Here is a 115,343-nt window from a genome sequence, read left to right as displayed (position 1 = left end):
TAAAATCATATCTCTATTTCCTGTAATATGAGAAGGATCATTAATTAAAGGTAAATCTGGAAATCTATTTTGAAACTCAATAGCCAATTGCCATTCTGGTATATTTCTATATTTCGATTTTTCATACGTAGAAAACCCTCTATGTATCGCTCCCAAGTTTTTAATTCCTGCAGAATATAATCTTTCAATACCACCTAACCATAATGATAAATCGGGATTTACTGGATTCTTAACCAATACAATTTTATCTGTTCCCTGTAAGGCATCAGCAATTTCTTGCATAATAAATGGACTCACTGTAGAACGTGCACCAATCCATAATAAATCTACATCATACTCTAAGGCTAATTTCACATGTGCTGCGTTTGCAACTTCTGTACAGGTTTTCATTCCTGTTTCTTCCTTAACTTTTTGCAACCATTTTAAACCTAAAGCTCCTACTCCTTCAAAATTTCCTGGACGTGTTCTTGGTTTCCAAATACCTGCTCTATAGTAATTAACATCAGTATCTTTTAGCTCGTGTGCTATTCTTAATACTTGCTCTTCTGTTTCTGCACTGCAAGGACCTGCAATTACTAATGGATGATCTAGATTCATATCATCCAACCAAGTTCTCATTTCTTTCTTGTTTTCCATTTTGCTTTTATTCTTAATTACTATTGTATTCCGTTTAATATATCTTTTATGTGATTTGTTTTTTCCATTTCGTTATAAACAGCGTCAAAATCATTGTCTTCCATCAACTGCTTAAAATGCTTTAGATTATCGATATACTCATCTAAAGTCTCTATAACATTGGCTTTATTTTGCTTAAAAATCGGTGTCCACATCGCTGGCGAACTTTTTGCTAAACGCACTGTACTCGCAAATCCACTACCTGCCATATCAAAAATATCGCGTTCATTTCGTTCTTTGTCAATTACCGTTTTCCCCAACATAAACGCACTAATATGCGATAAATGAGAAACGTACGCAATATGCTTATCGTGTGCTTTAGGATTCATATAACGAATACGCATTCCTAAATCTGAAAACAACTTTAACGCTTTTTCTTGAAGCTTGAAGGCTGTTTCCTCAACTTCACAGATGATATTCGTCTTGTTTTTATACAAGCTATGAATCGCTGCTTTTGGTCCAGAATGCTCTGTACCCGCAATAGGATGCACTGCTAAATAATTTCTTCGCTTTGGGTGATTTCTCACTTTATCACAAATATCTTCTTTAGTAGAACCTGCATCGAAGACAATGGCGTCATCCGAAATATGATCTAAAACCTTTGGCAAAACCTCTAAAGTTGCATCTACAGGAATTGCTATAATTACAATTTCTGCTTTATTTAAATCTTCAAAACTTGCCTTTTCATCAATGACTCCCAATTGCATTGCCTCTTCAAGATGTGCTTCAGTTGTATCAATACCAAAAACCTTACATTCTGGATGTAATGCCTTTATGTCTAACGCAAAGCTCCCTCCGATTAATCCCACTCCTATGATAAAAATATTATTCACTTTTAATTTTTTAATTGTCACTGCTTATTACCTATACCCTTGCAATGGCTTCTTCAATAATCTCTTCAGAAGCACATAATGAAAACCTTACATAGCCTTCTCCATTGCTACCAAACACTGTACCTGGTGTAATGAATATAGAATGTTCTTTTAATACTAAGTCTGTAAACTCTTCGGACTTTAAATGGGGTGGTAATTTTGCCCACACAAACAGTCCGGAAGCATATTCATCATAAGTACAATTAAGCCCCTTGGCAAGTTTCCAAACCAATGCTCTTCTGCGGTGATATACGCTATTTAAACTCTTAAACCACATCTCCGAACATTTCAAAGCCTCAATTGCTCCTTTTTGTATGCCATAAAACATACCGGAATCCATATTACTTTTCACGCGTAAAACAGCACTTATAAAATCGTAATTACCAACTAACATGCCAACACGCCAGCCTGCCATATTAAAGGTTTTGCTTAATGAGTTTAGTTCTAAACAAACATCCTTAGCATTCTTGTATCTTAAGATGCTTATTGGTTTATCGTTAAGAATAAAACTGTATGGATTATCATTTACTATTAAAATATCGTGTCGTTTTCCAAAGGCAATCACCTTATCATAAAATTTATTTGTGGCATTTGCTCCTGTCGGCATATGCGGATAGTTAATCCACATAATTTTAACTCGTTTTAAATCTAAACGCTCTAAAGCAGCAAAATCTGGTTCCCAATTATTACCTTCCTTTAAATCGTAAAATACCGGCTTTGCTTCCAAAAGTTTAGTTACCGATGCATATGTTGGATACCCAGGATTAGGAATCAACACTTTATCTCCTTTATTTAAAAAAGCCATAGAAATATGCATTATACCTTCCTTGCTCCCCATTAAAGGCAATACTTCTGTTTGCGAACTTAAATGAACTTGATAATGGTTTTTATAAAAACTTGAAATCCCTTCCCTCAGTTCTGGCAAGCCCTGATAACTTTGATATTGGTGTGCTTTCTCATCTAATAAACTATCTTGAAGTAACATAGACGCCTTAAAAGGTGGCTCTAAATCTGGACTCCCAATACCTAAATTAATAATGGGTTTGCCTTGAGATTTTAAAAGCGCCACTTCTCTTAACTTCTTAGAAAAGTAGTATTCTTCAACATTTTGTAATCGTTTTGCAACTTCTATCATTGTCTTGCATTTTTATATTCTCCCAATATTTTAAAATTCTCTGCCATTAAGCCAATAATAGACTTCGCCTTATCGTAATCTTTATAATCCACAAAAGTAACATCCACGAAAAACGCATATTTCCAAGGGGTATCAATTTTTGGTAATGATTGTATTTTGGTAAGATTTAGTTTACAATCACTCAACACATTTAACAAAGCTGCTAAACTGCCACGTTTATGATCTAATTCAAACTTTAAAGATGCTTTATTAATATGGGCGTTATCAGTATGATTATTTTCACGTCGCACAATAACAAAACGCGTTTCGTTATGTTTTATAGTCTGAATACTTTCTGCTAAAACATTAAGACCATATAATGTTGCCGCATTTTTACTCGCTATGGCTGCAATGCCTTTTAAATTTTGTTCTGAAATCTGTTTCGCAACATCAGCTGTATCTTTAGCTTCCACCAATTTTATATGCGGATAATCTCTAAAAAACACCTTACATTGTAATAACGCCATAGGATGAGAATGCACCTCTAAAATATCTTCAATAGATTGATTACTTAGCGCCATTAAACTATGCTGAATATCTAAATAGCATTCACCAACAATACTTAAATTATGATTATCGATTAACGCATAATTAGGAATAATTGATCCTGCAATAGAATTTTCTAAAGCCATTACAATTTCATCCGTTTGCTCCTCTAGTAGTGTATCAATAACACTATCAAAAGTCATACATTCCACAACCTCAGCTTCACCATTAAAATAACGCTGAACAACTTCATGATGAAATGATCCTTTAATTCCTTGTATGGCAATTGGTTTCTTCAAAATTTATTAATCTTATTTATGTCCTGAAAACAGTTCAACATTTGTCAACTTCTAAAAAATTGACATAAAAAAAGTCTCGATTAAATCGAGACTTTTAAAACTATATTTTAAATAAAACATACTCAGTCTCGTTCCTTTAGCTAAAAAAGAAATAAAACCAGTTATAATATGCTCTAGATATGTTCATATTCATTTTCCACAACAGTGGAAATCTTTAATTATATGGCTAATGTAATTATTATTTTCACAAATCAAAATTGTTGAATTAGTTTTTTCCAAATAATCGCAAAGTTTTAAAGAATTAACAATAATTGCATTACAATATTCGGAATTAACTATTTTTGAATAAATTATATCTGTATGTCAATCGAAGTTTTAAACATTACCAAATTATACAAAGATCAGAAAGCACTTAACAATGTTTCTTTTAAGGTAAATGATGCAGAAATCGTTGGTTTTTTAGGCCCAAATGGTGCTGGAAAATCTACTATGATGAAAATCTTAACCACTTATATTGAAGCTTCTGAAGGTTCTGCAAGTGTAAATGGGTTTGACGTGACTTCAGAAAAGAAGAATGTACAAAGTAGTGTTGGGTATTTACCAGAGCACAATCCGCTTTACACTGACTTATACGTTAAAGAATATTTGAATTTTAACGCGAATGTTTATGGCACGCCTAAATCGCGCATTGAAGAAGTTATAGAATTAACGGGATTAAAACCAGAAGCTCATAAAAAAATAGGCCAGCTTTCTAAAGGTTACAGACAGCGTGTAGGCTTGGCAAACGCTCTGTTGCACAATCCTGATGTTTTAATATTAGACGAACCTACAACTGGTTTAGACCCTAACCAATTAATAGATATACGAAACCTCATCAAAAGTATTGGTAAAGAAAAAACAGTGTTTTTATCTACACATATTATGCAAGAAGTTGAAGCGATGTGCGATCGTGTAATTATAATTAATAAAGGCGAAGTGGTTGCAGATAAATATTTAAAAGATCTGCGAGATGGCCAAGAACAAATAGTGATTGTTGAATTTGACTTTAGAGTTGAAGATGCCTTTCTGTTGAGACTACCAAAAGTAAAATCTGTTACCAACACTTACGGCTTTGTTTATGAAATTACGTTTTCTACTAAAGCAGACATGCGCTCTCATGTGTTTGATTTTGCACATGATAATGAACTAAAAATTCTACAACTCAACCAAAAGAATACGAGTTTAGAGAGTTTGTTTCATGAGCTAACTAAATAGTATCGCAGTGGAATTTTTAATAGAGCTTCTTTTCACAGCAATCTTTGAATCGTTACCTAAACTTATCGGAGCCTCTTTACGGTGGTGTTATTTCTTAGGAACCAAAAGTTTTAAAACCGTTCTTAATGAGAATTGGAATAAACGCATCGGTTTTCTAGCAATAAGTATTGTGTTAGTAATTTTACTGAACATTTAATTGATTATTGGAACATCAAACGTCCAGTATAGATAATCTCAACATCTACAATTGCTGGTTCATTAACTGAAATTAAATCGCCTGTACCTCTAAGATTCCCGGTTAACGTTTGCTGTGGATTAACAACCATATCATTACTTCCGCGATGGTAAACATGTACGTTATCCGCCCATAAATTTTCACCTTCAAAACGACCTGCACCTGCATAAAACCCTACAAACAAATTATCTACTGCGCCTTCAATATAGAAAAATGACAGGTTATTGGATTCTATATTCAGACTTTGAGAATTAATATTGAGCCTAAAATCACCAACGGTAAATTCATTTTCTTCATTATAGTCTTCGGAAATCAAAGTCAACGTTTCATAATTTAAAATACCTTCTGAAGAAATATCATATTGTGTAGATGTTCTTATTTCAGTAAGCGTAGGTGTTTCCACATATATTTTGGTAATACCATAATCTCTTACATAGTTACAGGAATTATTATCCGTTAAAACCAATCGATCTCCAACTACTTCCACTGTAACATCGTTCATTAAATTTTCACCCGTTTCAATTGTGACTTTATAATCGGGTGCATCTTTAATAATCAGTTCGACATCTTTATGAACAAGAATACGTTCAAAACTAGGCACTGAAACTTCTTGTTGAATGATGCGTCCAGATGTTTGAAAACAATCGTTAGCATCTTCGCTATTACAAGCTAATATGAACAAGCTAAATATGTAAACTAATTTTTTCATAACCTTACTCCTATTCCGAATTCTACAGCTTCTGCTTTTGCTCCATGCGACTTCAAGGTTATAGCTCCGAAAAGTTTTTTTCCAAAATACCGTTTTAAACCTATTCTTAGATATGTTCTACCTTCAAAATCGAAAGGATAGTATACATAATAGCCTAATTGCGTTTCAACCGACATTCTATTAATAAATAATTCATGCCCTACAAAAAGGCCAACACGCTTATGATCTTCATCTCCATTAACGTTTTCCTGAGGAAGCGAAACAGATTGGTAATAAATTAATTCCTTTAAGAAGTTTGAAAAGAATACATCTGCACCAACTTGAATGGCACTAACATGGCTTAAGCGTTTATCTGCATAACCAGACAACACATAAAATGGAAATTGCCCACTTCCAATAACGTCACTTTCGTTGATTCCTGATCTAAAAGCAAAATTATATTTTATTTTTTCAGTGAATTTTTCGTCGTCAACAGTCTCCATAAATTCACTTTCTTCAGAATCTAACTGATAATTTATCCCCAAATTGAAGGCTATTGTATTTACACTTGTATTTGGCGCCTTAACATTGGCATTTGAATAGTGTATCAAAGTAAGCCCCGTTTGAATGCCGAAACGATTAATAAGACGGTCCTTTTTGTAATTAATCATCAAATAGGTTGAACTCAAAATATCTGACCCAAATGCTACATTTTTAGGATTTTCAATCTTATCATAAGGGTTGGTGGAGAAACTTAAACCTTGTCCTATCCGTAACATCATATTACGTTTAAGAAAATAAAAATTATAGTGCGCATAGAGACCAAAATTGTTCCCTAATGTTTCATTCTTTAGATCTTGATAAATGAAGGACGCCCCATAATCTGGATAATTATAACGTTGTTCCCAAGCTTCGTTTCCAAACGTTTTTTTATTCCAACTAAAAATAAAACCTTCAGGATGTCCTTTAATTAAATGAGCAATACTATTATTGTGAAGTGCGATATTGCCCCCGAAATAATTGAGATCAAAGTACGTATTATGCTTTTCCTGTTGTCCATAGAGAACTATAGACATTAATAATAAAATTGTACATAATAGATTTCGCATTGGCAATTATTGAGGTGCAAAAATAGTCAATAATTACAATTAGACATTCAAGTAAGTGGCAAGACTTTATACAAATAACGTAGCGATTAACGCTATAGCTGTTAACACCAAAAGTTGCAAAGCAAATCTAAAATCTGATTTATACTTATTTATTAATTTCATGATTAGGGGCTTAATAATAAAGTGCAAATATCTAACTAAATGAACATTCTTTTGTTAATTAAAACCTAAGAAATTGTTATGTATTTGAATTCATTTTTAAGATTCTGGAGCTAATTCTATTTCTAACTCATGTAAGATCTCAGAAATAGGAATCTGACAACTCAATCTGCTATTCTCTTTTACATTAAAAGCTTCAGACAGCATCGCTTCTTCATCGTCTTCCATTACATTTAACATATGCTTAGAGTTGACGTAGCATTGACAAGATGCACACATCGCCATGCCACCACAAATTCCGATGGTACCCTCTGGTGCCAACTCATAAGAACGTATAATCTCCATTACATTCATTGCCATATCTGTCGGAGCCGCAATGGAATGCTTTTTACCATTTCGGTCTATAACATGTATGGTAATATCTTGCATTATAAGATAGCTTTAACTACAGCTTTTGGAGATTCTTTTCTTGTACCATCAAAACCATTTATACCACTAACAGTTGTATACTTTAGAACAAATTTCTTTCCAGGATTTAGTCTTTTATATGCGGATTGACACATTAAAGTCGCCTCATGAAAACCACAAAGAATTAACTTTAATTTCCCTTCATAAGTGTTGACATCTCCAATAGCATAAATACCAGGAATATTAGTTTGATAATCTACAGTATCTACTTTAATCGCATTTTTTTCTATCTCAAGTCCCCAATCTCCTATTGGACCCAGTTTTGGAGACAAACCAAATAATGGAATAAAAGCATCTGCATCTAATACCTGAGTTACACCATCTTTAGTTACTGAAACACCTTCTATTTTTTCGTCTCCGTGTAAACCTGTAATTTCGGCTGGGGTGATGATGTTAATTTTGTTGAGTAATTTTAATTCTTGCACGCGTTCTACAGAATCTAAAGCACCTCTAAATTCATTTCGCCTATGTACCAAAGTCACTTCTGAAGCGACATTTGCTAAGAAAATACTCCAGTCTAAAGCTGAATCTCCTCCACCTGCAATTACCACTTTTTTATCACGATACACTTCTGGATCTTTAATAAAATACGCTAATCCATTGTCTTCGTAGATATCTATATTTTCTAATTGTGGTTTTCTTGGTTCAAAACTTCCTAAACCACCAGCAATGGCAATAATAGGGGCATGATGTTGTGTGCCTTTATTTGTCGTTACAATAAAACTTCCATCTTCTAAAGTCTCAATCGTTTCTGCGCGTTCACCTAAAGTAAAACCAGGTTGAAATTGTTTACCTTGTTCTAATAAATTTGAGGTTAAATCGCCAGCCAATATCTCTGGAAATCCTGGAATATCATAAATTGGTTTTTTAGGATATAATTCGGAACACTGACCACCAGGTTGGGGCAATGCATCAATTAAATGGCACTTTAATTTTAGCAATCCAGCTTCAAATACTGTAAATAAACCTGTTGGTCCTGCTCCTATAATAAGTATATCTGTTGTAATCATAATCTACATTTTTTCGACTAAACCTTTAGTGAATTCGTTTAATTTTTCGACCTTCTGCTCAAAGTCTCCTTTTATTGTTTTTCTATATATATTGAGATTCTTTACCAAATCATCTATATTTTCTGGTATTACATCTTCAAAAAACTGACGTAATCGTTTTGCTGTGGTTGGCGATTGTCCATTAGTAGAAATCGCCACTTTCACATTACCTTTTGTGACGATGCCTCCCATGTAAAAATCGCAGTATGGTGGATTATCGGCAACGTTGACCAATTTGTTTTGCGAGCGACAATCGTTATACACTTTGATATTAACTTCGGGCTGATCCGTTGTTGCGATCACCATATGATGTCCTTTTAAATAGCCATTTTTATAAATATCGTCAACACGTTTTACGTTTCCGGTGTTAGCAATTGCAATCGTTCCTTCTCTATACATTGGTGACACCATCGTCACATTGGCATCTGGGCTAGATTTTAAAAGAAAAGTTAATTTCTCTTCCGCAACATTACCACCGCCAATAATTAAGACATTGAGATTTTTAGCTTTTAAAAAGATCGGGTATAAATTATTCCGTTCCATAGTTAAGCTATTTGCTTTTGTATTTTATATTGAGCTAAATCAGCTTTGGTGTAAATATCTGTTAGATCTACACGTTGATTAACAACTTCACCTATGATGATAATTGCTGGATTTGAAAGTTGCTGTTCTTTAACAATCGATTCAATATTAGACATTTTGCCAATACCAACATTTTCATTAGGTCTTGTCCCATTTTGAATAATGGCAACAGCAGTTTCAGACTTTCCTTCCTTAGAAAAAATTTGAACAATTTCTGAAAGTTTACTCATACCCATTAAAATAACTACAGTAGCTGTAGATTTTGCGGCTAATGCAATATCCCCAGAAATCTCATGAGATTTTGTAGTTCCTGTAATGACCCAAAAACTTTCGGCAGCGTTTCGTTTCGTTAATGGAATACCTTGATATGCTGGTACAGCAGCCGATGACGAAATCCCAGGAACAACAGCCACTTCAATGGCATATTCCTTAGCATAATCCAATTCTTCTGCACCACGGCCAAATATGAATGGATCACCACCTTTTAAACGAACAACATGACCAAATCTTAAAGCGCGTTGCACTATTAATTCATTTATTTGATTTTGTTGATAAGCATAACACCCCTTTCGTTTTCCAACAAAGATCAATTCTGTACTTGGTGAAGCATACTCTAGTAAATCAACATTTACAAGGGCATCATATAAAATAACATTGGCAGCCTTAATTGCTTTAATTGCTTTTACAGTAATTAAATCTACATCTCCTGGACCTGCGCCTACTATCGTTAATCTTGGTGTCATACTATTGGTTTTATGCAACTTGTGCGTCTCTAAAAGCTCTTACACTTTTTAAAAAATGTTCTGCTGCGTTTATATAATTACTAGCAAAGTCTTCTGTTGGAGGAAATACTTTTATCTGGTAAATGAGATCCGAAAAAGAGGTCCCTAATTCTATTTTTTTAGTTTCTACAAACAACTCATCAAATTGTGCAATAATACCTGCCTGGGTATTGGTACTAATATTTTCTGACAGCAAAATCGCTTTAGCCGAATTTACCATGGAACGATACGCTTCATAAATAGCGCTTGAGTAAACTTTATTATTAAACGCTATTTTTGATTCATCTATTTTCTCGTCACTTTCTAAGAAAAGTGTTGCAATTAAATCGATAACAACCCCTGCGCACTCCCCTATTCCGATAGCCTTAACATACTGCTCATTTGTTCCCCAATCAATAAAATCCTCTTGAGTAAGATTTTCTGTATCTGATAAATCTGTTAATAAGTGATAAAAATATTTTTCACCCTGTTCTTTATAGTAATCGACAAATAATTTTCCGTTAGCCTGTTTTTCATAATCATTTAAGATTCTTCTTAAAGCTTCAGGCCCTCTTCTACTCGGAATTTTAACCACCTTATCAGCGAAATAGGCATTTCCATTCCCTAAGTTTCCACCACCTAAAAGCACTTGCAATGCAGGCGCTACTAATTTGTCTTTGGTTCTAATAGACATTCCTTGAAAACCAATATTAGCCATATTGTGCTGCCCGCAAGCATTCATACAGCCACTGATTTTAATAACTAAATCAGAGTTCTCTAAATATTGTGGATACTCCGTTTTAATAACGCGTTCTAATTCTTCTGCAATTCCTGTACTACTCGAAATTCCTAAATTACAAGTATCTGTTCCTGGACATGCGGTAATATCGACCGCTTTATTATAACCCGCTTCAACGAAGCCTAATTTTTCTAATTCTGTATAGAAAAAAGGTAATAAATCTTCTTTCACAAAAGGGATTAAGATGTTTTGTCTTAAACTCAACCTTAACTCTCCTGCTGCATATTGCTCTACCAAGTCGGCCAATAAACGTGCTTTATCAGTGTAGAAGTCACCTAATAAAACTTTAATTCCGATAGCCACATAACCTTCTTGTTTTTGAGGAATGACATTGGTAGATTTCCATAAATTATAAGCTTCTATATTTTTAATTTCTACGTTTGGTGCGGTTGCAGACACGGGCTTTGAAATTTTATAACCTGAAGTATCAATTGCAACTGATTTGAATTCTATCGCATTCTGTTCGTCTTCAACTAATGTTTTAAAGGCCTCTAACCCGATATCTTTTATTAAGAATTTAAGTCGTGCTTTGGCTCTACTTTTTCGTTCACCATAGCGATCAAAAACTCTTAAAACCCCTTCCATTAAAGGAATAATTTTGTCTGATGGTAAAAACTCGTAAAACAAATCGGCATGCCTTGGCTGCGATCCTAATCCACCTCCCAATAGCACTTTAAAACCTTTAACTCCATCTTTAATTTTGGCTATAAAACCTAAATCGTGCATATACGATAATCCTGTATCTTCATCTGAACTTGAAAACGACACTTTGAACTTTCTTCCCATCTCTTGACAAACAGAATTCCGTAAAAAGAATTTAAATATGCCATCTGCATACGGGGACACGTCAAAAGGTTCATCGATATCAATACCAGCAGTTTCACTTGCCGTAACGTTTCTTACGGTATTACCACAAGCTTCTCTAATTGTAACATCATCGCGCTCCAATTCTGCCCAAAGTTCAGGTGTTCTATTGATATCCACGTAATGGATCTGAATATCTTGGCGTGTAGTGATATGTAATCGGCTTCGAGAATATTCATCCGATACTTCAGCAATACGTCGCAACTGATGACTCAACACTTTACCATAAGGCAATTTGATTCTAATCATTTGCACACCTTCTTGGCGTTGTCCATAAATACCTCGGGCTAGACGAAGACTCCTGAATTTTTCTTCGTCGATTTTTCCATTTTGAAAAAGTTCAATTTTATGAGCTAATTCTAGGATGTCCTTTTGTACTACCGGATTTTCTAATTCTGTTCTGAAACTTTGCATCTGTTCTATTTATTGAAAATGTATACCACATTCTCTATTGAGAAGTGCTTTTATAGGATCGAAATAATAACTGTTCTTAGCTAACTTATTGTCCTCTATATATTGGTCTAAATCCGAATCGCTCCAATAGTAAAATGGACTCACTTTAAGAATACCATCTTTACTATAACTTAAAATATTTTTCTTGTCTCTATATTCTGTTTGTCTTACCCTGATATTAGTAAACCACACATCTGGATTCTGTTCCTTTAAAGCTCGTCTAAATGGCTCAAGCTTCACGGCTTCTGAAAAAATCGCATGATTGTCATCCTCTAAACTTGGTAATCCTATGGTAGAATCAATCTCTTCTCTAGTATATAAACTTTGATACTTTAGAATATTAAGCTTATACTTTTCTATCAATTTAGAAGCATGGTCGTATGTAGTTGGTTGGTTGTACAAGGTATCGCACCATACCACCCTTATAGCGTCATCTAGTTTAGACATTGTACTCAACAAGACCGAAGAATAGATTCCGAAACTTGTCGTTACAATTCTATTATCAGATAACTTTAATGCCCATTCAGCAATTTCATCAGGAGTTTTATCTCTTAATTTTTTATTCCAAACTTCTATATCTATATCAATCATTTTGCCCATTTTATGTTATTCCAAGTACGTTCTTAAAAAAGTAAAGTACCATTTTAGATATTAATTCTATACCCCTATTGTAAATGCAAGTGTTAAAGTGCTTATCAGCCTCCAACTAATTGTTTTAGCAATACTTATTTTAATATTTTCTTGAGGGGCAGAAGAAACATGTTCATCTTTTTCCAAACTCAAATTTACTTGTAATGCCTTATTCATATTCTGTCCTTAATTCTAAATCCTTTTACCCTATAGATTTACTAGGGTAATGCAAACATATAAATTTAATCTAGTATAGCACCTAAAAAAATCAAAAAAAAAGATTAAAAAAAATAAGAATATGCTAATTAGACAAATCAGCCAACGTAGTATTTCGGAATATTTCGAGTGTATTATCGCGCACTTTTAACATTAATTTATTTACGGCACACGCGTCTTCGTCTGTACAATCAGCGCATTTTTCGTAAAAATTTAAACTTACGCAAGGCACCATTGCGATTGGGCCTTCTAGCAACCGCATCACTGTTGTCATAGGAATTTCATTTGGATCCTTTAATAAATAGTACCCACCACCTTTACCTTTTTTAGACCCTAATAATCCATTTTTTCTCAAAGTCAATAATATACTTTCCAAAAATTTTTGAGAAATATTCTCTGATTTTGAAATTGTAGAAATTTGAACAGGCATTCGATCTCGCTGTCGCGCTAAGTGTACCAAGGCTTTAATTCCGTATTTTGTTTTCTTTGAAAGCATAATGTAAATCTAGTACTTTTTTATAAATCTTGAAGACTAAATTGTAGTTCAGAATTCATTAAAACCTAATAAATTCATAAAAAAGATGAATTAAAATTTCATTCCATATAATTTTTCTACTTTTGTATCATCAAAAATTGAGAGGAAAAATTTGATCTGATTGCAACCTCTGACGCAGAATTAAATTCTGCTGAAACAAAAAATGCTAAAGCAGTAAGTTTTCTACTTCTCTAGCGACCAAGCAATCTGAAATTTTTCCGTAGATTTAATATAACCTAAACATAGGACATATGCCATATTTATTTACTTCAGAGAGTGTATCTGAAGGACACCCAGACAAAGTAGCAGATCAAATTAGTGATGCTCTAATCGATAACTTTTTAGCTTTTGACTCAGAGTCTAAGGTTGCTTGTGAAACTCTTGTTACTACAGGACAGGTTGTTCTGGCTGGGGAAGTAAAATCGAACACCTACCTCGATGTGCAAAAAATAGCTAGAGACACCATTAATAAAATAGGTTACACAAAAAGTGCCTATATGTTTGATGGTAATTCTTGTGGCGTTTTTTCTGCTATACACGAGCAATCAGAAGAAATTAACCGTGGTGTAGATAGAGCAACTAAAGAAGAGCAAGGTGCTGGTGACCAAGGAATGATGTTTGGTTACGCTACCAACGAAACCGATAATTATATGCCATTGGCTTTAGATTTATCACATAGAATTTTAAAAGAACTTGCAGAAGTACGTCGCGAAAATAAAGACATTACTTATATCAGACCAGATTCTAAAAGTCAGGTTACCATCGAATATAGTGATGATAACATACCACAACGTATAGACTCAGTCGTAGTTTCAACACAACACGACGATTTCGTAATACCAAAATCCAATTCTAAAGCTGATATTGTAGCTGCTGATGAAGAAATGCTGGCTAAAATTCGTAAGGATATCATTGAACTATTGATTCCTAGAGTTATTGCTAAGTTACCTGAGCATATTCAAGAATTGTTTAATGATGATATTACCTATCACATTAATCCAACCGGTAAGTTTGTAATTGGTGGCCCTCATGGTGATACTGGTTTAACAGGTCGTAAGATTATTGTAGACACTTACGGTGGAAAAGGCGCACACGGAGGTGGAGCTTTTTCTGGAAAAGACCCAAGTAAAGTAGACCGTAGTGCTGCTTATGCTACGAGACATATTGCTAAAAATTTAGTAGCTGCAGGTTTATGTGACCAAGTTTTAGTGCAAGTTTCATATGCTATTGGTGTTGCTAAACCGATGGGAATTTTTATTGATACTTATGGCACGTGCCATTTTAATTTAACAGATGGTGAAATTGCAAAAACAGTTGAAAAACTATTTGATATGCGACCAGCTTTTATTGAAGAGCGTTTAAAATTACGTCAGCCAATATATAGTGAAACTGCAGCTTATGGACACATGGGAAGACAGAATGAAATGGTTACAAAATCATTTGAGCAACCAAATGGTGAACCTATTACTTTAGATGTAGAATTATTTACTTGGGAAAAGTTAGATTATGTTGATAAAGTAAAAGCTGCTTTTGAAATTTAATTAGCTTCATTCAATAGATATCATAAAAACACCCTAACTACGTTATAGCTAGGGTGTTTTTTATTTCTGAAACTTATAGAAATAATATATCAAAGACGAGTTATAACGTTCCTACTTCTTTAAATATGTTATAAACGAAAACGCATACGCATGTTTTTCGTCAGCATCATGCGTTGTTCTATTAACTTCTTGCCAATTGGGCTCATCAATCTCCGGAAAGAACGTATCAGCATTTTCAAACTTGGCATGAACACGAGTTATTTCAAGTTTATCAACTATAGACAGTGCTTGTTTATAAATTTCGCCTCCTCCGATAACAAAAGGCTGTTTATCCGATCTTGCCGCATCTAAGGCATCGTGCAATGAATTAACGACAATAACACCATTGGGTGCTTTGTAATCTTCTTGTCTTGTAATAACAATATGTGTACGATTTGGTAACGGTTTTGGAAAGCTTTCAAAAGTCTTCCTCCCCATAATTATGTGGTGTCCATTAGTAAGAGACTTAAAATGCTTAAGATCGTCACTAAGATGCCAAATTAAATCGTTATCTTTTCCTATAGCATTATCTTCACCGGCAGCTACAATGATCGTTAACTCACTAGATTTTTTTTTCTGTGCTATGATGTCTTTTTTGTTTGTTTCTGTATATGCTTGCGTCTGAGCAATTTTAGTTTCTTCTTTAATAAAATTCTGTTTTAACTTATCTATACGCGCCTCTTGCTGATTTACCAGTTTTTCTAACTGTTGTTTCTCCCAATCCTTTCCCATAAATTTATTGGTAACAAAAACACTTACAAAGTGATAAATAAAAAGAAAGAACCATGCTAAAATTGCATATACAAACCAATCAACACCAGCTGGTTTAAAATTTGCGCCAATTTTTAAAACCGTATTCGCTAAAATTAAAAAGACAGCACCAATTAAAAAGATAACGAAATGCACATACAGTCGCTTCTTCTGCTTAATACGTTTTTGAGCATTTTCAATCAGCTCTAATTGATCTTTATCTATACTAGTAACTTGTTTTTTCTTCCCGAACATAATCGCAATTTAATAAGATAAAGATACTTTATTTTCACCAAAAGAATTGTGAGATTATAGCAGTTTTCTATTTTTTTCTTTTCGAAAACGATAACACTGAAAATCAATAGAATATAATTAATATCTTCTATTATTAATCCGTTAAAATAAGCATGAAAATTTTATGTTGTATACGCTAAATTGAACCCAATATTATTAAATCGATAAATCTTTAGTTTTTAGGCATTTAAACAATTATTCGAACTGAAATCTTTTCTATTTTTGTTATATAATTAATTCTATTCTCTAAATTTATTATTATGGCAATTAAAAAACAGTATTTAAAATCTAAACCTGTTTGTAAAGTAACATTTTCTGTTCCTGCAAAAGAGGCAAAAAATGTAGCTGTTGTTGGAAGCTTTAACGAGTGGAATACTGAAGCTACTGAATTAAAAAAACAAAAGAACGGAACTTTTAAAGGCACTTTAGATTTAGCTAAAGATACGTCTTATGAGTTTAGATATTTGGTTGACGGTGCTTATATCAATGATGATGCGGCGGATTCTTATGCATTTAACGAATTTGCAGGAGACGAAAACTGTGTAATCAATTTATAGATTTTTCTATAATAAAAAGACATTCTAAAAGTATCTCGATTCAGTTCGAGATGCTTTTTTTTGTTTATCATAACAACCGAATTGTAGCTAAAGCACTAAATTTTGTAGCTATGGGTTTACCATTACGTGTTCCTGGCGTTTTAAATTTAGGCATTCGTTTTATAAGTTGAATTACATCTATAGCAATGGCTTTATGGTGTGCCTTAACATTTATATGCTCAGTTTTACCTTTTTTATTAATAATAAACTCTACTAGAAACTGGGTCGTTAACTCCGTAGGAAATACTTTATCAGCGAGTTCATAGTTGAAACTCACTTTGATATAATCCATAATTTTATCTGAAGTGCATTGTTTAGTCTCTTCAAAACTTAACTCTTTATGACAACCTCTATATACAGGATAAGTGGCGTCTACAACTTCATCTTTTTTAGTGTTTACATAAAGAACTAAAGGTATAGAAAAAGGAACTTTAATTGCTTTTCCTCGAAAATAACCAGGAGATGAGAATTTAGGTAATAATTTTAAAACACGCAATGCTTCATTTTCAAAATATTTATCTGGGCCTTCTGCTGTGCCATCAACAATATTTGCTTGTTCGTCAACACTAAATGTTACCAACACTCTAACCTTACCCGAAGAGACTTCAGAATCTTTTGGACGTATTGTATTATAATTTTCTTTGAAAAAATCAGCAATTTTTTGATTTGCACATTCCTTTTTTTCAGCATAAGTCACCCTGTTTTCACAACCTTTATATATGGGAACGTCTTCAACGATACTAAAGCTATCAACATCATTTGTAGCTGCTATAGAATCTAATTCAGATTGTTTATTTGTCTTTTCTTGAGCAGATAATACTAAGCCTCCAAAAAATGCAATAAGAATAAAAAAATGCTTCATGGACTAAACTTAGATGGCAACTTTACCTTTAATATGTGGATGCGGGTTGTAATCAACCAATGTGAAATCTTCAAATGTAAAGTCAAAAATATCTTTTATCTCAGGATTCAAAATCATTTTTGGTAACGGCCTAATATCTCTAGACAATTGTAATTCTAGCTGCTCCTTATGATTATTATAAATGTGAGCATCACCAAATGTGTGAATAAAATCACCCGCTTCATAGCCACAAACTTGAGCCATCATCATTGTAAATAAAGCATAAGATGCAATATTAAATGGTACGCCTAAAAACGTATCTGCACTTCGTTGGTAGAGTTGGCAAGATAATTTACCATCAGCAACATAAAATTGAAAAAACGCATGACACGGAGGCAAAGCTGCTTTTCCATTTGCTACATTCTCTGAAAATGACTTAGATGTATCTGGTAATACTGAAGGATTCCAAGCCGAAACTAACATTCTACGACTATTAGGATTGGTTTTTAAAGTTTGAATAACCTCTTTAATTTGATCGATTTCTTCACTAGCCCAATTTCGCCATTGATGACCATAAACGGGTCCAAGATTACCATTTTCATCCGCCCAATCATTCCAGATTTTTACACCATTTTCAGTAAGATAATCGATATTAGTATCGCCTTTTAAGAACCAAAGCAATTCATATATTATAGATTTTAAATGTAACTTTTTGGTAGTTACCATCGGAAACCCTTCGTTTAAATCGAAGCGCATTTGATACCCAAAAACACTTTTTGTTCCGGTACCGGTGCGATCCCCTTTTTCGTTGCCTTCTGCTAAAATATGCTTTACTAAATCGTGATATTCCTTCATAACATTTCCCACGAGAGTGGGAATCTCTTTTAATTAAACTTTACTCTAATGTTAAATTGCTGATTAGATTTTCAGCAATACGAAAATAAAGAAAAAAAGCATCAAATGTAATATCTAATGCTTTAGTCTATGCGCTATATTATTTTCAATATGACTTAATTATCCAATAATCATCCCAGCAATAGTCGCAGAAATTAAGGACGCAATTGTTCCCCCAATTAAAGCTTTCATGCCAAATTTAGATAATTGTGTCCGCTGCCCTGGTGCTAAAGAACCAATCCCTCCAATTTGAATTCCAATTGAAGCAAAATTAGCAAAACCACAAAGCATATAAGTTGCCATAATTATTGACTTCTCATAAGTAAGATGCGTCGCGTTTGCCGCATTTTTTAAATCAGCCAATTGTATATACCCAATAAATTCACTTGCTGCTAGTTTAATTCCAAGCAACTGCCCCATCAATGCCATGTCTTCAGAGGCAACACCTATAAGCCACATTAATGGGGCGAAGAGATAACCCAAAAGAAATTCTAGCGATAGACTGTCGTATGGTGTATTATCTGCTATAATCTCATTTAAAGATGTGAAATGCCAATCTATATTTAAGAATGCAATTGTAAAACCATCAAATCCCGCAAGGCCTTCAAGAATTCCATTTATCATAGCAATAAAAGCAACGAATACTAATAGCATTGCACCAACATTAACTGCTAATCTTAAGCCTTCAGTTGTTCCGTTTGCAATAGCTTCTAAGATATTAGAACCTATTTTTTCTTGAGACACCGTAACATCTGTATTTACTTCTTCTGTTTGAGGGAATAATATTTTTGAAATCACTATCGCACCTGGCGCAGCCATAACTGAAGCTGCTAATAAATGCTTCGCATAAAATAATTGTAGAGCTTCATCTTCACCTCCTAAAAAGCCAATATAAGCAGCTAAAACAGCACCTGCAACAGTTGCCATTCCACCGATCATAACTAAGAGTATCTCTGACTTATTCATTTTCTCCAAATACGCTTTAATAAGCAAAGGAGCTTCTGTTTGTCCTAAGAAAATATTACCTGCAACACTCAAACTTTCCGGTCCAGAAATACCAAGAACTTTAGATAACAACCATCCCATGCCTTTTACAACTTTCTGAATCAATCCTAAATAAAACAATACAGAAGTTAAAGCCGAGAAGAATATTATGGTTGGTAATACCTGAAAAGCGAAAATAAATCCGAAAGAGTTAATATCTAACATCCCTCCAAATAGAAATTCACTACCTGCTTGTGTAAATCCAAGAATAGCAATAAACCCTTGACCGATATATTCAAAAACGGTCTTTACAAAATCGACTTTTAAAACTCCAATTGCTATAACTAATTGAAACACCAAACCGATACCAACAGTTTTCCAATTAATAGCTTTACGATTACTACTGAACAGAAAAGCGATAAAAATCAAAGTTACCATTCCTAGAACCCCTCTCCATAAACTGGTAAATGAAAACCCTTGATTGGGTATTATTTCTCCTGCATTTATTTCTGGATTAGCGATTATTTCCTCCTTCTTAGAGACCAAATTGAAACGCATCTCTTTTCCTGAGAAAACCAACGTAGAATCTGTAAGTTCAGTTATTTTATATTTTTTAATTGAATTTAAGGAGTCATTGTGATAAAGTACCAACAAGTTATTTTGGTACATATAATCTCCTTTCAAATTTTCTATTGAGTTTGAAGAAAAATTAAATTCTCCTTTCTTAAACTCTAAAGTAGAGTATATACTTTCGGAAGCTGTAGACTCCCATGTTTTCTCAAGTTCCTGAGCTGTTATTGATGAAAGTCCAATAAATATAGCCAGAAAAGCCCTGAAAAACTGATTCATAAAAAAGAAGTATTAGTTAGCGTTTAGAAATTTCGTCTCTTACTTTGGCTGCCATTTCATAATCTTCATTATTAACCGCTTCATTTAAGAGTTCATTGAGTTCTTCGAGAGATTTATTCTTATAACCTTCTTGTTCTGCAGATGCAGTTTCAATTTCTTCAACAATAAGATCATCAACAAGAATACTATCTTGCTCTTCATCGTCTTCCTTTTTTGGATTGACTTTAAGATAGATTCCCGCTTTATCTAAAATATTTTTATAAGTAAAAATAGGAGCTTGAAAACGTAAAGCCAACGCAATAGCATCGCTAGTTCTTGCGTCTATAATTTCTTCAATTTTATCGCGTTCGCAAATTAAGCTTGAATAGAATACACCATCAACCAACTTATGAATAATTACTTGTTTGACAACAATATCGAAACGATCTGCGAAGTTTTTAAATAAATCGTGAGTTAAAGGACGTGGAGGTCGGATTTCTTTTTCTAATGCAATAGCAATAGACTGCGCCTCAAAAGCACCAATTACAATTGGTAGTTTCCGATCACCATCTACTTCATTAAGTATTAAAGCGTAAGCACCATTTTGGGTTTGACTGTAAGAGATGCCTTTGATATTTAAACGAACTAAACTCATAATTTATAAAACACAAAGAACTGTTTAAATTTGGACTTTACCAACTGCATTGTGCAGATTTGGTTAATTTCCTCTATACTTTCGATAAAACGCAAGTGAATAAGAGGAATCTAAATTTAAACAGTCCTTATTAATACCGCATACTTTCTTTTATGAATTGGTATTGAATATTACAAGGTAATAAAATTATGCGTTTGCCGCTTTAAAAGCTTTCAATTTTTCTATTAATTTAGGCACAACTTCAAATGCATCACCTACAATTCCATAATCTGCAGCCTTAAAGAAAGGCGCTTCTGGATCTGTATTTATTACCACTTTTACTTTTGAAGAGTTAATACCAGCTAAATGCTGAATCGCCCCAGAAATACCAATAGCAATATATAGGTTAGACGCCACAGGTTTTCCTGTTTGACCAACGTGTTCACCATGCGGTCTCCATCCTAAATCTGACACAGGCTTAGAACATGCCGTTGCTGCGCCTAAAACTTCTGCAAGTTCTTCAATCATTCCCCAGTTTTCAGGCCCTTTTAATCCTCTTCCACCAGAAACAACGATTTCTGCATCTGCAATACTTACTTTATCTGTTGCTTTATCTACAGATTCAACTTTTACCCCAGATTCTGGAATTGAAGGTGAAAAATCTTCAACTGAGGCATTACCTCCAGACTCGACCAAACCAAACGAATTGTTAGATAAACCCACAATTTTTACATCGGTCGTTATTTCTGTATTTGCAAATGCTTTATTTGTAAAGGCAGAATGCTTTACTGTAAATGGAGAAACGCTAGATGGAGCTGCAACAACATTAGACACATAACCAGCATCTAAACCAACAGCCAGCAATGGTGCTAAATATTTACTATTAGCGCTTGCACTAACCACAACCACTTTTGAATCTTCGTTTTTAGCTGCATTTTCTAAAGCAGCCGCATATTTTTTAGCATTAAAAACTTTTAAAGTTTCGTCCTTTACTAAAAGTACTTTAGAAGCACCATAGTTACCTAGCGCTTCTGCGTTATTAGCATTAAATGCAACCGCTGTAACTGAAGTTCCCATTTGTTCTGCTATTGCCTTTGCATAAGAGACAACTTCTAAAGCTGCCTTTTTAAATTTTCCGTTTTCGGATTCTGTATATACTAGAATTGACATAATTTTTATTTTTGTCATTCCTGCGCAAGCAGGAATCTATGTTGTTATAATTTATTGTATGAATTCCCACCTACGCAGGAATGGCAGATTAAATCACTTTAGCTTCGTTGTGAAGCAAGTTTACTAATTCGTCTATATTATCAGCATCAACCAATTTAACAGCACCTTTAGGAGCTGGCTTTTCAAAACTCAAAACTTTAGTTTCAACATTAGCTTCTGTAGGCTCTATAACCGTTAAAGGTTTTTTACGTGCCATCATAATACCTCTCATATTTGGAATACGAAGATCACTTTCTTCAACTAATCCTTTTTGACCACCAATAACTAAGGGTAACGATGTACTAACCGTCTCCTTACCCCCATCAATTTCCCTAACCGCTTTTGCGTTGGTTCCATCAACTTCTAAATTAATACAATTGGCAACAAAATTAGCGCCTATAATCCCTGCTAACATACCAGGCACCATTGCACCATTATAGTCAATAGATTCTCTACCAGCAATAACTAAATCGTAGGCACCATCGTTGACGACTTTAGCCAATTGTTTTGCAACCGTATAACCATCTATAGCTGGCGTATTTACTCTAATCGCTGAATCTGCACCAATAGCTAAAGCTTTTCTTAAAGTTGGTTCTGTTTCTGCCCCACCCACATTAACAACATCTACACTTGCTCCTTGCTTTTCTTTAAACCACATGGCACGTGTAAGTCCAAATTCGTCATTAGGATTGATTACATATTGCACCCCATTAGTGTCAAACTTTGTATCCCCATCTGTAAAATTAATCTTCGATGTTGTGTCGGGCACATGACTAATACATACTAATATCTTCATATAAAATAATTTATTTTAAACGTCTTTTTCTTGAGTACGAAGATAAAAATAATAATTTGAATTTTACTATGCACGCATAGTAAATATTTGAAAAACTCATTTTTTTCGTAATAAACTATCGATTTTTTAAAAATTTAAAGAATTTTTGCTGATTCTCTTACAATTTAATCATTCTATTATTTAGAAGTCTTCATAAAAAATCAAATAATGCTAAAAAAACATAATGCTTTAAAACATTTTCTTTTTTCACATTAAATTTAATGTCATTATATAGTCTAGAATTATTATTTTTGTTTTTCGAATAAAAATTAGAAAATGAAGACAATTCAATTTAGAGAAGCTATTTGTGAAGCCATGAGCGAAGAAATGCGCAGAGATGAAAGTGTTTATCTTATGGGTGAAGAAGTAGCAGAATATAATGGTGCATACAAAGCATCTAAAGGCATGTTAGATGAATTTGGCGCTAAACGCGTTATCGACACGCCTATTGCAGAACTTGGTTTTGCTGGTATTGCCATTGGATCTACCATGACAGGAAACCGTCCTATTGTAGAATACATGACGTTCAACTTCTCTTTGGTTGGTATTGACCAAATAATAAATAATGCAGCCAAAATTAGACAAATGTCTGGTGGACAATTTAAATGTCCTATCGTATTCAGAGGCCCAACAGCTTCTGCAGGTCAATTAGGAGCAACACACTCTCAGGCTTTTGAGAATTGGTTTGCTAATACTCCAGGTCTTAAAGTGGTTGTACCTTCAAATCCTTATGATGCCAAAGGTTTACTAAAAGCTGCTATTAGAGATGACGATCCTGTTATTTTTATGGAAAGTGAGCAAATGTATGGTGATAAAGGTGAAGTGCCAGAAGGAGAATATGTAGTACCTATTGGAGTTGCTGAAATTAAGCGAGAAGGAACCGATGTTACTATCGTATCTTTTGGTAAAATTATTAAAGAAGCCTACAAAGCTGCTGACGAATTAGAGAAAGAAGGTATTTCTTGTGAAATAATAGATTTAAGAACTGTTCGTCCAATGGATAGAGCTGCAATTTTAAAATCTGTTAAAAAAACAAATCGTTTAGTTGTTTTAGAAGAAGCATGGCCTTTTGGAAATGTTGCTACTGAAATCACTTACTTAGTACAATCGGAAGCATTTGATTATTTAGATGCTCCAATCATTAAAATAAATACAGCAGATACACCTGCACCTTATTCACCTGTATTATTAGCAGAATGGCTACCAAATAGCGATGATGTTGTTAAAGCAGTAAAAAAAGTGATGTATAAATAAATAAAAAGCATATATCTGCGTTTAGTAAACTTCATTTGTAACCCTCTAACATATGTTTAGCATGGTTGTTGATGAAGTTTATTTTTTTAATATGAAACTAAAACTACTTATCCCATTTCTTGTTCTTGGATTTTTTTCTGCAATGGCACAGACTAAAGTTAGCGGTCATGTTTTTGATGAAAACAATGTACCAATTCCATTTGCCAATGTCTTATTTAAAGGTTCTACTGAAGGTACAATTACCAATGAAGAGGGGAAGTTTTATCTAGAATCCGACAATAGTTGGGACAATTTAATCGTTTCTTTTATTGGTTTCGAAATATTAGAAGTTCCTTTGACCAAGCGTGTTAATTACGATTTAAAATTTACGCTTAAGGAGGAAGCCTCATCGTTAGATGAAGTCCTTATTGTTACAGGAAAGCAATCAAAAAAAGCATCGGAAAATCCAGCCATTAGAATTCTTAAAAAGATTTGGGAACGTAAGCGTCAAAACGGTTTAAGTCAATTTAAGCAATACGAATACGATCAGTACGAAAAAGTAGAATTTGACCTCAACACTATTGATAGCACTTTAATAAAAAGTAAGCTTTTTAAAGGTATGGAGTTCGTTTTTAATGAAGTTGACACGTCTAACGTTACAGGAAAAACCTACTTACCGATTTTCTTAAACGAATCTGTTAAGAAAATATCTGGCGATAATGTGATTAATAAAAAACATGAAGAGCTAAAAGGCAATAAGAATTCAGGTTTTAGTAACAATCAAGTTATTATAGATTTTATAGATGATCTCTATTCTGAATATAATGTCTACGATAATTACTTAAAGTTTTTCGATAAAAGTTTTGTAAGTCCTTTAAGTAGAACAGGCGTACAAACTTATAATTATGTATTATCCGATAGCGCCTTTATAGATGACAAATGGTGTTACAACATTATTTATTATCCTAGACGAAAAAACGAATTGACCTTTAAAGGTGATTTTTGGGTAAACGACTCCACTTATGCCATTAAAGAAATTAATCTTCAAGCATCAAAAAGCGCGAATATTAACTGGGTTAAGGAAATTTATATTGAACAAGAGTTTGAGGTATTAAACGATTCTGTATTTCTTATAAAACGTGATTATTTCCTTTCGGATTTCGCCATGAATAAAAAAGAAATGTCTAGAGGTGTATACGGAAAACGAACAACGATCTATGACAATTATAAATTTGACCAACCTAAAGATCCTAAGTTTTACGATAAGGTCGTTTATAATTATGATGAAGATGTGTACAACCGAGAAGATGATTTTTGGCAGACGAATAGACTCGAAGATTTAAGTAAAGACGAAAAAGGGGTCTACAAAATGTTAGACACACTAAAAACGGTTAAGAAATTTAAACGCTTGTATAATCTAGGAAGTATTTTAGCTTCAGGTTATATAGAGTTTCCAAGCGTCAATTTAGATTACGGTCCTCTTTTTTCAACTTTTGGCTATAACGAAGTTGAAGGTATACGACTTAGAACTGGTGGAAGAACATATTTTGGTCCTAACGATTTATGGCGAATTGAAGGCTTCCTAGCTTATGGTTTTAAAGATGATAAATTTAAATACGGAGTTTCTGGAAAGTGGTTATTAGACAAACGCAGTCGTTTAACTATTTTTGGAGGTAATAGGCGCGATGTAGAACAAATCGGAGCAAGCCTAACGAGCTCTTCGGATGTTTTAGGCCGTAGTTTAGCTTCATCCGCAGTCATTGGTACTGGTACAAATGATAAGTTATCCAACATCAATTTAACTAATTTTGGAGCCTCTATTGAACCTTCTAGAAATTTTGAAGTGCGTATCGATGGAAGCTTCCGTACTATAAGTTCAGCGTCCTCAACATTTAGTTTAGATTATATTGATCCAGAATCATCATCAGGTATTTCTTCTGAAATTAAACAATTTGAATCAAGGTTATCTTTGGGCTATTTCCCAAAACGTCAAATGACCGGTTTTGGAGTAGAACGTAAAAATAAGAATGATAATTTCGCTAGACTTTTCGCACAAGTAAGTCGTGGAGATCGCAATTGGTTTGATAGTGACTTTGACTATACCAAAGTTCAATTCTCATATATACAACCATGGCAAGTAGGAGGATTTGGTAGATTAGTTACCTCCGTAGAATTAGGTAAAACATTTGGGGAAGTACCTTTAGGATTGTTAAGTGTTGTTCCTGGTAACCAATCCTATTTTTCAATATACAATACGTTTACACAATTAGATTATTACGAATTTGTCACAGACACCTATAGCTCTGTTCATTTGGAGCATAATTTTAATGGTCGTATTTTCTCTCGTATTCCCTTCTTAAAAAAGTATAACCTAAGAGCTATTTTAGGATTGAGGGGTGTTTGGGGAGAACTCTCCGATGAAAATGCAACTTTGAACAGCACAGGTAATCTAATGGAAATTCCTTTAGTAGCGCCAAATACCCGTATGTACTATGAATATAGCTTTGGTGTTGCCAACATTTTTAAAGTGTTGCGTTTAGACTTCAACTTTAGAGGAAATTATTTAGATCGACCAGACGCAAGACCATTTGGTATTACTGGTAGTTTTGGATTCTATTTCTAAAAAAAAAGGATTTACGTTTAGTAAATCCTTTTTTTTTTTAGAAAATGTGTTTAATATTTTATTCAAATAAATCAGAGGATAAATAACGATCACCTCTATCGCAAATAATACAAACTACGACTCCGCTCTCTAATTCTTTTACCAATTTTAAAGCTGCAGCGGTGGCTCCTCCACTACTCATTCCTGCGAGTATACCTTCTTCTTTAGCTAATCGTCGTGTCATTTCTACGGCTTCATCTTTACTGACTTCAATAGTTTGATCCACTTTAGAAGCATCAAATATTTTAGGTAAATATTCTATGGGCCATTTTCTAATCCCAGGTATTTTAGAACCATCGGTTGGCTGTACACCTACAATTTTTACTTCAGCATTTTGTTCTTTCAAAAACGTAGAGGTTCCCATTATAGTTCCTGTAGTTCCCATTGAAGACACAAAATGCGTAATTGCACCTTCGGTATCTCTCCAAATTTCAGGACCTGTTGTTTTATAATGTGCCTTCCAATTGTCATCATTAGCAAATTGGTTGAATGAAAAATAACCTTCATGTTCAACCTTATTTATAGCATAATCTCTCGCGCCTTCTATACCATCAGGATGCAGTGTAACGGTTGCCCCGTAAGCACGCATAGTTTGCACACGTTCTTTCGTAGCAGTATCAGGCATTACAAGTTCAATATTCAATTTAAAAATACTACAAATCATTGCTAATGCAATTCCTGTATTTCCACTAGTCGCTTCAATTAATTTTGAAGACGCATTAATTTCCTCAGTATCTAAAGCGCTTTTAATCATGTTATAAGCAGCCCTGTCCTTTACACTCCCACCAGGATTGTTTCCTTCGAGCTTAAAATACAAACTCACATTAGGATTAGAATTTACGGCTATGGATTTAACAAGCGGTGTATTTCCTATTCTATCTATTAACGTCTTGTTCATGTTATTTTTTTAATTTTGAGAAAATTTCAACTTGATGATTGTGCGTTACAATAGAATTTTCAGGTACTGATTCCGTCAACCATGTATTACCACCAATCACTGTGTTTTTTCCAATAATTGTTTGTCCACCTAAAATTGTTGCATTAGCATATATGGTAACATTTTGCTCAATAGTCGGATGACGCTTGGTATTTTGATGTATTTTTTTTACCGTTAAAGCACCTAAAGTTACGCCTTGGTATACTTTAACATTGCTGTGTATGTCTGTAGTTTCGCCAATAACCACACCTGTTCCATGATCTATAAAAAAATACTCACCGATAGTAGCGCCAGGGTGTATATCTATTCCTGTAATAGAATGTGCATATTCCGTCATTAACCTTGGTATTAGCGGCAAATTTAATTTAAAGAAGACTCTTGCCATTCTATAAATTGAAATTGCAAAGAATCCTGGATAAGCTAAATATATTTCCTCAATGGATTTGGATGCTGGATCGTTATTATAAATTGCTTCAGCATCCTTTTGTAAACTAGAATATAAATCGGGAATGTTTTCTTTAAAATCACTCCAAAGCTTACAAGGCTTATTCTTAATTTCTGGACATGCCTTATTTCTAATGGTAACAAATAACGTTTCCAATTGCTGTAATGCCAATTCAGCATCCGTATCACAATCATAAAAAGCTTTAAATAGCAATTTTGTGAACCGCTGAGACTCTTCTTTTAAGGTCATTGAAACTCTTATGGTTTCCTTGTGGTCATTTATGACTTTTATTACGTTCATATATTAGATAACTCTTTTTAAAGACGTATAATTATAGTATACATTACAGATTAAACGAATTTACTGAAACAATTTGAACAAGAAAAGTAGTACGTCTAAATTGATGATAATTCAATAAATCACTATATACATAATTAATTGTCTAACTCGCACAATATATTATCTTTGCTGAACTTAAATTTTAACAGAGAATATAACAATGGTTCTAAGTAAATTAGAACTCCCAAATACAAATTAAAACATGTCAGAATCAGAAGAATTAACTTTCGATGTACTCATTGAAATACCTAAAGGAAGTCGTAACAAATATGAATACGATTTTACATTACACAAGATAAGGTTTGACCGCATGCTTTTTTCATCTATGATGTATCCAGGTGATTATGGCTTCATTCCAGAAACTTTAGCTTTAGATAGTGATCCTTTAGATGTTTTAGTATTAGGACACCAACCAACATATCCGATGGTTGTAATGGAAGTGAGACCGATTGGTGTTTTCCATATGACGGATGAAAAAGGACCAGATGAAAAAATTATCTGTGTACCAGTTTCTGATCCTATTTGGAGTAATAATAGAGATATAAGCGATTTAAATCCACACAGACTAAAAGAAATTGAGCACTTTTTCCGTGTTTATAAAGATTTAGAGAAAAAGAAAGTTGATGTTGGTGGATGGGGAGATGCTGAGGAAGCTATCAAAATTTATCACGAATGTATTCAGCGTTATGACGAAAGTGAACATAAAAAGAAACGCACTTTTACGATTTAACATTCTTATTTAGGAATTCAAGGTTTTTAACTAAAAAACTATTAAAAAAGCAATATCAATCAAATGATATTGCTTTTTTCGTAAAAATATGATTCATTTTATTACATTTACCTAGCTAAACACTAATTAAATTAAATATTATAATATGGAGTCATTGATGATTTATATGCCAATAGTTTTGGCCCTTTTAGGCTTAATTTACATGCTAGTAAAGCAATCTTGGGTTATGAAGCAAGATGCTGGAGATGGTAAAATGAAAGAAATTTCAGATCATATATACGAAGGTGCCCTTGCCTTTCTAAATGCCGAGTATAAATTACTCGCTATTTTTGTATTCATAGTAAGCATATTGCTTGCAATTGTTTCTTTTATTGTTCCAACAACGCATTGGCTTATTGTAATTGCTTTTATTTTCGGAGCTGTATTTTCTGCATTTGCAGGTAATATAGGAATGAAAATAGCGACTAAGACAAATGTTAGAACAACACAAGCTGCTCGTACAAGTTTACCAAATGCACTAAAGGTATCTTTTGGTGGTGGAACTGTAATGGGATTAGGTGTTGCCGGTCTTGCCGTTTTAGGATTAACAGCATTTTTTATATTTTTCTTTTGGTTCTTTATGGGAAGCGAATGGACCAATACAATGGATATGACCATCGTATTAGAAACCCTTGCTGGTTTCTCGCTTGGTGCTGAATCTATCGCATTATTCGCAAGAGTTGGTGGAGGTATTTACACTAAGGCTGCCGATGTAGGTGCTGATTTAGTTGGTAAGGTTGAAGCTGGTATCCCAGAAGATGACCCTCGTAATCCTGCAACAATTGCAGATAACGTTGGTGATAATGTAGGTGATGTTGCAGGTATGGGAGCTGATTTATTTGGATCTTATGTGGCAACGGTTTTAGCAGCCATGGTTCTTGGTAATTACGTCATTAAAGATATGGGAGGAGCAATCACTGATGCTTTTGGAGGTATTGGTCCAATCCTATTACCAATGGCAATAGCAGGTGTAGGAATTATTATTTCCATAATCGGAACCATGTTAGTAAAAATAAAAAGTAATGACGCTAAAGAAGCCCAGGTTATGGGAGCTTTAAATATTGGCAACTGGACATCTATTATTTTAGTAGCTGTAGCATGTTTCGGATTAGTAACATGGATGTTACCTGAGACTATGCAAATGAATTTCTTCGGTGAAGGTTTACAAGAGATTTCTTCAATGCGTGTTTTTTACGCAACCTTAGTAGGTTTAGTAGTAGGAGCCGTTATTTCTTCAGTAACGGAATACTACACAGGATTAGGTAAAAAACCAATTTTAAATATAGTACAACAATCAAGCACTGGAGCAGGAACAAACATTATTGCAGGTTTAGCGACCGGTATGATTTCTACATTCCCTTCCGTATTATTATTTGCTGGAGCTATTTGGGCATCGTATGCATTTGCAGGATTCTATGGAGTTGCTTTAGCGGCTTCTGCAATGATGGCAACAACCGCTATGCAATTAGCAATTGATGCTTTTGGTCCAATTTCTGATAATGCAGGTGGTATTGCTGAAATGAGCGAACAAGAACCTATCGTTAGAGAACGTACAGATATATTAGATTCGGTTGGTAATACAACAGCTGCAACAGGAAAAGGTTTTGCTATCGCTTCTGCTGCATTAACATCGTTAGCATTATTTGCTGCCTATGTAACGTTTACAGGAATTGACGGCATCAACATCTTTAAAGCACCAGTATTAGCGATGCTATTTGTTGGTGGAATGGTGCCCGTAGTATTCTCGGCTTTAGCTATGAATGCTGTTGGTAAAGCCGCTATGGAAATGGTAGAAGAAGTACGTCGCCAGTTTAGAGAAATTCCAGGTATTATGGAAGGCACAGGGCAACCAGAATATGACAAATGTGTGGCGATTTCTACGGAAGCATCCTTGAAAGAAATGATGTTACCAGGGTTATTAACAATTGGTTTTCCATTAGCAATTGCTTTTATTCCAATGATTTTTGGAATGGATCCGCTAGCTATCGCTGAGATGTTAGGTGGCTATATGGCTGGTGTTACCGTTTCAGGTGTACTTTGGGCAATCTTCCAAAATAATGCTGGTGGTGCTTGGGATAATGCTAAAAAATCTTTTGAAGCTGGAGTTGAAATTAATGGTGAGATGACATACAAAGGTTCTGAAGCTCATAAAGCTGCTGTAACTGGTGATACCGTTGGTGACCCGTTTAAAGATACATCTGGTCCTTCAATGAACATCTTAATTAAATTAACGTGCTTGATTGGCTTAGTCATTGCTCCTATTTTAGGTGGTCATGCTGATGAAACTGGTTTAGCAAATAATGACACAGAAGTTTCTATCAAAATGTCTGTGGAATCTCAAGGTTTAGCTAAAGCCACCGTTAATTATTCCACCATAAAAGAAGGAAAGAAAACATCTGAAGTTATTATTTTCGAAGGTACACAGGTTGAAGTTAAAAAAGAACTAAATGCTTTTGAAGCATCGCTTTCAAACGTATCAGGTGACGTTATAAAAGTTATTGAAAAAGTAGATATTTCTAAAAATTAAATCTTAGAAATACACTAATTTAAAAACCCTCAACATTTTGCATAATGTTGAGGGTTTTTCGTTTTGTAAAATTGAAAAGAGTAGGAATTTAAGCCATTGAATTGTTTTATAAGTGAGACGTTAAACAACAATCAAAATCAATTCAACATGAAATGTATTAGCAAATTTCCCAAATTTAGTATTCTAATTCTATTTTCAATACTCACATTCTCATCTTGCAGAAAAGACAATGATGATAACTATTCTGGAGGCGGACAACAAGAAATCATTCCTGATGAGTTTTCTGAGTATTTTGGTAGTGAAATTTCAAGAGATTTTTTAGGAACAATTATAGATAAAAATCATCTTCCAATTGAAGGTGTTTTAATTACGATTGGTGACGACACAGCACTAACCGACAGCAACGGAGTTTTCATTATTAAAGATGCTACCGTTAACGAACGCTTCGGTTATATAAAAGCTTCAAAAGCAGGCTACATTCATGGCTCTCGTAATGTGGTGCCTTCTAATGGCACCAATAAAGTTACCATCATGTTGCTCGATGCTACAGTTATAGGCACTGTAAATAGTGGTGCCGCAGGAAGTGTTTCTCTTGCAAACGGAAGCTCAGTAGACTTCGATGGCAACTTTATTAAAGAAGATGGCTCTGACTATTCTGGTGCTGTAAATGTCATTGCTCATCATTTAGATCCTGCTGATAACGATATGGCATTACAACGACCAGGCATGTTATATGCTCAAAATACCGATGGTGCCGAACGTATGTTGCAAACTTTAGGCATGCTCGCTGTAGAATTACGAGGAAGCTCTGGAGAAGAACTCAACTTAGCAGAAGGTTCTACATCCGAAATTAAAATACACGTCGACCCAAGTTTAATGTCTATTGCTCCTGCAACCATTCCGCTTTGGTATTTTAACGAAATAAAAGGTTATTGGATTGAGGAAGGTGAAGCGACTTTACAAGGCGACATGTACGTAGGAACAGTATCTCATTTCTCTTTTTGGAATTGTGATATACCTGCGGAAGCAATTACACTTTGTATTTTAGCTAATAATGACAATAATAACCCACTTAATAATCTTTGGGTAAGTGTTACAAGTGCCACTTTTGGTACTACTTATGGTTATACCAATGAAAATGGAGAAGTTTGTGGTTATGTACCAAGTAATGAGAGCTTAGAACTTAATGTGTATAGTTATGATTTGTGTGGAAGCACTCCACTTTATTCTGAAATGATAGGGCCATTTTCAACAGATTCTAATATTTCAACAATTATGCAAGTCAGCTCGGACGTTATAGAAGAAACCGTAGTTGGAAGCTTTAATACCTGTGATGATGAAGCTGTAACTGACGGTTATGTTCAATTAAATTATGGTGGTCAAACTTTTACAGATTTAGTCAGTGATGGAACTTTTGAAATCAATCTATTGCGTTGTGAAGACGACAATACGTTTAAAATAAAAGCAAGTGATTATGTAAACCTTCAAACGACAGATAGTATTAGTTATACGTTTATGACTCCATTAACTAATATCGGAACTATAAGCGCCTGTAATGCTGTTACAGAATTTATTCAATATAGCATTGATGATGGTGACTTAACTTATATTTTAGATAATATAAATGGTGAATTTTATCCTGACTCACCAAATTACAATGGACCAACTCTTAATATTAGCGGATCTAGTTTAAACTGCTTTTATATGTTCGGGACTTTAGAGGAGACAACTTACGAAGGCACCTATGACAATTATGATTGGAATGATATTGACAATAGCACTACTGGATTTAATATTCAGGAATGCATTGACATGTCTAATACTAATAACAATATTACATATAACCTAACGTCTCTCGGTGCAGTTGGTGAATATATTGATATTAATTTTAGTGGTTCGTATGAAGATTATGATGGCAACACACATACTATTAATGGAGCTTTGCATGTTTTAAGAGACAACTAGAATATTTAATATGAATTAAAAAAAGCCCATTGAAAACATTCAATGGGCTTTTTTTAAAATAGGTATCAGAAATAACCTTATAACGTATAAATAACTCTAAACGTTACAAATCGTGGTTGTAAAAACGTTGCCGAATTAACAACAGAGAACGTCCCAACATTATTATTAATATTAGCATCAATATTTAAAATGTTGTTTGCTCTAATTTCATACTCCCATTTTGCATCTCTATCTTTTCTATAACCTAGTCTGGCACTCCATGTCTGAAAAGATTCTGACTCCCCAGCAACACTCTGGTTCGTATAGCCATAATCTGTAGAAAAGGTAACGGCATCCCAAATATAGGCATCAAAATTTATAGATGGTGAATTTCTAATAATCTTAGTACTTCTTGTTCCTTGGTCTGTATCAGTGACTGAGTATTGATAACGCAAACTTACATTTGGTGCTTCTCTATAATTGGTTCTAATCTCTGGTGTATAGGTTTGCGTAAAACTTTCATTTACAGATTGTACACCATTTATAAACTGATTATTTAAGCTGTAGTTAAAATTCCCACCCATGGTCGTTCTAATTTTTCCAAATGTTTTTTGCCAACGTCCAAATGCTGTAAGACTCTCATCTGCGAATGGCGAATTGAAAAATGTACTTGTACTAATAACGCTTTCAAAATTAGCAATGTTTCTTATTTGATCTTCGTTTTTGGTATAACTCAATCTTCCAATAACATTTGTATTATTAAATAGGTTAAAACTTCTATAAAATAAACTGAACGTTTGACTCAATCCATTCTGTAATTCTGAATTACCATAAGATAAATTATCAAAACTATTTAAAATTAATCCTTCTGCTAAATTCGTAACATCAGTAAATTGGTTACTCATACGGTAATTAAACTGTAAACTTTCAGATTTTTTAAATTGAACTCTTGCTTCAAACTCTGGTAGGACTCTAAAGAAGTTATCTTCATATTTAGTTCCAAATTGTGTGTTTTGATTGCCATACGCATGAAAAGATAATCCTGGTCTAAACGTAAATTTACCAACTCTTAAGTTATATCTCGTTGACACATAAACATCACTAAAACTGTATAAAGCATCATTTTCAGCTCCAACATCCAATAAATTCCCATCTGCATCTGTAATATTTGGATCTGCATCTTGAGTCACATCATTTTCTAAAAACTGAAATATATTAGAATCAAACTCTTGGCGGCTAAAAATTGTTCCGAAGCTAATATTTATATTACTCTTAGAATTCAAAATATTATAATAGTCTAATTTTGCGTCTAACTGGTTGGTTTTAACAAGTTGATTTTGTCCTAAGTTATAAAAATCTAAACTTCTATCTAATCCTAGTTGCTCTGCTGTTTCATCATAAGCGTCTTCATCGTCAGTAAGAGGATCGTTGTCTATACCATTATCATTATTAGATGGATCATTATTTAATATAGCATTATAAAAAGGATCTTCATTACTGTACAAATGTTGCGCTTCTATAGCAAATATATTATTCTCATTAAGCGTGTAATAATAACTTAAGTTTTGATTAATACTGAATGGAGTAACTTCATCTAACTGAGCTGTTGTACCAATTACTGAAGAAATTTCTGTTTGTCTTTCTGAATCTTTAGATATACGTCCTAAAAGATCATATTCTAATTGATTATTTCCATTTGGTTTATAAGCTGCACTGAACTTTGCAATACCCTGATCCGAATCTTCTTTACCTGTATTTACCGTTTCCTCATCAGGAATACCTAATTCTGGATCTGTATATCTTATAAAACTTTCTTGACGTGTACTTAAACGCGTTGTGTTATAAATTATAAATCCACTTAAATCTAAAGCCGGATTTGGTGCATAGCTGAAGTTAGTTGCCAATAATTTAGATTCTACTTTCTGCGCATTGGCAGAAGTCGTTAAACCACTTAAGCCGTTACTGCCTAGATTTAAACTCGTTCCACTATCACGACTCGGTGATCTAAAACCACCACCGAAATTACGCACATCTCGATTTGATAAAGCAGGTTCTCCAATATTGTTTATATCTCCTATAACATTAACACTTGCCTTTGGACTATAATAAAATAGTTTAGGCTGCACCAAATATAAATCATCATTAGGTGATGGTGCTGTACCCGCACCTACGGTAATATCCCCAAACCAAAAATTCTCTTTACCTTCCTTTAGTTTAATATTTATAGCGACATTATCCGAGTTATTGGTAACACTACGCAATTGACTAACTTCTGAGAAATTACGGAGCACTTCAATTTTATCTACCGCATTAGATGGTATATTTTGTGTTGCAAGTTTAGAATCCCCATCAAAAAAATCTTTTCCGTTTACGGTTAGTTTTTGTACAGTATTACCATCGACTTCTATTTGTCCGTTTTCATTGATTTCTACCCCAGGTAACTTTTCTAAAACATCTCCTAATTTTCGTTCAGAACCATTTTTAAAAGAATCTGCATTGTATATAATAGTATCTCCTTTAATAGTTACAGGCATTTCGTAGGTAAGCTCAACAGTATCAAGCGAGTTATCTAAAGTCATAACTAAATCCTTATCTATATCAATTTCTTTTGTTTCTAAAACAAAATCAATAGACTTCATGCCTATATAAGTAACCTGTATCTTATAGCTGCCGTTTTTACCTAAAGCAATTTTATAAAACCCTTTGGAATCTGATATTGCATAAGACTCTAAGGCCTTAGTTTCTTGATTAATCGCAACAATATTGGCCAACTCTAATGGCGATCCTATACTGTCTTTCACTATTCCTGAAAGTTTAACTTGCGAATAAGAAGTTAGTGCTAACAATAATGCCAGCAATGTGGTAATCTTTTTCATGTACTTGATTTTTTTAGTTGTAGTTACCGAGATTAATTTCTTCTACCTCCTCGACCGCCTCGTCCTCTATTTTCTCTCAACTCTTCCATTTTTTTTGTTGTAATCTCGGTATACTCTTGCTGAGTGACAACTTCACCTTTTTCTGGTTTGTCTATCTTGTCTTTATCTTTTGGATTCATCACAACTTTGGTGCATAAAATTGTTGTGTTACCTGCATTAACTTCTAAAATTAAGCCAGGTAAGCCCCAATAATCATCTGGCCCTTGGTTTACTGGGATCTGCATAGTGTACCACGCGACAACATTAACCATCTTAGGTTCTTTAGTTTCCTCGTCTTCTTTTTTCTTTTCTGAATCACCGCCTCTTCCTCCTGGTCTAAAACTTGAAAAATCGAAACCTGTTAATGGTTTTACAGCAGTGGCTTTAAATACGGTATAACTTCCTATTTGTTTACTCTCGCCACTCATTGTCCATTCGAGATTTCCTAATTCATCTTTGATTAAAAATTGTTTTCCAAAAAACTCTTGGTCCTGGAGTAATTCTTTGGTTTTTACATTTTTATATTTAGGTCCGCCTGTAAAACTACTAGTAAAACCACCAAATCCACCACCTCTGCCACCTGTAGACGCTTCTAAAACTTCTTCTTCCTTGTATATAGATGCTTCTCTATTAAAAGTAAGTGTATACTCTTTCTCTAAAAAGCTCTTCATACGTTCTTGTATTTGCTTCTTTCTATCTGGTGACATGTCTTGCCCTCCAAATTGATCCATATCCATAGTCGTTTTAGATATGTAATATGCTTTTCCTTGAAAATCTTGTGCAAATAAATTAGAACTTGCAAAAAGTACAGTTAGCAACAATGCTATTTTTAGCGGTAATTTCTTCATTTTTAGTATTCTAGTTAAATTCAATAACGAATTAAGTTAATCTTACTTCCATAAGACTCCCTAAATGAAGAAAAGTAAAGCCTCAACTTGTTAAACTTGTGTTAAGAAAATTAACCACCTATTGATATATGAATTGCTCCATCTTTCGATCCTCTGCTTGGTGCATAACGCTCCATCATTTCTTTAGTTTTCTTCTCCATGATATCATTGTACTCTTTTTGATTAACCTCTTTACCTTTAGTTGGTTCTTCGATCATAATTTTTGCTTCTGGGTTAATTACAATCTGACTGCATATAATGGTCAATTCCCCATCATGAATTTCTAATATTAAACCAGGAAGTCCTTGGTATTTTGCAGGTCCATTACTTACGGGAATTTCTGGTGTATACCAAACTGTAATAATACGTTCTTCCATTTCTGGCTCTTTTTCTTCCTCGTCTTCTTCAGAATTTTTATCCTTATTAATCTTGCCACTAAAGCTAAAATCTCGTTTCTCTACTTGTTTAGTGTAAGTTGCTTTAAAACAAGTATATGCTCCAATACCCTTAGTATCAGATTCTAATTTCCATTCAATTGGAGATATAGAATCTTTAATTAAGAAATTTTTCCCCATAGTTTCTTTTTGATCAACATAAGTTTTATTCTTGACGTTTTTATAAAACACATCAGACCCACTACTACCAAAAGACATCTGAAAACCGCCTCCTACTTGTGGTTTATCTAACTCCGCTTCTTGCTGGTATAAAGATGACGATTTATCGAAAGTTAATGTATAGGTTTTTTGGAATTGCTTCTTCATCATTTCCATCATTTGCTTCTGCATAGCATTATTCATTTTGATGCTATCCATCTTAATATCAATTTTTCGTTGGGTTTTATAGGTAGCCACACCTTGAAAATCTTGTGCGTTAACAGATGAAACGCCCCCTATTAATGTAAAAATTAGAATTCTAGTAATTGTTGTCATTATTTTCTGTTTTTTAAATTATAAAATTTCAATGCTGTAGCTTTCATTTTTTCAATATTCTTTAGAAATTTCGTTTTTTCATCTGCCCTTCCCATAACTGTATAAGTCATGCTACCTTTTAAATTATCCTTAACCTCTGAAAAGCTACAGTTTAAAGTAAAACTTAATTCTTCATTGCTATCCATCATTTTAAATAATTCATCTAAATCTTCCGCTTTAAAAGTAGATTCTAATTCTTCAAAGGAATCAATTGTAACCTCAATACTAATCGCATCAATTTTTACTGATTTGTCTTCAACTTTAGACTGACTATATCCAACAACCGAAATTAATAAGACTAAACACGTGAATACTTTTTTTAGACTAAAACAGTCATGAATCTTTGATTTCATTTTAATATGGTTTTATAATTAATACCTTACAAATATCTCAACACCAATTCTATTTTTAGGTTAACTAGTGTTAACGTGTGTTAACCAATAACTTTTACTAAATAATAACTTTATACATTTGAAATATGAATAATAAAAGATACAGGTGGATTTTATATACCATTGTTGTCGTAATTGTTGCCACGATTAGCATACAAGTCTATTGGAACTACAAAAATTACCAAACCAATAAACAGCAATTAATAAACGATGTACAAGTCAGCTTAGATAAAGCGGTAGATGATTATTATGCAGCTTTAGCAGAGCGCACCACTTTTGGTTTTATTCTTGAAGGCGACCAACAGAAAAAAGCTTTCGAAGAAGGTAGTGAGCTGGAAAAATTTTTTAAAACCATTGATGAATCTAAAAATGAGTTTACAAACCTTGATTCTTTAGATACAAATAGTATTGAAGGTATAACGGTCTTTAGAGGATTTAAGGCAGATTCAATGTCAGAGGCTCATGATAAAACACATAATCCCTTATCAGCAGAGCAATTTAAATTAAAAATAGATAGTCTAAAAAACAACAATAAAGATGTCAATTTAAAAAATGCCGAATTTCTGACCTCTAAAGTGATGATTTCGATAAAAAATGACACACTTGATGTAAAGGCTGTTGAAGAATTAATAGCTAAAGAATTAGAACGAAAAAGCATTAATGTTGACTTTTATTTAGATTATAAAGACATTGAACGTGACGTTAACTATTTTAAGGTAAACGGATCCTTACCAGAATTGGACCCTAATCACATGTCTGATAATTATTTGCAAACAGACACAAAATCTAGATTCCTTCCAAAAGGTACTTTTTTAACCATTCTATTTACTAACACGACTAAAACTATTTTATATCGCATTCTTGGAGGCATCCTAATTTCAACGTTATTAGTTTTGGCCGTAATTAGCAGTTTATTCTACCTCCTAAAAATCATAAAACAACAAAAGCAATTAGCCGAAGTAAAAAATGACCTCATCAGCAATATTACACACGAGTTCAAAACACCAATTGCTACGATTAGTGCAGCTATTGAAAGCATTAGCAACTTTAACGGCATTGATGATAAAGAAAAAACCAAAAAGTATCTCAATATGTCTTCTGAGCAATTAGATAAGTTAAATGTTATGGTAGAAAAATTATTAGAAACTGCAACATTAGACAGTAACAATTTAGAGTTGAATACCGATCATTTTGATATCGTCGCATTACTAGATGCTTTGGTTTCTCGATACAAAATGCAGTTTCCGAATAAAACATTTAAGAGTCATATTCAGCATGAAAGTTTCATTATTAATGCTGACATATTTCATATTGAAAATGCCCTAAACAACATTTTAGATAATGCTGTAAAGTATGGAGGAGAGATTATTTCAATTGAATTGAAAACAAAGAAAACTAATTTTGAAGTTTTAATTTCAGATAATGATAATAGTTTAACCCATGAAAACAAACATCAGATTTTCGATAAATTCTATCGTGTTCCAAAAGGGAATACCCACGATGTAAAAGGGTTTGGTATTGGCCTCTATTACACCAAAACGATAATTGACAAGCACAATGGTTCAATCACATTAGAACTTAATAAAAATTTAACCACATTTAAAATTACACTTCCGAATGGCTAATAAAATTAAACTGTTATTGGCTGAAGACGAAGCCGCTTTAGGACAAATAATAAAAGAAAGTCTTGAAACACGAGATTTTGAAGTCATTCTTTGCGAAAACGGAGATAAAGCCTTTGACAAGTATAAATCTGAAGCTCCAGAAATTTTAGTCTTAGATGTGATGATGCCAAAAAAAGATGGTTTCACTTTAGCTAAAGAGATTAGGGCTATAGACGATAGTATTCCTATTATATTTTTAACAGCAAAATCGCAAACAGCAGATGTGGTTGAAGGCTTTTCTATTGGTGGTAATGATTATCTAAAAAAACCATTTAGTATAGAAGAATTAATTGTTAGAGTTTATAACTTAGTCGAGAGGACCAAGTCTCAAAAGACCGCTGAAATCATAACAATTGGTAAGTTCACTTTCGATTTAGCCAAACAGCAACTAAAATTTAAAGCTGATGAATCGATTCAGTTAACTCACCGAGAATCCCATTTATTATTTCATTTAATTAAAAATAAAAACCAAGTATTAGAGCGTTCTTTAATTCTGAATAAGCTTTGGGGAACAGACGATTTTTTCACTGCGAGAAGTATGGATGTCTTTATAAGTAAATTACGAAAGCAATTAAATAAAGATGAGAACATTCAAATTATTAACGTCCGAGGTTTTGGATATAAGTTGACGGATTAATTTAGAACAAGTCCTTCTAATTATTTAAAATTCCTATTAAAGCTTCTTAATACTTAACTAACCTAATAAATCCGTGAAGCGTAATTGGGGGAATTTTTGTATTTTTCAATCTTATTCGCCCTGAATTATGCAAAAGCTCGTTTTTTTATTCCTTTTCGTCAGTCTGTGCTGCTTTTCGCAAGAAAAAAAACTTCAGAAAATTTCGGCTACTTTAACTGATTCAATACCTCTTAAGGTTCAGCAAATTTTCGGGATTGATAATTTTGGAACGCTCTATTATACCACAAAAAACAATTCATTTCATAAAAAAACAAAGGATACCACTATTACCTACTCCAATTTTCAGCTTGGAGACATTTCATCTGCCAGTACATTCAATCCTTTAAAATTAAATCTATTTTATAAAGACTTCAACACTGTTGTAATTTTAGATAATCGTTTGGCTGAAATTAATAAAGTAGATTTCAATACTATACAACCTTATAAAAACGTCTCTTTTGTATCTTCTGGTTACGATAATTCGCTATGGCTATTTAATCAAGATTATCAATTTTTAGAATTGTACGACTTTAAAACCAATAAGGTCAAATTAAAAACGGTTCCTGTGCAATCTGAAGTTTTAGATTTAAAAAGCGATTACAATTATTGCTACTTATTGACCAAAAAGTATTTATACATTTATAATTACTTCGGAAGCTTAATTCAGAAAATAGAAAATTCGGGCTACGAAAGTTTAGCATTTAACGAAGCTCATTTAATCTTAAAAAAGCATGAATCTTTATTCATTTTAGAAAAAAATGCTTCCGTAATTAAACCCATAAAACATCCAAAAATGTTAATAAAACAGTTTTTGGTAACCAATGAAACAGTGTATATTTACGACTTCAATTTACTACGTCATTACCAATTAAAAATAGAATAGATTATGCATGTTGCTGTTGCAGGAAATATAGGAGCTGGAAAAACAACGCTCACCAAATTACTAGCTAAACATTTTAAATGGGAGGCACAATTAGAAGACGTAGTTGACAATCCGTATTTAGATGATTTTTATAATCAGATGGAACGTTGGAGCTTTAACTTACAGGTTTATTTCTTAAACAGCAGATTCCGCCAAGTCAATCAAATCCACGATAGCGGAAAGGACATTATCCAAGATAGAACCATCTATGAGGATGCTCATATTTTTGCTCCTAACTTGCACGCTATGGGTTTAATGACCAATCGCGATTTTGAAAATTACTCGTCATTATTTGAGTTAATGGAATCATTTGTTAATGGTCCAGACTTATTAATTTATTTACGCAGTTCTATTCCTAATTTGGTCGCTCAAATTCACAAAAGAGGTCGTGATTACGAAAACACAATCAGCATCGACTATTTAAGTCGCTTAAATGAGCGTTATGAAGCATGGATTTCGAAATATGACAAAGGGAATTTACTCATAATAGATGTAGACAATCTAGACTTTGTGGCAAATCCTGAAGATTTAGGAAGTATAATTAATAGAATTGATGCAGAAATTAATGGGTTGTTTTAATTGTTAATTTTACTGTACTTTCTTCAAGCCATCACTTTTACTTTTGTATCATGGACTATTGGATTACTGCTCAATAACGTCGTAAAACACAGACCATTTTATGGTAAAATATCACATTTAAACTTTATAAAAAATGAAGTTTTACGTCAGTCTATTGGATTAAGTAAGTTGAGCTGGATAATTAAAAATAGTTTCTTTAAAGTCTTTAACAAGAACTTAAACCTCAAAAACAGAACAAATAGAGAAGATTTACAAAGCATTAGAACTGAAATGGTTTATGCAGAAATAGGTCACCTAATTGGCTTTGTTTTTCTACTTATTGTTAGTGTCATAAAACTATGGAACGGACTGCTTTTGTCTGCCTTAATAGTATTTCTATTTAATATTATCTTTAATCTTTATCCTATTTTATTACAGCAGCAGAATAAAAGCCGCATAGATCGCATCCTTAAATAATAAACCCACTTTGTCTAGCATGCTCAATAGCTTCTTGACTATTTTCTACTAATAACATCGGTGTCACTTTATACCCCTCAACAATACCTTTAACACGCAACATCTTCTTTTTATGCTTTACACTACGCAAGTAAATAGCTAAAATTCGACCGGGAAATTCTTCAGCAATCTCCATATAAATATCAGGATCGTGCTCTCCACTATCCCCAATTAGTATAAAAGGCAAACTTGGGTACGTTTTTAAAAGGTTAATTATTTCCTTTTGTTTTTGTGGTTTTTCATCTTGAGGTTTCTTTCTAAGGAGGTTACTTAGACTTCGCAGTAAAATTGGTCCTTTTGGAAAATTATTTTGTCGTAAAAAAAGCTCTAAATAGCGGTATAAATTCCAAGGACTATGGCTGACATAAAAAATAGGATTTGCATTTTTACCAGAGACTCCACGGTGCAGTTTATGATAAAACTCTGCAGAGCCTTCTAAAGGAATTCTATTCTTAGCGTGTTTAAAAATAGAATTATAAATCACCTTCCATTTTAAAATAGACACTACACCAGTGTGCAATATAGTATCATCGATATCACTCGCCACCCCAAATTCTGCCTTATTAGACGGAATTAATAATTCACCAGGAAATTTATTTTTATTCTGAATAGAACGTTTAATGTTAACATCGTTATAAGAAATTTCAAAAGAAAGCCAACCTTCAGCATTTGTTAGTTCTTTTAAATTTTCTATATTCTCTTCAGCAAGAAAATAACCGTTTTCGTCCGTATTGACTTTTATAATTTTATTATTTGGTAACTTTAAGTCTAAACCAACATTTTTAATTTCGTCAGTTTCAAATCGTTTCCATGTATTGACAATGAGGTGCCAAATATGCTGATCGTCTAAGTCAATGGATTCATCTTCCAAAGCTCTACCTCTTGCATAAAAACGGGAATTTGTTCCATAACTCTGGAACGCAATAATCTGTAAAGGGTCTTTTTTTAACCAGCTCAATTATGATTTATTTTGAGGTTTCAAGATAGTAAAATCAGTTCATAAGAAAAATATTACCTCCGTTTATTCGTTAGGCTAATGTTAAATATTTACCAATTTTATAATATTACAAGTAATTTAGTCAAATCGAGAAATTTACTCACCTTAAACCAATTTATAAAGCATGCAAAAATTACTATTTTTACTACTTTTAAGCTTGTCATTTAGTGTATCAAATGCACAAAATAGCGAAAAAGAAAGCAACACCCCTATTCCTAATTATAGAGCTGCAGCTAAATATTCTCCTACTAATTTAGGAAAGTTAGTTCATTCGACGTCAGTGCGACCAAATTGGTTAAAAAATGGCAATAAATTTTGGTACCAATTTAAAACAACTGAAGGCTCTGACTATTATATTGTAGATGCCGATAGCCGCAGCAAAAAAGCACTTTTTGATAACGAAAAAATGGCGAAATGGCTAACTGAGATCACCAAAGATCCATACGATGCACAGCATTTACCAAAATTTAATTTTGAATTTGTAAAAAATGAAACAGCAATTCGTTTCTACGTAACTTCAACCGAAAAAGTTGATGAAGAAAAAGACGAAGAAGTTGACGACGAAAAAGAAAACACAACAGAAACAGATTCTACACAAATAGATAAAAAGAAAAAAGGCAAAGCTAAAAAGGCAAAAAAGGTGAATAAAGTATATCATCTTGAGTACCGTCTTGGAGGAAATGGTCTAACTATTATTAGTAATAAAAAGAAAGAAAAAGAAGACTGGAAAAAGTGGGCTAATATCGCGCCAGATAGTTCTGTGGTTTTATTCTCAAAACATTACAATCTGTACTGGATGGATAAAGAAAACTTCTTAAAAGCAGTAAAGAACGAAAAAGATTCAACAATAGTTGAAAACCAATGGACCACAGATGGCGAAGAAAATTATGACTTTGGAGGAAGTAGTCGTGGTGAAAATAATGAGGAAAAATTAAAGAATAAGGATAAGCGCAAATCAGTTAGAGGTGTTTGGTCTCACGATTCTAAAAAGTTTGTATTTCAAAGAACTGATTCTAGGCATATCAACGATTTATGGGTCATCAATACGACTTCTGGTAAACGCCCAACATTAGAGTCTTACAAATACCACATGCCAGGTGAAGATGACTATTATAAAACTGAATTGCATGTGTTTGATATCCCTTCAAAGTCAAATATTCAAGTCCAATTAGATACCGTAAAACAGCAAAGCATTCAAGTGTATCGTGAGCCGAGATTGAAATCGAGTTATAATGATGACTTCAACCCGTCATTACTATTATCTAAAAAAGGTAAAATCTATTATAACACTATTAGTAGAGATCGTAAAAAGCTAGACATATGTGTGGCAGATATTAATACCGGAGAAACTAAAGTATTAATCGAAGAGCGTTTTAACACCTATATAGAATCACGTCCTTTAGTATTGCTAAATAATGAAACTGAAATGCTTCATTGGGCAGAACGCTCAGGCTGGGCACATTACTACTTGTATGATATTGAAGGGAATTTAAAAAACGAAATCACCTCTGGTTCATATCATGTAGAAAGTGCAATTGGTGTAGATGAAAAAAGCAGAATGCTTTTTTTTACTGCACATGGTATCGCCAAAAACCAAGATCCCTATTACGAGCATCTGTATAAAATTAATTTAAACGGTTCTAGTCTGCAAGCTTTAAATCCTGGAGATTACAATACAAGTACGGATATGGCAGATTCTAACGCCTATTTTGTGAGCAACAATTCTAGAGTGAATACGGTTCCTAAATCAGAATTAAGATCCAATACAGGAAAACTTATAATGGATTTAGAAGAAGCCGATTTATCACAATTAATGGCAACAGGTTATCAATTTCCGGAAACTTTTAAAATGAAAGCTGATGATGGTATCACTGATATTTATGGTGTAATGTATAAGCCTTATGATTTTGATGACACTAAAAAATATCCACTATTAGAATACGTTTATCCTGGCCCTCAAACCGAAGCCGTTAATAAATCATTTTCTGTTAGAATGGATCGTTTAGATCGTATGGCACAAGTTGGATTCATTGTAGTCACAATGGGAAATCGTGGTGGACATCCAGACCGTTCTAAATGGTACCATAACTATGGTTACGGAAATTTAAGAGATTACGGTTTAGCTGATAAAAGGCATGTTGCAGAGCAATTAGCTGACCAACATAACTTTATAGACATCGAAAAAGTAGGGATTTACGGCCATTCTGGTGGAGGTTTTATGTCTACAGCTGCCATGTTAGTTTATCCTGACTTCTTTAAAGCTGCAGTCTCTTCAGCAGGAAATCATGATAATAGCATCTATAACAGTTGGTGGAGTGAAACACATCATGGAGTGCAAGAAGAAATGGATGATGATGGTAATGTAAAATACAAATACCTCATTGACAACAATCAATCTTTAGCTCAAAATCTAAAAGGAAACCTAATGCTTATTACAGGCGATGTCGATAATAATGTACATCCTGGAGGAACCATTAGAATGGCAAATGCATTAATAAAAGCCCACAAACGATTCAATTTTATGCTTATGCCCGGTCAACGTCATAGTTTTGGAAACATGACTGAATATTCATTTTGGTTAAGAGCAGATCACTTTAGCAAACACTTTCTAAATACAGAAGCTACAGATATCGATATTACAGAAATGAATAGAGATCAACCCAAAACAAAATCTTAATCCCATTGCTATAAAAGAATATGAAACCACGTTAATTAACGTGGTTTTTTTAGGTTTATATGGAAACGTAAACATTACAACTTATTGCTATTTAAAAAGTTTTGATAACATTTCTTTTCTTTAATTTTGCAATATGATAAAAGCCTTACAACTACGTATTAATTTACAACAAGAAAGACAACCCGATGGTTTGCTTAACAAAGCAGCTAATGATCTGGGAATGAAATCTTCCGAAATTTCAGGAATAAAAATTCTTCGTAAATCGATTGATGCACGTAAGCGCAACATAATGTTCAATTATAAAGTTGAGGTTTACATCAACGAACCAATGCCTGAAACTTCAGAATATCACTTCGATTATAAAGATGTTTCAAACGCAAAGCCGGTTCATATTATAGGTTTTGGTCCTGCAGGTATGTATGCTGCTTTACGTTGTATAGAACTCGGTTTTAAACCTATTGTTTTAGAACGCGGAAAAAATGTAAAAGACCGTCGACGCGATTTAAAAGCCATCAACCAAGACCATTTTGTAAATGAAGATTCTAACTACTGTTTTGGTGAAGGTGGTGCTGGCACATATTCTGACGGTAAATTATACACCAGAAGTTTAAAACGTGGAGATGTTCGTCGCATCTTTGAAAACTTAGTGTATCATGGAGCAACGGATCAGATTTTAGTAGATGCACACCCACATATAGGAACCAATAAATTACCAAAAGTCGTTCAGAATATAAGAGAGAATATTATCAAATTCGGTGGAGAAGTTCATTTTGAAACGCGTGTTACCGACTTCACTATTAAGAATGGTAAGATTGTAGCTATTCAACTTTTAGACGGAAAAGAATTAGATGCTGAAAAAGTCATTTTAGCAACAGGCCATTCTGCACGAGATATTTTCTATTTATTAAATGATAAAAAAATTAAATTGGAAGCAAAATCATTCGCCATGGGAGTCAGGGTTGAGCATCCGCAAGAAATCATTGATGGTATTCAGTACCATTGTAAAGGAGAGCAGCGCGACGAGTTACTTCCTGCAGCGTCATACAGCTTGGTACAACAAGTTAATGACAGAGGTGTGTATTCTTTTTGCATGTGTCCTGGTGGGTTTATTGTTCCTGCAGCCACAGCCAATGGTGAAGTAGTCGTTAACGGTATGTCTCCTTCAAAACGAAATAATAAATTCGCTAATTCTGGTATTGTCACAGAAATCAATGCCGATAAAGACCTTTATAAATACGAACATTTTGGGCCTTTGAAAGCTCTCGAATATCAAAAAGATTTAGAACGTTTAGCCTTCACTGCTGGAGGACGTAGACAATCTGCTCCTGCTCAAAGACTGACGGATTTTGTTGAAGGAAAATTATCTTCAAGTTTAAATGAAACCTCTTATCAACCTGGTTTAAATTCAGCACCATTACACTCCTTATTACCAAAAATAATTGGAGGATCCTTACGAAAAGGATTTAAAGCTTTTGGCGAAAAAATGAAAGGGTATTACACTGAAGAAGCTAATATTATTGGTGTAGAATCGCGTACCTCATCACCAGTGAATATTCCAAGAACAGAATCTTTAGAACATCCTGAAATCACTAATCTTTTTCCATGTGGAGAAGGTGGCGGTTATGCCGGCGGAATTATTTCGGCTGCCATGGATGGCGAGCGTTGTGCTGAGGCGGCTTGTTCTTAGAGTTTTCAATCAATTATACGCTAACTGAAAACTGCGACTGAATACTGCAAACTGCAAATATTTATTCCTATTTTTGCATCTTAAATTGAAACACAAATGAACGCATATATATTCCCAGGTCAAGGTGCTCAATTCTCAGGAATGGGATTGGATCTTTACGAAAATTCACCATTAGCACAAGAATTATTTGAAAAAGCCAATGATATTTTAGGCTTTCATATAACAGACATTATGTTTGAAGGCTCTAAGGAAGATTTAATGGAAACCAAGGTAACTCAACCTGCTATCTTTTTGCATTCTGTAATTTTAGCAAAAACACTTGGGGATAGCTTTAAACCAAATATGGTTGCAGGTCATTCTCTTGGAGAGTTCTCTGCGTTGGTTGCTGCTGGTGCTTTAACGTTTGAAGACGGACTTAGATTAGTATCTCAGCGAGCACAAGCGATGCAAAAAGCTTGTGAATTACAACCAAGTACAATGGCTGCTGTTTTAGGTTTAGAAGATAATATAGTAGAAGACATCTGTAAAACTATAGATGGAGTTGTTGTCCCTGCTAATTATAATTGTCCTGGTCAGTTAGTCATTTCTGGTGAAGTTGACGCTATTAATAAAGCTTGTGAAGCTATGAAAGAAGCTGGAGCAAGACGCGCTTTAGTATTACCGGTTGGTGGAGCCTTTCACTCTCCTTTGATGGAACCTGCTCGTGAAGAGTTAGCGGCTGCTATAGAAAACACCACGTTTAGTAAACCGAACTGTCCTATATATCAAAACGTAACAGCGTCTGCTATTACGGATGAAAACGAAATTAAAGCCAATTTAATTTCTCAATTAACGGCACCTGTGCGCTGGACGCAATCTGTACAGCAAATGGTTGCTGATGGCGCAGCTCATTTTACGGAAGTTGGTCCTGGAAAAGTATTACAAGGTTTAGTAAAGAAAATACATAGAGACGCAGAAACAGCTTCAGCTACTTTTGAAATTAACGCCTAAACTTTAAGGATTTGAACAGAACACTATTTATCATCATACTTATAGCATTTAATATTGCTATTGATCAAATTTCTAAAGTCATCGTTAGAACTACAATGATTAGAGGAGGGAAAGGACAAATCAATGTTATACAGGATTATTTCCAACTGATCTGGGTAGAAAATAAAGGTGCTTTTTTAGGTATGGGAAGTGATATGAATCCAACCCTTAGATTAATATTCTTGTTGATTTTACCAACTCTTGTTTTAGCTTATGTGATTTATTATATCATTAAAACTAAAGAATTAGACCGGATGAGCCTTATTGCTTTTTGTTGTATTGCAGGAGGAGGTATAGCCAATGTTTTTGACCGTATTGTATTTGGCCAAGTCACTGACTTTTTCTACATCAATTTGGGAGGGGTATTTAAAACTGGCATCTTTAATGTTGCTGATATGTCCGTTACTATAGGCATGGTCATATTGCTATTGAGCGGAATATTTAACAACAAAAAGAAAGAAAGCGTTTCTGCTTAGAATTTTAAAACTAACGTGCTAGTTTACAATCTTCGCAATCTTTGACTTCACCATAATATGTTTCTCTGTATTTGTGAAGTGTTTTATATGGGATACTTAAGAATTGCTTTTTAATATAGGTAACATTAGTTAACATTACACCCATTTTTTTTGTGAAGCGACCTTCGGTTTTGGTCTCTCTTTTAATACTAATCAATTTCATGTTGTTCAATTATCATTCACTACAAAGCAACGAAGATTCATGGCCAACTCCAAGAAATCAATGTTAAAACCTAGCTAACAGCTTTTGATATTATCATATTGAAAATCAGACACTAAATGAATTAACATATTCGCAACGTTGTTGCTTGTCGCTTACATATTCAATAAACGCAAAAACACCTAATTTTAGCTATTTTATGTGAAAAACATCTTTTTTCATAACAAAAATGATGTTTTCATTGTAGAAATACTTAAAGTTATGTCGTCATTTAGTGAAATAATATGCTACCCTACAATTTGGTTTTAACTGTCACATTTGATCTTGAATTTCTTTACTAAAAGTGCTGCTCCGAAGAGCAACACTAAGATTCTGAAAACGTTATTAGGCATTACTAATTCGTTATTTTGTTCTAATTTTTTGCTCCCATTTCCATGCCGAAGTCATAGCATCATCTAAGGTTAACTCTGTTTTCCATCCTAAAACAGTATTTGCTTTAGACGTTTCAGCATAAGCCGCAATAACGTCACCTTCTCTTCGATCTACAATTTTATAATTTAAAGATGTTGCTGAAACACGCTCAAAGGACTGTACAGCCTCTAGAACAGTACTACCTGTTCCTGTGCCAAGATTAAAAAACTCGTAATTAGAATCATTTTTATCATTTAAAAGACGTTGTAAAGCCACGACATGTGCTTTTGCTAGATCCACCACATGAATATAATCTCTAACACAAGTACCATCAGAGGTAGGATAATCCCCTCCAAACACAGATAATTGCTCTCTCATACCGATAGCTGTTTGTGTAATATAAGGTACTAAATTTTGAGGAACACCAATAGGTAATTCACCAATTTCGGCCGTAGGATGGGCGCCAATTGGATTAAAATAACGTAAGGCAATTGCCTTTATATCTCCATTAACGCGGCACGTATCTCTAATAATTTCTTCACCGATCTGTTTTGTATTTCCATAAGGAGATTCTGCCGCTTTTACAGGTGCATTTTCAGTAATTGGTAATTCATCTGCCTGTCCGTAAACAGTGCAAGAAGAGCTAAATATAAAATTCTTCTTACTCAAACCTCTCAATTCTTGAAGTATATATACCAAAGTGGTTATATTATTTTCATAATACATTAACGGTTCTGCAACACTTTCACCAACGGCTTTATTTGCTGCAAAATGAATGACACCGACAATATCGTTATGACGCTTAAAAAAATCTTGAACGTCAGGTTTCACTTTTAAGTCTAATTTTTCGAAAAGTGGTTTTTTGTTAGTGATAGCAGTAATACCATCTAAAACTTCAATTGATGAATTAGATAAATTATCTATTATTACAACGTCGTAGCCTTCATTCTGTAATTCCACAACGGTATGCGATCCTATAAAACCTAAACCTCCGGTAACTAAAATTTTCATATTATTTATTCTCTTGTATAAATTTTAAAATTGTACTTGTAATACATTCAATCTGTTCATCGTCTAACTCTGTATGCATGGGAAGCGAAATCACCGATTGGATAAGCGCATTGGTCACTGGAAAATCTGATTCATTATAGCGATCATCCATATATGCTTTTTGTCTGTGTAGCGGAATTGGATAATATACTCCACATGGGATATTTGCCGATTGTAAGTGTGCCACAAGTGCATCTCTATCTACTCCTTTCAAATTAAGTGTATATTGATGAAATACATGACAATCGCATGTATCACAAATCCCTTCACATTCTGTTAAACCAGATGGAACGGTAATATTTGGATGATTTTTAAAAGCCTCACTATATTTTCTAGCAGCATCTCGTCTTGCATTATTGTATGCATCTAAATGTGGTAATTTAGCATCTAAAACAGCTGCTTGAATAGAATCTAAACGTGAGTTTACACCGACAACATCATGATGGTAACGCTCATACATTCCATGGTTTACAATACCTCTAATCTTGTGTGCTAACTCATCATCATTTGTAAAAATAGCACCACCATCTCCATAACAGCCTAAATTTTTAGATGGAAAAAACGATGTAGAAGCCACATGTCCAATAGCGCCCGTTTTTGTTTTACTACCATCTTTATGTGTATAACTTGCGCCAATGGCCTGTGCGTTATCTTCAATTACAAATAAGTTATGTGCTTTCGCTAACTCCATAATCTCATCCATTGCGGCAGGTAAACCAAATAAATGAACCGGCACAATAGCTTTTGTTTTTGGTGTAATTGCCTTCCTAATTGCCTCTACATCAATATTAAATGTAATAGGATCTACATCTACCAAAACCGGAGTTAATTGCAACAACGCAATAACCTCAACCGTAGCTGCGAATGTAAAATCGGCTGTTATGACCTCATCACCAGGCTGTAAGCCTAAACCCATCATCGCAATTTGCAAGGCATCTGTTCCATTAGCACAAGGAATGACGTGTTTTACTTCTAGATAATTCTCAAGATTTCTTTGAAACTCATGGACTTTAGGACCATTAATAAAACTGGCATTATCTAATACTTCTTGAATCGAAGGATCTACTATATCTTTAATTTTGGCATATTGACTTTGAAGGTCAACCATCTGTATTTTTTTCATCGTGAAGACTACATTTTAGTGTAAATATAAAAAAGCATAAAGCTCTTAGCGAAAATACGAAATTGTAAGCGCTGAGCCAATGCTTTTAATTGAAAGAAATGTATTTTAGCACAAATCTTTTTTTTTGAAAGGACTCTATTCCATAGGAATTTACTTAGCTGATTTTATTATTAAAATTGCTTCATTATTCAATTCTAAATTGAAACAAGGTGTTGTAGGTAGAAAAAACACCTTTTTGAAGTTAGAAAATGTTATTACATCACAAGACAAAACGTTTTGGTTTCATTGCGCTTCTTTGGGGGAATATGAACAAGGTTTGCCCGTTTTTGAAGCTTTAAAAGCTAAACATCCTAACTATAAAGTGGTATTATCATTTTTTTCACCTTCTGGTTATGAGGTTAGAAAAAACTCAAAAATCGCGGATGTTGTGGTTTACCTTCCTCTAGATACTACTGCAAATGCTAAACAGTTTTTAGATTTCGTGAATCCTGATTATATTCTATTTGTGAAGTATGAAATCTGGCCTAATTTTCTACATGAAATCAAAAAGCGCGACTTAAATGCGATTTTAATTTCTGCTGTATTTAGAAAAGACCAAGCCTTTTTTAAATGGTACGGTTCTTATCTTAAATCCGCTTTATTTGGATTCAATCATATTTTTACACAGGATGAGAATTCTAAATTATTACTTAAAAGTATTGATTATAATTCAGTTTCCGTTTCTGGAGATACACGATTTGATCGGGTTTCAAATCAATTAAAAATTGATAATACGGTTTCTTTTATTGAAGAATTTAAAGATGACAAATTATGTATGGTCTTTGGAAGTTCTTGGCCAGATGATGACAAATTATATATGGATTTTATTAATTCTAATGAAAATTTAGATGTAAAATTTGTAATTGCTCCACATAATATAAAGGTAAGTTATGTGGCTTCTTTAAAATCGCAATTAAACGTAAAAACGATTTGTTATTCAGAATTAACTGAAAATCAAAATTTAGCCGATTATAAGGTCTTTATTTTAGACACTATTGGCTATTTAAGTAAAGCTTACAGCTATGCCGACATGGCTTACGTTGGTGGAGGTGCAGGCACAACTGGTTTGCATAATATACTAGAACCTGCAGTATTTGGAATCCCAATTCTTATAGGAAAAAACTATGAGAAATTTCCAGAAGCTAAAACGCTTATTGATTTAGGAGGAGTTACTAGTTTGGCTAGTTCTTCAGCCTTCAATGCTTCTTTAAACGCTTTAATTACTGATGCTAAATTGAGAAAAAGACAAGGTGAGATTACTAAATCTTATATTGAGTCTAATATTGGTGCTGTCGTAAAAATTATGGGTTATTTAGAATCTTAATTAATATTCTATAGTTCGAAACGTTAAGTTTATTCTCGGTGTTTTTACTTTTTTAGTTGGTGGCAAGCGATGTACCCAATGGGTTTGAGTTGATCCTTTCATCACTAACAAACTGCCTTTTTCCAACTGAACAGAAACATTTTGCTTAGTCTCTTTATTTTTAAATAAGAATTTACGTTCTGCACCAAAACTTAAAGACGCAATGGCTCCATTCTTTTTTAAATCCTTTTCGCCATCACTATGCCAAGCCATACCTTCTTCTCCACTATGGTATAAATTAAGTAAGCAAGAGTTAAAAGTTTCTCCTGTTTTGGCTTCTACCATTTCCTTAAGTTCTAAAAGCTCTTTAGTCCAGGGTAGTGCCGATTTTGTAGTTTTAGAATAGGTATAATCGAAGGGTTGGTCTCCGTACCAAGCTACTTTTCGCTTCGTGATAATTAATTTTCCAAAAATGATGGCTTTATCATTCCTCCAATTGATATGTTGAAGTAATTTTTCGTAATAATCTTGTGCTTTTTCAATAGACATTATGGAACCATAATAATTGACTTCACCATCAAATGGTAAAAGATTAGATTCTATTTCTGAATTAAATAAGTCCATAGTTTCAAATACATATAATTAAGTCCTCCTATTTTCTTTACTAATCTTAAAAGTTGAATAGCTACACTACTTTTTAATTTTATTAAATAAACTTTTTAAATACCTTGTTCTTTACTGGCAGCACCATCTAAATTACTTACTGTATTATACTCTAAATATTTGAGTAAATTCCAATTTTAAACAACATAAAAGTAGTAAAGTCTTTTTTTATGAATTTTTATTCTACAATTTAGAATTCACTAACCTATACATCAACACTGCGGTTATTTTTGCTTGTATCGCCACCGTGTTTAAATCCCCGGTTTCATTAATTGTATGGTCATCTCCACCACCCGTAAGTCCTAAACCATCGATTGCCATCTCTACATATTCTGATGTAAATGAAATATCTGCAGCACCTGCATTTCTTGGATTTACAGCAGTAACAGGTCCAAAGCCTAAATCTTGACTTACGATATTGTAATACCCCAATAACTTTACATTCCCATCGGTTTTTGTCAATGGAGGATACGCTCCTGCCGCAAATGTTAATTCCGCTTTCGTTTTCGGATAATTTTCTGAAACAATCTTTTCCATTGTTGCTTTAGCTTTTGTTAATTGGTCTAAAGACACCGCTCTTAAATCTCCTCTAACAATAACGTCTTGAGATACCACATTCGCTTTTCCAAAGGCATGTCCTCCCGTTCCATCGTCATCCGGCTGTAACGTTGTACCTCCAATAATGAATCCCGGATTAAAAGTTAAATCTTTTTCTTTAGCTAACTGAACGTAAAATTCATTTAAAATTCGAGACGTTTCATATATGGCTCCTGCTCCAATAGCTTCCGTGAAGATTTGTGAAGAATGCGCTGGATTCCCAGTAACTTTAAGTTGCCAATCTGCAGAACCTCTTCTAGAAACTACTATTGTCTTTGGATTGTTATCTCCATTTTCGAAGCCTAAAGCAATATCTGCACGTTTTGCAGCATCGATTAACGCTTTTTTAGACAATTCTAAAGGATCTCCACTTTTTTCTTCATCGCCCGTCATGACGATTTCGACAGACATATCATTTAAAAGTCCGGCTTCGTGTAGCGCTTGCATGGCTAAAATGATGATAACGTCACCACCTTTCATGTCGGCAACTCCAGGCCCTTTCATTATAGAATCATTGAGCATAGTGTATTCTTGAAAAGGACTTTCTAGTTCAAAAACCGTATCTAAATGACCAATCATTAAAAACTTTGGTCCTTTTTTTCCTTTTCTTGTGGCTATTAAATGTCCGGCTCTGCCATAAGCATCACCATTTGTTAATTCGGTTTTAAACCCTAATTTATCTAATTCCTTTTGAAATAAACGTCCTACGGTTTTTACACCTTTAAAATTCATAGTGCCGCTATTAATATTGACTGATTCTTTAATCAAGTCAATAGCGTTTTCAGTATGCTTATCAACCGCTTCTATAATGCTTTTTTCTATTCTGTTATTTTGAGAAAAACCCAAAAGTGAAACGCATAAGACAGCAATGAAAAGTGAATTTTTATAATTGGATTTTAAAGTCATGTTGATCTATTTTAAAAAATTTCTTCTGGTAAATATATGTTTCTGAGTTACAAGTTTGTCACTGAATGTGAATTTAGATTAACCCAAATTCTTAAATTTTAGAACTTAAGATTATCTTAAGTCGTCTTTATCGGTTCTTGAATTAAAATTATTGCGTTATCGTCATCATAAAAGTAATTAAAATCGAAAATAATCCAAGGCATAAAATCCAAATGCATTACTACAAACGTATATAGCAACGATGTACGAAGATTAATCAATAAAAGATATTGATAATTCACTTAAATTATTATTTTCGTATATTAACATAAATTAACACTAAAACCAATAAAATGAAAAAAGTTGTATTAAGTTTAGCACTAGTTGCCGTATTAGGATTATCATTTACTTCTTGTAGAGAAACAGCTGACAAAGCAGAAGACGCAGTAGAAAACGCTTCAGATGCTACAGGTGATGCTATAGATGATACTGGTGATGCTATGGATGACGCTGGTGACGCAATAGAAGATACTATTGATGATGCAGGAGACGCTATGGAAGATACTATGGACGATGCAGGTGATGCTATGGATGACGCTGAAACTGCAGCAGGTGATGCATTTGACAGCGCTAAAGAAGGAGCTAATGACATGGCTAACGATGCAAAAGATGCTGCTAACAATGCAGTTGATGGTGCAAAAAAAGCCGGTACTGACGCGGTGGATTCAGCTAAAAAAGCTGGTAACGACGCTGCAACTAAGGCTGCAGATAAAGTTAAAGGTTTGTAATATCATATCCCTTTAAAATAAAAATGAGCTTGATTTTTATCAAGCTTTTTTTTATGCCCTATTTTTAAAATTTAGTTTACGATGATTCACTTAGTTTTAACTCGCTAGGCACTACAATAGTTTTCATTTTTAAATTTTCATCTTTAATATTATCAATCAATAATTCTGTAGACATCTCTCCTATCTTATGTGCTTTTTGATGGATAATAGAAATTTTTGGACTCGAAAGTAATTGTGTATGCTCGTAACCAAAACCAACTACAGACAAATCTTTAGGAATGTTTTTACCTAACTTTTTAGCCATATTAATCGCAACAATACCTGTAATATGATCAATTGACAGAATAGCGTCGATGGAGGTATTCTCCTTTAAGTAATCATATATTCGCTTTTCTACATCAGTATCAACAGCATTATCTAATTTTAAAATATGGAGATCTAAATTATGATCTTCTAAAGCTTTTGTGTAACCACTCATTCTAAGTTGACCAACACTGAGTTCTTCTATATTACTTACCAGCAGAATGTTTTTTCGTTTTTCTTTCACTATTAAATGTTCAGTAGCGTCGTAAACAGATTGAAAATCATCGACTATTACTTTATTACATTCAATATCATCAACGACTCTATCAAACATTAATACAGGTAATTTACTTTTTATAGCAGACTTTATATGATCTGTTTGTTCTTTGACTTGACTCTCTCTTGCTACTGCTATTATAAACCCATCAACACTTCCATTAGCTAAAAGATCTAAACTTCGTTTTTCTTTATGCAAGGTTTCATTAGATAAACAAACAATGATATCATAGTCGTTATTCGTGGCTGTTTTTTCTATACCATGTAATACTTCCGCAAAAAACGGGTTAGTAACCGTCGGAAGAATAACGCCAATAATTTTAGTTTTATTAGTTTTTAATTGCTGTGCTATTCTATTAGGTCTATAGTTAAGTTTAGTGGCAAGTTCTTTGACTCGGACCCTAGTATTCTCACTAATTTCATGACTGTCATTTAACGCTTTTGAAACGGTTGAAACTGAAATATTTAAAAGGGCAGCTAATTCTTTAAGTGTCGTCATTATTTTAATCTTTTATATAATCGAGAAAGAGCGTATAATATACGCTCTTTATAATTCTTATTAAAAAATATTCAAACTAGTTTTTAACAAGTTTTATTTATTTGAGAGTCATTTTTAATAGATTTTTGAGCTTAACAAATAGTCTTATTGACATCACTAGTATCAATTATCTTTTTATCTGAATTAGGGGTGTTAACATAGGCTTATTCAAACTGATAATTACGTCTTCAGTATTACTGATTTATAATTTATTTTTGAATTCTAACTTGAGTTAATAGTATTAAAATACACATTAACTAACACAGTATCTAATTGAATTAAAACTTTAACTCTTGTTAAAAAAAATCCTAAGCTTAATGTTTAAAATAAGAAGCGATTAAATGAATTTTAGCTCATCTAATCGCTCCTAAACTAAGCTTTAATTTAATGGAGGGTATCTATTAGCAACCTTCCTGTAAATAATGCGATTATTTTTTAATTAACTTAATTGTTTTAATTCCATTGTCAGAAATAATCTTAGCAATATAAATTCCTTTGATTAAACCAGAAGCATCAATTGACACATCAGTTGAATTTGGAGTCATAGAAACAACTTGCTTTCCTAATACATCAAACACCTGTACTGAACTAATGCTCTGATTGGTAGTTTGAATATTCCAAACTGAATTTGTAGGATTTGGATATACACTCACATTTTCTAATTCAAATTCGTTAGTACTTAACGTCGTTGGTGCTCTATAAACATATAAGTTGTCATACCATACCTTACTTGGAAGATTAGAGGTGATACCAAATTCTTTAAAACCAGTAAAAGTGGTTAAATCTAAAGGGATATCAATTGACATCCAGCTACCAGCTACTAAAGCAGGAGAAGAACCAGCATTTAAATTAATTTCGAATGCTGCACCACCTGGCTGATTTACTAATTTCAAATTAAAAACAGAAGAAACTAAATCAGTACCAGCTTCTATATAAACATCAACATGTAAATTAGTACCCGCAGCAGCATTAAAAGTACTAGCATCAACAGCTGTATCTAATACTATTCCTTGACAAGCATTATTTAAGTATTTTTGAGTTGGATTACCAAAAATCATAACTTCTTCAACAGAAGAAAATCCACACCAACCTGCATCAAATGTACTAGCAACGTCAGTGTAAGCATCGCTATACAAAGAAATAACATCCCACGCATTTCTAGCTATTGGATCTGTTGCCGCTGAAGGAGGACCTTCAAAAGTAAATGAAACTGTATAAGTCTCTGTAATCAATCCATTTTGTGAAACAACTACAACACTTGCATTACCAGGAAGTGCAGTAGCTTGATTTATCGTTACAGATGTCGCTGTTGCATCTGTTGAAGTTGCCGCAGTAATTTGAGGAATATCTGTTATACCTGGAGATAAACCATAATTGTAATTAAAAACACCCGAACTAAAACCATTAATTGTTGTAGCATCAATTTGTAAATCGCTTAAAGTAGCATCTGATCCAGGTGCTGTTGGATTTTTCCAAAAATATAAGTTATCTACATAAATGCCATCAGAAGACCCATTACCATTATCAAATTTAAACTGAATAGCGTTTGATAAGTCTCCAGTGATTCCTGAAACAGGAATATCTACACTTGTCCACGTACCTGATCCTGCATTTGTTATTCCATGAGCAATTTCTGCTCCCGAACTAATTACAAATACATTAGGATTAAAGGTACCATCAATCCAAATATCAACATGCAAAAACTCCATAGATGAGATATTTTGAACGCTTCCGAATTGAACTCCTTGATAATTGAAATTTGGATAACCTAAAGCTAAGTTTCCAGTACCTGGATCGAAAGCAGTATTTGCTACGCCAAAACCAGATTGACCCCAATTTGGATTAAAATCCGTACCCATTACATTAGCATATTCATCACTAAAGATTGAAATCACATCGACTGCGTCTCTCGTTGGTGGTGTTGCCGCATTATCTGCCGGCCCTTGCGAGTAACCTAATACTACTGATAGCATCAGGAAAAGAAAAGTAAATTTTTTCATAATTGTTGTTTTTGTTTAGTTAATTGTTATTTATAAAATATAGAGTTTGATAAATTTAGTTAAGATTTAATACATTATAGATAATTCTACCACAACAAAAAACATACACTTAAAACATTGATGGCTACCAATACATTAAAACTAATTGAGCTCAATGATATAAAGGGTTTTTAAAGCTTTTACAAATTACTGCAACAGCATAAGATCTTCCTTAGTAGCGGTAATGTTGTGTTGGTAAAATGCTGAATATCTGACTTTAATCTTTTATTTTTTTATTTTTATTCCAAATCCTCCGAAAAGCTCCTACATCTCCTTCACCTCAAACTTTACGTGACTCATAAAAAGATGCTAACGCTAAAAAATTTTATTCTCTTTTAGACATAATACTCTATGGTTAAAATACGTTACCTGTACTTTAATTTTTCGTCCTTACTCCATATTCCCCAACGTGCTCCCAATTCACCTTCAACCCGCACTTTCCAAGATTCATCAAACGATGAAAAATGAAACAATTCTACTCCTTCTTTATGGGACCAATCTTGAGTCTGTATGAAATATTTCATGGCATTAATTTGTGATGGGTGAGCATCTTCATTTGCTGCTCCTTGACTAGGCCAACCAGTTTCTGTTATAATTATGCGTTTCCCTTTGGCGACATGTTTTGTAATCGCATGCATTTCTCGTAAATACTGTAAAGAATCATCAATACTAAAACCTTCCCAAAACGGATAACAATTAGCAAGTATAACATCCGTTGCATCGACTAAATTTGGACGCTTATGATATTCGAAATAGGTATCTACATACCCAACAGGAATATCCAAGTCAGATAAAGCATGTTTCACTCTATTAATGTAAACGATTAAGGCGTCTTCAGAAACATCTCCACGTAACAATACTTCGTTCCCAACAGCTGCGATATCGACAAAACCACCTTTAGCCAATTTTATCAAGGTTTCAATTTCTCTCTCATTTCTAACTTCATCGTCACTTATCCATGCACCAACAATAGATTTCAATCCTTTTTCGTGAGCTATTTCCGGTATCAATTCATTTCCTTCAGTACATGAAAATGAACGAATCCATTTTGTATAAGGTGAAATAATATTCATACGTCTACGAATTTGAGACTCTGTTAGTATATCATCTATATCTTGACCTTCAGCATAAGGACTAAAACATAAACCGTGAAGTTTCGCATTTAATTTTTCTCGAAAAAGCATTTGTGCTTGCTCAACACTTTTATTAGTAAAGTCAATTTCTTTGTAATCCTCTAATTTAATATCGCTATTAATTACTGAAAGTAGATTACCTGCCCCATATACAGAAGACTGTTGTCTTGATTTCTTTTTGGCTTTACGATTTTGTAATTCAGCACTAATTTCCATAGCGCGTGCTTCCGTAAGATCATAGCTTCTCATTACATACATCGCAATTGCAGTTCCTAATATTGGAAAAGCAGAAAAGAAAAACCTAAGTCCTGTAACGGCTCCTTCTGGTTGAGTTGCTGCATCTGGAGTAAAATCTACAGCCCACATAATTAGAGCACTTAAACCTCCTGCAATGGCAAAACCAAATTTTACCATCCACCAATAAATAGCTCCAAAAATGCCTTCGCGACGCTGACCAAAGTTTAATTCATCTAAATCACAAACATCAGCAGTCATAGACATCATAAGTGTAAACAGACCCCCAATACCAAATGAGAAAAATGGTAATGCGAATAAAAACATATAGGGTTTCCCTGGAATGAACAAAAACCACAACATTATGTAACCTATTATTGAGATTCCTTGAGACACCAAGAACGCTTGTTTCTTGCCTATTTTTTTAGACATTCGCTCTACAATAGGGATTACAACGAACGTTGTAACCAAAGCACCTACACTTCCAAATAAGGTCGGCCAAATCCAAGCTGCACCGGCATCACCATTAAAGAGGTAATAAACTATTATAAAAAATGAAAATGCAGCAACAGTATTAAAGGCATTAAAAACTAAAAACGTAGCAATACATAACTTTCTAAATGGTTCTAATTTAAAAGCTTCTTGAAATCCTTTGAGTATTTTCTTTAAACTTCCTCCTACACCTCTTAGATTTAGTGGTTCTAGATTATCATCATTTAAAGTAGATTTATCTTTTATAAAAATCGCAGGAACCATAGCTAAAATAGAACAAACTACAGCAACCCAAATGGCTAATGTTCTTGTAGCGACATCACCAGACTCAAACCAAGATGGATCGTACATAATGACCCATAACCATGGCGCTAAAACCCAAGCCCATTGTCCAATCCATTGTGCAACAGCCATAATATTGGTACGCTCATGAAAATCATCACTCATCTCGTAACCCATAGCTACATAGGGTACGCTAAAAATTGTTAAGCCCAAATAAAATAGTAAAGACCAAATTAAGTAATACCAAAAGTTATAATCTAATGTATCCTCTCTATGAAGTTGCCACATTAAGGCAAATGAAATTCCCATGATTATAGCTCCAAGAAATACATAATGACGTCTTCTTCCCCATTTAGACCTTGTATTATCGGAAATATACCCCATAATTGGATCTGTAATAGAATCAAAAATACGAGGTAGAAAATATAAAATTCCCCACATCCACGTCGGAAATCCTAGATCTTTCACTAGTACCACCATAAATATTCCTAAAGCAGCAGGAAACATTTGATTTGCTAACATACCTAATCCAAAGGCAATTTTTTTTCCCATTGGTACTTTACTTGCTGTTTTAGACATAGTAGCGGTTTTAAATTAGTTAAGTAATTATATAGTTTTTAAGATTGTGGTATTACAACAGTCTGAATGGCTTGGGCATTAATTTTAATAGTTACAAGCTTATCGTTAAGATTTAAAGCGAAGTTCTTTTCGGTACTACCTTCGTTAAAAAGCACTACGGCTATTGATCCATCAGGGTTTTGCGCCGCAGTAATCATTAATTCTGTATCAGGATTTTCTACTCCGATTACTTGTGCTTCTGGTCTAATGTATTTGCTAAAATGTGCCATAGTGTAATATAAGGGTGTAAAATAAACCTCATCGTTATCTGGGTCTACAATTACTGGTGCAACACACCAATTTTCAAACCAATTTGGTCCGCCTTGTTTATCGAGTACCATATTCCAATCTATCCAACCGTCAACCCAATTATTAAGACAACCTATGATATCTCTTGCATATCTATTCACAGGCGCATATTTAGGATGTAAATGTTTATCCTCTGCAGATGCCCAATCCCAACCCCAATCAGTTGCTTCTTTTCTCCAATACCAAGCGTCATCTTGCCATTTAGGAATTTCAGAATCTACACAGCCCTCAGTTTCAATTAAATATTTATTGGGTGCTTTATTATGTGCATATTGTAATTCTTCTGGAAAATAATCATAAGTGCTCTCATACCAATGCACAGCTAATCCTGCAAAATATTTTGAAGAAGTCTCGTCTTTATACATTTCATCAACCCATTCTTTTATACCTTTTCTGTTCTGATCATATCCCAAAATATTGATGCTACCGTATCCATTAGCTTCTAATTTTGGTCCTAAATGGTTTTGAACAAAATCAGTTTCTTCTTCTGGCGTAAAGTGCATACTTTCCCAATTATTGCCATTGCCATGAGGTTCATTAACGGGTGTTAATCCCCAAATATCTATACCTTCAGCTTTATAAGCATCAAGGTATTTTGAAAAATATAGAGCGAATACATCGTAGTATTTTGGCAATAATTTACCTCCAACGTAGTCCTGATTGTCTTTCATCCAAGGTGGTGACGACCAAGGCGAAGAAATTATTTTAAATCCATCTTTTGAAATTGCTTGGGCATCTTTAATCAGCGGTATCAAGTCATCTCTATCATCATCTATATTGAAACTCTTTAATTCCATATCATCTGCCTCAGGTGCATAGGTGTAATTACTTAAAGAAAAGTCACAAGACGCGATATGAGTTCTTGTCAGTGAGTACCGCGCTCCATCTTCACCGAAATAAGCTTCAATAATAGTATCTCTATTTTTTTTACTCAATCTATTAAGTAAATAGGCCGTTGACTCCGTAAAAGAACCTCCAAAACCTGTTATGGTCTGAAACTTCTTCTCAGGTAAGATCTTTATAACTGAAGTTGTATCAATTGAAGATAACTCAGTAATCTTGGTTAATGAATTTCCACTTGCCGAAGTTTCATAAATTTCAACTTTCAAATCTTTATTTTCCTTTTTCTCAGAAGCACAACTCATTACAGTAAGTATTAAGACTGCCAATATTGAATATTTTGGTATTTTCATATCGTATACTTTTTTGATTGTATCATTAGTCTATGGTGTTTATATTGTCTTAAATATTTTACAAAAATGTCACCTAAATAGTGTTAATTATACAGTCCTCACTTAGACTCGTCTATTTCTTTAAGAATTTGTTGGGCAAAAACTTTTAAAAAATAAAGCAAGTAAAATAACTTTTACATGGTTAGGATATTTCTATTTTGGATATTCTGTATTTGGCACTAAAACTTCTTTCATCAAGGTTTCAATATTACCATCATATGTTTTCGTAATCGGTTTTCCGTCTCTCGTTAAACCTTTGAACGCTTCTTTATCTACCAAATTCCATAGCGGATATTTAGCTTCACTTTTTAAGTTAATTAATCCAAAATGATTTTCAGAACCTAAAGGGTTTTGCCCATCTTTCCATTGTTCATCAAAAGCTTCGAAATAGAAACATGCAATTTTATTAGTATTAGTCCACTCACGTAAATGGTTGTAATAAAGTCCTTGTTTATACTCATCTGTTGCTCTTGATCCTGCTTTTCCATAATGACCATCTGAGATAGAAGCCCAACCTGTTTCTCCAATATGAATGGGTTTATTAACCCCAATACTGTTCATATAATTTGCTACACTATCATACTGTCTTTTAGCGAAATCTACAGCTCGTAACATGGCTGCATCAACTTTTTCTTTATCTGATAAATTTTCTTCTTGCTCTGGCACCTTCCAAAAATCCGAATTGTAATGCGATTGGTGATATGGATAAGTATGCATCGAGATAAAATCGACCGCATTTGCTATTTTTTCTAAATCTTCTGTATGATAACTTGGATCACCTCCACCCCAAGATGAAAAATCATCTGAACTTGTGATCCATAAATCTGCTGGTAAATCTCCTGTTTTTTTCAAATCTTGAAGATGGGTTACCCATTTTAAAATAATCCATGGTTGCACATAATAACTTGTTGCCCATTTTACCATCGCTTCATTTCCAACCGCTAAAATCTTTACGATGTTTGGATATTGTTTTGCGAGTGCAACAGCTGTATCTACTTCTAAAGAATTTCGTTCACTTTCTTGGCTATGATCTGGTTCACCCGCTTCCCAATTAAAAGCGTTTTTACAATCAATCCAAATACCAAGCATAACATACATCTCAAAAGTAGCATCTTCCTCTTTTAGTTCGTCTATTGCTTTTAGCAGATTTGCAGCTTGATCGAAATGAACATTATACGTTCTAAGCACTTTTACTCCCATAGCATTGAGGATTTTCATATCCTCTTTTAGCTCTAGAATTGTAGGCTGAACATCTCTGTTAGTTTCCCTATAACCTCCGTAAGAAATTGCTAAATAGTCTGGATCACCTAATATATCTTTAGCTGTCATTTCTTTCATCATTTGATTTACAACACTTTTTTCTTTTTTATTTTCATTGCAAGACATTATAAATACAGCTACCAATACACCAAGCACAATTAATTTTAATTTCATTGTCTTACGTTTTTATTTTAAATAACTTGAACTAATATGTGCCATAATTTTAGTCACCTCACCTGTTCGCATAAAAATTTTAGCGCTCGTTGCGGTATCAATTTTTAAACTCTCAAATATTTTGACACTTCCATCTTTTAAAGAAATTTCTAAACTATCTTTTTCCGAAATTTGATAAACAATAGGTACTTGGCAATACGTAAATCCTAATGATCCTTTGACCATTTCAATCGTTTTCTTCTCTTTAAAAACATCGGTATAGTTGAAACTAGTGGCTTCATTAAAAAATTCTCTTTTTCGTAACAGACATGGATTAAAAATCAACTTTCCTTCAGAAACAAAAATTCCTAACTCTCCAAAGCGACTCAAAACATCTTCTTTTACTTGGCCTGTCATCCCTGGTTGTTGTGCTCCTTTACCACCTGGTGTATGTGAGTAAGGATCGGTTGGGAATGCACCATATAATTCTGGTGATTTATGCACCCCTATACCTGCATTTATTTCGTAAAAATGCTCTAATAACCTACTTACTAAAACATCACTCTCACCATCATTAACCGCCTTAATACACGATTCTTGCACTGCTAATAACAATTTAGAAACCATATGCCAATATATAGACCCTAATCCTTCGTAACCATAAAATGTACCTGATCTACCTGTAAATGCTTTGTGATTAAATACAGCTTCAAAAGCTTGTAACACTTTTGATGTATCTGATTGTACAAGTGACTTATATTTTGTTTCAGAAAGTTTTTCTAATGCTGAAGTAACATCACTAGCATTTTTAAAGTTGCCATTAAAATGATACTCACCATTTACATCCTTTTCGAGGATTTGAACATTACCATCCTTTACTAATGCTTGCATTAATTGAGAGGAATGTACGTGGTCTTTAGAAATTGTATTTCGATCTAAAAACCCTTTAAGTTCTTTATTTGGGTATAGTATATAACTGTACTGATCTTCTCTGAAAAGTTTACTTTGTTTTAGGGCATCTAAGACCTCTAATGTTTCTTTAGTATTTAAATATCCTGAACTTAAAACAGCAACCTGACCTTCTAGCATTTCGCTTAAATATGAAATAGAAACAGAATCATCATTTACTGTGACTAAATTGTAGGCGTGATATAAGTTATCTGAGCGTTTGTTTGCTCTGATAGAATGCTCTAAAAAAGATTTACCAATGCTAACAAAATCTTTCAATCTACTAATTGAAAGTGTTGATTTCCTACCCGAAAATGCGTGTTCGTAGATACGTGTTCTAAACTCACTACCTGCTTTTCCTAGGCTATCTAATATTATTTTTTTATCTGAATCATTAATTGATGCAGACAATAAATTTTTATTGTTTTCAAAAGTTTCTAACACACTATTGAAGAAATCAAAGATCTCATTTGAGATTTCTACCTCATCAATAGTAGTTGAACCTAACAATTCCTCAAAGAAATTGAAAAAACGTCTCAAATAATAAAGCGTAACCATGGAAACTCCATTACCAACTAAGGCATTGTTTGCATCATTCCATTCTGGACGTTGTGTATTCATCCAAATACCACCTTCAGGAATGAAATTAGACAATTTTGCTAATGAGGTTGCTAAGATTTTTTCGATAAAATTTGCCTTTATAATAAATCTATTCTCGTCTCTAAGTAAGGCACCATCTGCTCCTAATTGCTCGCGTTCTTCGTTAATTTTATGATCTAATACATCATCAAAAACAATGGTGTCTTTAGGGTTTTTTAGTAAGTCTTTATACGGCTTTATTTTATAAGGCACATTTGCGTAAACAAATAAGTCTTTTTTAAAGAAACTGTCTAATTTCCCTGGTTGATGATTTTGGATAAACTCTAAGAATTTAAGCAAGTAAATAATTTGATGATCGCCCCAATAGCCAATATAAGACCATGGATCATCTGGTTCTATTGTTTCCCAATCAAACCCGCCTTTTGTTACTCTGTAAGGATTGTAGCCATCAAAGGTTGTTGCGTTTAAGAATTTATGAATCATACTTTCAATAAACTGAGGATAAGAATGCGCCAAGGCTTCCCAATTTTGAAATATATCTCTCCAATTTCCTTCGTAATCTAAAATCTTAGAACCATCAATTTCGCTTTTAGTGTTAATAGAGAATTTATTCCAAGGTCGACTTGGATCTCCATGACGGCGACTAAATTTTAACGGCATATATTCTAAACAAAGACGTCTAAAGTTTTTATCGTCACTATTATATGCTATTTTTTTTATTTCTTCTAATGAAAACACCTTTGGAAGTTTTGCCAAAATAGGCTCTGATGTTCGTGCTACTTTCTTGTTGGCATTTTCTAGATAATTACTAAAATCCCACTTTTCGATTTTATAATTATCGTCAAATATACCACCACGCATTATGTTAAATAACGTATTGGCAAAATGACGTGTATCTCTTAAACTATCTCCTGTAACTTGAATGGCATCTGAAGCTGCACTTAACTCGATAAGATTTTCAGTTCCTTTGTTTATATCTTCATTCACCTTTAAGGCTAATGATTTATCTTCTCTTATTTGTTTAGATAATAAAGCGATATCTGAATGATTTTTATTTACATCTGTAATAAACATCCATTCCTTTGATGCTTCTGAAGTCAACTCAATTTGTGTAGAAATAAAATAAGCTCCTTTTTCTGCTTTTACGTCAACTTCTTCATTTATAGATTTACCTAATCTAAAGTTATTCAGCTGTAAAGATGACACTAAATGTTTTGGATGCTCTAAACCTAAAGACCAAACAACATTTGCTTTTAATGCTTCACTGGCTTCAGCCTTATCAACCAAAATTGCACTAAGTGCATAGATTCCAAGCCCTGTAGATTTCTCTAATTCATTTCGCTTGTAAGCATCAACTAAATTACTCGATTGATTTTGAATAAAACTACCTATACCAGCAGGCACAATATTTTGAATACCATCCATAAGAGTAATATTCACAGATTCTTTTGAAGAATTAATCAAAGTAGACTTCTTTACAAAACCATATGTATTACTAGAACTCCATTGATATCTAAATGTTAATTCTAAATCGTGATTAATTTCTTCGAAAATCACCTTATTCCCAAATCTATTTTTATAAAGATTTTGAGTTATTTTATAGCCTCCTAACGGTCTTATAGATAATGGTTCCCAAATAAATTCTTCGTCATTTTTACGAACTTGAAAAATTGATTTGTTGCCAGTAATATCAGCAGATTCTGTTATTTTATCGTCTGTATAGTATGGAAATAAGGCAAACTCAGAATTTTTACGTCCTGCTGATAATCCGCCGTTACTAGAAATAAACATCCAATGGTTAGAATCGCTTACAATACTCATAAAAAACGGACGCATTTGGATACTATTTCTAATTTTGAAATAGGTCTCGTTCTCTATTGTAACTTGTTCTAATTTTACGTCTCTATTTAGTGCTGTGTTCTTCAAAGTATAAGTCTAGTTGATTTTAGTAATTTTCTTCGGTTGTGTAAAAGACCGAGATAAACTCTCGGTCCTCAATAAATTTTGTATTAATTATTCTGCTGAATAAACTCTTACGTAGTCTACTAACATTTCTTGAGGGAATACTGTAGATGCATTTGGTGATCCTACATAAGATCCTCCTACTGCGACATTCATTATGATATAAAACGAATCATTATAAACCCACTCTCCAGGAACATCATCTGGTGTGATTCGATTATACAAAACATCATCTACATAATAGTTTATGTAATCCTCACCCCATTCTATTCCAAAAACATGAAAATCAGTATCGAAACGATCATTCTCTAATTCATAAGGCTTAGATATTGCTGTCCCACCAGAATACCCTGGTCCATGCACCGCACCACCAACTATAGTTGGTTCTTGTCCGCGATTTTCCATAATATCAATTTCACCAATTTGTGGCCAAACTTCGGTACCATCATTATCATCTCCTAACATCCAAAATGCTGGCCATAATCCTTGGCCCCAAGGCAATTTAATTCGAGCTTCAAAACGGCCGTGTTGTTGTTCAAATTTACCTTTAGTAAGAATTCTTGCCGAAGTATACCCAGAACCTTCATATGATTCTTGCCTTACAGTAAACTTAAGTAAACCATCTTCTACTATAATATTCTCTGAACGATCTGTGTAATATTGTAATTCATTATTTCCCCAGCCATTTTGACCTGTACCAATATCGTAACCCCAAATTGTAGGATCTGGTGTACCTGGCAAATCAAATTCGTCTGCCATAGTTAAATTAGTAAAATTTGTTACCGTCTGAGTTTCATCTGTTGAACAACTCAAAAACGTAACTAGTATAACAGCTGTAAATAAACTTACGGCTACTGATATTTTATTCTTTATTGATGATTCCATGTTAATTCTTTTTTGACTATTTTAAATTTCTAATTTTAATTATGGAAATAGATATTATCTATATAAATGTCACCGTTTCCATCAAATTTTAATTGAATAATATCTGCAAGATCTACAGGATTGAAATCCGCTAATGGAATTTCTAAACTTGTCCAACCCGAAGCACTTGGCACAGCTAGTGCCTTCGCTTTTTCTATAGGACCTGAACTAATTAAAAAAGCATTAAGTGCTGTAGAATTTGCTGTGAAATAATCGATATGTAAATGCGTCATACTAGATACATCTTGAGCCGAACCTAATAGAATTCCTTGGTAATCTAAACCTGAGTATTTTAACGCATTATTACCTTCAATAGCTTCTTCTGTAACTGCTGTTGCCTGTCCCCAGTCTGGATTTAAATTTGTACCTGCTACATTAGCATAGGCATCACTAAAAATTGAAATCACATTTGCAGCAGGAACAGTTGGAGTTGGAGCAGCGTCAGTTGGTTCTGCTGATATTTCATAGAAATAAATATTATCTACATAGACATCTGTAATTGTTGCATCAGAAATGAACACTACTTGAGCCAAATTAGATCTACTCGTTAACCCTGGAAAGTCTGAAATCGGAACATCAATACTCACCCAGCTATTAGAAACCAAAGTGGTGTTAGTTAAGGTTAATTCGTCATCAGAATCATCAGTACCTCCAAACGCATTATCAGCTCCAATATCCTGAAGTTTAACCTGTAAAAAGTCGCCTGGATCGATATCGCCTTGTACCTGAATATCTATGTGGAAATGTGTCATTTGAGAAACATCAATAGTGGGTACATCTACGGCAAATTGAATTCCAACAAAGTTTAGTTCAGAATATTTGATAATGTTATCTCCGTTAACTTGAATATCATTCTGACCTTGAGTCGTTTGAAACGGCGCCCAATACCCATTATAGTAATCTACAGGTTCATTTGTATAAGCATCACTAAAAATTGAAATTACAGAGCTAGCCTCTACTGTAGGTACAGGAGCCGGATTAAAATCGCCCAATGATGTAATATTTAGTGAGCCCTCTGCATCCATTCCGTCTAACGTAGCAGTAATTACTGCTTCACCACCACCTACAATGTCAACGATACCTAATTCACTAACTGTTGCAACACTTGTATTTGAAGATGTAAAAGCAAAATAATTTGGAGATATCGTAACCTCTTGATTAACCCCAGAAGCCAAATTTAATGTTTGAGTAAGCCCCGTTAATGCAATTGTAGCACCACTAAAGGTTTCTTCTATCACATTGCTTCCGTTTAAAATAGCAGGTCTTGGATGTGCGATGTTTCCTAAGTTTTCAAACTTAATTTCATCTAACCAAATGACATAACCAGAACCTCCTGTGGCCTGCGTACCTGCAGCATACCAAAACAGACCTCGCTCTTCTGTTAATTTAGAAGCATCTGGGATCGGAATAGTAAATTTTGACCAATTAGTACCAACACTTAGATTACTAGCATTAACTTGAAATTTATTATCTAAGAAATCTTGACCAAACCCAACAGCATCTATACTAACACCACGCGATGCTTTTGCCCAAAATGTCAAGGCATCATAACCCGATAAATCTCTACCTGCACCATCAACTCTTAATATAGCACCAGCATAATTACCCGCTGGATCATCTGAATTTGGCACATCAATACGATAAGAAGCTGAACTTTCATAACCTTCTTCTGTATCTACAGAGAAAGCATCTAATTTTGACCCACCAAAAGGAAAGTAAAAATCACTTCCCATAGATACGAAGTCATCTGTAAATATGTCCCCTACTTTTGCGAAAGTTGCTGGTATTGCATCATCCGTAAGATCTCTTTCACATCCTAAAGCTAGGACTAAAACCATCCCTAAAACGAATGTTCTCTTAATTTGAATTAAACTTGTATTTTTCATTTTTCGCTTTTTTATTTTCCAATATTAATATGTACATAGGTTCTAATCTCCCATTCAGATCCATCAGGAAATCCAACAGCACTGATAGGTGCTACTTCAAATTCTGATGCCGCTAAAGGAGAGTACCTTGGTGAGTTAGCATCAAGTGAACGCCATGTTCCTCTTATCCCAATCACTGTGCTTGGTAATATAAACCAATCTGGTTTTCCTAAAGAGGTTGACACATCTAACATCAACTGTACTGGATACGTTAAGTTGAAATCTCTATGATAATCAAAAGGTCCCCAATCATTTATTTTAACATGTGTCTCAACTTTCATTTTGTTGTAAATCAGTCTTACATCACCACCAAATCTTTTTATTAATCTATCACTATCACCGTTTGCCTGGCCATTACCATAATAGAAATTTCCAATAACCCCTAAGTCTGGATTTAACTTGGATACCATTCTTGTACTTACCTCCCACAAATCTTCTGCTGGTGCAGATGTAGGGAAAGCAAAGAACTGGCGATTGGCTAGGAAACCAATATGCGCATCTTGCTGTGTAGGAAGATGACGGTAAACAAAACCAAGGTTCATCGCAAATTTGGCGTCTTCAGTGCGGTCGTTATCCCATTCATACATCCATGTTCCAGGAGTTGGATCGAACGTAATTAACATTTCTCCTGCTGTTGTCTCCCTATTATTTCTAACCGCAAATGGGTCTTCAATTACATTTCTTAATCTACCAGGCGCATCCACATCACTTGGCATTGCATCTACTAAAGGCTTTTGCCATAAGAAGTTTGGTGCTATTTGAAAATCACCAACAGTATATGTAAATCCTGCAAGAACATTAGATTGGTTTCCGCTTCCATTATCTTTTAATTTCCAACCTGTAAATGTTTGCGTTTGATCTGCCCCGGCATTAGCAACTAATCCCATAACGGCAGCTTGAGCATAGGCATTTATTTTACCTTCTTGATATGTAATTTTGGCTTTTCCACCCCAATTATCTTTACTTGTAACTTTATCTTCATAAACGGTGTAATTTCCAGGACCACCCGTTACATCTTGGAATGAACTTCCGTTAAGTGGACTACCTGCCCAAATAGCTCCTGCGGTAAGTCCAAATTTTCCTAATTTTCTTTCTACAGCAATGGTTGCTCTTTCCGTTGGCCATGCTGGAATAATACCACTACGAACTTGATTTGCATCTAATATTCGTTGCCCATTTTCATCAAATCGAAGCTCTGTTTGAAGATCTCTATGGTAAACACCTGTCATATCCCATTTTCCAACTTTACGACTGTATTTAAGTAAAGCGGTTGGATTTGCTCCCCACCAAAGTTGAGGTCCGAAAGCAGCTTTTAAACCACTTAAATCCCCTTTTCCATCTATTTCTAATCCTAAAATTTCGCCACCGTAGATATCTAAGTTAGGACCGTAATTAGCTTCGGGATATAGATTAAAAATATCTCCTTCATATGCCCAATGATAATGCCCTGTACGATAGAATCCTCTTAAATCAAAATCCTTAGCATTCCATTCAAATTCTGCATCATAAACATTAACTCTATTAATATCCGTAAGTGTAACTTCTCCATCATCAGAATCAACATTGACTGCTCTTGATCTGTTTTCATAGAAAATTTCGTCAATTGGATTTCCTGCAATATTACCAACTACGTTAAAATTAACATTAGCTCTCATATTTGAAGCCGGCTTACCTTCAATTCCAACGAAATATGACTCCATATGATCGAAGCCTAGTTGGTTTGGAAATGCATCTGAATCCTCATCTACATTGTCTGGTGTAGTAATTAAACTTCCCCCTGTATTAAATGTTGAGAATTCTGCAGTAAGTCTGCTAATTCTTATTTTTTGAGAATCGTTACCTCCTAATAATGCTTTATCTCCTCGTGCCCTTAAGACACCATCCATTAAATTAATATTAGAAAAATAGTTTGATATAAAATCACCCGTCATGTCTTCGTCATAAGGATTAACTTGATGTGCCTCTTTTAAAGAATAGTATGCAGAACGTGGGTATAAGGTATATAATCCTCTTTCATTTGTTGGACCTTTTGCACATATACCAAACCACTCTTCATTCATATTATTATTTCCATCTTTCATATCTAAATAATAACCTCCATTTGCCCAAGACGCTCCAGTATCATGAACATCTAAATTTTTTGTTTGTCCTAGTTTCCACCAGCCATCACTAAATTGAAAAGTAAAACCACCTATTGAATTGCCTGCCTTACCCAATCCGGCTGCATTTTGGTAAATTTCTTTCCAGTTTTCTACAACAAAAAATGCTTGCATTTTTTGATCTTCTTCATTGTCAACAGCATTAAAGGCATCTGATCCAAACTCTGTGAATAAGATTGGCATGTTAAGTTCATTTTTAACCCTTTCAAAAGCATCACCAAATGACTTGCCGCGATACATATTTGTACCGTAGATATCGACATCTTTACACTCTTCTGCTATTATTTCGGAAAACAATAAATCTCCATTACAGATTGCAATCGGGTGAGATGAATCGATTGACTTCATTTTAATGGCTGCATCGTTCATTAGCTTATACATTGGACGTCCACGTTTCTCACCAACTTCTCTTCTCTGTTCTTCTTCATCTGGAAAATCTTCCGTTTCAGATCCTGCCCAAAATAATCCGTAATTATTTTCATTTCCTAATAAAAATAATAGTAGCCCAGGAGTGTCTTTATATGTTTCAGCTAATTCAGTGATTTCATCCATTAATATGTTCTGAGTTGCTTCGTCTCTGTAATCCGTAACCGCAACCCAGCTCCCATTAATAGTTAAACCATAACGGCCAAATGAATGATTAAGCATGGTATAAATACCATAATTCTCATAAATATAGGTTATCCATTTCGGTTGTATACCTGTGTATTGCCTAATAGCATTTACACCCATATTCTTTAATAACGACATTTCAGCATCTAGCGCTGCCTTAATAACATCGTCTGATTGCTTCCATAAACTGTAGTTAAAATTTGTACCTATTGGTACATAACCCCAATTCATACCATTAATCATAAAATCTTCACCATCAACAATTAGTTTCATTCCTTCGGCATTATTTAATACCTCAACATTATTAGATTGACTAAAGATTGGAATTGCTAGTAGTAAGAATATTAACTTAAGAAAGCGTTTTCTCATAATACAGTTTTTAGAGCGTTAATTATTAGCTTATGATAATAACCAAATTATCATTTTGTTAAATTTAAGTCGAAAGATTATTAAATTCTCTAAAAAAGACTATACAAAATATATACGCGTTAAAATAAAGTGATGTATTCTCTTAAAATCTCACATAAAAGCCGCTTATACCAAGTATTTAGTTAATTGTTCTTGCCTTAATAAAAATGGAGAAATACACGCGTATATTGGTTTTGTATGGGTGTTGTATAGGCAAAAAACGATACTGTATAGTTATTAAATCTCTATAATGTAGTTAGATAAGCTTTGTTCGTGGTCTAATTCTAACTTTTTACGCAAACGATAGCGCTTAACCTCTACACTTTTATGTGAGATATTTAGAAGTGGTGCTATCTCTTTAGAAGACAGGTTTAATCTTAAATAAGCACACAGTCTTAAATCATTTGGAGTAATAGTTGGGTGAATTGATTTCATCTTTTTCATAAAATCTTTATCTACATTATTGAAGGCTTCTTCAAATAATTCCCAATCATTAGTATTGTTTAAATTTGAATTTATGACCTTTATGACTTTTTTAACTTCGTTTAGCGTTTTGCTTTTAGACAATTCACTTTTAATACTATTAAGTAATTCATTACGCTTAACTAAATTCATGGTTGCCATACCAAGCTCCCTGTTTTTATTCTCAATATTTAATTGCAAGTTTTTATTTTTGAATTGAATTAACTGACGCTGGTTTTCTAATTGCTCAAATTTCAATTGTCTTTCTTTCTTTTTAATAAGCTTCTGCTGCTGTTTCTTATAATGTTTCTTATTAAAATAAAAAAGCACGTATATAAATAATAATGCCATCAAAATATAAGAAATGATAGCTAAAGGTTTAAGGTACCAAGGCTTTTCAATACTAAAATCATAAGACAGGTCATTATCTAATACCACCCCATCTGTCATTGCTCTTGCCTCAAAATTATAATCCCCATGAGGTAAGTTCTTAAAAAACACTTCAGAACTCCCTGACCAATCACTCCATTCATTATAAATACCAGATAATTTATACTGATACTTAGAAGCAGAAAGTTTATTGTAATTTGTGACACTATAGGTAAATCGTACGTTATTGGATTTATTTTTGAGCGTTGGAGACGCAACTAAATCTAAAGGTAAAAGTTCGTTTGGCAACTTTCCAAATTCCACACTATTTAAGTGCATATCAAAATCTTGTTGCACCAATTTCTTTAAATCGATAATGAGATAGCCTTCCGTAGTTCCGATTAAATATTTATCATCACCTAAGTCTAATATGTTCTCAAATGCAGACTTACTTTTACGCAACTCACTTGAAATCGCTATAACTTTAATTTCAGGCTCACTAGACAATTTACCGGGCTCAATATATATGATCTTATCTTTAGAAAATCCCCACAACTTATTCCTTGGAGTTTCATTAAAAAGTTTACCAGAAATGTACTGCTCTTCACTAAATAAATTACTTAAAATCGTATCATTCACAAAGTTCTTATTGTTAAGGTCATAACTAAAAACCCCTTCTTTATAACTGTATAAAATAGTATTATTATAACTGATTATACTAGACCCAACTCCATAACCAATGGGTAATTTACTATATTCAGAAACAGACCTAAAATCATTATCCATTTTAACATTATAAACACCTTTATGCTCATGACTTACCAATAACTCATGTGGGTTAATAAATTCAAAATACCGAGAAGACACAGTGAAACCTTCAACTTTATTTCTGTACTGCCAAGTGTTATTTACATATTCTAAAATATTCATTCCTATATAATTCCCCTGAATTAAAAGATTGGGATAGCCTTCAATTTCTTTCACAATCCATGTCCCCATTTCTGAAGAAACTTGTTTCGCCTTGCCGCCTTCTATTACGAATGTCCCTTTATTATGCCCACAAAACAACGTCTGTTTTAATACCGACAAAAACCAAACTTGTCCTTTTGTTCCTTTAATAAAATTAAATTTCACATTAGAACCTTTAGGTTTATAAAACAAACCTTGATTAGTCCCTAAGTAAAGAAAATCGTCAGTTTGAGCGGCGGCATAGACCGTTCCTAAAACACCCAATTTATCCGTATAAACTTTAAAAGGTGAATTTAAATTTAAGATATTAATTCCGTTATCTAGCCCTAGCCAAACATTTCCATAACTATCTTCAAACATTGAAAGCGCCGTATTATTGCTTAAGCCATAGGATTGATCAATTTTCATTAATTCATCACCATTTTCATCTAAATGGATAATTCCGTTTGCAATTGTTCCTAGAATGAAACCCCCATCTTTTAATTTAACACTACAATAGATACTTATATCTGCTAATAAACTATCTGAGCTTATATTCCAATGTTCTACTTTTTGATCTTTAAACTTGTAAAAGCCCTTTTCTTTTGTTTGAAAAAGTAGTCCAGAATCAGAGTTGAAAATATTTACTAGCTCAGTATTATCAATATCGTTGGACGGAATGACTAACGATGCTTCTCCATTTTCAATTTTAAAAACACCTACACCTATTTTTTGAAAATAAACGGACTCTTTTACCTTAAACATTTTATTGATTCTCGTATCAGAATCGATAATACTAAAACTATCCTCTGTTGTGTTATATATGTAAATCCTATCGAAAGACTGAAATAACACAAAATCCTCTACACTTACAATTCCCCAAAAATCCTCATCTTCTTTAATCGATAAATCTTTATGATCGCTTAATGATGTATAAGAAAGCTTTCCTTTTTTATTTTTTATCCAAAATCCAAAATCCATGTATCCACCAGAAAAAATAACGCCATTGACTAGCTTTACAGTTCTTAAAATTCCTTCATTTGGAGAATTGTACAGCTGCCAAGATGCCCCATTATATTCTAAAAGCCCTTTATTGTTAGCTACGTATATAAAATCATTTTGAGATTGCGTTATCGACCAATTTTGGTCATCTGCACCATAATCATTGGGAGTGAATATTTGAATAGGAGGAATCTCTTGCGCATATGACATTACACTAAAAATTAGCGTAAGACATAAAAAACTAAGATTGAATTTATATTTATTGAAAACTGACATAAAACTATTGTTGTAATAGATTGTCAAGGTAGTAAATTTCTAAATAACCTGTATTTACAATACAATGTATAAATACCAAAGTTAAATGTATAGGCGTAATCGTTTAATTATAGTTCAAAATATACTTCAAAAATTCTAAATGTACGTTAAAATCTAGGACATAACTTTAATAACTAAAACTTGAAGAAAACAGATTTTGAAATAATAAACTAAACTCATCTATGTTATTGCGTATTGCTTTTGACTTAAATAATGAGGTAAAGCGATTTTTGGATATATTTTAAAACAAAAAAGCCGAAAACTTTCGTTTTCGGCTTTTCATCTGTACTGAAGACGGGACTTGAACCCGTACGTCCTAATGGACATTGGATTTTAAGTCCAACGTGTCTACCAATTCCACCACTTCAGCATTTTGATTACAGACTGTAATCAACTTGGTATTTTATATGATCAGAGCGAAAGATGGGATTTGAACCCACGACCTCCACCTTGGCAAGGTGATGCTCTACCCCTGAGCTACTTTCGCAATTTTAATGAACATTTTCGCTTTCAAAGCGGATGCAAATTTAAAATTTAAATTCTAAATCCAAAGCCTTTTTTGAAAATTTTTTATTTTTTTTTACGCTTGTTTATTTTTTAGCAACATTCGCTTAATTTCATTGAGTTTCATCAAGGCTTCAACGGGTGTTAAAGTGTCAATATCTGTGTGTAAAATCTCATCCTTAATCTCCACTAAAAGAGGATCATCGAGATTAAAAAAGCTTAATTGCAAATCGTCCTTAATACTTTTCACCTTGTCTGTGAGCTCTTCACTTGAATGTGATTTCTCTAATTTAGATAAAATTTTATTTGCACGTCGAATGACTTGTTGTGGCATTCCTGCCATTTTTGCAACGTGAATACCAAAACTATGTTCGCTCCCTCCTTCAACCAGCTTTCTAACAAAAAGCACATTATCTTTTAATTCCTTTACAGCAACATTGAAATTTTTGATACGCCCAAACGTTTCTGTCATTTCATTTAACTCATGGTAATGCGTCGCAAAAAGTGTTTTAGGCTTAGAAGGATGCTCGTGCAAGTATTCGCTAATGGCCCAAGCGATAGAAATTCCATCATACGTACTCGTTCCTCTTCCTATTTCATCTAAAAGCACTAAACTTCTCTCAGAAATATTATTAAGTATAGAAGCCGTTTCATTCATCTCTACCATAAACGTAGATTCCCCCATAGAAATATTATCACTTGCTCCTACTCTTGTAAAAATCTTATCGACTAAACCAATCCTCGCTTCACCTGCAGGTACAAAACTTCCAATCTGAGCCAATAGTACAATTAAAGCTGTTTGTCTTAAAATAGCAGATTTACCAGACATGTTTGGCCCTGTGATCATAATGATTTGTTGTGATTCTCGATCTAAAAACAAATCATTAGCAATATAAGGCTCACCAATTGGTAATTGTTTTTCTATTACAGGATGACGACCATCTTTTATTTCTAAATCATAACTATCATCGATCTGTGGATATACATATTTATTAGATTTAGCTAAACTTGCAAAACCACACAAACAATCTAACTGCCCAATAAGCTGTGCATTTTGTTGAACCGAAATAATAAACTGATGCATCCAAGTCACTAAATCAGTAAATAATTTCTGCTCAATAGCCAAGATACGTTCTTCTGCACCTAAAATTTTTGCTTCGTACTCTTTAAGCTCTTCGGTAATGTATCGTTCTGCATTCACCAAAGTTTGTTTACGAATCCATTCTTCTGGAACTTTGTCTTTATGAGAATTTCTAACTTCTATGTAATAGCCAAAAACATTGTTTGAGGCTATTTTTAAAGATGTAATACCGGTACGTTCACTTTCGCGCTTCAACATATTATCTAAATACGTTTTACCAGATTGCGATAAGCCTCTAAGTTCATCCAGTTCTTCCGAAAACCCTTTAGCAATCGTGCTACCTTTTAATATATTAACCGGTGCGTCTTCGTTTAACGTTTCCTTTATTTTATCGCGAAGCAAATCACAGCGATGTAAATTATCTCCTAATACTTTTAAAGCTTCATTTTCACAAGTCTCAGCAACTGACTTTATAGGCACAATAGCTTCTAAAGAGTTTTTAAGTTGAATCACCTCACGAGGACTTACCTTAGTCGTTGCTATTTTTGAAATGAGACGTTCAATATCTCCAATTTGTTTTATCTGCCCTTGAACCTTATTCAAAACAGCGTCATTTTCTAACAAATATCTCACCACTTCATGACGCTGTTTTATTTTCTCAGCATGCTTTAGAGGCAATGCTAACCAACGTTTTAACATTCGCCCTCCCATTGCCGAAATAGTCTTATCAATAACATTAATCAATGTAACGGCATTGACATTCGTAGAATTATACAATTCTAAATTACGGATGGTGAATTTATCCATCCACACATAATCATCTGTCGCAATTCTTGAAATCGTAGCAATATGCTCTAACTTATTATGACGTGTTTCTCCTAAATAGTGAAGTACGACTCCAGAAGCAATAATTCCTTCATACAAATCTTCAATTCCAAAACCTTTTAATGTTTTCGTATTAAAATGTTTAGTTAATGTCTCATGTGCATAATCGGCTTGAAACACCCAATCTTCAAGATAAAAAGTATGAAAATCATTTCCGAAGATCTCTGAAAACACTTTCCTGTTTTGTTTCGAAATTAAGACTTCACTAGGACTAAAATTTTGAAGTAGTTTATCAATATATTCTGCATTTCCTTGTGAGGTTAAAAACTCGCCTGTTGAAATATCTAAAAACGCCACTCCTATGCGTTGCTTTTCAAAATAGACTGCTGCTAAAAAATTATTTGATTTTGAATGTAGAATATCATCATTAAATGCAACACCTGGTGTTACTAATTCTGTAACTCCACGTTTTACAATGGTTTTAGTCTGCTTCGGATCTTCTAACTGATCACAAATGGCAACACGCTCACCTGCCTTTACTAATTTTGGTAAATACGTATTTAAAGAATGATGTGGAAAACCTGCTAATTCAATTTCACTTTCGCTACCTGCACCACGCTTGGTTAAAATAATATCTAAAATTTTAGACGCTTTTACAGCATCGCTACCAAAGGTTTCGTAAAAATCACCAACTCGAAATAATAATAGTGCATCGGGATATTTAACCTTGATGGCATTATACTGCTTCATTAACGGTGTTACTTTTTTTGCGGATTTTGCCAATGGGAATCTAGTTTTAAGTTCTATTTTTGCCTTGAATATGTTCAGAATTGCAAGTTTGCTAAATTACTTATATTTTGAGGTTTATTGAAACCGAAGAATTAGAAGTTATTTACAAGTGTTAATAATTATATTCTAGACCTGGCAGGTTTTAAAAACCTGACAGGTCTCTTAAGAAACCAAGATGAGAAAACTAAAAAACGAAGAATTAGACCGATTAGAAGTTTCAGAATTTAAAGAAGCGAAAAAGACGCCTATCATTATTATCCTAGATAATATTAGAAGTCTCAACAATATTGGTTCTGTATTTAGAACAAGCGACGCGTTCTTAATTGAGAAAATTTATCTCTGCGGCATTACTGCTCAACCTCCACATAACGATATTAGAAAAACGGCCTTAGGAAGCACAGAAACCGTAGATTGGGAATATGCAGAACACACTTTAGATGTTGTTGAAAAATTAAAATCTGAAAATGTAAATATCTGTTCTATTGAACAAGCAGAAAACGCAACCATGCTCAATGATTTTAAACCTGAACCAAATACTAAATATGCCTTTGTTTTTGGTAACGAAGTTAAAGGTGTTGACCAAAACGTAGTTGATGCAAGTGATGTTGTGATTGAAATTCCGCAATATGGCACAAAGCATTCATTAAATATTTCTGTGAGTTGTGGTGTTGTGGTTTGGGATGTGTTTTCGAAACTAACCTAACCCTATTGAAGAAAAATATTGAAAAAATAATGTCTGGTTGGGGAAAACAAATCACTTGTTTTTCAGCAATATTTGTAGCAAATCCTTATTCTTTTTGGTATGGCGTGCCATTTTACATTCTTGGTCTTTTACTACTTTGGAATTCAAAATTAACCAAGAATTTAAAGATAAAATGGTCATTTTATCCAGTATTTATTGTTGCCATAGTTTATAGCTTAATTAGTCTATTTTTATTGATTATATGATTAAAACATCAAAAACACCTTGGCCCACAAAAGACGCGATGCAACAAGTCTATGACATGCATCTTTGGGGTGGAAAAGAATTTGATTTTTACTCAGGTGATGGCTCTCATAACATTAAAATCGTTGAACCTTATATTGATAGTATCACTACGTTTTTAAAATCGCAGAACAATCCACTAACCGTTTGTGATTTAGGTTGTGGTGATTTCAATATCGGAAAACAACTCACCAAACACACTAAAAACTATATTGCGATAGATATTGTTGACAATCTCATTGAAAGAAATAAAGCCTTATTTAAAGAAGGCCATCTAGAGTTTCAGTGTTTAGATATTGTGAAAGACGAACTTCCCAAAGCAGAAGTTGTTATTCTGAGACAGGTTTTACAACATTTATCTAATACTGAAATCCTAAAAGTAGTTGAAAAATTACATAACTATAAATATGTAATTCTCACGGAACATATACCCGTAGGAAACTTCGAGCCTAATAAAGACATTATTTCTGGTCAAGGTATTAGAATTAAAAAAGATAGTGGCGTTGATGTATTGAAAGCTCCTTTTAAACTGAAAATTGTCGAAGAACAAAAATTATCAGAAATATTTCTAGATCATAATAAAGGTATAATTGTCACCACGCTTTATCAGTTATAGGAAGCCCTTTTATACCAATCCAAGAACAAAAGAACTAACTAATGATTACTATTCTTTGCTTATGGAAGCATCACTAATCTGCTCCAGAAGCCATAAATAATCAGCACGATTCTTAACAAAGTCCTTGTTAGAGATATCAATAATCTTAACATTCATTTCTTGTTGACTTTTTAAAAACTCAAGATAACCTGCATTGATTTTTTCGAGATAATCGTCTTTGATGTCTTTTTCATAATTCCGACCTCGTTTTTTTATATTAGCCTGTAAACGCTCAGTATTTTGATATAAATAAATATACAAATCTGGCTTCGCAATATCCTTATATACTTGATAGAATAATTTTCGATACAATCTAAACTCATCTTCCGGTAAGGTAATCTTAGAAAATATTAGAGATTTATAGACGTCGTAATCGCTTACCATAAAATCCTTAAACAAATCGAGTTGCGATAAGTCATCACTAATTTGCTGATAACGATCTGCTAAAAACGACATTTCTAATGTAAAAGCATAGCGCTCTGGTTCTTTGTAGAATTTTGGCAAAAATGCATTGTCTGCAAACCGCTCTAAAATTAATTTTGCATTAAAATCTTTAGAAATCTTATTAGTTAAACTTGTTTTCCCTGCGCCAATATTACCTTCAATCGCTATATAATTATAACTATTAAAAGTATAGGCTGCATTAGGGTGTTTTAGCAAAATATCTACAAGCTCAATTTCGGAAGTATCCCTACATTCCACCCATAAATTTTCTATAGACTTATTTAAAACAGGATGTTTAAAGTCTTTTGCAATATCTAAAAGTGGCTGTAAAACAAATTTTCGGTTTTGAATTTGCGGATGAGGGATTACTAAAGTTTTTTCTTCAAAACTTTCATCTTCAAAAAATAAAATATCTAAATCTATCTCGCGAGACTCATAACCTATAGTGGTTTTAGACTTCCGCCCTAACTCTATTTCAATAGTCTGAAGTTCCTTAAGAACCTTCTTCGGCTTCAATTCTGTTTCAACCGTTATACACGCATTAAAAAAATCATCGCCTTTAAACCCAAAAGCTGGTGTTTTATAGATTTTAGAAATCGTTTTAACGGCACCAATTCTAACAAATACAGCGTCTATAGCAGATTGCAAGTACTGCAATTTGTTGCCTTTATTACTTCCTAATGCTATATGAGTGATTTTTGTTGGTTTCATAGAAAGAACAAAATAACTAAAACAAATTTTATAACTTTACCTTTACCAAAACTATTTATTAACCATTTTCAATGTCATTAAAAGACAAGCTTTTAGCCCAACGCATTTATCTTATACTTGGTGGACTTTTTATTACATCATTAGTAGTCTCAAATTTAATATTTCAAAAATTCTTTTATTGGCATCCTTTTGATGTCGAAATTTTTGGATCAAAATTATTTGAGGTTTCAGTCGGCATACTACCTTATCCTATTACGTTTTTAATTACAGATTTAATCAGTGAGATTTACGGTAAAAAACGTGCTAACGACATTGTAATCGTTGGTATTTTCGCATCACTATTTTCACTATTAATTATCTATACGGCTTCAAATGTAACTGCTACAGAATGGTCTTACGTTAATGACACAACGTTTAATCAAGTCTTCGGCAATACCTCCCTTGCAGTTTTTGCAAGTATGGTTACGTATTTATTTGCTCAGTTTGTAGATATTCAAATTTATCATTTTTGGAAACGATTAACTAAAGGCAAACACCTTTGGCTCCGCAACAATTTTTCTACTTGGTTTTCTCAATTTATAGACACCTTTACTATTTTGGTTTTACTTTGCACCTTCGGCATTATTGATTGGGTGAACTTCGCTGGCTTATTAATTAGCGGTTTTATTTTCAAAGTTTTAGTTGCATTATTAGACACTCCATTCCTGTATCTCGGAGTGTATTTATTTAGAAAGCGTTTTAAGCTAAGCGTAAATGAGGAAATAAATTTATTATAACTGTTAATCAAAACATTAAAATCTTCTTAAACTTACCGATATTAGCATCTTTTATTCGGAATTTTACGTATATATTAATGAAGCTATTTAAACCCCACAAATACTAATTATGAAGAAAGTCCTCAAAATTGTTGGAATCATTTTACTCCTTTTTATCGCGATTCTTATTGCGACACCATTTTTCTTAGAATCTAAAATAGATACGATTGTTCAAAACTATGCCGATGAAAACTTGAACGCTGAACTTACGTTTGACGATATTAGTTTAAGTCTTATAAGTAGTTTCCCAAAAGCAGAAATAAGTGTCGATAATCTAAAAATTATAAATCGCGCACCTTTTGAAGGAGAAACCTTAGCTACTGCAAAGTCTTTATCTTTTGAAATGGGTATTATGCAATTATTAAAAGGTACAGAAGATCCCCTTGTTGTGAACGAGATAATAGCAAACGAACTTCTTTTGGTCATAAAAACCAATAAAACAGGGGCTGTAAATTATGATATTGTAAAAGAAAGCGATACAGAAGCTGCACCTGCAGAAACAGAAGCTTCAAGCGGTTTTACTTTTGATATCGACAACTATGAACTTAATAATAGCGCCTTCACTTACATAGATGACACGTCTAACATGGCTTTTTATCTTACTGAAATTAACCATAAAGGAACTGGTATATTTTCTGGAGGTAAATCTGAACTAGACACTAATACTGAAGCTAATGTTACTTTTGCTATGGACAGCACTGAATATTTAAGTAATAATAGTATTAAATTAGACGCACTTATAGACCTAGATTTAGACCAACAAAAATATACGTTTAAAGAAAATAAAGGTTACATCAATGCTTTACCTCTAGAATTTGATGGTTACGTGCAATTGGTTGAAGCCGGACAACAAATAGATATCACTTTTAAAAATCCGGGAGCAACGTTTAAAGATTTCTTAGCCATTATTCCTCAAGCTTACGCCAAAGACGTTGCCAACGTTAGTACTACAGGTAACTTTACCGTAAACGGAATTGTAAAAGGTTTAGTTTCTGAAGAAACAATTCCTACTTTGGACATTAATTTATTATCCGAAAATGCCTCTTTCAAATTCCCCCAACTTCCGAAAAGTGTAAAAAACATAAGTATAGATGTATCCGTGAAGAATACTACGGGAAATATTGATGACACATTTGTGAATATTGATAAGCTTAATTTTCAGATTGATGAAGATACTTTTAAATCAGAAGCCTCTATTAAAAACCTTACTAAAAACATGCTTATTGCAGCTAAATTAGATGGTACTTTAAATTTAGCCAATATCACCAAAGCTTATCCTGTTGAATTAGAGAATGAACTTAGTGGTATTTTAAAAGCAAACGTAAGCACCTCGTTCGATATGGATGCAATTGAAACTAATGCTTACCAACGAATTAAAAATGTTGGAAGTGTATCCTTATCTAATTTTGTATTTTCTTCTGATGATATTTTAAATCCTATTCAGATTAATAAAGCAGACTTAACCTTTAAACCAGGAACAGTAAGCCTCAATAGTTTTGATGCCCAAACGGGCAAAAGTGACTTTACGGCTACAGGGACAATCAATAACTTACTAGGTTTTATGTTGAGTGACAAAAATTTAGAAGGTAATTTTAATTTGAATTCTAACACGTTTGCCCTGTCAGATTTTATGTCTGAAGACACTACAACAACTGGAACGTCAAATAAAACAACTCAAACCACACCCGCAGCTGAGTCGCTTAAAATTCCTGCTTTTTTAGATTGCACGATTACAGCTAATGCTAAAACAGTGATTTATGACAACCTGAATTTAAAGAATGTAAAAGGGCAGTTGGTTATAAAAGACCAAACAGCTAGTCTTAAAAATATGACCACAGATATATTTAATGGTCAATTAGGAATTTCTGGGAATGTATCCACTAAATCTGCAAAACCAAGTTTTGATATGAAATTAGGAATGCAAAACTTTGATATATCGCAATCATTTAACGATTTAGAAATGTTAAAGGCCTTAGCACCAATCGCCAAAGTTTTACAAGGAAAATTAAATTCTACAATTGATATTAGTGGATTTTTAGACGAAAGCTTTTCACCAGACCTAACAACTATGTCCGGAAGCGCTTTGGCTGAGATTTTAACAGACAAAGTAGATACGAGTAACAGTCCTTTACTAGCTGGATTAGATAGCAAATTAGATTTTATTGATTTTAGTAAAATAGATTTAAAAGACATTAAAACCAATCTAAGCTTTGAGAATGGTAGTGTTTCTGTAAAACCGTTTACAATTAATTATAAAGATATTCCTATTGAAGTCTCAGGTTCACATAGTTTTTCAAACACGATGAATTACAGTGCTGTTTTACAAGTACCAGCAAAATACTTAGGTAGTGAGGTAAATCGTTTGATTGGTAAAATTAATGATAATGAAGTTAATAAGTTAACGGTTCCGATAACAGCAAACATTGGTGGTACATTTACAAGTCCAAATATTAAAACAGATTTAACTTCTGGTGTATCTAATTTAACTAAGCAACTAGTTGAAATTGAAAAGCAAAAATTAATTGGTCAGGGAAAAGATAAAATAACCGATTTATTAGGTGGTATTTTAGGTGGTAATTCTGCAACTAAAACCGATTCTACCAAGACTACTGTAGCCGATAGTACTAAGCAAACTAATCAAGATAAAGTTAAAGAGGGTGTTAGTAACATATTAGGTGGATTATTGGGCGGAAAGAAAAAATCAGACACTAGTAAAGAGGCTGATTCAACTAAAAATTAGACTACGGGCGGAAAAAGCACATGCTTTTTCCCAATTTATGTTAATAAATACACTTTTATTTGCTTTTCTTAATAATTAGATTACATTGAAGGTTCACTAAATTTCAAAAGAATACATGAGGCAATTAAAAATCACCAAGCAGGTAACTAACAGAGAAGACAAATCGTTAGATAAATATTTACAGGATATTAGTAAAATTCCTTTGATTACTGCAGATGAAGAAGTCGAGTTAGCACAGCTTATTCGAAAAGGTGATCAAGCTGCATTAGATAAATTAACAACTGCAAACCTAAGGTTTGTTGTTTCTGTTGCAAAGCAATATCAAAATCAAGGTTTAAAACTACCCGATTTAATAAACGAGGGAAATGCTGGTTTAGTAAAAGCAGCAAAACGTTTCGATGAAACTAGAGGTTTTAAGTTTATTTCTTATGCTGTATGGTGGATTAGACAAGCTATTTTACAAGCATTAGCAGAGCAGTCGCGTATAGTACGTTTGCCATTGAATAAAATTGGTACAATCAATAAGATTAATAAAGCCTTTTCTCATTTAGAACAAATTAATCAGAGACCACCAAATGCAGATGAAATTGCTCGCGAATTAGATATCAGTGTTCGTGAAGTAAAACAATCTATGAAAAATTCTGGTCGTCACCTTTCTATGGATGCACCATTAAAAGATGGAGAGACATTTAGTTTATACGATGTGGTAAGTTCTGGAGAATCACCAAGACCTGACAAAGCGTTAATGAAAGAGTCCTTAAACACGGAAGTTGAGCGTGCCTTAGAAACACTAACTCAAAAGGAAAGTGATGTGATTCGTTTAAATTTTGGAATTGGAGATCAACCACCAATGACCTTAGAAGAAATAGGTAGCATCTACGATTTAACTCGTGAGCGTGTACGTCAAATTAGAGAAAAAGGAATCAGAAGATTAAGACATGCGAGTAAGAGTAAAATCTTAAAAACATACTTAGGTTAAAAATAAATTTCTAAAACATTGAATTAATTTTTTATTTTCAAATAGTTAGCATATATTTGCCGACCATTTGCAAGAAATAGTTAACAAAAATATATCGATATAATGATTAAAATCGAAATCAAAGAAGGAGAAAATATAGAACGTGCACTTAAGCGTTACAAGCGTAAACACAGAAATGTGCAGATTATGCAAAACTTAAGAGAAAAGCGTTATTTCGCAAAACCTTCTGTTAAGAGAAGAAGAGAAGTTCAGAAAGCTGAATACATTCAAGGTCTAAGAGACGCTGAAAATATATAAACATTATATTTATATAACGTAATACTAAAGAGTAGCAATTTGTGCTACTCTTTTTTTATACCCTAAATTCTGATTTCTGTAAATTTTCATTCTATATTGAACCCACTAAAACATTAAGATATGCCATTAATTAAAGCCGTTAGAGGAAAACAGCCTCAAATCTCAGAGGATTGTTACATCGCCGAAAATGCCACTATAGTAGGTGAAGTTACAATAGGAAAACAATGTAGTGTCTGGTTTAATGCCGTAATTAGAGGCGATGTACACTATATTACAATGGGCGATAAGGTGAATGTTCAAGATGGTGCAGTTATCCATGCGACGTATCTAAAATCGCCTACAACAATTGGTAATAATGTTTCCATAGGACATAATGCTATTGTACATGGTTGCACAATACAAGACAACGTACTCATTGGTATGGGAAGTATTATAATGGACGATTGCATTATAGAAAGTAATAGTATTATTGCGGCAGGAGCTGTATTAACTAAAAACACTGTTGTTGAATCTGGAAGTATCTATGCTGGGGTACCAGCCAAAAAAGTTAAGGATATTAGCAAAGAACTAATCTCTGGCGAAATTGATAGGATTGCAAATAACTATGTGGAATATTCTAGCTGGTTTAAAGACTAATAAGTAACTCTAAGTAACGCAATCAGACCTGAAGTTTTAAGCGCTCAATTAACGCTTCAATAGTAGAAAGTTCTTTTAAAGCTTCAGAATTTAGAACTGTTGAAAGTTGCTGATTTTCTAATTTTAAAACCGTTGGATAGATCATATTTACATTCGGAAAAGTGGCTTCAAATTCGTCCTTGTGATAGAATTCCATTTCCATCTTGCTTTGCGTTCTATAATTCTTCCAAGTGCCATTTTCATTAAAGGCATTGTGCGTCAAAGCACATAAAGAACATTTATACGTCGATGGACTGATCAACTTGTGTCCAGCTTCAAATAAAGCATTTAGTTTACCTGAATTCGCATTGTAGATAAATAGTAATTTCATATATACATTATTATACTTTAAGACCATTAATGCACGTTGCATTTTATGAATCTTGTGAGAAATAACACCTTTAAATCTGGCGCTTCATAATGCATTAGTATGTTTTAATTTACTAACCTTACTAAAAGTCTACATATGAGACATTAAATTTATAATCTAAGATTGAATTTAAAACCGCAATATCCCCATTAGAGCACAATTCAATTTTTGGCAAATCTAATGCGTCATTAAGTAAACCAAGCGCGGTTAATACGGTTTGTGTCTGTTTTGCAACTGCCCGTCCTGAATCGATAATCTTAACATTATCTGGAAGCATTTTAGTAAGCATAGGAATAAGATAAGGATAATGAGTGCACCCTAGAACCAAGTAATCAATATTCTGCTTTAACATAGGCTCTAAATAGGTTTCGAGGTACGATTGCATTTCTTTAGAGTCTAACTGACCGGTTTCAATCAACGGTACAATGCCCTCACCTACTTGTTCTATAATTGTGATATTTTTAGAATATAAATCTGTGGTTTTATGAAAAAGCTTACTGCTTAAAGTCCCTTTGGTCGCAAGAATACCAATAGCTTTAGTTTGTGTATTTAAAGCCGCTGGTTTTATGGCTGGCTCTATACCTATGAATGGAATATCATAATTTAGCCTAAGATAATCTATTGCATTTGTAGTTGCCGTATTGCAAGCCACCACTATAATTTTACACCCTTCTTCAATAAGAAATTCGGCATTTTTAATACTTAATTGAATGATTTCATCTTCAGACCGATTACCATAAGGTGCATTTTTGCTATCAGCTAAATACAGACAATTTTCATTGGGTAATAACGCATGTATCTCCTTAAAGATAGAAGTACCTCCAATTCCTGAATCAAATATGCCTATAGGATCATTGCTCATATATACAAAAATAAAAAGTCGCTTAACAATAAGCGACTTTCTAAATAATTATTTTTAATTAGGCTTACATTCCTAATTGTTTTTTAACATCTGCCATAAGATCTTTACCATCTTTTACGATAAGCATTGCTGAGTCAAAAACATACTGAATACCTTGAGCTTTAGCAACTGTATTAATTGCTTTATCTGCTTTCTCAACGATAGGCTTTAAAAGATTAAATTCTTTTGCTTGTAAATCCTTTTGAGCTTGTTGTTGGTACTCACTTAAGCTTTGTTTGATACCATCAACTTCCTGCATACGATCCATATTAGTCTGCTCCGTTTGCGTTTCAGCTTCAGCGTCATATTGCTTAAGCTTAACGTCTAACTCTTTTAATGATGTTTCAATTGTTGCTTGGTAAGTTTTACTTAATTTATCAATCTCAGTTTGAGCTTGAGTATAAGCTGGCATTGCTTTAATCAATTCTTGCTTATTTATATGTGCAACATTGCTTTGAGCAGAAGTTAAACTTGTAGCTCCTATAAAAAGTACTGCTGCAAATAATAAAGTTTTTAAATTTTTCATTTGATTTTAATTGTATTACGTGTTATAAATTATTAATTATTGTCTTCGTTTTTCTTTGCTTTGGCAATAGAATCGTTTCTCTCTACCTGTTTTTCACGTTCTTCACGTGCTTTTTTACGCTGTTCTATTATTTTCTTTTTTCTATCCTCTAGTTCTTTTTGACGTGCCTCCCTATCTTTCAATTTTTGAGCGCGTTCCGCTGCCGCTATTTCTGCTGCTGTTAACGGTTCTTTAGAAACTATTGAATCTTTTACAACAACATTTTTTTGTTTAATGCTATCTGTCTTAACTGTTGGTTCTATTTTAGTGACGCTATCCACTTTAACCGTCTTAGCCTCTTCAAAAATTTCCGCTCTCTCGTTCTTTGCATCAATAACTTTTTGGCGACGCTCTTCTGCTTCTTTCCTTTTAGCATCTCTTAACGCCTGCTGTGCTGCACGTCTATCTTCAGCTGCTTGTTCGCGTTCTGCTCTCTTATCTGCTAATTCTTTTTCACGCTTTGCCTTAAGATCCTCTAATGCTTGCTGACGCGCATCTTTACCTGTATCTACAACGGGAACAACTTCTTCATCTTCTAATTCTTGGCGTTCCTTCTTATTTTTAGCTTGCGATCTCTTAGATGTCCGTGTAATAGTTCTTAAAACTTGCTCACTGATATCATAACGTTCAGCAGAATACAACATTACAACATCTGCAGATTTATCAAAAACAAAATCGTAACTTTTAGTTTCTGCAATTTCTTGTACAGCTGCAAAAATCTGATCTTGGATAGGCTCTATTAACTGACGCTTTTGAATCATTAAATCTCCATCAGGCCCAAAACGCTTCTGTTGATAATCTAAAACCTCAGCTTCTTCGAAAGTAATATCCTCAAAACGCTCATCATACAATTCTTTAGTTAAAAGAACGCTTTCGTTATCTAGCTCTTTCTTCTTTTGCGCAATTGCATTTAATTTCGTTTCAATTTCAGTCTTCCAATCTGTAACCTTTTTATCTAACTGAGAAGATGCTTCTTTATATTCCGGTACATTTTCTAAAATGTACTCAGTATCAATATAACCAATCCTCACCCCTCGTTGCGCATTTACACTGAAGCTTACAAGACCTACTGTTATTATAAAAAAAAGAACTTTAAATTTCATCATTTATGTTTTTATGTTTTGAGACATTTTGGTTATAAAACTCGATGTGTTATCATTTTAGTCTTATTAGTCTTCAAATTTAACGAAATATATTCTTAAAAATTTTAACAATATGATGAAATCCTTGTTTAGCTATTAGAAAATATCATGCCAAACTTAAAATTGTTGACCGATTATGAAGTGTGTCTCCCAATTTTTAACGGTTGTTCCGAAGGGAGATTCATCAAATGCATGACCAAAATCTATACCAAGTAAACCAAAGGCTGGCATAAATATACGCAATCCAAAACCTGCAGATCTCTGAAGCTTGAAAGGATCGTAATCCTTGAAGTCATTAACAGATGTTCCTGCTTCTAAAAATGAAAGCGCATATATTTTAGCTTGTGCACCTAAAGTAATAGGGTAACGTAGCTCTAATGAGAATTTACTATATATTGAACCACCATCCTGAGAAGATAATGATTGATTAGGATAGCCACGTAATTGAACAACCTCTCTACCATCTAAAGAGTAATTAGCTAAACCATCACCACCAACAAAGAAGCGTTCAAAAGGAATAACTCCCCTATCATTATTATAAGCTCCAAGGAAACCAAATTCTACACTAGGACGTAAAACTAATTTTTTGGTTAGGGATTGATACCAATCTGCTTTAAATTTAATCTTATAAAATTCTAGCCATTTAAAACGTTCTTGGTCAATTTCTGATATTCTCGATGATGCATCATTAAAAGCCGCAGTTTCTTGTAGCGTTGGATTCGGATTATTTTGATAATCACTTAAAATTTCATTCTGATCAGCTCTTTCGTCTTTTAAATCACCATAATCTACTCCATTTACCAATGAATAAGGGAAAGAAAATTTAGCTGAAACAGAAAAACTAGAACCACCTGTTGGAAAAATAGGATCATTGTAAATATCACTTCTACTTAAACCTATCGTATATGACAGGTTATTTGAGGTTCCATCTCCAAATGTAAATAAACCAGTGTTGTAATTTTGAAGATCATAATGTTGGTAACTGATTGCTTGCGATAATAGAAAATAATCATCTGGTTCCGCTAATCTTGTTGAGACACCAAAAGTTAAACCTGTAATATTGAAACTTTTACTTTTATCGGCGCTTCCCGTACTAGAATCGTACAAAAACTGTCTTGAATGTGAAAGCGATGATGACAATTGAAATGGTTTTTTACCACCAAACCACGGTTCACTAAATGAAAAACTATACGTTTGAAAAAACTGACTTGCTTGAAGTCTCAATGCTAAACTTTGACCATCACCTCTAGGTACCGGCTTATAAGCCTCACCGTTAAAAATGTTTTTTATTGAAAAGTTATTAAATGATAATCCTAATGTACCAATGAAGCCTCCGCCGCCATAACCACCTTGTAGTTGTATTTGACTAGAACCTTGCTCTACTAAAGAATATTCCACATCTAGAGTTCCATCTACAGGATTTGGATTTTTAATATCTGGTACAATTTGTTGTGCATCAAAATACCCTAATTGTCCAAGCTCTCTGATGGTTCTAATAATATCAGATTTTCTATATAATTCTCCCGGACGTGTTCTAATCTCTCTATAAATAACATGATCATTAGTAACATCATTACCGACTACAGTTACATTATTATAATATGCTGGTTTACCTTCAGAAATACGGATTTCCATATCAATCACATTACCTTCTGCACTAACTTCTACAGGATTGATTGTGGAAAACATATAACCAAAGTTTTGGTAAGCATTTGTTATATCATTTGCATCTGGGTTACTATCATCTGCAATACGCTCTCTTAATTCTACACCATTATAAGTATCACCTTCCTTAATACCAAGTAGGTTAGACAATTGCTGATCAGAATATACGGTATTACCAACAAAAGTAATTTTACCAAATGTATACTGTTCTCCTTCCTCTACTTCAATATCTAAACTAATTGTTTTTTCATCTAAATAAGAAATAGAATCTGATATAATCCTCGCATCACGATAACCGTTCTCTTTATAGTAATCTACCACACTTATAAGATCTTCTCTAAAATTGTCTTCAATATATTTTGAACGTTTTAGGAATCGAATAAATTTCTTTTGCTTCGTATTCTTCATAGCTTTACGAAGCTTCTTATCGACTATTTTCTCGTTACCCTCAAAATTAATAGTCTTTATTTTTACTTTTTCCCCTTTATCAATTGCAATACGCATATCAACACGTTCTTTCTCTACTGAATCAATAACTTCTGATGTTGTGATTCTAACGTCTGTATTTAAAAACCCCTTTTTTCTATACTTATTTGTAAGATAGTTTTTCGTTGTAGCAATAAGGTTTTCTGTAACTTTTTGACCTGTCTTAAGTTTGTTTTCGTCAATAATCTCGTCTTTCTTACCCTTCTTAACTCCTTCTATCGTAAGGTCTTTAAGTTCTGGCAAATCACTAAGGTGAATCTCTAAATTTGCATTCTTACCGTCTATGTCAGTTATATAAATATCTATACTACTAAATAAGTTAGATTTCCACAAAGTCTTTACTGCATTAGCAATTTTCTCACCACCTACCTGAATCTCTTCATCCTTTCTAAGTTTAGAATAGGCAATAATAGTTTGCGCGCTAAAATTGGTATTACCAGTAACATTAATCTCCTTAATTAAATAGGTTTCTCCTCCTTCTACTTGAGCGTAACTGCTAAATGAAATTGTAAAAAGGAATGCAACACAAAAAAGCTTAATATATGACTTCAATATTGCGGTATTAGGTAAGTTGTTCGCTTGTTTTTCCAAATCTTCGTTCTCTGTTTTGATAGTTTATGAGTGCCTCATATAGATTTTCTTTTGAAAAATCTGGCCATAAAACATCTGTAAAATATAGTTCTGCGTAGGCTATTTGCCATAGTAAAAAATTACTGATACGTTGCTCTCCACTTGTGCGGATAAGTAGGTCAACGTCTGGTAAATTTTGCGTGTAAAGATGCTTATTAATAATTGATTCGTCAATACTTTCAGAAGAAATTATATTATTTTTAACTTTAACTGACAATTCTTTAATAACATTAACAATTTCTTCACGAGAACCATAGCTTAAGGCTAAAGTTAATGTCATATTAGAATTATTTTTAGTTTTTTCGATAACACCTAACAGCTCTTGATGTGCTTTTTTAGGTAAATCATTTAGATTCCCAATAGCACATAATTTAATGTTATTATCTTCAAAAGTTTTCATCTCTCTCTTTAAAGACTTCACCAAAAGTTTCATTAGAGTCTGTACCTCTAACTTAGGTCTGTTCCAATTTTCGGTAGAGAATGCATAAAGCGTTAAATTCTTAATACCTAACTCTGCACAAGCTTCAACGGTTTGTCTTACAGATTTAGTGCCATTTTCATGACCAACAACCCGCATCAATCCTTGTTGTTTTGCCCAACGACCATTACCATCCATTATAATTGCTAGATGAGCAGGAAGGTTCTTTTTATTTATTTTTTCTTTTAAATTCATTTTAAAAATTGCAATAGCAAGGTCTTCTACCAAAGGTGTAAGTTAATGTAATTCCAGTAAACATATACCAATCGTTATTATTAGTGTTCCCAAAACTTAACGCCTCTCTATCTTTAGAATCTGGCACACTTCCATCCAATTCATCAGAAAAAGTATAGCGTGCACCGATTTCACCAGCTAAAACTAATTGGTTTGATATGTTTGTTTTGTAGCCTAAAGCCATAGGAATACCTAATGCCCAACTATTCGTATTTTCTGATGTGTACTCACCATTTGCTAAAAAATAAGAATTATCATGATGAGTAAATGTAATCCCAGAGTAGAGATAAGGAGTTCCTTTTGTTCCAATAGTATGGAGATCGAACTCGAAAAATGTAAATTCCATACCCAATGAAATCTCTATAATACTGGTATCAAATTCGTAATTGCGCTCTACTCTTCTTGGATCATCAGAATCTCTATCAATTCCTTTTAAGTCTGAAAAAATAACAGAAGCTCTAAATGAGTGTCTCTCACTGCGGTTCCATCTTCCTAGAACACCAAATGCAGCTTGATTTGGAGAAATGTAATCCGTTGCTCCAACATCACCAATAAAATTACTCCCACCTGCAAATACGCCAACCTCATAAATCTGAGCGCCAACATTTTTTGGGATAAAAGTGCACAATAAAAGCAGAAAAAAATACTTCATAGAGTTTTCAAAGTTTGCAAATATAACAATTCTGATTTGTGCGCAATAATTTGACACAAATAGTCTTACAGATAAACAGTTTTTGAAAGTAATTATTGTACAAACCTACTTTAGTTACGACGATCTTCTCCCCAAAGCAGTTTTTTTCGTAGGGTTGCCAGAAAGGATTCATCTAGAAGTTCTACCATTTTTATTACAAAATCAGCTTTTCTTACGGTGACTGTTGTCGTATTTGAAAGTGTAACAATCCGTGAGTCTAAAGACATCAAAAACTGATCCTCTCTACCGTTTACTCTAAGCGTCACTGTTTTACTGTCAGGCAAAACTAATGGTCTTGCACTTAAATTATGAGGAGCTATAGTGGTTAACACAAAGTTTTTTGCATTTGGTGCAATAACTGGTCCTCCACAACTTAACGAATACCCAGTAGAGCCCGTTGGAGTAGACAAAATAAGTCCATCTGCCCAATACGTAGTTAAAAACTCATCGTCGAGATGGGTTTCTATAGTTATCATAGATGTCGTGTTTTTTCGACTTATAGCAATTTCATTAAGTGCGAAATGCGTACTTACAATATCTTGATGCTCTGGGTCTGTTGAAACACTTAGCAACGAACGTTCAGAAATCTTATAATCTCCATTAAAAATTTCTGTTAATGCAGTTTGTATATCATCGATTTGTATCGTAGCTAAAAAACCTAAGCGTCCTGTATTAATACCAACTACTGGTATCGCTAAATCGCCAACGTATGTAATAGCACGCAAAATGGTACCATCACCACCAACACTAATTAATAAATCAAAAGTTGCATCTAACTCGCTAAATGTAGTTATTTCGGTATTCTCTTTTACAAAAGCCTTTTGCGTATCCAAAAACTCACGTTCTATAAACACCTGAGCTTGTTTTGCCAACAAAACATCTATTAGTTTTTCAACGGCTATTTGTGTGGTCTCTTTTATGTAATTCTGACCATAAATCGCTACCTTCTTCATTACATGTTTAGGTATTTATCGAGGTATTGCGAACGTTCTTTTAAGGTTTCGAGATAAGAATCATCTTCATGCCCAGAAACAATATTATAACTGTAGCGTCTAAATGATTGTATAATATCATTCAGACTAGTATTACTTATTTTCAAAGTTACTCTTGCTAAATCACCTTCCATTTTAGACACAAAAGCACCTAGAAGTTTCGTGTCATTAGACTCTACAATCTGGCTAATTTCACTAAATGAATAGTCGTTAATACCTTTTTCAACTATCAAAATACCACCTGGCTCGGCAAAAAATGGTGTCTCATTAAACAAATGTATAATATCATTTAACTCGTAATAACCAATATATTTATTATTAAGATCCAATATAGGCATTATATTAGAGTCATTCTGAGCAAATGCTTCTAATACATCTAACCAAATAGTTGTAGGCCTCACAAAAAAACCTTCAATAGCGTAGTTGCACTCGCCAATTGTCTTAGCTCCATCAAAACAATGAGCGTCTGTTTCAGAAACACACCCCATATAAACCCCATCGTTCTCAATCGGAATATGAGAATACGTTAGCTGATTAAAGAGTAATTTTAAATCACCTACTTTATCAGCTATACCTAGCGGTCTAATATCATTTATTATATAGTCTTGAAGCTCCATTAACCTGTATAAATATGTTGCAAATTAATCAAAAATAACCACAAAATACGTCTCCTACTTTGTATTTTTGTGATTCAAAACCTATTACAATGACAAAGCTAAGTGTTAATATAAATAAGATTGCCACATTAAGAAATAGTCGCGGAGGTGATGTTCCTAATGTAGTGCAGTTTGCCAAAGACGTACAGCGTTTTGGTGGTGAAGGTGTTACTATTCATCCAAGACCAGACGAAAGACATATTCGCTACCAAGATGCTTACGATTTAAAATCTGAAGTTTACACAGAATACAACATAGAAGGCAACCCTATTCCGAAGTTTGTGGATATGGTTTTAAAAATTAAACCCACACAAGTCACTTTAGTACCAGATTCAGTTGATGCTATTACCTCTAATGCAGGTTGGGATACTATTAAACATAAAGATTTTTTAATTGAAGTGATTAAAGAATTTAAAGCAAACGGCATTAGAACATCCATATTTGTAGATCCCGATTTACGTCAAATTGAAGGTGCCAAAGCTACAGGAACGGACCGCATAGAATTATATACAGAGGCATTTGCCCATCAGTATAGTTTAGGAAATGAAGACTCCATTAAGCCTTATATGGAATGTGCCGGCTTGGCCAACACTTTACAATTAGGTATTAATGCAGGTCATGATTTATCTTTGGATAATATCGCATTTTTTAAAGAAAACATTACAGGTTTATTAGAGGTGTCTATAGGACATGCACTAATTGCTGAAAGTCTATATATGGGAGTTGAGAATGTGATTGGGATGTATTTAGAAAAGCTTAAATAAGAATTTAAAAGTATTTCACGCAGATCCGCAAAGAAAAACTCACTCATATAATAATATCACGTTCAATAAGTCCCTATAATTCATAAATAAATTTCACATCCACACAACCACACACAGCTATGGGCCTTTGCGCCTCTGGGTGAAAAAAAAATTATATGCAACTACACTCAAACATTATAGGAGAAGGTAAACCTTTTATTATCCTTCATGGTTTTTTAGGTATGGGAGACAATTGGAAAACCTTAGCTAAGCAATTTTCTGAGTCAAATTTTGAAGTTCATCTTGTAGACCAACGAAATCACGGTCGTAGTTTCCATTCTGAAGAATTTGACTATGAAGTAATGGCCAAAGACTTAAAACACTATTGCGAAGATAAAAATCTAAGTGATATTATTTTACTAGGGCATTCCATGGGAGGAAAAACAGCAATGCTATTTGCTGCAAAACATCCTGAATTAGTAAGTAAACTAATGGTTGCCGATATTTCACCACGGTATTATCCCGTGCATCACGATGCTATTTTGGAAGGCCTAAGCAGCTTAGATTTCTCTGAAATTAAAAGTCGTGGAGAAGCAGATACTGCGCTAAGCAGTTATGTTCGCGACACCGGAACTCGAATGTTTTTACTCAAAAATTTATATTGGGTAGAAAAAGGACAATTGGGCTTGCGCATGAATTTGAGCGTCTTAAAAGAAAATGTTTCTGAAGTTGGAGAAGCACTTCCAATACATGCCACCTTTCAAAAAGACACTTTATTTTTACGTGGTGATCGTTCCGAATATATTGGAGAAGCTGATGAAGCTATCATTCAGCGTCATTTTCCAAATTCTGAAATTATTACTATTTCAAATGCAGGTCATTGGTTACATGCCGAAAACCCAAAGGATTTTTATGCTGCTGTAATGAACTTTATTTAATTTCAACATCTACCTTATCACTATGAAGTATCTAATTGTAATTATCCTCTACTTATTTAGCTTTCAGTTTACAATGGCTCAAGACATGCCAGACGGACCATATCAAGACTATTACGATTCTGGGGAACTCAAAGAAGAAGGGCAGTACAAAAATAACAAACGTATTGGCGGGTGGAAAATGTATTACAAAAACGGACAAGTTTCAAAAGTATTTAGCTATAATGACGGCAAATATAACGATGCATCAATTACATACTACGACAATGGTATCGTAAGTAACAAAACAGAATTAGAGGATGGGGTCTATGTTACAATCGCCTATTATAAAAGCGGTAATCTAGACTATAAAAGACAAAATGAATCAGGCTATTTTAAAAGTTATTATGAAAGCGGTGCCAAAGAAATAGAAGCTAACTATTTTGAATTTGATTTAGTTGGCGAATGGAAAAAATACCACGAAAATGGTAAACTTGAATGGCTCGTCACTTATAAAGAAGGCTACAGAAATGGCCTTTACAAAAAATATGATGAATATGGCAACCTAAAACTTGAAGGCACTAACCTAAAAGATAAGGTTGATGGTGAAGAAAAAAGATATCTACCAGGTCATATTTTGGAATGGACAGGGAAATATTCTAAAGGTCTTTTAAACAGCACATGGGTTAAGTTTGACGCCACAGGAAAGAAAATTGAAAAGGTTAAGTTTAAAGATGGCATTGCTTCAAAGTCTAAATTCAAAGACATATTAAAACCAACCAAAGTTGCCGACGGTGTTATAGAACTTGTACCTGTTTATCCAGGCTGTGAAGAAATGTTAACTAATAAAACTAGAAGAGCATGCATGAACACAAATATAAATCAACTCATTGGTAAAAATTTCAACACTTATTTAGCTACAGATTTAAATTTATTAGGAAGACAAAGAATCGTTCTTAATTTCAAAATAGATAAAGCTGGTAAAGTCATAGAGGCTAAAGCAAGAGCACCACATCCTGGCTTAGCCGCAGAAGCCGTAAGAGTTATAAAACTCCTACCAATTGTAGAGCCAGCATACCAACGAGATAAACCTGTTATTATTCCGTTTTCAATACCTATTGTTTTTCAAATTCAGAAATAACTATCAATTATTTAGTATCTTATACTTTAATTCAAAAAAAAATATGAATCTCATCATTCGACTTTTACTAAACGCCTTAGCCGTTTTTGTTTTAGCAAACATCCTCAATGGTGTCACTGTAGATGGTTATGCCGGAGCAATTATTGTAGCCATTGTACTGGCTATTCTCAATTTACTAGTTAAACCAATATTAGTTATTTTAACCATACCCGTAACTATTATAACCTTAGGTCTTTTTCTATTAGTCATTAATGCTCTTATTATATTATTAGCAAGTAGTCTTATCTCTGGATTTGGAGTCTCTGGCTTTTGGACCGCATTGCTTTTCAGTATTCTTTTATCCCTTTTGCAATCGTTATTGCAATCATTCTTAAAAGAAGATAAAAAGTAGCTTAAGTTCAAACGCTTAAAACTATTGTTGGGTTGCAAAAAATATTGTATTTTTGCAGCCCAATTTTAGTTTCAAAAAAATGAATATTACAAGAGAAAACATCGATGCATTAAATGCAGTTGTAAAAGTGGACATCGCTAAAGAAGATTATAGCGACAAAGTAGAGAAAATCTTAGTAGATTACCGCAAGTCTGCTAACATTCCTGGTTTTAGAAAAGGTCATGTACCGATGGGAATGGTAAAGAAGCAATATGGTAAAGCTGTATTGGTAGATGAAGTAAATAAATTACTTCAAGATGCGCTTGGAAAATATTTAGTTGAAGAAAAATTAGATGTTTTAGGTAATCCATTACCAAAAGCACAAGACGATTTAAATTGGGATGCTGAGGCATTCACTTTCGAATTTGAGTTAGGACTAGCTCCTGAATTCGATGTAGATTTGAAAAGCAAAAAAGCAATAACACATTATAATATTGTGGCGGATGACAAGATGATCAATGAACAGATTGAACATATCCAAAAACAATACGGAAAGATCGTTTCTCAAGACGCCGTAACTGAAGCTTCTGAAATCACAGGAACTTTCACTAACGAAGAAAAAGAAATTGATAATTCTACCATGTTAACTTTAGACAAGTTAAAAGGAAAAGCAAATTCTAAGAAATTTATAGGAGCTAAAGTTGGAGACGTTATTACCTTAAAAACAAAAGGATTATTTAGCGACGACCACGATTTAATGAATGCTTTAAAAGTAGCTCATGATGATGCTCATGGTTTAGAAATCGAAGTAGATTTTACAATCACTGAAATTAACGACCGTGAATTAGCAGACTTAGATCAAGAGTTATTCGATAAATTATTTGGAGAAGGGGCTGTAAGTTCTGTAACGGAATTGAAAGATAAAATTAAAGAAGACTCAGAAAAACAATTTGTTCAACAAGGAGATCAGAAATTATTAAATGACGTTACTGAAAATTTAGTTGAAAATACCAAATTCGATTTACCTTCAAGTTTTTTACAAAAATGGATGCAAACTGCCGGTGAAGAGCAAATGACTGAAGAGCAAGCTAAAGAAGAATATGAAAAGTCTGAAAAAAGCATGCGTTACCAACTTATTGAAGGAAAACTAATCACGGAACATAAGCTTCAGGTTCAGTTTGAAGAATTGAAAGCGTATTCAATGGACATGATTAAAGGTCAGATGGCTCAGTTTGGTCAAATGAATCCTTCAGATAAAGAATTAGAAGACATCGCGGCACGTATTTTAGGAAATCAAGATGAAGTAAAGCGTATGTCAGAACAGTTAATGAGTCAAAAATTATTAAACTTATACAAGACAGAAGCTAATATTAAAACAAAAGACATCACTTATGATGATTTTGTAAAAGAATTCTACAGCTAATTTTAAAAATATTAAGGCTAAGCCTTAAAACCTTAAAATGTGGTTAACGTTAAAACGCTAACCTAAAAATTATTAGTATCTTTAAGGCGTAAAATGTAAAAGTTTTACGCTTTTTTTTGGAATATATTTTTTACAAAAAATCGATATCACACTGAGCACAGTAGTAGTGCTTTATTGAAAAAACATTAATTAAAAGAATTAAAATTCATATGGATTACGGAAAAGAATTTGAAAAATTTGCAATAAAAGACCAAGGTATAAATAGTAACTATTACTCTAAGATTATTGAGAGTATGTACCCTTCTAATATGACGCCTAATATTATTGAAGAACGTCAGATGAATATCGCCGTTTTTGATGTATTCTCGCGTTTAATGATGGACCGTATAATATTTTTAGGCACAGGAGTTAATGACCAAGTTGCAAATATTATACAAGCACAATTATTGTTTTTGCAAAGTACTGATGCTTCAAAAGATATTCAAATTTATATTAATTCTCCAGGAGGTTCTGTATATGCAGGTTTAGGGATCTATGATACCATGCAATTTGTAAAACCAGATGTAGCAACGATTTGTACTGGTATTGCAGCATCAATGGCAGCTGTATTATTGTGTGCTGGTGCAGAAGGAAAACGTTCGGCATTAAAACATTCTCGTGTAATGATTCACCAAGTAAGTAGTGGAACTCAAGGGCAGTTAAGCGATATGCAAATTGCATTAAAGGAAACGATTAGAGTTAAAGAGGAATTATATGCTGTAATAGCTAAGCATTCTGGAAAATCTATTGAGCAGGTTGAAAAAGATTCTGATAGAGATTATTGGATGCGTTCACAAGAGGCTTTAGATTACGGAATGATTGATGAAATTTTAGAACGCAAGTAATCCAAAATACTTTCGACTTATAATTAAAATGTAAAATTAGATTTCTGCTTTCGCAGGAATTAAAAAATTGATAATGGCAAAGGAAGAATTAGAATGTTCATTTTGTGGTAGGAAAAAGCCAGAGACCAGCTTGCTAATAGCGGGTTTGGATGCACATATCTGTGATCGTTGTATTGAGCAAGCACATGGTATAGTTATAGAAGAGTCTAAACAATCTGGTAATTCAGAATTAAGCTCAGAGCTGATGCTTAAAAAGCCCAAAGAAATTAAAGGCTTTTTAGACGAGTATATCATAGGACAAGAAAACACCAAACGTGTAATGTCTGTTGCGGTTTACAATCACTATAAGCGTTTATTACAGCCACCATCTGATGATGATATTGAAATACAAAAAAGTAATATCATTATGGTTGGGCAAACAGGTACAGGAAAAACATTAATGGCTAAGACCATTTCTAAAATGTTAAATGTCCCTTTGGCAATTGTTGATGCGACGGTACTTACAGAAGCAGGTTATGTGGGTGAAGATGTAGAAAGCATATTAACGCGCTTATTACAAGCTGCAGACTATAATCTTGAAAAAGCAGAACGCGGTATTGTGTTTATTGATGAAATCGATAAGATTGCACGTAAAAGTGATAATCCTTCTATAACTAGAGATGTTTCTGGAGAAGGAGTACAACAAGCCTTACTAAAACTATTAGAAGGTACAGTGGTTAATGTACCACCAAAAGGAGGTCGTAAGCACCCCGATCAAAAATTTATCGAAGTTAACACTGAAAACATTCTATTTATTGCAGGTGGAGCTTTTGACGGTATTGAGCGCGCCATTTCCAAACGTTTGAATATGCAAGCTATGGGATATAGCGCCATGAAAACAGATACTATAGACAAGGATAACATTCTACAATATATTATCCCTAAAGATTTAAAAGATTTTGGATTAATACCAGAAATCATAGGTCGTCTACCTGTGTTAACATACATGGATCCTTTAGATGCTAAAACATTACGAGCAATACTGACTGAACCTAAAAACGCCATCATTAAACAATACAAAAAATTGTTTGAGATGGATGACGTTGAGTTTACAATTACAGACGGTGCTTTAGATTATATCGTTGGAAAAGCTATTGAGTACAAGCTTGGTGCTCGTGGTTTAAGATCCCTTTGCGAAGAGATTTTAACTGAAGCGATGTTTGAGTTACCGAGCTCAGATGAAACAAAATTAAACGTTACAAAAACGTTTGCTGAAGATCGCTTAAATAAATCGACACTTAAAAAATTGAAAGCCGTTTCATAAGCTCCAATTTAGATCATAAAAAAAGCCACAATTTCAATATTAGAAATTGTGGTTTTTTCGTTTAGTTAGGATTGATTAATTAAATATTGCACGCAATACTATATATACTTGAGGGAATTTATATTAATGATAGCACATTTAATTACTGCTAATATAATGGCATAAATTAAAGCAAGATAAATTTGATTTTTTTATTAGATAAAACTTATAAGATTGTCGATATAGTGACTATAAGTGTTTTTATTAGCGATAAAGTGTATCGTAAATAATAGCGATCCTTAAAGTATTATTAGTCATCTTAATTATTATAGTATCTCGGATTTTTACTGATAATTTAACTGTAATAACGCGTCTAAATAAATTCGACTATTAGATAGTCTCGGCACTTTATGCTGACCTCCAAGTTTATTATTTTCCTTTAACCAATCGTAAAATAAATTAGGTCTTGCACTATGTATCTTCGGTTTGTTAAGCGTCATATTGTTAAGACGCTTTGCTTCGTAATCTGAATTTAAAGCTTTTAAAGAATTATCAAACAATTCTTCAAAATGAGACATATTATCCGGAGCTTTTTTAAATTCTATAATCCACTCATGTGCACCTTTTTCTTTCCCTTCCATAAAAACAGGAGCGGCTGTATAATCCACAATTTCCGCAGAAGTGTGCTCACAAACTTTTCTTAGTGCTTCCTCTGCGTTTTCTATAATTAATTCTTCACCAAATGCATTGATATGGTGTTTTGTTCTACCAGACACTTTAATTCTATGAGGACTTAAACTTACAAAACGAATTGTATCACCAATTTTATACCTCCATAAACCTGCGTTCGTCGTAATAATAACCGCATAGTTTGTATTGAGTTTAACATCGCTCAATGGAATTACTACTTGTGCTTCTGTTCCATATGCATCCATTGGAATAAATTCATAGAAAATCCCATAATCTAACATTAATAATAAGTCACTTGAATTATTTTGATCTTGAATTGCAAAAAAGCCTTCGGACGCATTGTATATTTCGTAATACCTAAACTTATTAGATGGTAAAATTGCCTTGTATTGGTCTACATATGGGTTGAAATTTACACCTCCATGAAAATATACTTCTAGATTGGGCCAAATATCAAAAAGACTGTCTTTACCTGTTTTCTCTAAAACATTGTTAAGTAACACTAACATCCAAGATGGCACACCTGCTAAGCTCGTTACGTTTTCCTCTACTGTTTCTTCAACTATAGCCTGCATCTTATGTTCCCAATCACTCATCAGAGAAACTCTGTTACTTGGAGTACTACTAAATTCTGCCCAAAAAGGCATATTATCAATAAGAATTGCACTTAAATCGCCAAATACTGTTCCATTTTCTTTGTACAATTCCTTACTTCCCCCTAAACGTAAGCTTTTACCTGTAAACAACTGTGCATCTTCATTGTTGTTTAAATACATACACAGTAAATCCTTACTAGCTGCATAATGACAATCCTCAAGAGATTCAAAACTTACAGGAATAAACTTACTGTTAGCATTAGTTGTTCCGCTAGATTTAGCAAACCATTTTATAGGTCTTGGCCAAAAAATATTCTGTTCACCATTACGCGAACGCTCTATCAAAGGCTGAAACTCTTCATAGTTTACAATAGGAATTCGCTCGTTAAACTCTCTATAGGTTTTAATAGAATCAAAATCATATTGTTTACCGATCTCAGTGTCCTTTGCTAGTTTTAACAAACTAAAAAGCAACTCGTTCTGTACTTCGTTGGGGTATTTTAAAAACAATTCTATTTGATGAAATCGTTTTTTCAAAAACCAAGACGCAATGGAATTTACAATAGGAATTGGCATGGATTGGCTATCTTTACACTATTAATTAATGCTAAAAATACTAAATTTCTTTATGCTTTATACAGGAGTCCTCACTAAAATGCAAACCGAGTTTTTAGAACCTATTCAGTACTATCTTGTCTTTGAGAATGACTTTATTCATGTAAATCAATTATTAAACAAAACCATTGACATAAAACTAATTGGACACCAATGTTTGAGCTGCGGATTAAACAAACCTATTTATAGACAAGGCTTTTGTAAAACCTGCTTTTTTGATAAACCTTTTGCGGGTGATTGGATTATGCGACCAGAATTGAGCACCGCACATTTAGGGAAAGAAGATAGAGATTTAGACTACGAAACAAAAGTGCAACTACAACCACATATCGTATATTTAGCCAACTCGAGCAATGTAAAAGTTGGAGTAACTAGAAAAAGCCAAGTACCAACCCGTTGGATTGATCAAGGAGCACATGAGGCTGTTGAAATTGTTGAAGTCCCTAACCGTTACTTAGCAGGAATTACTGAAGTTGCTTTAAAAGATTATGTTGCCGATAAAACCAATTGGAGAACGATGTTGAAAAATGATATAAAGGATGAAGATTTATTAGAATGGAAACAAAAATTAAAAGCTTACATTCCTGAGGAGGCTTTACCTTATTTTATTGAAGACAATACGGAAACTCATATTAAATTTCCTGTAAATCAGTATCCCGAAAAACTTAAAAGTCTGAATTTAAGCAAAAACCCCAACTATTCAGGAAAATTAGTTGGAATTAAAGGCCAGTATTTAATTTTTGAAGATAATACCGTTTTTAATGTAAGAGCTAATGAAGGGATGGCCGTAGAATTGAGTATTTAAATATTTTAATTAATTTAAAAAACACTGCGTCATGGGATCATCTTTAATTATCGGCTTTATAATTGTTGCTATTGTATTATGGTTTTGGGCAATTTCTGACATCACCAGATCTCGGTTTAAGCTCCCTTATATGAGTACTGTATGGTTTCTTGTTATTTTATTATTTCCTGTTATAGGTTCTATATTTTATTTACTATTTAGAAAAAAGCATACCACTGGAGGCCCAAGAAAATTTCAACCTAAATTTAACTATAGAGACTTAAATTAATCCGAGAAATATTATTGACACAAACCTCTTTTTTTCCAAGGTTACTATCACTTCTACTTCGCTCAGCAGCCATAAATTAAATAGTGGGTTACTTGAAATAAGATAACAAATCCGATTTCTTAGAAGCTGACACTAGAATTTCTTTACCGTTACTTAAAATCACACTACCTCCTTTGCCTTTTACGTATTTTACAATTTCATTCACATTAACTAAATAGCTCTTATGAACTCTAGCAAAATTGGCATCTTTTAGGCTTTCTTCAATATATTTTAAAGTCTTACTAACGAGTTTCTTTTTGTTGTTATTCAGATATATTTCGGTGTAGTTATCATCAGCCTTGCAATACATAATGTCTGCCGTTTCTATAACTTCAAAACCATCTTGTTGTGGAAGTGTTATTTTACCATTCACAGCATTTGTCTTTGGCACTAAAATTTGATCTTGAAGCGCATCTTCTTTCGTTCTAATTTCAGTAACATAATCCACAGCCTTTATTAACTCATCAATAGAAATTGGCTTCATTAAATAATAAGATGCATGTGCATTTAAAGCATCTATCGCATAATGATTGTAGGCGGTTACAAATATGGTTTCAAAATTAACATCTCCTACTTTATCCAATAAATCGAAGGCATTTCCATAAGGCATTTCTACATCTAAAAATACCACGTCTAAATCATTATTTCTAATTAAAACCAGAGCCTCTTCAACATTAGAAGCTTCTCCTAAAATTGAAATATTAGGACAATACTTCGTTAAATAATTCCGAAGGATTAGTCTGCTATTTTCTTCGTCTTCTACTATAATGGAGTTTAATTTCATAGTCTATAGTTTAAAATGATAAACTCGAAGCTCAAAGTTACTTCCAACTTCAGGCTTCAAACTTTGTTTAGTCTTTTTTCAGTGTCACAACCACCTTCGTCCCTGCATCTTCCAAGTCTTGAAAATCGTTAATTGTAACATCAACTTTATCTTTATACATTTCATTCAAAATGGCAACACGTTTTTTAATGTTGTTCATGCCTTTTGAATTCTGTTTTTTCTGATGATCAGTTTTCAAAGCCTTAGAACGCTTTCTTCCGATGCCATCATCTGAAATGGCAATGGTTATTTCGTCTTTAGATTTTGGTTGGATATGAATATACAAATGTCCTTTTTCTTTTTTATAGCGCAAGCCATGCCAAACCGCGTTTTCGATATATGGCTGTAATAACATTGGTGGAATCTGAAATTCTTCAATATCAATAGTTTCATCGACATCAATAGTATAATCAAACTTATCTTGAAATCTGAAGTGTTCGAGTTTAGTATATAAATTTAGTAACTCGATTTCTTTTTTCAAGGGAATAAAATCTTCTTCACTATTTTCTAAAACGGCACGCATCAATTGTGAAAAATCCGATAAATATTTGTTTGCTGTTCGCTCATCGTTTGTCGCAATAAACGTATTTACAGAGTTTAAGGCGTTAAAAATAAAGTGCGGATTCATTTGGCTTCGCAACGATTTTAAAGCCAGTAAATTATTAGCCAAACGCTGTTGCTTAATGTATTTAAACATTAAAAAACCAGTAATTAACAATAGAATTAAACCACCTATTAAAGAATAAATAATGAGTTGTTGACTTTTGTTGCGTTCTTGGGTCAACTCATAAGTACTTTTAGATAATGCGCGATCACTCTCTAGAGAGGTTATTCTATTTTGTTGTTCAGCAATGCTGCGGCTAAAGCGGGCGGCTTGAGAAATTTCTTGGATTTTTTTTGTATAAAGCTCGTCAACAACGTCTTTATATTCATCATTATAAGCTATTGTTTTTTCTGTGTTACCCAATCTCGCATTAACTTCAGAAAGCTTACGTGTGGCATCTAGTTTTACATCTAAATCACCCCTTTCACCTGCTTCCTCCCTACTTTTCTCTAAATACGGAATGGCATTCGTTAAATCGTTGCTCAGCAAATACGCATTACCAATTTTATAATTTTGCTTTTGCGATGTAATTGGACTTTCGTTGCTAATAACAGAATCGTTCTCAATATCTTTAATTCCTTCTATAGCCAATTTCCGTAATACAATCTCACTTTCGTATTCTGCATTATCGCTATTAAATTCAGCGACTTTGACCTGCTCTTCTACCGCTCGTTTTTTATTTTCTTGCTTTGCTAAATTCAGTGAATTCGTAAAGTATCCTTTAGCCTTACTAGTTTGCCCTTGCGCGCTGTAAACTTGTGCTATTTTAGAATTTAAATCAGTAACTTTTGGAGCTATGAGGTGTTTTTGAGCCACTTCTAAACCGTCTTCATAAGCCTTTACGGCTTTAGTAAACGCTTTTAGTTTTACATAAGTATCACCAATTCCTTCGTACCATACTGTTTTCTCATAATTAGATAAATTCTTTTCCTCTAACCCTTTATATGAAGACAGACTCGTTTCATAATCACCATTATTAAGATACCCTTTAGATAATTTAAGTCTTACGGAAATTGTTTCTACATTTTGAAGACTAATTTTATAAGCGGAAATCGCCAAATCGAACTGTTTCCAATGCATATAAACATCACCCAACACATCATAAGCCTCAGCGTTTTGCGAACTACTCGTATTTACATTTAAAGCATCACCAATAAATTTTATGCTTTTCTCTGCATCCTTTTTAAGATAAACATCTGCAGAATCTATCATCTGATTAAAACGCTTAGAATCCCCTTTGTTTATTCCTCTCGAATTAGATTGTTTAGCATCTACCACTTCAATACTAATTTGTTCATCAGACTTTATAATATAATAAACGGTTTCAAAATCGGGATGCTTAATAATAAGTTCATCTCCTATTTTAGCTCTAATATTAAATGAGCCATCAAAACTAGTGGTAACATATCTTCCTCCGTTTACTAATATCTCAACATTCCTGTAAGGCTTATTTGTTCCTTTTTCGGATACAGAACCCCTAATCGTAAAAGCAGCCTTTTCATTTGCACTATCAATCTTTATATTTTGGCCGAAGGTTGTATAACCTATAAAGAAAAATAGTAAGAGTATATAATATGTTTTAGAAATCTTCACGTCATATTTAATTAGTTGGACTAAACTACATACTTTATTTGGTTTCAAAAAATGACCTCTTCGAAATTCGATTTCTATTTAAGCTTAAAATGTCACCTCTACTAAAATTGCAGAGCACATCACTCAGTCGAAGTATCACTTTACTCATTCTGATTTTTAATCTCTGTTTTATAGGTAGAGCTTTACACCATAAATCAAAAAACAATTAGCACTATGAAAACAATCAATTCAATACTACTCTTATTCATAATAAGTTGGTTTAGCATATCGGCGCAACACCGAGGGAATTACAATGAAATCACCCAAGATATTTCTAGACAAAATATTCTAAGTTCTGGAAATGCACAAATCTATAACCCAACGGTACAACAACAAATTAATCAGACGCTTCATCCAAGTAATATATTGACCATTGATGTAAAAGCGCTTCAAAATGTAAGTGCTACAACTTATACAGCCCTATTTAATGTATCTCAAATGGGACCTTCAGCTGAAATTACAAATAAGCTTATGAAAGACCGTATAGACCAAATTAAAAATCGCTTAAATGCTAAAGGGATTACTCAAAACGATATCGCCATTGATGTGATTTCTTTTATTCCGATTTATGAAGTTGAAGTCACTAAGAAATTATTTAGTAAAACCTATACAGAAGTTCCTAAAGGCTTTGAATTACAACAGAACATCCATATTCAATTTACAAAAACCAATCAATTTGAAGCTATTTTAGAAGCTTGTGCACAAAGTGAAGTTTATAACTTGGTTAAGGTTGATTATTATGTTGAAAACATTCAGGATGTTTACAAAAATCTTCAAGATCAATTATTAAAACTCATTGAAGAGAAAAAAGCATATTATAAAGTTTTAGGTTTTGATATGTCTGATTATAACGTGGCTATTGCTGACGACAAATACTGTTATTTTCCAAAGGATTTTTACCAAAGCTATCAAGCCTATAATAGCACTTCTGTTGAAGCTTTAGATAAAAATAAAGGCGTTACAACAGTAAAGAAGCAGACCTCTTATTATTATCAACCTTTAACGTATGAAAACTACGATGTGGTAATTAATCCGTCCATTTTAGAACCTGTTATTCAAATAGGAATGAATATAAAACTAGCCTTTACGCCCAAACCTAAAGAGAAAGCTGCATTACCAATTGTAGAAACTAAAATAGACCATAAATACTATGTGATTTCTCCGAACGGCACTATAGATGTTAAAGAATTAAACACTAAATAATGAAACACATGAAAATACAATTTAAAACCTTAATATTTGCATTATGCTTAGCATCGTTAACAGCTTGTAATGCAAATTCGAAAAACAGAACTCAAGATTTAGCCATTTCTGAAACTGTAATTAAAACAACTTCAAAAGTTCAAAATCCTGAAATTAAAGTCGCGTTACTCCTAGATACCAGCAATAGTATGGATGGTTTAATTGATCAAGCCAAAGCGCAACTTTGGAAAATTGTGAATGAATTGTCTTATGCAAAATGCGAAGACCAAAGTCCTAATCTCAAAATCGCACTTTACGAATACGGAAATGATAATCTTAATGCAGATGAAGGTTATTTAAGACAAGTCATTGCTTTTAGTGATGATTTGGATGAAATTTCAAAATCATTATTCTCACTAACCACAAATGGAGGCAATGAATATTGCGGAAAAGTAATTAACACGGCTTTAAGCCAATTAGAATGGGGAGATAGCAAAGCGGATTTAAAACTTATTTTCATCGCAGGAAACGAACCTTATACACAAGGAAACGTCAGTTACAAAGATGCTTCTAAATTAGCACATCAAAATGACGTAACCGTGAATACTATTTTTTGTGGTGATTACAACCAAGGTATTTCAACTAAATGGAAAGATGGAGCGGATTTAACCCATGGCAATTATATCGCTATAAATCACAACCAAGCAACAGTACATGTCGCATCACCGTATGATGATAAAATTTTAGAGCTCAATGAAAAACTAAATACAACTTATGTTGCTTATGGAAGTACAGGTAGAGCTAAAATGGAAATGCAAGCGGAGCAAGACTCTAATGCTAGAAGTTATAATAAAGCGAATGCGGTAAGTAGAACCGTGAGCAAAAGTTCGCGTTTATACAAAAACAGTTCTTGGGATTTGGTAGATGCTGAAAAAGAAGCTGACTTTTCTTATGATGAAATAAAAGATAGCGAATTACCTGAAGAACTAAAGGGAAAATCTAAATCTGAAATCAAAACTTATGTCGAAGAAAAAGCCCAATTGCGTAAAAAACTTCAAGATGAAATAGCAACTTTAAATCTCAACCGACGCGATTATATTGCTAAGCAGACTAAAGACACTAGTAATGGTTTAGAAAATGCGATGATTAAAGCTTTAAAATCACAAGCCGAACAGAAAAATTACAAATGGGAATAATAAGCTAATATCATATAAAAAGAGGCTCAATAACAATTGAGCCTCTTTTTATGTGATACTTTTATTAGTTTACTGCAGGACAGTTACACTCATATTTTTCTCTTCTACAGTTAAAATTAAAACCTAGAGTTAATTGATGAAATCCACCTGTATTAAAATTTACCGTATTTGCTTGGTATGAATACGTATATGCAAACACAAAATTATTATAATCTACTCCTAAAAATGGAGTGATGTATTGTGATTTTTGAGTGCTCACACCAGCTCCATCCTGAAACTCTGCTCCATCTAAACTACGTCTGTAAGATAATCCACCCCAAACTTTACCAAAATCCATTTCCTTGTAAACCTTAGCATTAATATCAATCGAAGATTCTGCCGTTGCATCTCTGTACATATACATAATAGAAGGTTCGTAACTCCACTCACTTCCATATTGACTGAAAGTATATCCAGAAGACAATAAGTAAGTTCTTAAGTTTTTAAATTCGAATTCCCCATTTTGATTATAATTTACACCATCATTATCTAAAATATTCTTAGCGGTAAAATGCGCATAGAAATCTACGAAATGATAAGAAAACCCTACATCAATGTTAAAGTTTGTAGCACTCTGTTCAATTCCTGCAACAGCTGCATCAAACTCACCTGGCGCTAACCAACTTGTTTCATCTAATTTATATTGTAAAAATCCAGCACTCAAACCAAATGACAACATATTTAAATCAATCTCATTTCTTGAAAACATTAAGTGATAAGCAAATGTTGCATATCCACCTACCGTTGAATGATACCCATTAGAGTCATTAAAAAGAACACCACCGATTGCAACAGGAGATTCCCCTATTCTTCCATTCATACTTAAGGTTTGCAGGCTCGGCGCATCATCAACACCAAACCATTGTTGTCTAGCCGTCAATCTTACCTTAGCACAATTTGCGACACCTGCCATAGACGGGTGAATTAAGTAATAATTATCTGTTAAATAATCAGAATAAATAGGAATACCTTCTTGGGCAAAGCTAAAATTAGCTATAAAAGCTATAAATGCTACTAAACAATACTTTTTTAATTTCATAATTTTTTTATCGTTTCAAGGTAAAATGGGCTTTAAATTCTTTACGTACTCCGTCGCTTGGTTCGTCGTACTCTACTGTAAACCAGTAGTCACTCGTTGGCATAGCTTCACCAGCAAACGTTCCATCCCAACCATTTCCATCAGGACTTAATTGTTTCAGTAACTTTCCGTACCGGTCAAATATATAAATTTTTGCATTACTTCCAATACGTTC

95 protein-coding genes and 2 tRNA genes (1 of these 97 running past the window's edge) are annotated in these 115,343 nt (G+C 33.5%); 37 read left to right on the top strand and 60 right to left on the bottom strand.

Annotated features, from left to right (window positions below; all coding sequences use genetic code 11):
* The 4 genes in view from HM986_RS13850 to HM986_RS13835 are tightly spaced (at most 31 nt apart) and all read right to left on the bottom strand, a layout consistent with a single transcriptional unit that may run on beyond the window.
* Nucleotides 1-636, bottom strand: the 5' portion of a protein-coding gene (locus HM986_RS13850) for a bifunctional 3-deoxy-7-phosphoheptulonate synthase/chorismate mutase type II (protein WP_179335690.1). The gene continues 447 nt to the left of window position 1, outside the view; 636 of the gene's 1,083 nt are visible here — the first part of the coding sequence; it begins with the start codon at nucleotides 634-636; its stop codon lies beyond the left edge, outside the window.
* Nucleotides 637-656: 20 nt separating this feature from the next.
* Nucleotides 657-1,508, bottom strand: a complete 852-nt coding sequence (locus HM986_RS13845) for a prephenate dehydrogenase (protein ID WP_179335689.1) — start codon at nucleotides 1,506-1,508, stop codon at nucleotides 657-659.
* Between the two features lie 31 nt (nucleotides 1,509-1,539).
* Nucleotides 1,540-2,682 carry a pyridoxal phosphate-dependent aminotransferase gene (locus HM986_RS13840; RefSeq protein WP_179335688.1) on the bottom strand — a complete coding sequence of 381 codons (1,143 nt, stop codon included), beginning with the start codon at nucleotides 2,680-2,682 and terminating at the stop codon, nucleotides 1,540-1,542.
* On the bottom strand, nucleotides 2,679-3,506 hold the full coding sequence (locus tag HM986_RS13835) for a prephenate dehydratase (RefSeq protein ID WP_179335687.1): 828 nt from the start codon (nucleotides 3,504-3,506) through the stop codon (nucleotides 2,679-2,681). The genes HM986_RS13840 and HM986_RS13835 overlap by 4 nt, the downstream gene beginning before the upstream one ends.
* 360 nt (nucleotides 3,507-3,866) lie before the next feature.
* On the opposite strand from HM986_RS13835, the gene gldA reads away from it, so the two are divergent.
* Nucleotides 3,867-4,760 carry a gliding motility-associated ABC transporter ATP-binding subunit GldA gene (gldA, locus tag HM986_RS13830; protein ID WP_179335686.1) on the top strand — a complete coding sequence of 298 codons (894 nt, stop codon included), beginning with the start codon at nucleotides 3,867-3,869 and terminating at the stop codon, nucleotides 4,758-4,760.
* Between the two features lie 200 nt (nucleotides 4,761-4,960).
* Here gldA and HM986_RS13825 read toward each other — a convergent pair whose 3' ends face one another.
* The 9 genes from HM986_RS13825 to HM986_RS13785 all read right to left on the bottom strand — a co-directional run bounded on the left by HM986_RS13825 (nucleotide 4,961) and on the right by HM986_RS13785 (nucleotide 13,269).
* Complete coding sequence (locus HM986_RS13825; protein ID WP_179335685.1) at nucleotides 4,961-5,704, bottom strand: head GIN domain-containing protein; 744 nt, start codon at nucleotides 5,702-5,704, stop codon at nucleotides 4,961-4,963.
* Nucleotides 5,701-6,792, bottom strand: coding sequence for an acyloxyacyl hydrolase (locus HM986_RS13820; RefSeq protein WP_179335684.1), 1,092 nt, complete (start codon nucleotides 6,790-6,792; stop codon nucleotides 5,701-5,703). The genes HM986_RS13825 and HM986_RS13820 overlap by 4 nt, the downstream gene beginning before the upstream one ends.
* A gap of 258 nt (nucleotides 6,793-7,050) precedes the next feature.
* On the bottom strand, nucleotides 7,051-7,380 hold the full coding sequence (locus HM986_RS13815; RefSeq protein ID WP_179335683.1) for a 2Fe-2S iron-sulfur cluster-binding protein: 330 nt from the start codon (nucleotides 7,378-7,380) through the stop codon (nucleotides 7,051-7,053).
* Nucleotides 7,380-8,429, bottom strand: coding sequence for an NAD(P)/FAD-dependent oxidoreductase (locus HM986_RS13810; protein WP_179335682.1), 1,050 nt, complete (start codon nucleotides 8,427-8,429; stop codon nucleotides 7,380-7,382). Before HM986_RS13810 ends, HM986_RS13815 begins: the two co-directional genes overlap by 1 nt.
* A 3-nt stretch (nucleotides 8,430-8,432) precedes the next feature.
* Nucleotides 8,433-9,011, bottom strand: a complete 579-nt coding sequence (locus HM986_RS13805) for a precorrin-2 dehydrogenase/sirohydrochlorin ferrochelatase family protein (RefSeq protein ID WP_179335681.1) — start codon at nucleotides 9,009-9,011, stop codon at nucleotides 8,433-8,435.
* 2 nt (nucleotides 9,012-9,013) lie between these two features.
* Nucleotides 9,014-9,793, bottom strand: a complete 780-nt coding sequence (cobA, locus tag HM986_RS13800) for a uroporphyrinogen-III C-methyltransferase (RefSeq protein ID WP_179335680.1) — start codon at nucleotides 9,791-9,793, stop codon at nucleotides 9,014-9,016.
* A gap of 10 nt (nucleotides 9,794-9,803) precedes the next feature.
* Complete coding sequence (locus HM986_RS13795; RefSeq protein WP_179335679.1) at nucleotides 9,804-11,888, bottom strand: HEPN domain-containing protein; 2,085 nt, start codon at nucleotides 11,886-11,888, stop codon at nucleotides 9,804-9,806.
* A 9-nt stretch (nucleotides 11,889-11,897) separates the two neighbouring features.
* A complete protein-coding gene (locus HM986_RS13790; protein WP_179335678.1) occupies nucleotides 11,898-12,518 on the bottom strand; it encodes a phosphoadenosine phosphosulfate reductase domain-containing protein in 621 nt (206 codons plus the stop codon).
* Between the two features lie 340 nt (nucleotides 12,519-12,858).
* Entirely contained in the window at nucleotides 12,859-13,269 is a 411-nt protein-coding gene (locus tag HM986_RS13785) for an RrF2 family transcriptional regulator (RefSeq protein WP_179335677.1), read from the bottom strand.
* 290 nt (nucleotides 13,270-13,559) lie between these two features.
* Here HM986_RS13785 and metK point away from each other — a divergent pair, with 290 nt between their 5' ends.
* The gene (metK, locus tag HM986_RS13780; protein WP_179335676.1) at nucleotides 13,560-14,849 is read left to right on the top strand and encodes a methionine adenosyltransferase; all 1,290 of its coding nucleotides are present in this window, start codon (nucleotides 13,560-13,562) and stop codon (nucleotides 14,847-14,849) included.
* 111 nt (nucleotides 14,850-14,960) lie between these two features.
* On the opposite strand, the gene HM986_RS13775 is transcribed toward metK, so the two are convergent.
* Nucleotides 14,961-15,893 (bottom strand): dihydrofolate reductase, encoded by a 933-nt coding sequence (locus HM986_RS13775; RefSeq protein ID WP_179335675.1) that lies wholly within the window; start codon nucleotides 15,891-15,893, stop codon nucleotides 14,961-14,963.
* 299 nt (nucleotides 15,894-16,192) lie between these two features.
* On the opposite strand from HM986_RS13775, the gene HM986_RS13770 reads away from it, so the two are divergent.
* Nucleotides 16,193-16,489, top strand: coding sequence for an isoamylase early set domain-containing protein (locus HM986_RS13770; protein WP_179335674.1), 297 nt, complete (start codon nucleotides 16,193-16,195; stop codon nucleotides 16,487-16,489).
* Between the two features lie 67 nt (nucleotides 16,490-16,556).
* Here HM986_RS13770 and HM986_RS13765 read toward each other — a convergent pair whose 3' ends face one another.
* From HM986_RS13765 to HM986_RS13740, 6 genes are all read right to left on the bottom strand, one after another.
* Nucleotides 16,557-17,390, bottom strand: a complete 834-nt coding sequence (locus HM986_RS13765; protein ID WP_179335673.1) for an energy transducer TonB — start codon at nucleotides 17,388-17,390, stop codon at nucleotides 16,557-16,559.
* A 9-nt stretch (nucleotides 17,391-17,399) separates the two neighbouring features.
* Nucleotides 17,400-18,224, bottom strand: coding sequence for a thymidylate synthase (locus HM986_RS13760; RefSeq protein WP_179335672.1), 825 nt, complete (start codon nucleotides 18,222-18,224; stop codon nucleotides 17,400-17,402).
* A 159-nt stretch (nucleotides 18,225-18,383) separates the two neighbouring features.
* Nucleotides 18,384-20,096, bottom strand: a complete 1,713-nt coding sequence (locus tag HM986_RS13755) for a NupC/NupG family nucleoside CNT transporter (protein WP_179335671.1) — start codon at nucleotides 20,094-20,096, stop codon at nucleotides 18,384-18,386.
* A 16-nt stretch (nucleotides 20,097-20,112) separates the two neighbouring features.
* On the bottom strand, nucleotides 20,113-20,730 hold the full coding sequence (locus HM986_RS13750; RefSeq protein ID WP_179335670.1) for a bifunctional nuclease family protein: 618 nt from the start codon (nucleotides 20,728-20,730) through the stop codon (nucleotides 20,113-20,115).
* A gap of 186 nt (nucleotides 20,731-20,916) precedes the next feature.
* Nucleotides 20,917-21,879: an electron transfer flavoprotein subunit alpha/FixB family protein gene (locus tag HM986_RS13745; protein ID WP_179335669.1), complete on the bottom strand. Its 963-nt coding sequence runs from the start codon at nucleotides 21,877-21,879 to the stop codon at nucleotides 20,917-20,919.
* Nucleotides 21,880-21,967: 88 nt separating this feature from the next.
* The gene (locus HM986_RS13740) at nucleotides 21,968-22,714 is read right to left on the bottom strand and encodes an electron transfer flavoprotein subunit beta/FixA family protein (protein ID WP_179335668.1); all 747 of its coding nucleotides are present in this window, start codon (nucleotides 22,712-22,714) and stop codon (nucleotides 21,968-21,970) included.
* A 315-nt stretch (nucleotides 22,715-23,029) separates the two neighbouring features.
* Between HM986_RS13740 and HM986_RS13735 the strand changes: the two genes are divergently transcribed.
* On the top strand, nucleotides 23,030-24,007 hold the full coding sequence (locus tag HM986_RS13735; RefSeq protein ID WP_092470291.1) for a pyruvate dehydrogenase complex E1 component subunit beta: 978 nt from the start codon (nucleotides 23,030-23,032) through the stop codon (nucleotides 24,005-24,007).
* A gap of 91 nt (nucleotides 24,008-24,098) precedes the next feature.
* Entirely contained in the window at nucleotides 24,099-26,609 is a 2,511-nt protein-coding gene (locus tag HM986_RS13730) for a DUF5686 and carboxypeptidase-like regulatory domain-containing protein (protein WP_179335667.1), read from the top strand.
* 58 nt (nucleotides 26,610-26,667) lie between these two features.
* Here HM986_RS13730 and cysM read toward each other — a convergent pair whose 3' ends face one another.
* Both cysM and epsC read right to left on the bottom strand, forming a co-directional pair.
* On the bottom strand, nucleotides 26,668-27,546 hold the full coding sequence (cysM, locus tag HM986_RS13725) for a cysteine synthase CysM (protein ID WP_179335666.1): 879 nt from the start codon (nucleotides 27,544-27,546) through the stop codon (nucleotides 26,668-26,670).
* Between the two features lies 1 nt (nucleotide 27,547).
* Nucleotides 27,548-28,330, bottom strand: a complete 783-nt coding sequence (gene epsC / locus HM986_RS13720) for a serine O-acetyltransferase EpsC (RefSeq protein WP_179335665.1) — start codon at nucleotides 28,328-28,330, stop codon at nucleotides 27,548-27,550.
* Between the two features lie 241 nt (nucleotides 28,331-28,571).
* Here epsC and HM986_RS13715 point away from each other — a divergent pair, with 241 nt between their 5' ends.
* From HM986_RS13715 to HM986_RS13705, 3 genes are all read left to right on the top strand, one after another.
* A complete protein-coding gene (locus tag HM986_RS13715; RefSeq protein WP_179335664.1) occupies nucleotides 28,572-29,099 on the top strand; it encodes an inorganic diphosphatase in 528 nt (175 codons plus the stop codon).
* 145 nt (nucleotides 29,100-29,244) lie between these two features.
* Nucleotides 29,245-31,665, top strand: coding sequence for a sodium-translocating pyrophosphatase (locus HM986_RS13710; protein WP_179335663.1), 2,421 nt, complete (start codon nucleotides 29,245-29,247; stop codon nucleotides 31,663-31,665).
* Between the two features lie 147 nt (nucleotides 31,666-31,812).
* Nucleotides 31,813-33,630, top strand: coding sequence for a hypothetical protein (locus HM986_RS13705; protein ID WP_179335662.1), 1,818 nt, complete (start codon nucleotides 31,813-31,815; stop codon nucleotides 33,628-33,630).
* Between the two features lie 77 nt (nucleotides 33,631-33,707).
* Here the strand turns inward: HM986_RS13705 and HM986_RS13700 are convergent, their stop codons facing one another.
* The 4 genes from HM986_RS13700 to HM986_RS13685 form a co-directional block, all read right to left on the bottom strand.
* Complete coding sequence (locus tag HM986_RS13700) at nucleotides 33,708-36,485, bottom strand: TonB-dependent receptor (protein ID WP_179335661.1); 2,778 nt, start codon at nucleotides 36,483-36,485, stop codon at nucleotides 33,708-33,710.
* Nucleotides 36,486-36,517: 32 nt separating this feature from the next.
* A complete protein-coding gene (locus tag HM986_RS13695) occupies nucleotides 36,518-37,372 on the bottom strand; it encodes a GLPGLI family protein (RefSeq protein WP_179335660.1) in 855 nt (284 codons plus the stop codon).
* A gap of 110 nt (nucleotides 37,373-37,482) precedes the next feature.
* On the bottom strand, nucleotides 37,483-38,340 hold the full coding sequence (locus HM986_RS13690; RefSeq protein ID WP_179335659.1) for a GLPGLI family protein: 858 nt from the start codon (nucleotides 38,338-38,340) through the stop codon (nucleotides 37,483-37,485).
* Nucleotides 38,340-38,732 carry a hypothetical protein gene (locus tag HM986_RS13685; protein WP_179335658.1) on the bottom strand — a complete coding sequence of 131 codons (393 nt, stop codon included), beginning with the start codon at nucleotides 38,730-38,732 and terminating at the stop codon, nucleotides 38,340-38,342. Before HM986_RS13685 ends, HM986_RS13690 begins: the two co-directional genes overlap by 1 nt.
* Before the next feature lie 125 nt (nucleotides 38,733-38,857).
* Here HM986_RS13685 and HM986_RS13680 point away from each other — a divergent pair, with 125 nt between their 5' ends.
* The 5 genes from HM986_RS13680 (at nucleotide 38,858) to HM986_RS13660 (ending at nucleotide 43,068) form a co-directional block, all read left to right on the top strand.
* Nucleotides 38,858-40,396: a sensor histidine kinase gene (locus HM986_RS13680; RefSeq protein ID WP_179335657.1), complete on the top strand. Its 1,539-nt coding sequence runs from the start codon at nucleotides 38,858-38,860 to the stop codon at nucleotides 40,394-40,396.
* On the top strand, nucleotides 40,389-41,072 hold the full coding sequence (locus HM986_RS13675) for a response regulator transcription factor (RefSeq protein ID WP_179335656.1): 684 nt from the start codon (nucleotides 40,389-40,391) through the stop codon (nucleotides 41,070-41,072). Before HM986_RS13680 ends, HM986_RS13675 begins: the two co-directional genes overlap by 8 nt.
* Before the next feature lie 127 nt (nucleotides 41,073-41,199).
* On the top strand, nucleotides 41,200-41,994 hold the full coding sequence (locus HM986_RS13670; RefSeq protein ID WP_179335655.1) for a hypothetical protein: 795 nt from the start codon (nucleotides 41,200-41,202) through the stop codon (nucleotides 41,992-41,994).
* 3 nt (nucleotides 41,995-41,997) lie between these two features.
* Nucleotides 41,998-42,612 carry a deoxynucleoside kinase gene (locus HM986_RS13665; protein ID WP_179335654.1) on the top strand — a complete coding sequence of 205 codons (615 nt, stop codon included), beginning with the start codon at nucleotides 41,998-42,000 and terminating at the stop codon, nucleotides 42,610-42,612.
* On the top strand, nucleotides 42,613-43,068 hold the full coding sequence (locus tag HM986_RS13660) for a glycosyl-4,4'-diaponeurosporenoate acyltransferase CrtO family protein (RefSeq protein ID WP_179335653.1): 456 nt from the start codon (nucleotides 42,613-42,615) through the stop codon (nucleotides 43,066-43,068). It abuts the gene before it with no gap.
* Here HM986_RS13660 and HM986_RS13655 read toward each other — a convergent pair.
* Complete coding sequence (locus tag HM986_RS13655) at nucleotides 43,061-44,065, bottom strand: App1 family protein (protein WP_179335652.1); 1,005 nt, start codon at nucleotides 44,063-44,065, stop codon at nucleotides 43,061-43,063. The genes HM986_RS13660 and HM986_RS13655 overlap by 8 nt on opposite strands.
* 163 nt (nucleotides 44,066-44,228) lie before the next feature.
* On the opposite strand from HM986_RS13655, the gene HM986_RS13650 reads away from it, so the two are divergent.
* The 4 genes from HM986_RS13650 (at nucleotide 44,229) to lspA (ending at nucleotide 49,973) form a co-directional block, all read left to right on the top strand.
* On the top strand, nucleotides 44,229-46,781 hold the full coding sequence (locus tag HM986_RS13650) for a S9 family peptidase (RefSeq protein WP_179335651.1): 2,553 nt from the start codon (nucleotides 44,229-44,231) through the stop codon (nucleotides 46,779-46,781).
* 133 nt (nucleotides 46,782-46,914) lie between these two features.
* Complete coding sequence (locus HM986_RS13645) at nucleotides 46,915-48,468, top strand: NAD(P)/FAD-dependent oxidoreductase (protein ID WP_179335650.1); 1,554 nt, start codon at nucleotides 46,915-46,917, stop codon at nucleotides 48,466-48,468.
* A 96-nt stretch (nucleotides 48,469-48,564) separates the two neighbouring features.
* Complete coding sequence (gene fabD / locus HM986_RS13640) at nucleotides 48,565-49,458, top strand: ACP S-malonyltransferase (RefSeq protein ID WP_179335649.1); 894 nt, start codon at nucleotides 48,565-48,567, stop codon at nucleotides 49,456-49,458.
* Between the two features lie 11 nt (nucleotides 49,459-49,469).
* Nucleotides 49,470-49,973, top strand: coding sequence for a signal peptidase II (lspA, locus tag HM986_RS13635; protein ID WP_179335648.1), 504 nt, complete (start codon nucleotides 49,470-49,472; stop codon nucleotides 49,971-49,973).
* A gap of 10 nt (nucleotides 49,974-49,983) precedes the next feature.
* On the opposite strand, the gene HM986_RS13630 is transcribed toward lspA, so the two are convergent.
* The 3 genes from HM986_RS13630 to HM986_RS13620 form a co-directional block, all read right to left on the bottom strand.
* Nucleotides 49,984-50,175 (bottom strand): hypothetical protein, encoded by a 192-nt coding sequence (locus HM986_RS13630; RefSeq protein ID WP_020895523.1) that lies wholly within the window; start codon nucleotides 50,173-50,175, stop codon nucleotides 49,984-49,986.
* Nucleotides 50,176-50,574: 399 nt separating this feature from the next.
* Nucleotides 50,575-51,594, bottom strand: coding sequence for a UDP-glucose 4-epimerase GalE (gene galE / locus HM986_RS13625; protein ID WP_179335647.1), 1,020 nt, complete (start codon nucleotides 51,592-51,594; stop codon nucleotides 50,575-50,577).
* Between the two features lies 1 nt (nucleotide 51,595).
* Nucleotides 51,596-52,756 (bottom strand): DegT/DnrJ/EryC1/StrS family aminotransferase, encoded by a 1,161-nt coding sequence (locus HM986_RS13620; protein WP_179335646.1) that lies wholly within the window; start codon nucleotides 52,754-52,756, stop codon nucleotides 51,596-51,598.
* Between the two features lie 124 nt (nucleotides 52,757-52,880).
* On the opposite strand from HM986_RS13620, the gene HM986_RS13615 reads away from it, so the two are divergent.
* Nucleotides 52,881-54,119: a 3-deoxy-D-manno-octulosonic acid transferase gene (locus HM986_RS13615; RefSeq protein WP_179335645.1), complete on the top strand. Its 1,239-nt coding sequence runs from the start codon at nucleotides 52,881-52,883 to the stop codon at nucleotides 54,117-54,119.
* Here HM986_RS13615 and HM986_RS13610 read toward each other — a convergent pair whose 3' ends face one another.
* Both HM986_RS13610 and HM986_RS13605 read right to left on the bottom strand, forming a co-directional pair.
* Entirely contained in the window at nucleotides 54,120-54,722 is a 603-nt protein-coding gene (locus HM986_RS13610; RefSeq protein ID WP_179335644.1) for an alpha-ketoglutarate-dependent dioxygenase AlkB family protein, read from the bottom strand.
* 222 nt (nucleotides 54,723-54,944) lie between these two features.
* Nucleotides 54,945-56,264, bottom strand: coding sequence for a M20/M25/M40 family metallo-hydrolase (locus HM986_RS13605; RefSeq protein WP_179335643.1), 1,320 nt, complete (start codon nucleotides 56,262-56,264; stop codon nucleotides 54,945-54,947).
* 332 nt (nucleotides 56,265-56,596) lie between these two features.
* Here HM986_RS13605 and HM986_RS13600 point away from each other — a divergent pair, with 332 nt between their 5' ends.
* Nucleotides 56,597-57,031 (top strand): hypothetical protein, encoded by a 435-nt coding sequence (locus HM986_RS13600; protein ID WP_179335642.1) that lies wholly within the window; start codon nucleotides 56,597-56,599, stop codon nucleotides 57,029-57,031.
* Nucleotides 57,032-57,107: 76 nt separating this feature from the next.
* On the opposite strand, the gene HM986_RS13595 is transcribed toward HM986_RS13600, so the two are convergent.
* The 13 genes from HM986_RS13595 to mutS form a co-directional block, all read right to left on the bottom strand.
* Nucleotides 57,108-58,109 carry a LacI family DNA-binding transcriptional regulator gene (locus HM986_RS13595; RefSeq protein WP_179335641.1) on the bottom strand — a complete coding sequence of 334 codons (1,002 nt, stop codon included), beginning with the start codon at nucleotides 58,107-58,109 and terminating at the stop codon, nucleotides 57,108-57,110.
* A 467-nt stretch (nucleotides 58,110-58,576) separates the two neighbouring features.
* Nucleotides 58,577-60,148 carry a T9SS type A sorting domain-containing protein gene (locus HM986_RS13590; protein WP_179335640.1) on the bottom strand — a complete coding sequence of 524 codons (1,572 nt, stop codon included), beginning with the start codon at nucleotides 60,146-60,148 and terminating at the stop codon, nucleotides 58,577-58,579.
* 404 nt (nucleotides 60,149-60,552) lie between these two features.
* Nucleotides 60,553-62,907, bottom strand: coding sequence for an MFS transporter (locus tag HM986_RS13585; RefSeq protein WP_218841443.1), 2,355 nt, complete (start codon nucleotides 62,905-62,907; stop codon nucleotides 60,553-60,555).
* A 38-nt stretch (nucleotides 62,908-62,945) separates the two neighbouring features.
* Complete coding sequence (locus HM986_RS13580; protein WP_179335639.1) at nucleotides 62,946-64,448, bottom strand: glycoside hydrolase family 30 protein; 1,503 nt, start codon at nucleotides 64,446-64,448, stop codon at nucleotides 62,946-62,948.
* Nucleotides 64,449-64,640: 192 nt separating this feature from the next.
* Nucleotides 64,641-65,921 carry a glycosyl hydrolase family 17 protein gene (locus HM986_RS13575; RefSeq protein WP_179335638.1) on the bottom strand — a complete coding sequence of 427 codons (1,281 nt, stop codon included), beginning with the start codon at nucleotides 65,919-65,921 and terminating at the stop codon, nucleotides 64,641-64,643.
* A gap of 12 nt (nucleotides 65,922-65,933) precedes the next feature.
* The gene (locus HM986_RS13570) at nucleotides 65,934-69,374 is read right to left on the bottom strand and encodes a hypothetical protein (RefSeq protein WP_179335637.1); all 3,441 of its coding nucleotides are present in this window, start codon (nucleotides 69,372-69,374) and stop codon (nucleotides 65,934-65,936) included.
* An 87-nt stretch (nucleotides 69,375-69,461) separates the two neighbouring features.
* Nucleotides 69,462-70,295 (bottom strand): glycoside hydrolase family 16 protein, encoded by an 834-nt coding sequence (locus HM986_RS13565; RefSeq protein WP_179335636.1) that lies wholly within the window; start codon nucleotides 70,293-70,295, stop codon nucleotides 69,462-69,464.
* 35 nt (nucleotides 70,296-70,330) lie between these two features.
* Complete coding sequence (locus tag HM986_RS13560) at nucleotides 70,331-72,220, bottom strand: Ig-like domain-containing protein (RefSeq protein ID WP_179335635.1); 1,890 nt, start codon at nucleotides 72,218-72,220, stop codon at nucleotides 70,331-70,333.
* A gap of 11 nt (nucleotides 72,221-72,231) precedes the next feature.
* A complete protein-coding gene (locus HM986_RS13555; RefSeq protein ID WP_179335634.1) occupies nucleotides 72,232-75,399 on the bottom strand; it encodes a glycoside hydrolase family 2 TIM barrel-domain containing protein in 3,168 nt (1,055 codons plus the stop codon).
* A gap of 276 nt (nucleotides 75,400-75,675) precedes the next feature.
* Nucleotides 75,676-78,429: a helix-turn-helix and ligand-binding sensor domain-containing protein gene (locus HM986_RS13550; RefSeq protein ID WP_246288511.1), complete on the bottom strand. Its 2,754-nt coding sequence runs from the start codon at nucleotides 78,427-78,429 to the stop codon at nucleotides 75,676-75,678.
* 391 nt (nucleotides 78,430-78,820) lie between these two features.
* Nucleotides 78,821-78,904 (bottom strand) — tRNA-Leu (locus HM986_RS13545).
* A gap of 45 nt (nucleotides 78,905-78,949) precedes the next feature.
* A tRNA-Gly gene (locus HM986_RS13540) sits at nucleotides 78,950-79,021 on the bottom strand.
* Nucleotides 79,022-79,114: 93 nt separating this feature from the next.
* Nucleotides 79,115-81,727 (bottom strand): DNA mismatch repair protein MutS, encoded by a 2,613-nt coding sequence (mutS, locus tag HM986_RS13535; RefSeq protein ID WP_179335632.1) that lies wholly within the window; start codon nucleotides 81,725-81,727, stop codon nucleotides 79,115-79,117.
* Between the two features lie 181 nt (nucleotides 81,728-81,908).
* Here mutS and HM986_RS13530 point away from each other — a divergent pair, with 181 nt between their 5' ends.
* Together HM986_RS13530 and HM986_RS13525 are read left to right on the top strand one after the other, a co-directional pair.
* The gene (locus tag HM986_RS13530) at nucleotides 81,909-82,436 is read left to right on the top strand and encodes an RNA methyltransferase (protein ID WP_179335631.1); all 528 of its coding nucleotides are present in this window, start codon (nucleotides 81,909-81,911) and stop codon (nucleotides 82,434-82,436) included.
* 241 nt (nucleotides 82,437-82,677) lie between these two features.
* Complete coding sequence (locus tag HM986_RS13525; protein ID WP_179335630.1) at nucleotides 82,678-83,334, top strand: class I SAM-dependent methyltransferase; 657 nt, start codon at nucleotides 82,678-82,680, stop codon at nucleotides 83,332-83,334.
* Nucleotides 83,335-83,382: 48 nt separating this feature from the next.
* On the opposite strand, the gene folK is transcribed toward HM986_RS13525, so the two are convergent.
* Entirely contained in the window at nucleotides 83,383-84,528 is a 1,146-nt protein-coding gene (folK, locus tag HM986_RS13520) for a 2-amino-4-hydroxy-6-hydroxymethyldihydropteridine diphosphokinase (RefSeq protein WP_179335629.1), read from the bottom strand.
* A 71-nt stretch (nucleotides 84,529-84,599) separates the two neighbouring features.
* Between folK and HM986_RS13515 the strand changes: the two genes are divergently transcribed.
* The 5 genes from HM986_RS13515 (at nucleotide 84,600) to HM986_RS13495 (ending at nucleotide 89,995) form a co-directional block, all read left to right on the top strand.
* A complete protein-coding gene (locus HM986_RS13515) occupies nucleotides 84,600-85,304 on the top strand; it encodes a queuosine precursor transporter (protein ID WP_179335628.1) in 705 nt (234 codons plus the stop codon).
* Nucleotides 85,305-85,413: 109 nt separating this feature from the next.
* Complete coding sequence (locus tag HM986_RS13510; RefSeq protein ID WP_179335627.1) at nucleotides 85,414-88,083, top strand: AsmA-like C-terminal region-containing protein; 2,670 nt, start codon at nucleotides 85,414-85,416, stop codon at nucleotides 88,081-88,083.
* A gap of 115 nt (nucleotides 88,084-88,198) precedes the next feature.
* A complete protein-coding gene (locus HM986_RS13505) occupies nucleotides 88,199-89,062 on the top strand; it encodes a sigma-70 family RNA polymerase sigma factor (RefSeq protein ID WP_178987414.1) in 864 nt (287 codons plus the stop codon).
* A 102-nt stretch (nucleotides 89,063-89,164) separates the two neighbouring features.
* A complete protein-coding gene (rpsU, locus tag HM986_RS13500) occupies nucleotides 89,165-89,359 on the top strand; it encodes a 30S ribosomal protein S21 (RefSeq protein WP_020895559.1) in 195 nt (64 codons plus the stop codon).
* 120 nt (nucleotides 89,360-89,479) lie between these two features.
* Nucleotides 89,480-89,995 carry a gamma carbonic anhydrase family protein gene (locus HM986_RS13495; protein WP_179335626.1) on the top strand — a complete coding sequence of 172 codons (516 nt, stop codon included), beginning with the start codon at nucleotides 89,480-89,482 and terminating at the stop codon, nucleotides 89,993-89,995.
* A 22-nt stretch (nucleotides 89,996-90,017) separates the two neighbouring features.
* Here the strand turns inward: HM986_RS13495 and HM986_RS13490 are convergent, their stop codons facing one another.
* From HM986_RS13490 to HM986_RS13450, 9 genes are all read right to left on the bottom strand, one after another.
* Nucleotides 90,018-90,365 (bottom strand): GTPase, encoded by a 348-nt coding sequence (locus tag HM986_RS13490; protein ID WP_179335625.1) that lies wholly within the window; start codon nucleotides 90,363-90,365, stop codon nucleotides 90,018-90,020.
* A 121-nt stretch (nucleotides 90,366-90,486) separates the two neighbouring features.
* Nucleotides 90,487-91,266, bottom strand: coding sequence for a glutamate racemase (gene murI, locus HM986_RS13485; RefSeq protein ID WP_179335624.1), 780 nt, complete (start codon nucleotides 91,264-91,266; stop codon nucleotides 90,487-90,489).
* Nucleotides 91,267-91,330: 64 nt separating this feature from the next.
* A complete protein-coding gene (locus HM986_RS13480) occupies nucleotides 91,331-91,831 on the bottom strand; it encodes an OmpH family outer membrane protein (RefSeq protein WP_179335623.1) in 501 nt (166 codons plus the stop codon).
* Nucleotides 91,832-91,863: 32 nt separating this feature from the next.
* On the bottom strand, nucleotides 91,864-92,973 hold the full coding sequence (locus HM986_RS13475) for an OmpH family outer membrane protein (protein WP_179335622.1): 1,110 nt from the start codon (nucleotides 92,971-92,973) through the stop codon (nucleotides 91,864-91,866).
* Between the two features lie 156 nt (nucleotides 92,974-93,129).
* Entirely contained in the window at nucleotides 93,130-95,754 is a 2,625-nt protein-coding gene (bamA, locus tag HM986_RS13470; RefSeq protein WP_179335621.1) for an outer membrane protein assembly factor BamA, read from the bottom strand.
* A complete protein-coding gene (locus HM986_RS13465; RefSeq protein ID WP_179335620.1) occupies nucleotides 95,726-96,466 on the bottom strand; it encodes an isoprenyl transferase in 741 nt (246 codons plus the stop codon). Before HM986_RS13465 ends, bamA begins: the two co-directional genes overlap by 29 nt.
* 1 nt (nucleotide 96,467) lies before the next feature.
* Nucleotides 96,468-97,157: a type IX secretion system protein PorG gene (porG, locus tag HM986_RS13460; RefSeq protein WP_179335619.1), complete on the bottom strand. Its 690-nt coding sequence runs from the start codon at nucleotides 97,155-97,157 to the stop codon at nucleotides 96,468-96,470.
* Between the two features lie 110 nt (nucleotides 97,158-97,267).
* On the bottom strand, nucleotides 97,268-98,149 hold the full coding sequence (locus HM986_RS13455; protein WP_179335618.1) for an NAD kinase: 882 nt from the start codon (nucleotides 98,147-98,149) through the stop codon (nucleotides 97,268-97,270).
* Nucleotides 98,149-98,805 carry a CBS domain-containing protein gene (locus HM986_RS13450; RefSeq protein WP_179335617.1) on the bottom strand — a complete coding sequence of 219 codons (657 nt, stop codon included), beginning with the start codon at nucleotides 98,803-98,805 and terminating at the stop codon, nucleotides 98,149-98,151. The genes HM986_RS13455 and HM986_RS13450 overlap by 1 nt, the downstream gene beginning before the upstream one ends.
* A gap of 89 nt (nucleotides 98,806-98,894) precedes the next feature.
* On the opposite strand from HM986_RS13450, the gene HM986_RS13445 reads away from it, so the two are divergent.
* The 7 genes from HM986_RS13445 to clpX all read left to right on the top strand — a co-directional run bounded on the left by HM986_RS13445 (nucleotide 98,895) and on the right by clpX (nucleotide 105,622).
* On the top strand, nucleotides 98,895-99,608 hold the full coding sequence (locus HM986_RS13445; protein WP_179335616.1) for a pyridoxine 5'-phosphate synthase: 714 nt from the start codon (nucleotides 98,895-98,897) through the stop codon (nucleotides 99,606-99,608).
* A gap of 155 nt (nucleotides 99,609-99,763) precedes the next feature.
* Nucleotides 99,764-100,525, top strand: coding sequence for an alpha/beta fold hydrolase (locus HM986_RS13440; protein ID WP_179335615.1), 762 nt, complete (start codon nucleotides 99,764-99,766; stop codon nucleotides 100,523-100,525).
* 22 nt (nucleotides 100,526-100,547) lie between these two features.
* Complete coding sequence (locus HM986_RS13435) at nucleotides 100,548-101,642, top strand: hypothetical protein (RefSeq protein ID WP_179335614.1); 1,095 nt, start codon at nucleotides 100,548-100,550, stop codon at nucleotides 101,640-101,642.
* A gap of 43 nt (nucleotides 101,643-101,685) precedes the next feature.
* Complete coding sequence (locus HM986_RS13430) at nucleotides 101,686-102,033, top strand: phage holin family protein (RefSeq protein WP_179335613.1); 348 nt, start codon at nucleotides 101,686-101,688, stop codon at nucleotides 102,031-102,033.
* A 79-nt stretch (nucleotides 102,034-102,112) separates the two neighbouring features.
* Nucleotides 102,113-103,435: a trigger factor gene (tig, locus tag HM986_RS13425; protein WP_179335612.1), complete on the top strand. Its 1,323-nt coding sequence runs from the start codon at nucleotides 102,113-102,115 to the stop codon at nucleotides 103,433-103,435.
* A 209-nt stretch (nucleotides 103,436-103,644) separates the two neighbouring features.
* Entirely contained in the window at nucleotides 103,645-104,319 is a 675-nt protein-coding gene (locus HM986_RS13420; RefSeq protein ID WP_179335611.1) for a ClpP family protease, read from the top strand.
* Between the two features lie 73 nt (nucleotides 104,320-104,392).
* A complete protein-coding gene (gene clpX / locus HM986_RS13415; RefSeq protein ID WP_179335610.1) occupies nucleotides 104,393-105,622 on the top strand; it encodes an ATP-dependent Clp protease ATP-binding subunit ClpX in 1,230 nt (409 codons plus the stop codon).
* Nucleotides 105,623-105,945: 323 nt separating this feature from the next.
* On the opposite strand, the gene HM986_RS13410 is transcribed toward clpX, so the two are convergent.
* On the bottom strand, nucleotides 105,946-107,463 hold the full coding sequence (locus tag HM986_RS13410) for a GH3 auxin-responsive promoter family protein (protein ID WP_179335609.1): 1,518 nt from the start codon (nucleotides 107,461-107,463) through the stop codon (nucleotides 105,946-105,948).
* Nucleotides 107,464-107,515: 52 nt separating this feature from the next.
* Here HM986_RS13410 and HM986_RS13405 point away from each other — a divergent pair, with 52 nt between their 5' ends.
* Together HM986_RS13405 and HM986_RS13400 are read left to right on the top strand one after the other, a co-directional pair.
* Nucleotides 107,516-108,307 carry a DUF2797 domain-containing protein gene (locus tag HM986_RS13405; RefSeq protein ID WP_179335763.1) on the top strand — a complete coding sequence of 264 codons (792 nt, stop codon included), beginning with the start codon at nucleotides 107,516-107,518 and terminating at the stop codon, nucleotides 108,305-108,307.
* A 31-nt stretch (nucleotides 108,308-108,338) separates the two neighbouring features.
* Nucleotides 108,339-108,575, top strand: coding sequence for a PLDc N-terminal domain-containing protein (locus tag HM986_RS13400; RefSeq protein ID WP_179335608.1), 237 nt, complete (start codon nucleotides 108,339-108,341; stop codon nucleotides 108,573-108,575).
* A gap of 88 nt (nucleotides 108,576-108,663) precedes the next feature.
* On the opposite strand, the gene HM986_RS13395 is transcribed toward HM986_RS13400, so the two are convergent.
* Both HM986_RS13395 and HM986_RS13390 read right to left on the bottom strand, forming a co-directional pair.
* Nucleotides 108,664-109,398 carry a LytR/AlgR family response regulator transcription factor gene (locus HM986_RS13395; RefSeq protein ID WP_179335607.1) on the bottom strand — a complete coding sequence of 245 codons (735 nt, stop codon included), beginning with the start codon at nucleotides 109,396-109,398 and terminating at the stop codon, nucleotides 108,664-108,666.
* A gap of 67 nt (nucleotides 109,399-109,465) precedes the next feature.
* On the bottom strand, nucleotides 109,466-111,634 hold the full coding sequence (locus tag HM986_RS13390; RefSeq protein ID WP_179335606.1) for a tetratricopeptide repeat-containing sensor histidine kinase: 2,169 nt from the start codon (nucleotides 111,632-111,634) through the stop codon (nucleotides 109,466-109,468).
* A 213-nt stretch (nucleotides 111,635-111,847) separates the two neighbouring features.
* Here HM986_RS13390 and HM986_RS13385 point away from each other — a divergent pair, with 213 nt between their 5' ends.
* Together HM986_RS13385 and HM986_RS13380 are read left to right on the top strand one after the other, a co-directional pair.
* Nucleotides 111,848-112,876, top strand: a complete 1,029-nt coding sequence (locus tag HM986_RS13385) for an SIMPL domain-containing protein (RefSeq protein ID WP_179335605.1) — start codon at nucleotides 111,848-111,850, stop codon at nucleotides 112,874-112,876.
* 8 nt (nucleotides 112,877-112,884) lie between these two features.
* Complete coding sequence (locus HM986_RS13380) at nucleotides 112,885-114,051, top strand: vWA domain-containing protein (protein ID WP_179335604.1); 1,167 nt, start codon at nucleotides 112,885-112,887, stop codon at nucleotides 114,049-114,051.
* A gap of 64 nt (nucleotides 114,052-114,115) precedes the next feature.
* On the opposite strand, the gene HM986_RS13375 is transcribed toward HM986_RS13380, so the two are convergent.
* Nucleotides 114,116-115,129 (bottom strand): PorP/SprF family type IX secretion system membrane protein, encoded by a 1,014-nt coding sequence (locus HM986_RS13375; protein WP_179335603.1) that lies wholly within the window; start codon nucleotides 115,127-115,129, stop codon nucleotides 114,116-114,118.
* 7 nt (nucleotides 115,130-115,136) lie between these two features.
* Nucleotides 115,137-115,343: T9SS type B sorting domain-containing protein (locus tag HM986_RS13370; RefSeq protein ID WP_179335602.1), on the bottom strand; the 207-nt coding region annotated here is incomplete at its 5' end.

It is taken from the genome of Winogradskyella costae, from assembly GCF_013403865.1.
In the GTDB taxonomy this organism is placed as follows: domain Bacteria; phylum Bacteroidota; class Bacteroidia; order Flavobacteriales; family Flavobacteriaceae; genus Winogradskyella; species Winogradskyella costae.
Note: the sequence above shows the minus strand (reverse complement) of the source record. Positions and strands in the feature narration are given on the sequence as shown.

What these genes read in the sequence shown, in the direction of transcription:
- HM986_RS13770 (WP_179335674.1), top strand. Translation starts at nt 16,193, where the DNA reads ATGGCAATTAAAAAACAGTATTTAAAATCTAAACCTGTTTGTAAAGTA.
- HM986_RS13605 (WP_179335643.1), bottom strand. Translation starts at nt 56,264, where the DNA reads ATGACTTTAAAATCCAATTATAAAAATTCACTTTTCATTGCTGTCTTA.
- HM986_RS13395 (WP_179335607.1), bottom strand. Translation starts at nt 109,398, where the DNA reads ATGAAATTAAACTCCATTATAGTAGAAGACGAAGAAAATAGCAGACTA.
- fabD (WP_179335649.1), top strand. Translation starts at nt 48,565, where the DNA reads ATGAACGCATATATATTCCCAGGTCAAGGTGCTCAATTCTCAGGAATG.
- HM986_RS13805 (WP_179335681.1), bottom strand. Translation starts at nt 9,011, where the DNA reads ATGGAACGGAATAATTTATACCCGATCTTTTTAAAAGCTAAAAATCTC.
- HM986_RS13730 (WP_179335667.1), top strand. Translation starts at nt 24,099, where the DNA reads ATGAAACTAAAACTACTTATCCCATTTCTTGTTCTTGGATTTTTTTCT.
- cysM (WP_179335666.1), bottom strand. Translation starts at nt 27,546, where the DNA reads ATGAACAAGACGTTAATAGATAGAATAGGAAATACACCGCTTGTTAAA.
- HM986_RS13810 (WP_179335682.1), bottom strand. Translation starts at nt 8,429, where the DNA reads ATGATTACAACAGATATACTTATTATAGGAGCAGGACCAACAGGTTTA.
- HM986_RS13380 (WP_179335604.1), top strand. Translation starts at nt 112,885, where the DNA reads ATGAAAATACAATTTAAAACCTTAATATTTGCATTATGCTTAGCATCG.
- HM986_RS13630 (WP_020895523.1), bottom strand. Translation starts at nt 50,175, where the DNA reads ATGAAATTGATTAGTATTAAAAGAGAGACCAAAACCGAAGGTCGCTTC.
- HM986_RS13665 (WP_179335654.1), top strand. Translation starts at nt 41,998, where the DNA reads ATGCATGTTGCTGTTGCAGGAAATATAGGAGCTGGAAAAACAACGCTC.
- HM986_RS13675 (WP_179335656.1), top strand. Translation starts at nt 40,389, where the DNA reads ATGGCTAATAAAATTAAACTGTTATTGGCTGAAGACGAAGCCGCTTTA.
- HM986_RS13710 (WP_179335663.1), top strand. Translation starts at nt 29,245, where the DNA reads ATGGAGTCATTGATGATTTATATGCCAATAGTTTTGGCCCTTTTAGGC.
- HM986_RS13490 (WP_179335625.1), bottom strand. Translation starts at nt 90,365, where the DNA reads ATGAAATTACTATTTATCTACAATGCGAATTCAGGTAAACTAAATGCT.
- HM986_RS13705 (WP_179335662.1), top strand. Translation starts at nt 31,813, where the DNA reads ATGAAATGTATTAGCAAATTTCCCAAATTTAGTATTCTAATTCTATTT.
- HM986_RS13690 (WP_179335659.1), bottom strand. Translation starts at nt 38,340, where the DNA reads ATGACAACAATTACTAGAATTCTAATTTTTACATTAATAGGGGGCGTT.
- HM986_RS13645 (WP_179335650.1), top strand. Translation starts at nt 46,915, where the DNA reads ATGATAAAAGCCTTACAACTACGTATTAATTTACAACAAGAAAGACAA.
- HM986_RS13695 (WP_179335660.1), bottom strand. Translation starts at nt 37,372, where the DNA reads ATGAAGAAATTACCGCTAAAAATAGCATTGTTGCTAACTGTACTTTTT.
- HM986_RS13405 (WP_179335763.1), top strand. Translation starts at nt 107,516, where the DNA reads ATGCTTTATACAGGAGTCCTCACTAAAATGCAAACCGAGTTTTTAGAA.
- HM986_RS13475 (WP_179335622.1), bottom strand. Translation starts at nt 92,973, where the DNA reads ATGAAATTTAAAGTTCTTTTTTTTATAATAACAGTAGGTCTTGTAAGC.
- HM986_RS13515 (WP_179335628.1), top strand. Translation starts at nt 84,600, where the DNA reads ATGTCATTAAAAGACAAGCTTTTAGCCCAACGCATTTATCTTATACTT.
- HM986_RS13715 (WP_179335664.1), top strand. Translation starts at nt 28,572, where the DNA reads ATGTCAGAATCAGAAGAATTAACTTTCGATGTACTCATTGAAATACCT.
- HM986_RS13775 (WP_179335675.1), bottom strand. Translation starts at nt 15,893, where the DNA reads ATGTTCGGGAAGAAAAAACAAGTTACTAGTATAGATAAAGATCAATTA.
- HM986_RS13680 (WP_179335657.1), top strand. Translation starts at nt 38,858, where the DNA reads ATGAATAATAAAAGATACAGGTGGATTTTATATACCATTGTTGTCGTA.
- HM986_RS13650 (WP_179335651.1), top strand. Translation starts at nt 44,229, where the DNA reads ATGCAAAAATTACTATTTTTACTACTTTTAAGCTTGTCATTTAGTGTA.
- clpX (WP_179335610.1), top strand. Translation starts at nt 104,393, where the DNA reads ATGGCAAAGGAAGAATTAGAATGTTCATTTTGTGGTAGGAAAAAGCCA.
- HM986_RS13685 (WP_179335658.1), bottom strand. Translation starts at nt 38,732, where the DNA reads ATGAAATCAAAGATTCATGACTGTTTTAGTCTAAAAAAAGTATTCACG.
- HM986_RS13455 (WP_179335618.1), bottom strand. Translation starts at nt 98,149, where the DNA reads ATGAAGAAGGTAGCGATTTATGGTCAGAATTACATAAAAGAGACCACA.
- epsC (WP_179335665.1), bottom strand. Translation starts at nt 28,330, where the DNA reads ATGAACGTAATAAAAGTCATAAATGACCACAAGGAAACCATAAGAGTT.
- HM986_RS13790 (WP_179335678.1), bottom strand. Translation starts at nt 12,518, where the DNA reads ATGATTGATATAGATATAGAAGTTTGGAATAAAAAATTAAGAGATAAA.
- HM986_RS13815 (WP_179335683.1), bottom strand. Translation starts at nt 7,380, where the DNA reads ATGCAAGATATTACCATACATGTTATAGACCGAAATGGTAAAAAGCAT.
- HM986_RS13740 (WP_179335668.1), bottom strand. Translation starts at nt 22,714, where the DNA reads ATGAAGATATTAGTATGTATTAGTCATGTGCCCGACACAACATCGAAG.
- HM986_RS13495 (WP_179335626.1), top strand. Translation starts at nt 89,480, where the DNA reads ATGCCATTAATTAAAGCCGTTAGAGGAAAACAGCCTCAAATCTCAGAG.
- rpsU (WP_020895559.1), top strand. Translation starts at nt 89,165, where the DNA reads ATGATTAAAATCGAAATCAAAGAAGGAGAAAATATAGAACGTGCACTT.
- metK (WP_179335676.1), top strand. Translation starts at nt 13,560, where the DNA reads ATGCCATATTTATTTACTTCAGAGAGTGTATCTGAAGGACACCCAGAC.
- HM986_RS13825 (WP_179335685.1), bottom strand. Translation starts at nt 5,704, where the DNA reads ATGAAAAAATTAGTTTACATATTTAGCTTGTTCATATTAGCTTGTAAT.
- HM986_RS13575 (WP_179335638.1), bottom strand. Translation starts at nt 65,921, where the DNA reads ATGAAATTAAAATTAATTGTGCTTGGTGTATTGGTAGCTGTATTTATA.
- HM986_RS13560 (WP_179335635.1), bottom strand. Translation starts at nt 72,220, where the DNA reads ATGAAAAATACAAGTTTAATTCAAATTAAGAGAACATTCGTTTTAGGG.
- cobA (WP_179335680.1), bottom strand. Translation starts at nt 9,793, where the DNA reads ATGACACCAAGATTAACGATAGTAGGCGCAGGTCCAGGAGATGTAGAT.
- HM986_RS13755 (WP_179335671.1), bottom strand. Translation starts at nt 20,096, where the DNA reads ATGAATCAGTTTTTCAGGGCTTTTCTGGCTATATTTATTGGACTTTCA.
- HM986_RS13410 (WP_179335609.1), bottom strand. Translation starts at nt 107,463, where the DNA reads ATGCCAATTCCTATTGTAAATTCCATTGCGTCTTGGTTTTTGAAAAAA.
- HM986_RS13750 (WP_179335670.1), bottom strand. Translation starts at nt 20,730, where the DNA reads ATGAGTTTAGTTCGTTTAAATATCAAAGGCATCTCTTACAGTCAAACC.
- HM986_RS13375 (WP_179335603.1), bottom strand. Translation starts at nt 115,129, where the DNA reads ATGAAATTAAAAAAGTATTGTTTAGTAGCATTTATAGCTTTTATAGCT.
- HM986_RS13700 (WP_179335661.1), bottom strand. Translation starts at nt 36,485, where the DNA reads ATGAAAAAGATTACCACATTGCTGGCATTATTGTTAGCACTAACTTCT.
- galE (WP_179335647.1), bottom strand. Translation starts at nt 51,594, where the DNA reads ATGAAAATTTTAGTTACCGGAGGTTTAGGTTTTATAGGATCGCATACC.
- HM986_RS13600 (WP_179335642.1), top strand. Translation starts at nt 56,597, where the DNA reads ATGAAAAAAGTTGTATTAAGTTTAGCACTAGTTGCCGTATTAGGATTA.
- HM986_RS13795 (WP_179335679.1), bottom strand. Translation starts at nt 11,888, where the DNA reads ATGCAAAGTTTCAGAACAGAATTAGAAAATCCGGTAGTACAAAAGGAC.
- HM986_RS13840 (WP_179335688.1), bottom strand. Translation starts at nt 2,682, where the DNA reads ATGATAGAAGTTGCAAAACGATTACAAAATGTTGAAGAATACTACTTT.
- HM986_RS13450 (WP_179335617.1), bottom strand. Translation starts at nt 98,805, where the DNA reads ATGGAGCTTCAAGACTATATAATAAATGATATTAGACCGCTAGGTATA.
- HM986_RS13760 (WP_179335672.1), bottom strand. Translation starts at nt 18,224, where the DNA reads ATGAAGGAATATCACGATTTAGTAAAGCATATTTTAGCAGAAGGCAAC.
- HM986_RS13510 (WP_179335627.1), top strand. Translation starts at nt 85,414, where the DNA reads ATGAAGAAAGTCCTCAAAATTGTTGGAATCATTTTACTCCTTTTTATC.
- HM986_RS13435 (WP_179335614.1), top strand. Translation starts at nt 100,548, where the DNA reads ATGAAGTATCTAATTGTAATTATCCTCTACTTATTTAGCTTTCAGTTT.
- HM986_RS13550 (WP_246288511.1), bottom strand. Translation starts at nt 78,429, where the DNA reads ATGTCATATGCGCAAGAGATTCCTCCTATTCAAATATTCACTCCCAAT.
- folK (WP_179335629.1), bottom strand. Translation starts at nt 84,528, where the DNA reads ATGAAACCAACAAAAATCACTCATATAGCATTAGGAAGTAATAAAGGC.
- HM986_RS13735 (WP_092470291.1), top strand. Translation starts at nt 23,030, where the DNA reads ATGAAGACAATTCAATTTAGAGAAGCTATTTGTGAAGCCATGAGCGAA.
- HM986_RS13610 (WP_179335644.1), bottom strand. Translation starts at nt 54,722, where the DNA reads ATGGACTTATTTAATTCAGAAATAGAATCTAATCTTTTACCATTTGAT.
- HM986_RS13555 (WP_179335634.1), bottom strand. Translation starts at nt 75,399, where the DNA reads ATGAGAAAACGCTTTCTTAAGTTAATATTCTTACTACTAGCAATTCCA.
- HM986_RS13525 (WP_179335630.1), top strand. Translation starts at nt 82,678, where the DNA reads ATGATTAAAACATCAAAAACACCTTGGCCCACAAAAGACGCGATGCAA.
- gldA (WP_179335686.1), top strand. Translation starts at nt 3,867, where the DNA reads ATGTCAATCGAAGTTTTAAACATTACCAAATTATACAAAGATCAGAAA.
- tig (WP_179335612.1), top strand. Translation starts at nt 102,113, where the DNA reads ATGAATATTACAAGAGAAAACATCGATGCATTAAATGCAGTTGTAAAA.
- HM986_RS13420 (WP_179335611.1), top strand. Translation starts at nt 103,645, where the DNA reads ATGGATTACGGAAAAGAATTTGAAAAATTTGCAATAAAAGACCAAGGT.
- murI (WP_179335624.1), bottom strand. Translation starts at nt 91,266, where the DNA reads ATGAGCAATGATCCTATAGGCATATTTGATTCAGGAATTGGAGGTACT.
- HM986_RS13430 (WP_179335613.1), top strand. Translation starts at nt 101,686, where the DNA reads ATGAATCTCATCATTCGACTTTTACTAAACGCCTTAGCCGTTTTTGTT.
- HM986_RS13765 (WP_179335673.1), bottom strand. Translation starts at nt 17,390, where the DNA reads ATGAAGCATTTTTTTATTCTTATTGCATTTTTTGGAGGCTTAGTATTA.
- HM986_RS13785 (WP_179335677.1), bottom strand. Translation starts at nt 13,269, where the DNA reads ATGCTTTCAAAGAAAACAAAATACGGAATTAAAGCCTTGGTACACTTA.
- HM986_RS13465 (WP_179335620.1), bottom strand. Translation starts at nt 96,466, where the DNA reads ATGAATTTAAAAGAAAAAATAAATAAAAAGAACCTTCCTGCTCATCTA.
- HM986_RS13385 (WP_179335605.1), top strand. Translation starts at nt 111,848, where the DNA reads ATGAAAACAATCAATTCAATACTACTCTTATTCATAATAAGTTGGTTT.
- HM986_RS13440 (WP_179335615.1), top strand. Translation starts at nt 99,764, where the DNA reads ATGCAACTACACTCAAACATTATAGGAGAAGGTAAACCTTTTATTATC.
- HM986_RS13480 (WP_179335623.1), bottom strand. Translation starts at nt 91,831, where the DNA reads ATGAAAAATTTAAAAACTTTATTATTTGCAGCAGTACTTTTTATAGGA.
- HM986_RS13565 (WP_179335636.1), bottom strand. Translation starts at nt 70,295, where the DNA reads ATGGAATCATCAATAAAGAATAAAATATCAGTAGCCGTAAGTTTATTT.
- HM986_RS13670 (WP_179335655.1), top strand. Translation starts at nt 41,200, where the DNA reads ATGCAAAAGCTCGTTTTTTTATTCCTTTTCGTCAGTCTGTGCTGCTTT.
- HM986_RS13400 (WP_179335608.1), top strand. Translation starts at nt 108,339, where the DNA reads ATGGGATCATCTTTAATTATCGGCTTTATAATTGTTGCTATTGTATTA.
- HM986_RS13505 (WP_178987414.1), top strand. Translation starts at nt 88,199, where the DNA reads ATGAGGCAATTAAAAATCACCAAGCAGGTAACTAACAGAGAAGACAAA.
- HM986_RS13530 (WP_179335631.1), top strand. Translation starts at nt 81,909, where the DNA reads ATGAGAAAACTAAAAAACGAAGAATTAGACCGATTAGAAGTTTCAGAA.
- HM986_RS13745 (WP_179335669.1), bottom strand. Translation starts at nt 21,879, where the DNA reads ATGTCAATTCTAGTATATACAGAATCCGAAAACGGAAAATTTAAAAAG.
- porG (WP_179335619.1), bottom strand. Translation starts at nt 97,157, where the DNA reads ATGAAGTATTTTTTTCTGCTTTTATTGTGCACTTTTATCCCAAAAAAT.
- HM986_RS13445 (WP_179335616.1), top strand. Translation starts at nt 98,895, where the DNA reads ATGACAAAGCTAAGTGTTAATATAAATAAGATTGCCACATTAAGAAAT.
- HM986_RS13585 (WP_218841443.1), bottom strand. Translation starts at nt 62,907, where the DNA reads ATGTCTAAAACAGCAAGTAAAGTACCAATGGGAAAAAAAATTGCCTTT.
- HM986_RS13595 (WP_179335641.1), bottom strand. Translation starts at nt 58,109, where the DNA reads ATGACGACACTTAAAGAATTAGCTGCCCTTTTAAATATTTCAGTTTCA.
- HM986_RS13580 (WP_179335639.1), bottom strand. Translation starts at nt 64,448, where the DNA reads ATGAAAATACCAAAATATTCAATATTGGCAGTCTTAATACTTACTGTA.
- HM986_RS13590 (WP_179335640.1), bottom strand. Translation starts at nt 60,148, where the DNA reads ATGAAAAAATTTACTTTTCTTTTCCTGATGCTATCAGTAGTATTAGGT.
- HM986_RS13620 (WP_179335646.1), bottom strand. Translation starts at nt 52,756, where the DNA reads ATGAAAAAAATACAGATGGTTGACCTTCAAAGTCAATATGCCAAAATT.
- HM986_RS13820 (WP_179335684.1), bottom strand. Translation starts at nt 6,792, where the DNA reads ATGCGAAATCTATTATGTACAATTTTATTATTAATGTCTATAGTTCTC.